We start from the raw sequence: 85,950 nt of genomic DNA, 5'->3' as shown, positions 1-85,950 counted from the left end.
CCAAGGCGTCCAGGGCGACGAGGCGGCCATTCCTTCGAAGCCACAACCGCAGCAGACAGACATCAGCCACACCCCGTCGCCCCGGGAATCCAGAGCGACTCACTCCAGACAAATCGATCTTAGGGACTGACATGACCGCAGGTGGCGTCCACGAGACCGTCCAGGTGCACTTCGACGACCTCGACGCGATGGGGCTGCTGCACAACTCGCGCTACGCCGTGCTGGTCGAGCGGGCGATCGCCGCGTTCTGGCACCGGCTCGGCTGGGCGGCCGACCCCGCCCGGTCGGCGTTCAGCGACGTGCTCATGGCCGTACGCGAGTTCAAGGTGACCTACCACGTGCCCATCGCGGAGCCGGGCGAGCAGTCGGTGCACTTCTGGCTGGAGCGGATGGGACGCACCAGCGGGGTGTACGGCTTTCGCGTGCTGTCCGCGGACCGCGCCACCGTGCACGCCGAGGGCTACCGCGTCAACGTCAACCTGGATCCGGCCACCTTCCGGCCGACGCCGTTCAGCGACGAGATCCGCGAGGCCGCCGCGCCTCTGTTGCTCCCGGCGCTCACGGCGCTCCCGTAGGCGGCGCCGTGCTGAGGGCGTGCTGAGGGCGCGCCGAATCGCCGGGGCAGCGGTGTATCAGGGGCTCAGGGGCCGATGTCGTGGCGGGTGGCCTCCTCGACCTCGTGCAGGCTCTGCCGGGTCAGTTCGAGTTCCGAGGTCAGCTCGTCGAGTGCTTGGGCGCCGCCGCCCGCGCCGTCGGAGGTCGCCGTCATGGCGGAGATCTCGACGGCCCGCGCGACCAGGCCCTCCAGGCTGATGGCGCCCGACTGCAGCCGGGCCAGCACCCGCTCCCGCGCGCCGGACAACCTGTCGTACACCTCGCGCTGCGCGTCCAGGGCGGCGATCGACCGGTCGAGCTCGCCCGCGACCTCCTGCCGGGCCGTCTGCCGCGCCTGCGTGAGCCGTACGCGCTCCTGCTCCAGGAACCGCGGGTCGAAGCGGGCCAGCGCCGTGCCGGTGACGGACGCGTGCCCGGCCAGCCGCCGCAGCGTGCCGACGGTGTCGTCCACCTGCGGGCGCATCGCCGCGATCCGGTCGAGCAGGAGCTGCCCGCGCATCGAGGCGGTCAGGTCGGCGAACGACGCGGCGGCCCGCTCCGCCCGCCGCAGCCACGCCTCCTCGGCGCTGCCCTTGGTCACGGGCGGGGCCTGCGGTTCCGTACGGCTCTCGCCTCCGGTGGACTGCCACGCGGAGGCGAACGCCTTGATGAGCCAGACCGCGACCCCGGCGACGGGCACCCCCACAGCAGGGACGCCGACCGCCCAGGCCGCGCCCGCGGCGGTGGCGCCCAGGAGCAGCGCCCAGGGGTCGCGGAGTTCCTCGGTGAAGCGGGACAAGGGGGCTCCCGGTCAGAAGTTGGAGATCACGGCGGTGAACACCTCGTCGATGCTTCCCGGCTTGCGCGAATCGTAGGCCGCCGCGTCCGTGGTCTGCGAGATGCGCCGCAGGACGTTGAGGTCGGCGTCGCCGCCGTACGCGATGGTGAACATCCGCACGGTCTCCTGCCCGGCCTCCTTGCGCAGGTCGGGCAGCAGGTTCTCGAGCGAGATGGAGTTGTTGTCCTCGTTCTTGCCGTCGGTCAGGAACACGACGGCGTTGATCGCGTCGCCGCTCTGGTGCCGCAGCACGTACCGGTACGACGCGAGGGCCGTGTCGTACAACCCCGTGCCGCCGTTGGGGATCAGGCCGTTGATGCGGCTCTTGAGCCGCGACTGGTTGTTCCTGCCCAGGGGGACGAGTTCGCGGTAGTCCTTGTCGCCGTCCTGCTTGAGGCTGAACATCCACAGGCCGACGCGGTCGTTCGGGCCGAACTGCGGCAGCGCGTTGATCGCGGCCTGCTTGGCGAGGTCGAGCTTGGTCTTGCCGGTGCCGGGGACGTCGGCGCCCATCGAGCCGGAGACGTCCATCACCATCAGCACGTTGGCGGGCTTGCGCAGCTCGGCCCAGCTCTTGAGGATCCGGTCCAGCACCTGCGGAGTCGGGGTGCTGAGCGTGGTCGCCGGCTGCTTGGGGTCGAGGCCGTTGGCGGTCGTGATGAGGTCACCCGGCTTGCTGTCGAAGGACCGGAAGGCGTACTTCTCGAACTCCCGCTGCCGATCGGGCTCCCGCAGGTACTTCAGGAAATCCGCCGCCGCGGCCTTCTTCGCGGCGTCCGCCCAGGACAGCACGGCGTACGGGTGGTCGGAGAAGAGCGTGCCCTCCTTGGGGTAGATCGCCACCAGCGGCACCTTCGGCTTGGCGTGGTCGCCGAGCGTCTTGGGATCGCCCGTCGGGTTGCCCTGGTTGTAGTCCCACACCGACTTCTCCTCCACCGTCACGGCGGAGATGTACGACATCGCCGTCCCCGAGTCGTCGGCGTGCTGGAGGTTGGACAGGAAGGTGAGAGTGGTGTCGCCGTAGTGGACGATCGACCGTTCGACCCCCTTGACGAAGTCACGCGTCCTGGCCGCGGCGACGTCCCGTTCCGTCAGGTCGCCCGACAGCCCGGTGGCCGCGAAGTACGCTCCGACGGTCGCGTTGAGGCCGGAAGTGGAGAAGTTCGGGTTCGTCTTGCCGAGGCGGAACCTGCCCCACTCCGGGTGGTCGTACTTCGCCCAGCCCTTGGGGTCGTTGGCGAGGTCCAGGATGTCCGACCAGCCGATCTTCTTGGACGGCCAGCCGAGCGCCTGGGCCATCGGCTTGGGCATCGCGATGACCAGCGGAGACGTGGCGATCGTCGGGTTGTCCGCGGACACCGGCGACGCCTGGTCGCCGCCCTCGCCGCGCTGCCGGAGGAGGGTGACCCAGCCGGTGCTCGCCGGCGTCCAGACATCCGGCTTCGGGCCGTCCTGCCGCTCGTCCCAGCCGCGCGCCAGGGCCTGCATCGCCCCGCCGGACGCCTTGGAGTTCACGACCACGTCCACGCACTGCCCGTCCACCTTGTGGCCGTTGTAGTCGTTGGCCATCGTGCGCAGCAGTTCGGCCTTCTCGCTCGAGGCGGCGATGGTCAGCGTGATCCCGTCGTCGCCGCAGGCGCGTCTGCTCCCGTTCCCGCCCTCGTCGTCACCGGCGTTCCCGCCGCCGCCCGAGGCCCCGCCGAACAGCAGCTTCAGCCCGACGATGAGCGCTCCCGCGAAGATGACCGCGATGACGAACGGAGCCACGCTGCGGCGGCGCTTCTGCTGCGGTGGGGGGTACACGGTCTCCTCCATTGCCACGGGATACCTGCATTTATCCCGACGAACGGCGGATCACGTTAGTTGCCGATCATCTCGTCCAGCTAACGCCCCAGCCCCGATTCGCCATGGCCACGGCAGAGGCGGTGGACGCCACGCAACTGACCCCCGTGGAGTACCGCGGACGCGGTCGTGGTGCTCCGCGACGGCTCGGGGACGGCCCGAATGGCGGTGATCGTCGAGGTGCAGTTGCGTCACGACGCGCAAAAACGCTTCAGTCGGCCCGTGTACGCCGCAGCGCTGCGGGCCCGGCTGAAGTGTGACACCGCCCTGCTGGTGTCGACGTCCGCGCCGGTCAGGGCGAGATGCGGCGGTGGACGAGCTCGGCCAGGGTCGCGTGCACGTCCTCGACCGGCTGGTCGGGGCGCAGCGCGCGACGCTCGATGGCGACGGTGAGCACCATGCCGAAGACGGCCGTGGCGGCGGTGCCGGTGTCGAAGCCGGGGCGCAGCTCGCCGGCCTCCACGGCGTCCGCGAGAACCCGCTCGTACACCGCGAGCACGCTCGTACGCAGCCGCAGGACGGCGTCCTGCCACGCCGCCCGCCACATCTCGGCCAGCAGCACCCGGGCGAACGGCCCATACTCGTCGAAGAAGCGGAGCTGGGCGAGCATGAGTGCGTCGAGCACGGCGACCGGTGAGGCGGCCGGGCCGCGCGCGGCCTCGGCGAGGGCGCCGGCGAGCCGTTCGATGCCGTGGTCGAGCAGGCCGGCGAACAGCGCCTCCTTGCTGCCGAAGTTGTAGAAGACGGTGCCCTTGGCCACCCCGGCGCGTTCGGCGATCGCGTCGACGGTCGTGGCGGCGAAGCCCTGCTCGGCGATGAGGTCGGCCGCGGCGCGGTACAGCCGCTGCCGCGTCTCGGCCCGTCTGCCGCCCTGCTCCTTCGCCGGACCTCCCACGGGGCGGCTCACAGCGAGAGCTCCGGCTTGAGGCGGCGCATCGACCACGTACGGCCGCGGTGGACGGCGAGCACGGTGAGCGCGAGACCGAGGGCGACGAACGCGGACAGCACGCCGCAAGCCTGCCACACCACGACGGTGTCGCCACCGCTGATGAGGCGGCGCATCGCCGACACCACCCAGCTCATCGGCAGCCACGGCGAGATGGCCTGGAAGAACCCGGGAGAGGTCTCGATCGGATACGTGCCCGCCGACGAGGTGAGCTGCAGCATGAGCAGCGCCAGCACCGCCACCCGTCCGGGCGGCCCGAGCAGCGCGTTGACCGCCTGCACGACGGCGAGGAACGCCGCCGTGACCAGCACGAGGAAGGCCGCCACACCCGGCCAGTCGGCCGCCTCCAGGCCCAGGCCGAAGCGCAGCACGGCGAGCAGCACCGCCACCTGGAGCGTCCCCATCGCGAGCCCCGGCAGCCAGCCCGCGAGGGCCGTGCGCCACGCCGGCGCCGACCCGGCGAGCAGGCGCGGGTTGACCGGCCGCAGCACCATGTACGTCACCATCGCGCCGACCCACAACGCGAGCGGCACGAAGAACGGCGCGAATCCGGTCCCGTAGTTGGGCACCTCGTTGTCCACCTCGGTGGCGAGCCGGACGGGATCGCTCATCATGTCCGTCCGGCTGTCGCGCTCCTGCGTGCCGTAATCGGGGATCTGGGCGGCCCCGTCGCCGAGCTTGCCTGCCAGCTCGCCCGAGCCGTCGGTCAGCTTGACCAGCCCGGAGTCGAGCTTGCCTGCCCCCCGCTGCAGCTTGCCGATGCCGTTGTCGAGCTTGCCCGCACCGGAGGCGAGCGAGGCGAGACCGGTGTTGAGGCCGCTCGCTCCGTTGTCGAGCCTGGCCAGGCCGGTGGACAGGTTCCGCGCACCGCTGTTCAGCGTGCCGAGGCCGCGGGACAGCGAGGAGGCCCCGCTCAGCGCCTTGCCCGTGCCGTCGCGGAGGCCGGACGCTCCGTCGACCAGTCGCCTGAGTCCCTTGTCGAGCTGGTTGAACCTGTCGCGGGCGTCGTCGAGCGCGCTTCCGAGGCCGGGTGCGGCGGCGGCGAGCTCGCGGGCGTCGTCCGCCACCGCCCGTGCCGTACCGGCGAGGTCGTCGAGCCTGCCCGTCTGAACGCCCAGGCGGTTCTGCAGCCGTCCGGCGGCCGACGCGAGGTCGCCTGCCGACCCGGCGGCCCGCTCGACCAGCGCGCGCAGCTCGGGGTCGGCGTCGGGATGGGTGTTCAGCCAGCGCTGGACGGCGCGCAGGTCCTGTCTGGCCGTGCCGGCCGAGCCCTGCACCTCCTGCGGCAGGCCGTCGAGCGCGTCGGCGAAGCCGTCGGCGCCTTTCGCGAGGGTGAGTGCGGCCTGCCGGATGCGGTCGCCGTTCTTCTCCAGCACGGGGACGTACTCGTCGGCCGCCCGGTTGACGGTGGGAGACAGGGTGTGGACCTGGCGGTAGACCTCGCGGTTGCCCTCGGCAAGTTTGGCCGCCCCCTTGTCGAGCGCGGACAGGCCCTTGCGCAGGTCGGCCGCGCCGGCGGCCGCCTTCGACAGGCCGGCGGACAGGGAGGCCGAGCCAGTCCTGGCCTGGTGCAGCCCGCTCGTCAGTTGCTTCGACCCGCTGTACAGGGCGTCCGCTCCGGACGACAGCTTGCCGGTCGCGTTCTGCGCGGACCCGAGCCCCTTGGCCAGCGAGGCGGCGCCGTCGCTCGCGGCGGCGGCTCCGTCGTGCAACCGGTCGGCGCCGTCGGCCGCCTGGGCGGTCTTGTCGTGCAGTTCGCCGAAGGACAGGAAGATCTGGTCCAGGTAGTCCTTGACCGCACTGCGCCCGGCCGCCTCCTTGACCTCGCGGAACACGGCGTCCGAGATCGTCTCCATGATGTAGCTGCGCCCGGTGTCCACCCGTACGCCGAGCTGGGCCGGGCGCGGCGTGCCGTCGCCGGAGGGTGAGGCGAGGTCGGCGCTGAAGTCGGCCGGGATCGTGAGCGACAGGTAGTAGCGGCCCTCGCGGACGCCCCTGTCGGCCTCGGCCGCGTCGACCCGGTGCCAGGCGAAGACTTTGCGGTTCTCCAGTTCGGCGGCGAGCTCGCGGCCCGCGTCCACCGTGCTCGGCGGGCCGCCCGCGGCGCCGGCGGCGGTGGCGGGACGGTCCTCCACGACGAGGGCCACCGGTACGCGGCTCAGGTTCCCCTGGGGATCCCAGAACGACCACAGGTAGAGCCCGGCGTACAGCAGGGGCAGCATGATCACGGCGACCAGCGCGGCCCTGGTGAGCCGCGAGCGCATGAACCTGCGCAGTTCGAGCCGGCCGGGGAGGGGGACGCTCATCGACGTTCTCCTTCCTCGGCGTTGTCGCGGATGGTGTCGCGGATGTCGTCGCCGTGCGCCGCCCCGGTGTCGTCGTCGGCAACGGGCGGTGACACTCCTTCCGCGTCGTCGCGGCGCGGCGCCCCGAGGTCGTCCCCGGCGACGGGCGGCGGCGGAGGGGGAGCGGGGACGGGCAGCGGCAGCAGCGTCGTGGCCACGCCGGTCGCCTCCTCGGCGTCGGTGCACGCCGCGACGACGGTGAGCCCCTGGTCGGCGAGGCCGCGCAGGATGTCCCACAGCTCGTGCCGCCTGCCCGCGGGGATGCCGGTGTCGGCGTCGTCCACGAGGAGCAGGCCCGGCTGGTCGAGCAGGGCGAGCGCGACGCCCAGCCGCACCGCCTGGTCCTGGGTGAGCTCCCTGGTCAGAGTCCGATCGCCGTCCGGCAGCGCGTCCGTGTCGAGGCCGGCGTGGGCGAGCGCCGACCGCGCGGCGTCCGGGTGCCGCCTGCGCCACAGGAACCCGTGCGGGCGCAGCCGCTCCTGCAGGTGCTCCCGTACGGACAGGGCGTCGTCGAACGGGTTCACCTCCGTGAAGAGCCCGAGTGCGGCGATCTGCCTGATCCTGCGGGGCGTCGCCAGGCCGCCGACGGTGAGCGTTCCCTCGATCGGCTTCATCCGCCCCGCGAGGGTGAGCAGCAGGCTCGTACGGCCGCTGCCCGCCTCGCCCGTGACGACGGTGAGCGTCCCGGGGGCCGCATGCAGGGAGACCTGCCGGTAGACCCAGCCGTGACCACCCCGCACGCCCAGCCCCCGCGCCTCCACCTCGACGCCGCCGAACGCGCCGCCGGCCGCGGGGCCGGCCGCGGGGCCGGACGGCCCGGCGGGAGTTCTGGCTGAGGGGGTGACGTCCTCGGCGGTCCGCCCGGTATCCACGTCTGTGCTCCATTCTTTTGCACTGACCAGTCGGTACAAAAGAATAGCGCCGGGGACGTGCCGGTCTGTGCCCGGAGAACGTGTGATCTCACCTACACCGCGAGGTTCGCGAAGAGGAAAGTTCGTCGCCCTGGCCACTCGCTACGACAAGCGCCGACCAGGTCGTTGAGGCCGGCGAGGAGGATCCGCAAGCCGATCTCGAAAGAGCGCTGGGAGCGGTCGCAGGCGGGGTACGGCTGGGTCAGCTCCTCCAAGTGGTCAGTAGGCGCTGTTCACGGTGAATGGTGAACCTGGCCACCGGCCCGGTGGACGACGTCGCCGTCGACCACGGTCAGCAGGACGGGGGACTCGGCGAACTCGTCCGGGCTTGCGGTGAGCGGGTCGAGTCCGAACGCGACCAGGTCGGCCGCGAACCCGGGGGCGAGCCGGCCGCTGTGGCCTGCCTGGCCCGCGGCTTCGGCCGCCTCGGTGGTGAAGCCTTCCAGCGCCATCCGGGCGGTCAGTGCCTGTCCGGGCAGGACTGGCTCGGCGTCCGGCTGGCCGGCTGGGCGGCGCAACCGGGCCTCGGCGATGATGGCCCGCGGGTCGAACGGGGCGATCGGCCAGTCCGAGCCGAGTGCGAGCCGGGCGCCGTGCTCTCGCAGGTCGCGGCAGCGGAACGCGCGGTGGGCACGGTCGGGGCCGAGCCGGGTCGACCAGTTGTCGCTGTGGTCGGCGCGTATGTGGTGCGTGCAGTGGGTCGGCTGCATGCTGGCGGTGATGTCGAGAGCGCGGAACCGCGGGAGCAGGTCGGCCGGCAGCGTCTCCAGGTGTTCGATGCGGTGCGGCACCGGTGATCGGCGCGGCAGGTCGCCGAGCGTCTCGAGGACGTGCCGGATGGCGGCGTCGCCGATCGCGTGGGTGACCGTGGGCACGCCCTGCTCGGCCAGATGACGCACCGCGGCGCTGTATTCGGCCGGGTCGGGCCAGAGCGGAGCGGTGGACTCACCATGGGTGTCCGGTTCCTCCAGCCACGCCGTGCCACCGTCGATCGTCCCGTCGATCATGAACTTCGCGCCCTCGACGCGCCAGCGTCGTCCGCGCAGGCGCTGTTGCTCCACGACGCGCGCCAGGTCGGCGGCGGAGCCGGCCGGCATGACGAAGGGCGCGAAGCGCCATCGCATCGGTAGCGAACCGGAGGCCTCGAGCGCGCGGAGCAGTTCCAGCGCGTCGCCCTCGAAGTCCATCGCGTTGCCTGCGGTGTAGCCGGCCGCGGCCATGCGGTGCAGCAGGTCGAGCAGCCGTCGCCGCCGATCGGCCGGACTGTCCGCGGGCAGCAGGGCCTGAACCGGTTTCATCGCGTCGAGTTCGAGCAGGTGCCCGGTCGGGCGGCCGTCCGGATCACACACGATGGCCGCGGCGGAGGCGAACTCGCGCGGCCCGGTGATGCCGGCCAGTGCCAGCGCTTTGGGGCTGACCAGCGCCGAGTGCGCGTCGGACAATGTCAGATAGAGAGGGACATCCGGCCCGAGCGCCTCGACGATGGGCTGATACGTGATCGGGGCGCCGCCGAAGGCGTTCGGGTCGAGACCCCAGCCGCACAGCCACCCGCCGCGGGGGGCCGCACGCAACGTGCGGATCAGCTCGTCGAGCGTGGACACCCCGGACATATCGACGCCGCGGGTGAGATCCAGGCCCATCACGGGATGGGAGTGGCCGTCGACAAGGCCGGGGGTGACCGTGGCGTCGCCGAGCTCGATCACCTCGGTGTGGTTGCCGCGCCAGTGGCGTACGTCGTCGCGGGTGCCGAGGGCCGTGATCAGACCGCCGCGGATGGCCAGCGCGGTGACGGCGGGGCCGGGCGCGGCCATGGTGTGGATCCGATCGGCCAGGACGATGAGGTCGGCGCTGGTCATGGAGCGAGATCTGCCGGGGCGGCGGGACATCCCCACGCGGTCGCGGTCGCCCGAGGGATCGCCGGGCGCGGGTGCCGGAGGGGTCGGCGGGGCCGGTGCGGTAGCGGCTTCCGCGCGGCGGACGCCCTCGCCGCCGATCAGCGCGTGAATGTCGGGGCGGTGCCTTTTCAGGTGAAGAGCCCAGCCGATGCCGACGATCAGCACTGCCGGTACCAGGCCGACCAGGAATGTGTTCGGTGCGGTCCCGGCGCCGGTCAGCAGGCCGATCTGCGCGACGATGAACCACAGCGCGAGGGCGAGCAGTGCCGTGGCCAGTGCGGCGCACGTCGACGCGGCCGCGGCCCCGTGGAGGCTCCGGCGCCGCAGGAAGTAGGCGAGCACCGCGGCCGACGTCAGCGCCTGCAGGGTGAGGACGCCCAGCACGCCGGGGGTGTTCACCATGAGCATGAGCTGCAGGTAGGGGTCCGCACCCGCGAGCGCGAACGCGGTCACGACGGCCGCGGCCAGCACGCTCTGCACCGCACCGGCGTTCGCCGGCGACAGGAACCTCGGATGCGATCGGCCTAGGACAGGCGGAAGCAGCCCGTCGCGGGCGAGCGCGAAGGAGTACCGGTTGATCGCATTGTGGAACGCCAGCTGCGAGGCCAGCACGCTGGTCAGAACCAGCACGTACATGACATCGCTGGCCCAGCCGCCCACGTAGGCGTCCATCGCGGAGAAGAACAGGCCGGCCGGGTCGGCGGCGGCGGCGGCCGCGGCATCGGCGTCGCCGAATGCCTGCACGACCGCCCAGGCGACCAGGCAGTAGAACAGTGCGAGGAACGCGACCGACGCGAACGTGGCGCGCGGAATGGCCCGGTCCGGCCGACGTGCCTCGCTCCGGTAAAGCGCGGTCGACTCGAAACCCATGAACGCGGCGAAGCAGAACCCGAGGATCGCGAGCATGCCCGGGTGCGTCAGGGCGTCCGCGGAGAAGGTTCCCGCGGTCAGCCCGCCGTTCCCGCCCTGTATCAAAACCGCGGCCGCCAGCAGCACCAGGATCAGCGTCTCGGCGATGAGCAGGACGCCGAGCACCTTGGCGCCGACGTCGATGCCGCGCCGGCCGAGCGCCCAGACCAGCGCTATTCCGACCCCGGCGAACAGCCACCAGGGGACGGTGAGACCGGTGAACCGGTTGAACGCGGCGGCGAACTGCGTGCCGAGCAGGCCATAGACACCGATCTGTAAGGCGTTGTAGGAGACGACTGCCAGCATGCCGGCCGCCGCGCCGAGCGTACGACCGAGCCCGAGCGTGATGTACGCGTAGAAGGCACCGGCACCGCGGGTGTGCCGATTCATCGCGGTGAACCCGACCGCGAAGATCGTCAGCACGACGCCGGCGGCGAGGTAGCCGGCCGGGGCGCCGATACCTCCGATCGAGATCGCCAGCGGCGCGACGCCGGCTAGAACCGTCAGCGGCGCCGCCGCGGCGACGACCATGAACATGATGCCCGTCGCACCGAGCGCGCCGGCTTTGAGCTGGGTCGGCGGGCTGGGAGGCTGCGCCTGAGTGTTGGCAGTCACGCGGACTCCGGAGCGCTGTGAGGCAGGTATCGCGACCATAACCGAATCGGTTTCGGTTTTTCCCCAGTGCCGCGCAAAGATTTACGCAGACGAACGAGGACGGAGCGGCGACGATCTTCGGCCCGGTGGGTCGATCGCCCGTAGGGTTCACGTCTCCGACACTGGCGGACGGCGCGGGAAACCGGCCGCCCTCGGGTCGAAGACATCATCTTTGACCTGGGAATTCGTCCCACCTAGTGTGAAGTGGTGGTCACTGCGGTGTCGCTCGCGCGGCGGGTCGGCAACCTCCCCGCTGATCTGACGAGTTTCGTGGGCCGCAGGCGGGAGCTCGACGAGATTCGCCAGATGCAGACCGTCTCGCGCCTGGTGACCCTCACGGGAGTGGGCGGCGTCGGCAAGACCCGGCTCGCGCTGCGGGCCGCGGCCGAGCAGCAACGGGCGGTCGACGCGATCTGGCTGGTCGACCTGTCCACCCTCGACGACCCGGAGCTGGTGGCGGAGACCGTCGCGGCGACGATGGGCGTGGGAGACCAGTCGGAGCCCTCACCGCTCGGCACGCTGATCAAGGCGCTGTCCGCGCAGCGGACGCTGATCGTGCTCGACAACTGTGAGCACCTGCGGGACGCCTGCGCTTCGTTGGTCGAACGGCTCCTGCGGGCCGTGCCCGACCTGCGGATCATCGCCACCAGCCGCCAGTCGCTCGGCATCATGGGTGAGCGCCAGATGAAGGTCGCCCCGCTCGCGCTCCCCGAGCCGGACCGGGCGCCCAGCCGGGCGCTGGAGCTGTACGACGGAGTCCGCCTGTTCCTGGAGCGGGCGGCGTCCGTCGTCCCCGGGTTTCGCCTGACCCCGGACAACAGTGACGCCGTGGTCGAGTTGTGCCGCCGGCTGGACGGCATCCCGCTGGCGATCGAGCTCGCCGCCGTGCGGCTGCGGGCGCTGTCGGTGAACGCGCTGGTCGAGCGGCTCGACGATCGGTACGGCGTCCTGAAGAGCGGGAGTCCTACCGCGGCGCCGCGGCAGCGGACCCTGCACGCGCTGGTGGAGTGGAGCTACCGGCTGCTGTCACCGGCCGAGCGGACGCTGTGGAGCCGCCTGTCGATCTTCCCGGGTCATTTCGACCTCGAGGCCGTGGAGGCGGTCTGCACCGGCGACGGCATCGAGCGCGAAGACGTGCTCGACCTGATCGACGTGCTGCTGGACAAGTCGCTGCTGGTGCGCGAGGAACACGAGGGCCGGGTCCGCTACCGCATGCTGGAGACGCTGCGGGAGTTCTGCGGCCACCGGCTGGGCGGACCCGACGAGCGGCGCTCACTGGCCCGCCGCCACCGTGACCACTACCTCCGCCTGGTGGAGCGGGCGGTGGCCGAGTGGTTCGGCCCCGCCCAGGCCATCTGGTTCACCCGGCTGCGGCTGGAGCGGGCGCACCTGCGCGCCGCCATGGAGTTCTCCCTGGACGAGCCCGGTGAGACGGAGGCCGGGCTGCGCATGGCGACCCTCTTGTTCGATCCCCACTGGATCCCCAACGCGTTCTACAGCGAGGGCCGTTACTGGCTCGACCGGCTCCTGCGGGTGGCTCCGCAGCCGACCGCCGTTCGGGCCGAGGCGCTGTGCACCGACGCACATCTGGCGTTGATGCAGAACAACCGCATGGTGGGGGAGCTTCTCGTCGGCGAGGGCCGGGCGCTGGCGGAGAAGCTGGGGGACACGAGAATCCTGGCCTTCGCGTCGCTGGTCTCCGGCATCGGGGCGCACCAGAGGGGCGACAACGCACGTGCGGTCGTCCTGCTGGAAGAGGCCGTGGAGGGGCTCACCCCCGCCGGGAACGTCATCAACGTCGTCACCGGTCTGTTCGCGCTCGCGGCCTCGGTCGACTGTCTGGGCGACTCGGACCGGGCGGGGCGGTTGTTCGAGCGTAGTCTCGCGCTTGCCGAAAGCCATGGAGAGAGCTGGATCCGGTCCTGGGTGCTGACCACGTTCGCCGTTCACGAGTGGCAGCGGGGGAACAACGCCCGGGCGACGTGGCTGGCCCGCGAGAGCCTGCGGGTCGGCCGCGGCTTCGGCGACCGGCTCGCTCTCGGGACCGCGCTGGAGACGCTCGGCTGGATCCTGCACCGCGAGGGTCGGCACGCTGCCGCCGCCCGCATGCTCGGCGCCGCGGAGGGGGTGTGCAGGGTGGCCGGAGTGACCGTCCTGTGGATGGAGCACCAGAGAGAGTTTCACGAGCGGTGCGTGAGCGCCCTCCGCGCGAAGATGGGCGACCACGCCTTCGACCGCGCGCTGCGTCAGGGAGAACGCCTGACGCTCGACGACGCCATCGCCGAGGCGCTCGGCGAGCAGCTGGACAAGGGCGGGACCGTGGACCGCGACGAGCGCCGGGAGCCGGCCGAACCGGAACCGTCACCGCTGACCCCGCGCGAGCGGGAGATCGCCGAACTGATCGCGCAGGGCCTGAGCAATCGGGAGATCTCCTCGGCCCTGGTCATCTCGCAGCGGACCGCGGAGGGCCACGTCGAGCGCATCCTGAACAAACTCGCCTTCAACTCCCGCACCCAGATCGCCGCCTGGGTGACCGCGCGCAAGGCCGGCGCCGAGAGCCGACAGGATCACGACAACCCCCCGCCCCCTTCCCGCCCTCGCTGAGCGCAGGCCCTGCATGCCGCAGTGGTGCGGAAACAGCCTGGCCGGAGGCTGCCTCGGATGGCAGCCTCCGGCCAGGCTCGGATCTTGTCCCGGCGCTACGGGGTGCAGGCGGCGCTATCCGACGCGCTGCCACAGCGCCGGCACGTTCGGCGGCTCCCAGCCGGCCTGGGCGGTGTGTCCCTGGAGGCAGCGGTAGGTCGAGCCGCCGTAGCCGACCGTGTCGCCGGCCGCGTACGTCCGGCCGGCCTGCCAGGTCCCGCCCGGGCCGGTGGTCGGGCTGGTCGTCGGGCTGGCGGACGGGCTGCCGCTGGGGGGTGCGCCCTGGACGTTCAGCACGAAATCGAACGTCGCCTCGAGGCCGGCGCCGTTGGTGCGGACGTTCATCAGCAGCCTGGCGTCGTAGATCGTGTCGGTGTTGTTGCGCGGCTCGCCGGGGAAGTACAGCTGCGTCGTGAGGATGGGCTTGTTGGGGGCCTGCGCCTTCACGTGGATGTGCCGCGTGCGTCCCGGGTACAGCCCGGGGACGATCGTGGTCAGCTTGTACGAGCCATCGGTGCCGGTGTACTGATGGCCGCGGAAGTTGAAGCCGACGTTGTCGTAGGCGCCGTTCCTGTCCGCCTGCCAGAAGTCCAGCAGCACGTTGGCGAGCGGCTGGCAGGAGAGCCCGAAGACGTAGCCGCTGACCGTCAGGGGAGTGCCGCTGCCCGGCAGTGTGGTGCGCTGCGGGGAGTTCGGCTTGAAGTACGGGCCCTCGATCTGCTCGATCGTCGGCTCATCGTCGTCGTCGCAGAACGGCGTGGGGAGCAGCGGCCCGCCGGTGACGGCGACGTCGCGGGCGAGCGAGGCATGGGCCGCCGTGCCCGCCAGGATCGACATCGGGGCGCCGATCAGCGCCGCCTTGAGCAGAGCCTTGCGGGTTATCCCGCCGGGCCTTTCCTCGTCTCCGAGGTCTACGGGTTCCATGGGTTTCCTCCATCTGATGGTCGGGGTGTGGAGGAGTCAGGACGACGGCCCCCCTCCGCGAGGTACGCCGCCCTGACTCCTCACCGGGCGGACGGCTTTCGCCCGGTCGGGAGACGTCGCCCGCTTCTCCGAGTCAGGTCCGGGCGACGTCGTGTGGTCAGACGGGCTGCCAGAGGGCCGGGACGTTGGGCGGCTCCCAGCCGGGCAGCGAGGTGTGCGACTGGAGGCAGCGGTAGGTCCTGCCCGCGTACGTCACCGTCTGGCCGGCGGTGTACGCGGTCCACTCCTTCCAGGTGGTGTCGCCCTGGTCGCCGCCGATGGTGAGGGAGAAGGAGGCCGAGTGGTCGGCGCTGCTCCCGTCGGCGTCGAGGCCGATGGAGTACGTGCCCGGCGCCGCGCCCGCGGTCGTCGAGATCGTCACCTGGGACGACTGCCCCGCGCTGATCGTCTGCGGCGAGAACGACACCGACACCCCCGCGGGGACGCTCGACGCCGACAGCGTCACCTGCTGGGCGTTGCCCGAGCTGACCTGGGTGAACAGCGTCGTGGTCGTCGACTGGCCCGCCTGCACCGAGGCAGAGGACGGGTTCGCCGAGACGGTGTAGTCGTCCGCGGGTGCCGGGCCCTGCCCGACCGCGAGCTTCCACAGCACGTACGCGATGCCGTCGGCGTTGCGGTCCAAGGCCGTGGTGTTGACGTTGGCCGGGTAGGTGTCGCACGCGGAGTGGTAGCAGCGGTCGAACGCCTGTCCGGCCGTGCCGCCCCACTTCTGCGCCTGGGCCGCCGACTTGACCGTCTCGGCGCCGGTGAAGACGCCGCCGACCCGTACGCCCGCGTTCTTGAACGGGGTGTGGTCACTGCGACCGTCGCCCTCGGTCTCGATCTCCGTCGGGACGTTCAGCGTGGCGTAGTAGTCGTTGAACAGCTTCTGGAGCGCGGGGTCGTCGTCGTAGACGAAGTATCCGGCGTTGGGCGAGGCGGTCATGTCGAAGTTGAGGTAGGTCTCCACTCCGGCGGCGCCGCCGTTCTGCACGTAGTACGTCGAGCCGCGCATGCCCAGCTCCTCGGCGCCCCACCAGGCGAACCGCACGTGTTTGGTGAGAGTGGGGTTGCGCGCGGCGAGGGTGAGCGCGACCTCCAGCAGCGAGGCCGACCCGGACCCGTTGTCGTTGATGCCGGGGCCCGCCGCGACGCTGTCGAGATGACCGCCGAGCATGACGGTCGGGCTCGCCGGCCCGCCGGTCCAGTCGGCGATCAGGTTGGTGTGCGTCTGGCCGTTGTAGGTGAAGCTCTGCGTCCGCGTGGTGTACCCGGCGGCGTCGAGCTTGGCCTTCACGTAGTTCAGCGCGTTGGTGTACGCGCCGGACGGCGAGGGCCGGTTACCGATCGACTGCAACTGCTGCAGGTGCGCGTTGATGTTCGCCACCGGGATGTCAGGCGTGGCCGGGTCGGGATTGCCGGACCCCACCGTGAGCGAGTAGGTCGCCTGCCTGTCGACGTCCGTGCCGTCCGCCACGATCGTGATCGGGTAGGCGCCCGCGGGCGTGCTCGCGGACGTGGCCAGCCTGAGCTGCGAGGTCTGGCCGGCGGTGACGGCGGCCGGGGTGAACGTCGCGGTGACGCCGGTGGGCAGGGCGCCGGTCCGCAGCGTGATCTGCTGGGCGCTGCCGGTGGTGACCGTGGTGCCCACCGTGGTGGTCACGGCCTGGCCCGCCTGCGTGCTGCCGGAGGCCGGGTTGACCGAGACGGAGAAGTCGTTGCCGCCCGGGTTCGCCGTACAGGTCGGGTCGTTGGTCGCCGGGACGTTGACCGCGGTCCAGGCCGCCTTGACCGCGTTGAACTCCACGCAGCTGCCCGGGAACAGCGACTTGGCGGCGTTCAGCGTGTTCACCCGCGCCTTGGCGTGCGTACGCGGGAGGGTCTTGAGGTTCAGCGAGGCCAGGAAGATCATTCCGGCCTTCTGGATGCCGATGCCGGTCAGCGACGAGGGCCCGCTGCAGACGGGGCTGCTCGGCTTGCCGCCGCCGGGGTTGGTGCCCTCGGCGAGCAGGTAGAACCAGTGGTTCTGCGGGCCGGCCGCCGAGTGGACCTCGGTGTTCGGGATCGAGGCGCTGTAGCAGTCCGGGTCGCCGTTGGTCGAGGGCCGGTACATGTACCGGATCGGCCCGCCGCCCACCAGGTTGACCTCTTCGCCGACCTGGTAGTCCGGCGGGTCGTTCGGGTTGTTCGCGTACGCCTCGGTCAGCGCGCCGAAGATGTCGCCGGTCGACTCGCCCATGCCGCCGGCCTCGTTGCCGCTGCCCGCGCCGCCGCCCGTGTACTGGTCGATGGCGTGGCCGAACTCGTGACCCACCACGTCCATCGAGGTCGCCTGCTGGTTGTTGGCCTGGTTGTGGCCGAACGTGGTGTAGCTGCCGTTCCAGTACGCGTTGACGTCACCCAGGCCGACCCGGATCGGGAAGCCGCCGCCGGAGCCGTTGATGCCGCTGCGCCCGAGCCAGTCACGGAGCATGTTCCACTCGGTCTGCACCGCGTAGAGCGCGTCGACGCACGCGGTTTCGAGGCTGATGCCCGAGGCGTTGCCCCAGTCGTCGTCGGGCCCGGTGTAGGCGGTGCCGTTCTGGCCGCCGCAGCGCAGGCCGGGGCGGGTGGTGTCGGTCATCGAGTAGTTGCCGGCCGACCCGGAGGTCTGGATCGTCACCGGGTTGCCGTTGTAGTAGCTGTGCCCGACGCCGGCCTTGACGTCGTCGTAGGAGTCGAGCACCTTGCCGGTGACGGCGTCGACGAAGACGTGCAGGACGCTCGGGACGTCGCCCTTCCTCCTGCCGGTGACCACCGTCTCCCACGCCAGCCTGGGCGTGTCGAGGGCGGCGTCGACGAGGAGCGTGGGCGTGCCGACGGACTCGACCGAGGCCAGCAGGCCGCGCGCCTTCGCGGCGGCCTGGGCTTCGGTCACGCGGGGCACGTCGGAGACGTCCAACTCGGTGCGCTGACCCGTGGTGACGACCTGCACCGTCTGTCCGGACGCGTCGGTGGAGACGATGACGTCGCCGCCGTGGACGGGCAGGCCCGCGTGGGTGCGGGCGTAGGTCAGGTAGCGCAGCCCGCCCGCGCCGGTGACGGCGCGGGCGAGCGTGAACGCGTCCGAGGGCGCGGTGTGCAGCGCCTGCGCCGAAGCGGCCAGAGCGCTCGCCGCGCTGGCGAGTGCGCGCGCCTGGGGGCCGGGTGGGGCCGGGGCGCTCGACGCGGAAGCCGGCGTGATGGCCGTTCCCGTGAGGGATGACGAGGTCAGGGCTACCGCCGTCAGTACGGCCAGCGCCGCTGACCTTGCAGGGGGTCTCACTCCTGGTGACTCCTGTCCCTTGGGGGGTTGAGGGGAGGAGCCCGGCCGGGGCTGAGACACACCGTGACATCGACGACGGAGGGCGGGTAACCCCGCACCTTCCTATACGGTCGCGCTATAGGGGGCGCTATGGCTGGGCAAGAGGCCCGTGGCGAGCGAGCCAGTCCTGGTAGACCGCCGACTTCTCCGCGTCGGCCCAGTACGCCCGGCGCACCGCCGCCACGAGTTCGGCGATGTGCGGATCGACGGGACCGGCCTCGGTCCAGCCGATCAGGTGGCGGAAGCTGAGCGGCGTCCCGGCCAGTGGGCGGATCGCGATGCCCGGGTAGCCGCGGCTGGTGGCCTGGAACATCCCGACGCAGCGGGACGCGGCGATCAGGTCCACCGCCACGCTGAGGGTGGCCTCGCAGCCGATCTTCGGCGCGAACCCCGCCCGCGCGCAGGCCTCGCCGAAGTGCTCGCGGTGGCCGACCTCGATCATCACCGGCAGTGACCACTCCTCCTCGGCGAGGTCGGCCAGGTCGATCTCCTGCCGGGCGGCCAGGGGATGCGACTCGGCGACCCCGACGAAGATCGGCTCCCAGGCGACCGGCGCGTACCCGACGCCGGCGGGCGGCGTGAGCGGGAGACCGGGGTAGTCGGCGAGCGTCGCCAGCTCCAGCCGCCGCGAGCGCAACAGGCTCGGCAGCACGTCCATCGCCTCCTCCGTCCGCAGCGTGACCTCGGCGTCCGGCAGCAGCTCTCGGAGCGTTCCGATGATGTGCAGCGCGAGGTGGCTGGACATGCAGCCCACGCGCAGCACCCTGCGGCCGGCGAACCGCATGCCGTCGCGCCGCAGTTCCTCGAACGCGGGCAGCAGCGAGCGGGAGCGTGCCAGCACCCATTCGCCGAGAGGCGTGGGCGAGGCTCCCTCCCTGCCGCGCTCGAACAGCGGGCTGCCGAACATCGACTCGATGCGCCGAAGCTGAGCCGTCAGGGACGGCTGGGAGGTCTTCAGCGCGGCGGCGGCCTTGGAGATGCTTCCGTGGTCCGCGATGGCGCAGACCGCGCGCAGATGACGCACTTCTAGCTCCACGCCACGAGGGTAATAAGTAAAGAAACTTTGCAGTAGACCCAAGAGCGGCTCGTCAGGACGGGTGGGGGTGCCTGGCGGTCATCCGGCACCGCCGCTCGCGCGAGTCGGGCGCCCGCCTGCGTGTCCGTGTTTCATGAAAATTTCACCGCCGGGCACCGGGCGCATCGGCTGTCACCTGCTCGGATCGGCCGACGTCCGGATCGAGCCGTCGGCTTGCCGACGCAGAGCATTGACCGGCGTTCCCGAGGTCCGTAATTTTGGCCGCGTTCCGGTTCATGGATGTTGTTCACATTCATGAATTCCCCCAGCGGGACCAGGAGTGGCGCCGGCCACCGCCTCGGTCAGGGGTCCTGCACGACCTGCGAGGAGCTCGGCTTTGAGAAGGAGTACCAGAACCGGAGTCGGGGTGATCGGCACCGTCGTCGGGGTCGCCGCCCTGGTCGGCGGCGTCTTCGCCGGCGTCTCCAATGCGGCGCCGGGCGCGGGCGCCTACCGGATCGTGAACGGCGCGAGCGGCCTGTGCCTCACCGTTCCGGGCAGCAGCACCTCCGACGGCGTGCAGCTCACGGTTTCCAGTTGCAACGGCGCGAGCAACCAGACCTGGAACCTCTCGTCCCAGGGCGGCGGCTTCCGCCTGGCCGCCGGCAACAGCGGCAAGTGCGCCGGGGTGAAGGACGCCTCCACCTCCGCGGGCAAGGCCGTGCAGCAGGAGTCGTGCTCCGGCTCCTCGTCGCAGACCTGGGAGCTCACCAGCTCGGGGTCGAACTACCAGGTGGTCAACGCCAACAGCGACAAGTGCCTGAACACCAAGGACAACTCCACGTCCTCGGGCGCGCTGGTGCAGCAGAACTCCTGCGACTCGGTGTCCACCAAGCAGTGGTCGCTCCAGCCGGCCGGCTCGACCCCGAGCGGCACGCCCACGGCCACCCCCACGAAGACCCCGTCGCCCACGCCGAGCACCAGCCCGACGCCGCCGTCGGGCTGGCCGAGCGCGAACGGCTCACAGGCGGTGACCAGCACGATCAGCGTCTCCGGCACCATGGACGGCGGCCTGAAGCGCTACTACGCCAGCGGCGCCATGGGGGACGGCGGGCAGAGCGAGAGCCAGGACCCGATCTTCGAACTGGCGAACGGCGCGACGCTCAAGAATGTGATCATCGGTTCGCCCGGCGCCGACGGCATCCACTGCCTGGGCAGCTGCACCCTGCAGAACGTCTGGTGGGAGGACGTCGGCGAGGACGCCGCCACCCTGCTGGGCAGCTCGTCGTCGCAGGTCATGACCATCGACGGCGGCGGCGCGAAGAGCGCCTCCGACAAGGTGTTCCAGCACAACGGCCCCGGCACCATGGTCATCAAGAACTTCCAGGTGGACAACTTCGGGAAGCTCTACCGCGCCTGCGGCAACTGCACGAACTCCTACCAGCGGCACGTCCAGATGTCGAACATCGTGGCGACCTACCCCGGCAAGGCGCTCGCGGGCATCAACACCAACTGGGGCGACACCGCGCGCTTCTCCAACATCACGATCAAGAACGACCCCAACCACAAGATGATCGTGTGCCTGAAGTACAAGGGCGTGCCGAAGGGCAGCGAGCCGACGGAGATCGGTAGCGGCGCCGACGGGACGAACTGCATCTACAGCTCTTCCGACATCCACTATCAGTAAGCGCGCCGACCGGCCCCGAGATCCCCGGGGCCACGTGTGACGGCGGTGCGAGAAAGATGGAAGGCCCGGTGGTTCCCCCAGCCACCGGGCCTTCCCGCTTGCGACGATCGGCGTCAGGCCGCGCCGTGCCAGCCGCCGTAGTCGGCGAGGAACAGGGCCTCGGTCGTGATGATGCGGCGCAGTTCCTCCAGCACCACCCGCTCGTTGGGGGCGTGGATCGAGGCGCCGTCGTCCTCGGCGCCGTACAGCAGGATCTCGGCCTTGGGGAACTGCCGGGCGAGGGCCGCCACCAGCGGGATCGAGCCGCCCTGGCCGACCTGGCGCGGCGTCCGGCCGAAGGCGCGCTCCAGCGCCCGCTCCGCGGCGTTCATCGCCGGACCGCCCGGCTCGATCTGGAAGCCCGAACCGCTGACGAAGTCGCCGAAGGAGACCTTGACCCCCCACGGCGCGACCTTCTCCAGGAAGGCCGTCACGTCGTTGAGCGCCTGCCTGGCGTTCCCGCTCGCGGGGATGCGGATCGTGACGCGGGCCCGGGCGACCGCCTGAACCGCGTTGATCGCGCCGGTCACCGTCGGCACGTCCAGCCCGGTCACCGTGATCGCGTACGACGCCCAGAGCCGGTCGGCGAGCGAGCCGTCGCCGACCAGCGACACGCCGTCGAGCACTCCGGCGAGCGCACGGAACTCCTCCTCGCCGAGAGCCTCGCCGGGGAAGGTCCCCGGTTCGAGGCCGGGCACCCGTACGTTCCCCTGGTCGTCGTGCAGGGCGGTCAGCATGCGCATGAGCGCGGCCAGCGCGTCGGGGGCGGCGCCGCCGAACGCGCCGCTGTGCACGGCCTCGGCGAGCGTGCGGACCTCCACGGTGAACGCGGCCATGCCGCGCAGCGACGTGGTGATCGCGGGGTCGCCCACCTCGGGGTTGCCGACGTCGGCGATGACCATGGCGTCGGCGCGCAGCAGGTCGGGGTTGGCCTCGACGAACGCCTCCAGGCGCTCGCCGGCGTACTCCTCCTGGCCCTCGATGATGACCTTCACGCCGACCGGGAACCGGCCGTTGAAGGCGCGCAGCGCGGCCACGTGGGCGATGACGCCGCTCTTGTCGTCGGCCGCGCCCCGGCCGTACATGATCCCGTCGACGACCGTGGGCTCGAACGGCGGGGTGCGCCACAGGGCGAGGTCGCCGGAGGGCTGCACGTCGTAGTGCGCGTAGAGCAGCACGGTCGGGGCCCCGTCGGGGGCGGGCGCCTCGGCGAACACGGCGGGGAAGCTGCCCTCGATGGGGATCTGCCGGACGTGCGGGAGGCCGGCGGCGCGCAGCAGTCGCTCCACGAGCGCCGCGGCCTCCAGGACCGGGGCCTCGGAGTGGCCGGGGAACGCGACGGACGGGATGGCGACCAGGCGCCTGAGGTCCTCGACCGTCTGCGGCATGCCCTCCTCGACGGCGCGCTCGATCTCCTCTGGTGTCACGGCGTTCTCCCGGATGTACGCGGATCTTCCCGGCTGGGTGGACCCCATTTGACCACAGGTCCGGCGGACCCATCTCCCACGTCTGGGCGGCTTCAATCTACCGTGACGGATTTCGTTGCCGTTACATGTCGATGTCGCGGAATCCGAACTTCTTTCACAGTGAAGCCACGTAATCACTTGGCAAAACGCAGAAGTGGCATGCACACTGTCCAACAGCGACGGATCACCTGAGGGAAGGTTGCGATGACGCGCCCCGACGTACTCAAGGCCGCACAGGACAATCTCTGGATGCACTTCACGCGCCACTCCTCCTATGAGGGAGGGGAGGTGCCCATGATCGTGCGCGGCGAGGGCGCCTACGTCTACGACATCCACGGCAAGCGGTATCTCGACGGCCTGGCCGGACTGTTCGTGGTCCAGGTCGGCCACGGCCGCGCCGAGCTGGCCGAGGCCGCCGCCAAGCAGGCCCAGGAGCTCGCGTTCTTCCCCCTGTGGTCGTACGCCCACCCGAAGGCCGCCGAGCTCGCCGCGCGACTCGCGGAGCTCACCCCCGGCGACCTCAACCGCGTGTTCTTCACCACCGGCGGCGGCGAGGCCGTCGAGTCGGCCTGGAAGCTGGCCAAGCAGTACTACAAGATCAAGGGCAAGCCGCTGAAGACCAAGGTCGTCAGCCGGTCCATCGCCTACCACGGCACCCCGCAGGGCGCGCTGTCGATCACCGGCATCCCGGCGCTCAAGCAGGTCTTCGAGCCGCTGGTGCCCGGCGCGATCAAGGCCCCCAACACGAACCTCTACCGCGCCGACGAGATCTCCGGCTTCCCCGGCCTGGAGAAGGACCCCGAGGCGTTCGGCCGCTGGGCCGCCGACCAGGTCGGCAAGGCCATCGAGATGGAGGGCCCGGACACCGTGGCCGCCGTCTTCGTCGAGCCGGTGCAGAACGCCGGCGGCTGTTTCCCGCCGCCCCCCGGATACTTCCAGCGCCTGCGCGAGATCTGCGACGCCCACGACGTGCTGCTCGTGTCGGACGAGGTCATCTGCGCCTTCGGCCGGCTGGGCACGATGTTCGGCGGCCAGAAGTTCGACTACGTGCCGGACATCATCACCTGTGCGAAGGGTCTGACCAGCGGTTACTCGCCCATCGGCGCGATGATCGCCTCGGAGCGGCTGTTCGAGCCGTTCAAGAACGGCACCGAGACCTTCGCGCACGGCTACACCTTCGGCGGCCACCCGGTGTCGGCCGCCGTCGCCCTGGCCAACCTCGACATCTTCGAGCGGGAGGGCCTGCTCGAGCACGTCACGGCCAACGAGCCGGTGTTCAAGGCGGCCCTCGACCGGCTGCTGGACCTGCCGATCGTCGGCGACGTCCGCGGCTCGGGCTACTTCTACGGAATCGAGCTGGTCAAGGACAAGTCCACCAAGCAGACGTTCAACGAGGAGGAGTCGGAGCGCCTGCTGCGCGGCTTCCTCTCGAAGGCGCTGTACGACGCCGGCCTGTACTGCCGGGCGGACGACCGAGGGGACCCGGTCGTGCAGCTCGCCCCGCCGCTGATCTGCGGCCCCAAGGAGTTCGACGAGATCGAGTCGATCCTCCGTTCGGTGCTCACCGAGGCGTGGGCCCGCCTGTAGACCATGGAGCTCGTGCGGCCGGGTAGGGGGCGACCGTGACGAGTGACCGCTCGAAAGGACACAACTCATGAAGATCGGCGTGCCCGCCGAGGTCAAGAACCACGAATACCGCGTCGCCGCCACCCCGGCCGGCGTCCACGAGCTCGTCCGTCACGGCCACGAGGTCAGCGTCCAGCGCGGCGCCGGGCTCGGCTCCCACATCACCGACGAGGAGTACCTCGCGGCCGGCGCCAAGCTGGTCGAGGGCGCCGACGAGGTGTGGGCCGAGTCCGAGATGATCCTCAAGGTCAAGGAGCCGATCGCGGAGGAGTACCACCGGCTCCGCGCGGACCAGATCCTGTTCACCTACCTCCACCTGGCCGCCTCCCGCCCGTGCACCGACGCGCTGCTCGCGGCCGGCACCACCGCCATCGCGTACGAGACCGTCCAGGTCGGCAACGGCCTGCCGCTGCTGGCCCCGATGTCGGAGGTCGCCGGGCGGCTGGCCCCCCAGGTCGGCGCGTACAACCTGATGCGCTTCAACGGCGGCCGCGGCGTGCTCCCCGGCGGGGTGCCCGGCGTGGCCCCCGCCAAGGTCGTCGTGATCGGCGGCGGCGTCTCCGGCCTGAACGCGGCGCAGATCGCCGTCGGCATGGGCGCGGACGTGACGATCCTCGACGTCAACATCGACCGGCTGCGCTTCATCGACGCCATCTACCAGGGCCGGCTGAAGACGCTGGTCTCGACGTCGTACGCGATCGAGCGGGCCGTGATCGAGGCCGACCTGGTCATCGGCGCCGTGCTCATCCCGGGCGCCAAGGCCCCGACGCTCGTCTCCAACGAGCTGGTCTCCCGCATGAAGCCGGGCTCCGTGCTCGTCGACATCGCGATCGACCAGGGCGGCTGCTTCGAGGACTCCCGCCCGACCACGCACGACGAGCCGACGTTCCGCGTGCACGAGTCGGTGTTCTACTGCGTGGCGAACATGCCGGGCTCGGTGGCCAACACCTCCACCTACGCCCTGACCAACGCGACCCTGCCCTACGTCCTCAAGCTCGCCGACAAGGGCTGGAAGGACGCGCTGCGCGGCGACGAGGCGCTCGGCCTGGGCCTCAACACCCACGCCGGCGTGCTCACCAACGAGCCGGTCGCGGCGGCGCACGGTCTGCGGTACACGCCGGTCGCGGAGATCCTCGCCGCCTGACCGCATACGTGGGGGATCAGCGCAGGCCGAGGCGTCTGCGCAGATCCCTCGCGGTGCCGAGCACGTGCTCGACCTCGGCCGGAGTGGGCCACGGGGCCGTGCCCGGCCGCAGCAGCGTCGCGCGCACCAGGCCGAGGTGCTCGATCGCGGCCCGGTGCAGCCCGCTCGCCCGTGCGAGCCACCCCACGGTGTCCGCCGGTCCGGCCTCGTCCGGCACGTCACCGGGGGGTAACGCCCCTGTGACCAGATCACCCGTGACCAGATCCCACGTGCCGAGGATCTCGATCAGGTCCTCGGGCTCCGCCGCCGGGTCGCCGCGCCTGCGCGCCGCCGCGACGGCGAGTTCCGCGCGTGCGGCCTGCCCGGGCTCCGCGGGCCGGCTCCAGTACGGCGGGGCCGGGTCGAGCAGGCATCCCTCGGCCTCGGGGGACGCGCCGAGCAGGGGCAGCAGCGTCCGCAGTTCGACCATGGCGCCGTGGTGCCCGCGTTCGGCCGCCCGCCTGAACCAGTGGCGTCCGCCCTTCAGGTCGTTGTGCTCCGCGACGAGCAGCAGCCCGAAGCGGAAGGCGGCCTCGGGGTCGTCGGCCGCGGCCCGCCCGTACCAGTGGGCGGCCGCCGCCTTGTCGTCCATCCGGGCGCAGACGAGACCGGCCATCCGCCGCGCGTCCGGCCGCCCGGTCTTCGCCGCCCGTTCGAAGCAGGCACGCGCTGTGGGCAGGTCGCCCCGGCACAGCGCCATGTCGCCGAGCCGGAAGGCCGCCCCGGGGTGGTCGGCGCGGGCGGCGAGCCGGTAGAACGCCTCCGCGCCCTTCTCGTCGCGGGCCGCGTGCAGGAGCAGGGCCATGTGATAGGCGGCCTCCGCCTGGCCGCCGCGCGCCGCGTACTCCCACCAGTGCAGCGCCTCCGCCTCGTCGCCCGCGGCGTAGCCCAGGAAGCCCAGGTCGTGGGCCGAGCGCAGGTCGCCGTCCACCGCCGCCCTGAAGTGCCAGCGCCGGGCGCCCATGCCGTCGCCCTGGTCCTCGCACAGCAGGGCCAGCCGCCGGGCCGCGTGGCGGGAGCCGTCCTCGGCCGCCCGCTCGAACCACTTGCGCGCTCCGTCGGTGTCGCCGCGCCGCTCCAGCAGCAGCGAGGCCAGGTTCGTCGCCGCGTCGGCGTCGCCGGTGTCGGCCGCCAGCTCGAACCAGCCGATGGCCTCCTCGGTCGTCCCGTGCGTGCGGTGCCACAGCCCCAGGTTGTAGGCGCTGTCGACGTTGCCCGCCCGCGCCGCCCGTTCCCACCAGTGCCGGGCGCCCAGTCGGTCGTCGCGCTCCGCGCACAGCCGGCCCAGCCGGTGCGCCGCGTCGCGGTCGCCGTCGCGGGCCCTGTCGACCAGGTTCGCCTCGGCCGGGTCCAGGGGTTCAGGGGTACGCGGGACCGGTATCCCGGGCCACGCTGTCGCCTCCGTCGCTCCCACTAGTGTCATGCCAGACAGGGTGGCATGTAACCGGGGCGTCACGGAGCGTTATTGGCAAGACATTGGGGTGACGCCCCGACGGCGTGCCGGACGCACGAGCATCGCCACCCCGCGCTCCCGCCTGAGCTTGGCGTGCGTCCGGCGGCCGAGGGTTCCGGGATATCCCGGAGTTCGCCGCAGGGATTGCCACGATGCTGCCGGTCAGGGCCCCGGCGCATCGTGGGACTCGTCAAAGCGGATCCAGGAAAGAGAGATGAGTCAGATGAAGCGTCGTGGAGCACGTGTCAAGGCCGTCATCGTCGGCGGGCTGGCCGTCGGTCTCACGTGCGGGACGGTGGCCGGTGCCGCGCACGCGGACGTGAACCGGCGCCCCCCGAGGATCACCAGCATCATTCCGGACGACGGCGCGTTACGGGTGACATGGGGACCGGACACGTTCTTCTCCGGCACGGTCCCGGGCGAGTCGACGGTCCTGTATTTCGGCGCCAACCAGGAGGGCCGATGGGACGACAGGGGGGCCACCACCTCGTTCACCGTTCCCGCCGCGCACGTGCGGGCCTACGCCGGGCAGGCCCCCCGGGTGACCGTCTGTTACCTGTGGCCCGGGCACCCGTCGGAGTGCAGTTCCAGCGACCCCATCCCGATCAACGGGAACGCGCCCTCCTACCCTCCGGGTGCGGGCCAGTTGCGCCCCGTGCCCAAGCCGCAGGCTCTGCGGGTCGTCGCGTACCGCGACTACCGGGCGACGGTGCAGTGGGTCAACGGCAGCCCGCCGTACAAGAAGGTGCTGTTCCGGTACGACCCCGGCGTGCAGATGGAGCTGCCGGGCAACGCGACCACGGCCACCACGGGGACGCTGGTTCCCGGCCGGACCTACACCTTCAAGGTGGAAGGCGGCTGGTCCGGCGGCCTCTTCTCGACCCGGTACTCCGGCTGGACCGAGATCACGTACACCGTTCCGAAGAACCCGCCCTTCTGGCCGGGCGGTTCGGTGAACAAGCCGTACGGGCCGGACACGTGCAAGCAGGGATACGTCTGGCGCGAGACCACTCCCGCGGACCACGTCTGCGTGACGCCCGCCACCCGCGACCAGGTGCGCACCGACAACGCCCTCGCGGCGAGCCGGCGCCAGGGGTGGGGACCCTACGGGGCGGACACGTGCAAGCAGGGATACGTCTGGCGGGAGGCCACTCCGGCCGACCACGTCTGCGTGACGCCCGCCACCCGGGACCAGACCCGGGCCGACAACGCCCTCGCGGCGAGCCGGCGCCTTCCCTGACCCGCGGCGAGCGTGGCACAGCTGACGCCGGCCGGAACCACCCGGCCGGCATCCGCATCGCCCGGCCTGCCGCGGGAACTCCATGTGGGCCCTCCACCTTGGACCGCTCACGGGTCAGGGGATGCGCTCGAACCTGACGAAGCCCACGTACATTCCCATCCCGCAGGCGTAACGCAGCCGCCCCTCCGGACGGGCCGCGAGCCGCACCACGCGCTCGCCGGTCACGGGGAGCACGACGTCGTGGTCGTCGATCGCGAGCGTGCGTGTGCAGCTCCGGTTGTCCTTCGTCCTGAAGACGAGTTCGACGGGCCGGTCGGCGGCGGCGACGGCGATGCCGGGCCGGAAACCCTCCGCGGTCGCCCAGACGGTGAGCCGCTGCACGCCGTCGGTTCCGGTGAGGGCGCGTCCCGCGGCGGCGGCGGGGGAGCCGAACTGGGGTAGCGAGAAGTCCGGCAGCCAGCCACCGAGCCGCAGGCCGGAGCCGACGGTGAACAGCCCGGCGGCCAGGGCCGCGATCCCCGCCAGGGCGGCCAGCCTGGTCGAGGCGAGCGTACGCAGCAGCAGTCCCAGCGCGGCGAAGGCGGGCGCCGTGCCGAGGGCGAGCCCCGCGAGCGCGGCCGCGCCTCCGAGCGCGGAACCCGCGCCGACGGCCACGACCTCCATGCCGATCGTGACGCCGCACGGTACGAAGATCGTGGCCATGCCCAGTGCCGCCGCCCGCACGAGAGTCGGGGAGCGCGTGCCGCCCCGCGTGACCGTCTCTGCCGCGGCCGTGCCAGGGGATGCGGTCTCGCGGGTGGCAGAGGCCGTGCGGCCGGGTGCGCTGCGCGGTGGCGCGCAATCGCATCCGTGCTCGCTGTGCCCGTGCCCGTTGTGCTCGTGCCCGTTGTGCCCGTGCTCGCTGTGCACGGGCTCGCTGTCCGGGGGCGAGCATCCACGTCCGCGTGAGGGGCGCGCCGGCCCGGGTCCCGCCGGAGCGCAGCCCGCGCCGCGGCGGCGGAGCATCCGTACGGCGAGGACGACCACCGCGGTTCCGGCGGCGACGAGCAGCGCCGCGCGGGTGCGCGGGCCGATCTGGACGACCGCGCCCGCCAGCCCGAGCAACGCCCCGAGGGCGGTGTGGGCGGCGAGCCTGCCGGTCAGGAACGCGGCCACCGGAGGAAGCCCGCGCGACGGGCCGTGCGGGCTCCCGCGGGGGGAGACGAGGCCGATGAGGAGGCCGCCCTGGACCGCGGCGCACGACGCCGTGCCCGCGGCCAGGCCGGCGGCGAGGCCCCCGGCGAACAGGGCGGCCGGGTTCACGGTCAGCCGGTGAGCGCGAGGTCGTCCAGCGCGCCGGTCTTCGCCGCCTCCACGAGCGAGCCGAGCTGGTCGATGCTCATCTCCACCTTCTGGCCGAAGTCGTCGGTGATGACGACCTGACGCTCTGCCGGGGCGGAGGCGTCCACGAACAGCTCGGGGCAGCCGCAGCTGCAGTTGCCACAGAATCGGGCGATGGACTTCACGCCAGTCCTCCTCGTAGGGCGGGGCCTTTGCTCGCAACGTAATGTGATCGTGTGGGGGCGACCAGTAACAGTTCGCTGACCGAGCGGAGAGAAGACCGCCACTTCCGGCGGGCGATCACGGCGCTCGGTTTCGCCGCGATTCGGATGAAGGAAAGTTGCAGAACCCTCACGAGTTTTGCAGATTATTGACCTGAGCTTGGACCGCCGCATATGGTCCGGACAAGATCCGCATTAGCTCAACCCCCCGGAGCGGTCAATGAAACGTCTGACAGCGGTCGCGGCGTTGCTCAGCCTCGCGGCCGTCGCGGCATGCAGCGGCGGCGGCACGAGCGGGAACTCCACAGGCGGCGGTGGCGGCGTCTACACCACGGTCGATATCAACAAGCCGTCGCTCGACGTCAACGCGCCGATCAACCCGTGGAACCCCAAGGGCAACGCGTTCTGGGGCTACAACGCGATGAGGATCGCCTGGGCGAAGAACACCCTCACCGACCCGAACCAGTTCTATCCGGGCATCGCGGCGAGCTGGGAGATCGCGCCGGACAACTCCTCGATCACCCTTCACCTGCAGCCGGGCAACAAGTGGTCCGACGGGCAGCCCGTCACCGCCGAGGACGTGAGGTTCTCCATCGCGCTGGCCTACACCCAGGGCAGCACCGCCTTCGCGGTCGATCCCGGCGCGGCCGGCGCGGCCTCGGACGTCCAAGTCGTCGACGACAAGACCATCAAGATCACCCAGGACATGAAGAACCCCAGCGTCACGTTCGTACGCGGGGTCATGGACGCCTTCGTGGTGCCGAAGCACGTGTGGCAGAGCGTCGTCCCCGGCGATTTCTGGGACATGCTCAAGACCGCCCGCGGCGACGGCCCGGAGGCGGAGGCGGCGCGCGGGCAGATCAAGGCGCTGTCGGAGAAGGTGCTCGCGTTCGCCCCGGCCCAGGACGTGTCGGCCGGGCCGTTCGTCCTCAAGCGGATGAACCCCGGCGAGGCGCTGCTGGTGAAGAACAAGAACTTCTACAACGCCGCCAACGTCGCGCCCGACCAGCTCAAGCTGCTCAACACCACCGGGAACGAGCAGATCTGGAACTACCTGACCTCCGGCAAGCTCGACAACGCCCCGTTCACCGCGGTGCCCGCCGACGTGATGAAGCGCATCAAGGCGACCCCCGGCAACCAGGTCATCAAGGGCTACTCCCCGGTGGCCGTCTCGCTGGCGTTCAACCAGGCGAAGAAGCCGTACGACAACGTGCACGTGCGGCGCGGGCTGGCCTACCTGATCAACCGTGAGGAGGTCACGCAGATCGCCTCTCCGGAGGGCGGCACGGCGGCCGTGACCACCTCGGGCATCCACCAGAAGGCCGCCAGGGAATGGCTCGGCGCCGAACTCGACGCGCTGGAGCCGTACAAGCTGGACCCGGCCAAGGCCGACAAGGAGTTCACGGAGGCCGGCCTCAAGAAGAAGGACGGCAAGTGGACGCTGGCCGACGGCAAGCCGTGGAAGGTGACCATCCACATCCCGGCGCCGTTCTCCGACTGGGTCTCCGCGGCCAAGGCCATCACCAGCCAGCTCACCACGGCCGGCGTGGACGCCGAGGTGGTGACCACCGCCGACTACCCGCTCTACCTGTCGGAGCTCGCCGAGGGCAAGTACGACCTGGGCTTCTGGCTCATCGCGCTCGGGCCCGCGCCGTACAACATCTTCCAGCGCCTGTACGGCACCTCCAACGGCTGGAACATCCTCGGCGGCAAGGTCAAGCACTCGGCTCCCGGCAAGGACGGCAACTGGATGGGCGGCCCCGAGTCGATCGACGTCGAGGGCGTCGGCGCGGTCAACCCCGGTGAGCTGACCGCCCAGCTCAACAGCGTCAGCGGCGACGAGCAGAAGGTTGTGATCGCCAAGCTCGCCAAGGCGGCCAACCAGGATCTCCCGGTTATCCAGCTCTGGGACTACGTGAACACGCAGTTCGTCAACACCAACCGCTTCACCGGCTTCCCTCCCGACGACAGCGATCTGCTGCGCCAGCCCTCCGGCGTCTGGATCCAGCTCGGCATGATCAAGAAAAAGCAATAGTCCATGATGGTTCTCCTCCGGCGGCTCGCGGGCCATGTGGCCCGCGGGTTCGTCATGATCCTGGTCGTCACGACGATCAGCTTCCTGATCATCAGGAGCGTCCCGGGCGACCCGCTCGCCGCTCGCTACCAGAAGCTCGTCGAGCAGGGCATGGCCCCCGACGCCGCCCAGCGCGCGGTCGAGGTGTTGTACGGCTTCACGCCGAAGGGCAGCCTGTGGGAGCAGTACCTCGACTACATGGGCGGGCTGGCCCACCTCGACCTCGGGCAGTCGCTGTCCGTGCCCGGCGCCGGCGTGTCCACCGTGCTGTTCTCCGCCGCCAAGTGGACCGTGATCCCGGTGCTCGCCGGGACGCTGCTGAGCTTCCTCGTCGGGGTCGTCATGGGCGTCTACGCGGCGATCAAGCGGACCGGCGTGCTGGGCGACCTCCTCGCGATCTCCGGATCGCTGCTGCACGGCGTCCCGCAGTACGTGCTGGCGCTGCTGCTGGGAGCGATCTTCACCACGCTGATCCCGATCCTGCCTGCCGGGGGGACGGCCGACATCGTGATCGACCCCGGCTTCACCCCCGACTACATCGGCTCGCTGGTCCAGCACGCCACCCTGCCGGTCGTCACGTACGCGCTGGCGGGTTACGGCGGGTGGATCCTCGCGATGAAGTCGAGCGTGGTCACCGTGCTCGGCGACGACTTCATCCTGGCCGCCGAGCTGCGCGGGATGAAGCGGTCGATCATCTTCCGCTACGTGGCGCGCAACGCGATCCTGCCGCTGTTCACGATCCTGGCGCTCTCGCTGGGCCTGCTCTTCGGCGGCGCGATCTTCATCGAGCGCATCTTCAACTACCCGGGCCTGGGGCTGATGCTCATCGACAGCATCAACAACCGTGACTACTCGCTGATGGGCGGGGCGTTCCTGCTCATCACGACGGCGGTCGTCGTGGCGAACATCGCCGCCGACCTCCTCTACACGGTCATCGACCCCCGGGTGCGCAGCGGAGGGGGGGTGGCATGAGCGAGCGGAGCGAGCGAATCAGTAGGCACGGTGCGATTCGCGAATGCGACCCCGAGCCGCCAGGCGAGGGGGTGGCATGAGCGAGCGGAGCGAGCGAATCAGTAGGCACGGTGCGATTCGCGAATGCGACCCCGAGCCGCCAGGCGAGGGGGTGGCATGAGCGCGACGATCGTGCCGGAGGCGGAGGCGGGGGCCACAGCGGCGGTCCGCCGCAACTTCTGGCGAGGCGTCTGGCGGGTCATGCGGCGCAAGCCGAGCCGGATGGCCGGGGCGGTCATCCTCGCGGTGTTCGCCTTCATGGGGATCTTCGGGCCGTTGCTCTACCCCGACCCGCTGCCCCGCGACACGAGCGCGCTCTACGCCCCGCCGAGCCTGCGGCACCCGTTCGGCACCGACTTCGAGGGCACGGACGTGCTCGCCCTCGTCGTCACCGGTTCCCGGTACGTCCTGCTGACCGCCGTCGTGACGGCCGTCATCACGGTCGTCGTCGGCGCGGGCATCGGGCTGTTCGCCGGGTTCCGGCGGGGCCGCTGGGACACCGTGCTCATGCGGTTCACCGACATGAAGCTCACGATCCCCGGGCTGCCGCTGCTGCTGGTGCTGTCGACGGTGTGGAAGTTCACCGGCGCCGTCGAGATGGGACTGGTGCTCGGGCTGCTCGGCTGGGGCGGCGTGGCCCGGGCCGTGCGGGCGCAGACGCTGTCGTTGCGTGAGCGGGGCTTCATCGAGGCCGCCCGGGGGCTCGGCCTGTCCACGACGCACATCGTCGGCAGGGAGTTGCTGCCCGGCATGGCGCCGTACATCGCGATGAACGCGCTCATCGCGGTGACCGGCGCGGTCTACGCGCAGGTGGGCCTGTTCTTCCTGGGCGTGCTGCCGTTCGAGGCGAACAACTGGGGCGTCATGCTCAACCTCGCCGTCTTCGGCGGCGGAGCGTTGACCACGACGGCCGCGCTGCCGTATCTGCTGGCGCCGCTGCTGGCGATCCTGCTGCTCACGCTCGGCATCGTGCTGGTCGTGGACGCCATGGACGAGATCTTCAACCCCCGGCTGCGGGAGGAGTGAGCATGGCTCCCGAGCAGAGCCCTCCCGGCGTGCGGATCCGCGGGCTGACCGTGGTCTACCGCACCCCGGCCGGCGAGCTGCCGGCGGTGTCCGGCGTCGACCTCGCCCTCGCGCCCGGCACGATCACCGGTGTCGTCGGCGAGTCGGGCTCCGGCAAGTCCACGCTCGCGCTGTCGCTGCTCAACGCCGTACAGCCGCCCGGCAGGATCGCCGCGGGCAGCGTCGAGATCGACGGGCTCGGCGACGTGGTGGCGCTCGGCGGCGAGGGGCTTCGCCGGGCCCGGGGACGACATGTCGGGTACGTCTTCCAGGCGGCGCAGAACTCCCTCAACCCGCTCAAGACGGTCGGCAAACAGGTGCTCGACCTGGGCCGTTCCCACGGCGTCGAGGACGCGCGCGGCCTGCTGGCGGACGCCCGCGACCTGCTCGGCCGGATGGGCCTGGACGGCGCCCGGGTGCTCGACTCCTACCAGCACGAACTGTCCGGCGGCATGCGCCAGCGGGTCGGCATCATGCTGGCCCTGGTGCTGAACGCCCGCCTCGTCGTGCTGGACGAGCCCACGACCGCCCTCGACATGATCACGCAGGCGACGATCCTGCGCATCGTCCGGGAGGTCCACGCCGAGCGGGGGCTCACCACGCTCGTCATCACCCACGACCTCGGGGTGGTCGCCGAGGTCGCCGACCGGCTCGCGGTCATGTACGGCGGGCGGGTGGCCGAGCAGGGCCCGACCCGCGAGGTGCTGGCCGAGCCGCGCCACCCGTACACGCGGGGGCTGCTCGGGGCCATCCCGCGCCTCGTCGGCGACATCGGCGAGGCGCGCGCCCTGCCGGGCCGTCCGCCGACGCTGGCCGACATCCCGGCCGACGGGTGCGTGTTCCGCGAGCGCTGCCCGCTGCGCATGGACGTGTGCGAGACCGGCAGCCCGCCCGTCGTCATCCGGGGCTCCCGCTCGGCGGCGTGCCACGTCGTACGGGACGACGACGGGGACAGACCGGCCGTGGCCGCCGCGACGGGGGAGGACCAGGCATGATCAGCGGGACCGGCATCACGAAGACGTTCGCGCAGCGCGGCGGGGTCCTCGGAGCGCGGGAGGTCCCGGCGCTGCGCGGCGTGGACTTCGCGATCCCGAAGGGCGGCGCCGTCTCGTTCATCGGCGAGTCGGGCTGTGGCAAGACCACGCTCGGCCGGATCATCGCCGGGCTGGAGACCTGCGACTCCGGAGAGATCGTCATCGACGGCGTGGCGATGTCGTCGTTGAGCCACCGGAGGCGGCAGCCGTACTTCCGCCGGGTGCAACTCATCCACCAGGACCCGTACTCCGCGCTGAACCCGACGCGGACGATTCACCAGGCGCTGGCCGCGCCGCTCGCGCTGCGGGCGAGGCAGACCGGCCGGCCCCGTTCGTGGGCCGACGAGCGGGCGCGGGAACTGCTGGGTCTGGTCGGGCTCGACCCGGGCTACGTGCTGCCGCGCTATCCGCACCAGTTGTCGGGCGGCATGCGCCAGCGCGTGGTGATCGCCCGCGCGCTCACCGTCGATCCCGAGGTCCTGGTCGCCGACGAGGCCGTCTCGATGATCGACGTATCGCTGCGCCTGGGCATCCTCGCGCTGCTGAAGGACCTGCGCGAGCGCCTCGGGGTGAGCGTGCTGTTCATCACCCACGACGTGGCGACGGCCCGCTACATCGGCACCGACGGCGAGCTGTACGTCATCTACCGCGGCCAGGTGGTCGAACGCGGCCCGGTCGAGTGCGTCATCTCGGCTCCGGTGCACCCCTACACGCAGGCGCTGCTGTCGGCCATCCCGGTGCTCCACGGCCTGGAGTCGCCGGGCGAGCAGCGGGTCGTGCCGGTGGAGGCGTCGGGGGAGCACCCGGACGGCTGTCTGTTCGCGCCGCGCTGTCCGTTCAGAACCGAGCGGTGCGAACGCGAGCGGCCCGCGCTCGGCCGCGACGGCGACGTGCCGCAGGAGCACGCCTGCTTCCATCCCGAGCGCCGCAGCGTGGTCGCCGTGCCGGTGAGCGGCCGGTGAGGAGTCGTTTCGGACGCGTACGGCGATCGGGGGAGGCCGGAGATGGAAACCGACGACAGGGACGAGATGACTGACCCACTGACGGGCCTGTCCACAGAGCACAGCGAGCTCGATACAGAGCAGGAGCTCTACACCGAGCAGAGCGAGCTCTACACCGAGCAGAGCGAGCTCTATACGGAGCAGAGCGACCCGCGCTACCGCGAGATCGACCGGCTCCCGACCGAGGAGATCGCCCGCCTGATGAACGCGGCCGACGCCACGGTGCCCGGCGCGGTGGCCTTGGCCATTCCGGCCGTCTCGGCCGCCATCGACGCGATCGCGGGCCGCATGGCGCGGGGCGGACGCCTGTTCTACGTGGGGGCGGGGACGTCCGGCAGGCTCGGCGTCCTCGACGCCTCGGAATGCCCGCCGACCTTCGGCACCGACCCCGAACTCGTGCAGGGAGTCATCGCGGGCGGCGAGGCCGCGCTGACCCGGTCGGTCGAGGGCGCCGAGGACGACCACGACGGCGGGGCGGCGGCCATCGCCGGCCGCGGCCTGGGCCCGCTCGACTCGCTCGTGGGGATCTCCGCCAGCGGTCGCGCGCCGTTCGTACTCGGAGCGCTGGACGAGGCCGCCCGCCGCGGAGCGCTGACCGTGAGCGTGTCCTGCAACCCGGGGTCGCCGCTGTCGGAGCGGGCCGAGCATCCGATCGAGGTGGTGGTCGGCCCCGAGGTGGTGGCCGGCTCGACCCGGCTCAAGGCGGGGACCGCCCAGAAGCTCGTGCTCAACATGATCTCCACGATCGCGATGATCCGGCTCGGCAGGACGTACGGGAACGCCATGATCGAGGTCTCGGCGGTGAACGAGAAGCTCGCGCGCAGGGCGACGCGGATCGTCGGCGACATCACCGGCGCCGGGTCCGCCGCCGCGCGGGCCGCGCTTGAGGCGGCGGACTGGAACGTCAAGGTGGCCGTGCTGATGATCGAGCACGATCTCGGCCCGGACGGCGCCCGGGCGCTGCTGAAGGCCAACGGCGACCGGCTGGAGGGCGCCCGCCACGCCGGAGGCGCCGCCTGACGAGTGCCGGCCGGACCTTGCGGCCTCCCTGCCGCGAAAGAGCCGGCCGGGCGGGGGCAGAGGGCGCTTCGAGGCGGTCGCGCCCTCACGGAACCGGTGGACCGGACGGGTTCCTGAGGTCGGGTCAGGCCGAGCGGGCGCGGCGGTGGGCGTCGCCGAGGTAGTCGGCGAGCGCGTCGCGGGTCGCGCGTAAGGCGGCGTCGGAGGTGTCGAAGGTGCGCTGCGCGACGCCGACGAAGACGCAGTCGACGATGAGCAGCTGGCTGATCCGGCTGGCCAGCGCGCCCGGCCGGAACGCCGTCTCGCGCCCGGCGGAGATCAGGACGTGGTCGGCGAGCCCGGCCAGCGACGAGCGCGGGTTGTTCGTGATCGCCACGACCGTCGCGCCGGCCTTGCGGGCGACCCGCGCCGGGCCGAGCACGTCGGGCGTCTCGCCGGTGCAACTCACCCCGACCGCCACGTCTCCCTCGCGGAGCAGCGCGGCACTGGTGAGCGCGAGGTGCGCGTCGGTGAAGTAGTGGCCGGGCAGCCCGATCCGCATCAGCTTCTGCGCCATGTCGGCCGCGACGAGTCCGGAGGCGCCCACGCCGTACACGTCCACGCGGCGGGCGCCCGCGACGGCGTCCACCACCGCGCCGAGCCCGTCGGGGCTGAGCTGGGCCGCCGTGTCGGCGAGCGCCTGCGACTCGGCCCGGGTGACCTTGGCGATCACGTCGGTCAGAGGGTCGTCCGGGGCGAGGTCGCCGGGCACGAGCCGTTCGGGGGTGTCCCTGGCCACGGCCGCCGCGAGCGCGAACCGCAGCTGGGAGTAGCCGGCGAAGCCCAGCGCCCGAGCCGTCCGCACGATCGTCGCCTCGCTGATCCCCGAGACCGCGCTGACCTCCGTGATCGTGCTGCGGGCCACCATGGCGGGGTCGTCGAGGATGAGGCGCGCGATGGTCTGGGCGGCGGGGGTGAGCGAGGGCAGCACCGCACGCACCGTCGCGATCGGGTTGGCCGGTGCGGCGCCCTCGTTCTCGTTCATCACCTGCAGCCTCTCCTGTGCGCGATCAGCTTAGATCCATGCGCCCGCCGGTGCGGGACAACGGGACCAGAAGTCCACATGTCGAGACATGTGCGGCGTGACCTGGATATCCGGCACCGTCTCCCACGAGGACCTCTGGGGGCAGATTACACGTCGATGACACTTTCTTTTATCCGCATTGATCTGAAAGTAAGTTTCTGCCAGTGTCGTGATCGCCGCATCCCCCCGGCTTTCGGAGGTCCGATTGAGCTCCCCCTCCCGGCGTGCCGTGCTGCGCGGCCTGGCCCTCGCCGCCGCGGCGTCGGCCGTCCCGCTGCCGGCCCTCGCCGCATCCCCCGCTTCCGCCTTCTCCGCCTCTCCCGCCGGGTACGTCCCGCCGCTGCGCCAGATGCGCGGCATGTGGATCGCCTCGGTCGTCAACATCAACTGGCCGTCGAAGACCGGGCTGACGCCCGAGCAGCAGCAGGCCGAGTTCACCGCCTGGCTCGACCTGGCCGTGGCGCGCCGGCTCAACTCCGTGTTCGTGCAGATCAGGCCGACCGCCGACGCCTTCTGGCCGTCGCCGTACGAGCCGTGGTCGCAGTATCTGACCGGCGTCCAGGGGCAGGACCCGGGCTACGACCCGCTGGGCTTCGCCGTCGAGGCGGCCCACCGGAGGGGCCTGGCGTTCCATGCCTGGTTCAACCCCTACCGCGTGTCCATGCAGTCGGACCCGGCCAAGCTGCACCCCGACCACCCCGGCCGCAAACACCCCGACTGGATCGTCCCGTACGGCGGGAAGCTCTACTACAACCCCGGCATCCCCGAGGTCCGGGCGTTCGTGCAGGACGCGATGATGGACGCCGTCACCCGCTACGACATCGACGGCGTGCACTTCGACGACTACTTCTACCCGGTCAACACCACGGCGTTCGACGACAGGGCCGCGTACGCCGCGTACGGCGCGGGCTTCCCCGACCTGGCCTCCTGGCGCCGCAACAACGTCGACCTGCTGGTGCAGGAGATGCAGCGGCGGGTGCGGCAGGCCAAGCCCGAGGTGATCTGGGGCATCGGGCCTTCGGGCATCTGGCGCAACAAGGCCACCGATCCGCTCGGCTCCGACACCAGCGGCGGCCAGTCGTACGACAACCTGCACGCCGACACCCGCGGGTGGGTGAAGAAGGGCTGGCTCGACTACGTCGCGCCGCAGCTCTACTGGTACATCGGCCAGTCGAACGCCGACTACGCCAAGCTCGTCCCCTGGTGGTCCGACGTGGCCGCCGGCACCGGCGTGCAGCTGTGGATCGGCCAGGCGGCGTACAAGGCGGGGACGGCGGGGCAGCCCGCCGAGTGGTTCCAGCCGGACGAACTGTCCCGGCACCTCACGCTCAACCGCGACCATCCGGAGGTCGGCGGGGACATCTGGTACAACGCGGCCGACGTCCGCGACGACCGGCTCGGGTCGATCGGTGCGGTCGTGAGCGAGCACTACACGCGTCCGGCGCTCGCGCCGCTGCTGCCCAGGCTCGCGGGCGGCGAGCGGCCGCGGCGTCCCGTGCTCGCCTCGGCCCGCCGCGTGAGCGGGGGTGTGGAGTTGCACGTCGAGGCCACCGGACCCCGCGCCCCGTTCCAGTTCGCCGTCTTCCGATTCGACCGGCCCGCCGGCCGGCAGGACTTCGCCGACGCGGCGCACCTGGTCGCGGTCGTCCCGGCGGGCAGGCACGTCCGCTGGGTGGACCCGGACGGCGCGCCCGGCCACCGCTACCACGTCACCGCCCTCGACCGGGCGTCCCGGCAGAGCGAGCCGAGCCGGGAACGCAGGGTTGATTAGCAGGGTTCATTAGCAGGGTTCATTGACAACAGGGTGCGTTAAGCAGGGCGTATCGAGCGCCGGTCCGCACGGTCAGGCGGTGCGGGCCGCGGCGTCAGCGGGCGTCAGCGGGCGTCAGCGGGCGGGCGTGAGCTCGGCGAGGTGGGCGTTGAGCGCCTTCCACGCCTGCCATGCCCGCGTCGCCCCGAACTGCGCGTTGAAGCGCAGCACGGCCCGCACGTCCTCGTGTGACGCGCCGGCCCCCAAGGCACGGCCCACGTGGATGCGGAACGTCTCGTCCAGCGTCTGGTAGTGCACGTCGATGCTCATCGTCGTGAACGCCCGCTCGCGGACGCTCAACGTGCCCGGCCCCTGGACGCCCCGCATCCGCGACTGAAGGTCGAAATACTCCAGGAAGTACGGGTCGAGCTCGGTCAGCTCGGCCCGCACCGGCTCGGGCAGCGGGGTCGGCGCCGCGCCGGGACCGGTCTCCAGCAGTTCACTGGGCAGTGGTTCGGCGTCCGGGCGGGGCAGCCCGGACGCGGCCTCGATCTCGGCGAGTCGCTCCAGCGCGCCCAGCGCCGCGACGTACCCGCTGTCGTAGGAGATCAGGCGTAGCAGCGCCCGCATGTCCGCGGTGGAGACGCCGCGCCGCAGGCCCGCGCGGACGTGCATCTCGAACGGGAACCCGAGGGCCGGCTGGCAGACGTCCGCCACCAGGGCCAGGAACACCTTCTCGCGGTCGGTCAGCTCGGGCACCGCCCAGCAGTGCCCGACGCTGGCGGCCGCCATCTGGGCGAACACCGGGTCCATCTCGTTGATCGTGTCGAAGTCCGTCGAAGCGTGGACGGTCACAGGAATCGCTCCTTGAGTGAACGGCTGTAGCGCTACGACTGTAGCGCGATAGCTCTCCTCGTACAATGGGCCGGTCATGGAAGCCACCACGCCCCCGACTCCCGCCGCCCGCCGCCGTCCGAACGCGCGGGGGCAAGGCGAGCGGCTGCGCGAGGAGATCGTCGCGGCGGCCATGCGCATGCTCGACGACCTCGCCGACGACGAGGCGCTGTCGCTGCGGGCCGTGGCGCGCGAGGTGTCCATCGCGGCCACCTCGGTCTACCTGCACTTCCCCGACCGCGACGCGCTCGTGCTCGCGGTTCTGCGGCGCTGTCACGAGGAACTGGTGCGGGCCGGCGACGAGGCCGACGCGGCGCACGAAGACCCGGGAGCCCGCCTGCGGGCCCGGATCCTCGCGCAGGCCGCTTGGGCGCACGAGCATCCGGGCCTCTACAAGGTGCTGCACGAGAGCGCGGTCCACCGCAGGCTCGGCATGCCGTTCAAGGAGGTGCTGGTCGCCAGGACCACGGAGGCGGTCCAGCGCTGCATGGACGCCGGGGTCGCCCCGCGCGACGACGCGGCGACGGTCGCGATCGACCTGCGCACGGCGGTGAACGGCATGCTGTCGCAGCGGATCAACGAGCCCGACCTGCCCTGGCCGCCCGCCGAGGAGCAGATCGACCGTTTCCTCATCAAGCTCGTCGGCCTCCCGCCGAGAGCCGGCTGAAAGGTCCTTGCGAGGCAGGCGTGCGCGTACTCGGGCTGATCTCGGGAACCTCCCACGACGGGATCGACTGCGCGCTCGTCCGCTGGTCGCGGGACGGCGACCTGCTCACCGGTGTCGTGGAGCGCACCGGCACGGTGCCGTACCCGCCCGGCCTGCGGGCCGCGATCGTCGCCGGGCTGCCGCCGAACCCCGCGGACATGGGCGAGGTCTGCCGTCTCGACACGCTCGTGGGCCAGGCGTTCGCCGAGGCGGCGGCGACCTGTCCGGCCGCCGACCTCGTCTGCTCACACGGGCAGACGATGTACCACTGGGTGGAGGACGGGCACGTGCGCGGGACGCTCCAGCTCGGGCAGCCCGCCTGGATCGCCGAACGGCTAGGCGTGCCGGTCGTGTCGGACCTGCGGGTGCGCGACGTGGCCGCGGGCGGGCAGGGCGCGCCGCTCGTGTCCGCCTTCGACCTGCCGCTGCTGTCCGGGCTGCCCGTCTCGGCGGGGCGGGCCGGCGCGCTCAACCTCGGCGGCATCGCCAACCTCACCGTGTGCGAGCCCCCGCTCGCGTACGACACCGGCCCGGCCTCGGCGCTGACGGACGCGGCCGTACGCGCCGCCACCGGCATGCCGTACGACGAGGACGGCAGGCTGGCCGCGGCGGGGAAGGTCCACGAGGGCCTGCTGGCCGAGTTGCTCGCCGAGCCGTACTATCACCGGCCGCCGCCGAAGACGACGGGCAAGGAACTGTTCCACGCGGGCTATCTGGACCGGGTCGCCGGGCCGTACGCGCTGGGCCTGCCGGACCTGGTGGCGACGCTCACGGCGCTCACCGCCGAGACGGTCGCGGCGGAGATCCGTCGGCACCGGCTCGGGACGGTGGTCGTCTCCGGCGGCGGCGTGCGCAACCCGGTCCTGATGCGCGCGCTGCGTGAGCGGGCCGAAGGAGCGCGGCTGCTGCCGAGCGACGACCTCGGTGTGCCCTCGGACGCCAAGGAGGCGGTGGCGTTCTCCTATCTCGGCTGGCTGACCGCGCACGGCCTGCCCGGCACGGTGCCCGCCTGCACCGGCGCGGCCGGATCGCGGGTGCTCGGCACGATCACCCCGGGCCGCGGGCCGCTGCGGCTGCCGGAACCGCAGGACCTGCCGCCCCGGAGCATCCACATGGAAGGGCGAGGGGCGGCGCACCGCGCCTCGCCCTGATCCTGATGGCCTTCACCGGCTCAGCGGCCGGCGCGCAGCGCCGCGATGAACCACTCATAGGAGGGCACCCCGGACGGGAACGGAGGCGTGTCGTTGAGCACGCCGAGCAGTTGCCAGTATCGCTCCACCCTGCGGTCGGTGAACCTCTCCAGCATGTCGGCGAGCCGTGCGCGTTCGGCGGCGGGCACATCCGCACCTACCAGCCGGTCCACGATCCGCTCGGCCTCCGCCGACTCCGGGGCGATCCCTTGGTCCAAGGCCCGCCCGGCCTCGTCCAGGACTGCCTGCGAGTCGTACGACACCGGCGTCACGGGCTCGGCCGGGCCGAGCGCCATCCCGCGCACCCGCTCCCGGAAGGCCGGGTCGGAGACCAGCCCGGCGAGCTCGATCCAGGCCTCCACCTGCTCGGTGGTGGGTTCGTCCGGCAGCGCCTCGGGCAGGCGGCGCATGCTCTGGGCGATTCCCGCGCCGGGCGCGTCGGGGTCGGTGCCCGCGAACACCTCGTCGACGAAGTCGTCGATGATGCGCTGCCGTTCCCGTGCCGACAGCCGAGCCAGTTCGTGCATGAGTCTCATCTCCTCGATGGTGCCGTCGTGTTCCGCGACCGACCGCATGACGGCGCGCCGCGCCCGCAGGACGGCGATCTCCGCGTCCAGCGCGGCGACGTGTGCCCTGGCGACCTCCGCGAGACCGACGCGCCTGGTCACGACCCGCTCCACGGTGGCGAGGTCGAGCCCCAGGTCGCGCAGCGTGCGCACGAGGTGCAGCCGGGCCACAGCCGCGGCGTCGTACAACCGGTAACCGCCCGCCGACCGCCCGGCCGGTTGGATGATCCCGATGTCGGACCAGAACCGGATGGTGCGGGCCGGCACGCCGGCCAGCCTCGCGAGCTGTCCGATCGTGAGCGGTCCGGGATCGTCCCTCTCGACGGTGTCCCGGCAGGCGGCGGCCGAATCCGTTCGGCGGAGCTCCGTGCGGTCGTTCACATGCACAGCCTCGACCTTCCAGTCACTGGAAGCTCAACTACTTTTTTCGAGACGGCCGCCATGGCCGCTGTCCCGCCGCCTCCGGCCGGAGACGCGGCGCTTGACCCTGACACCGTGTGAGGCATTGGAATCGCCACACCATGTTCACCATCGGAGATTTCGCCAGGCACGGCCGCGTGTCGGTCCGCATGCTGCGCCACTACGACGCGATCGGGCTGCTGCGCCCGGCCCACGTCGATCCCGCGAGCGGCTACCGCTTCTACGAGGCGGGTCAGCTCGCCCGCCTCAACCGGATCACCGCGCTCAAGGACCTGGGCTTCACCCTCAGGCAGGTGCGGGAGGTCCTGGACGAGCAGGTGAGCGCCGAGGAGCTGCGCGGGATGCTGCGGCTGCGGCAGGCGGAGCTGGAGGCGGCGATGGCCGCCGCGGCGACCCGGCTGGCCCAGGTCGAGGCGAGGCTCCGGACGATCGAGAGTGAGGGACATATGAACACCGACGACGTGGTGGTCAAGCGCATCCCCGCCGTCCGGGTGGCGGAACTCAGCGGTGTGGCGCGCAGCTACGAGCCGGAGGACATCGGCCCGGTCGTCGGCCCGCTGTTCCACGAGCTGTGCCGCAGGCTGGACGAGGCCGGGGTGACCCCGGTGGGGCCGGGGATCGCCTACTACGAGGACGCCCCCGGCGGCGACGGGATCCTCGCGCACGTGGCGATGCCGGTCGCGGTCGAGCCCAGGGGCGGTCACGACTTCGCGATCGTGGACCTGCCCGCGATCGAACGGGCGGCCACGATCGTGCATCGCGGCCCGATGGACGACGTCCTCCCGACCGCGCAGACGCTGGCCCGGTGGATCGCCGACGGCGGCCACCGCTCCGCCGGGTACGCCAGGGAGCTCTACCTGGAGGCCGGGGAGGATCCCGCCCGGTGGGTCACCGAACTCCAGGAGCCGCTCGCCGGCTAGAGGTACGAGGCCGACATCTTTGGTGCGTTCTGGTGGACGGCTGGGCTCACGCCGCCTCTTCCTACGGGGTCACTCGGCTGCTCGCGGTCTCGTCGTCGTGCGCTGGCTTTGCGGCCGGTGACCGGCTCGCCGGCTTGTCGGCACGGAGGGCGACGGCGGGGATGACCGCGGCGATCGCGATGCCGATCGCCCACCAGAACGCGCCGTGGAAGGCGCCCGTGGCGCCGTGGCCGAGGCGCGACTGCAGGGCGACGGCGACGATCGCGGTGCCGAACGAGGCTCCCACCTGCTGGGCGATGCGGGTGCTCATGGTGGCGTGCGGGATGCCTGTCGGCCGGATGTCCTGGTAGGCGACGGACATCGGCGGGATCAGCACCGCCCCGATCCCCAGGCCGCGAACCAGCAGCACGGCTCCCAGCCACCACAGGCTCGTGCCCGGCCCGGCAGTCGCGAACGGAACGGTGGCGACGGCGGCGAGCAGGAAGCCGGCGATCGTCACGGCGCGCGCCCCGAACCGGTCGACCAGCGTGCCGATCAGGAAGCGCGAGGCGAGCGCACCCACACCCTGCGGGATCAGCAGCAGCCCGGCGTCCAGCACGCTGTCGCCCCGCAACTGCTGGTAGTACAGCGGCAGCAGGAACATGCCCGCGTACATCGCCGCGCCGGCGGTGAACAGGACCGCGGAGGCACTGCCGAGCGAGCGCGCGCGCAGCAGCCGGACGTCGACGATCGGCGCGCGCTCGCCGGGCCGCGACGCCCAGGCGATGAACGCGGCCAGCAGGACCACCCCGGCCGGGAGCGGCACCAGCACCCCGGGGTGGCCGATCCCGCCATCCTCGGACAGCCGCGAGAGGCCGAGCAGGATCCCCGTCAGCGCCGGCGTGAGCAGCACCAGGCCGATCCAGTCCAGGCGCCCGCGCCCCGCCGAGGAGCCGGGGCGGTCGGCGGGCAGGAACCGCCACGCCAGCAGCAGCCCGGCGGCGATCACGGGCACGTTGATGAGGAACAGCCAGCGCCGCGGCCATCCAGACCCGCTTGCCGCCCCAGCGGCGCTCCGCCCACCCGGTGACCGGGATCGCGACGGCCATCGCCAGCAGGAAGCCGGTGGTGACCCACTGGATCGTGCCGGCGGTCGAGTGCAGCTTCACCGCCAGCGTGTGGATCGCCAGCATCACCATCGTCGAGTCGAGGATCGCCGCGATCCCGCCCACGACCAGCGCGATCAGCGCGTTCTTCACCTGCGGCGACAGCTTCGCCTCGGTGGTCTTGCTCGCCGCGCTCGAGCACTACCGGAACAGCCACCCCGTCGACGTCCCCGACACCGGCACCCTGCGCGGCGACCTCCTCGCCGCACTGACCGGCATGGGCGAGGCCCGCGCCGCTTTCTTCGCCATCGCCGCGGCCGCCGCCTTCTCGGGGCTGCTGGCCGACACCGGGCTCACCCCCGCCCAGGTGCGCGACCGGATCATGGGCGACCAACGGCTCTCGCGCGTTCGGACCATCTATCAGCGCGCCCATGACCGCGGCGAGATCGACCTGGAACGGATCCCTTCCGCGGTGCTCGCCATGCCGTTCGACCTGGTGCGCCACGACCTGCTCATGGACCTCGAACCTCTGAAGCCCACACGCATCCGGTCGATCGTCGACGAGCTCTTCCTCCCCCTCGTCCACAACCACCACAACGGGCCGGGCTCGGCGTAGAGGCAGGCGGGTACGGCGGCTCAGAGCCAGCCGGGTTTGACCAGGCCCGACTCGTAGGCGATCACGACGAGCTGGGCTCGGTCGCGGGCGTGGAGCTTGCTCATCGTGCGGCTCACGTGGGTCTTGGCCGTCGCCGGGGACATGTAAAGCCTGGCGGCGATCTCGTCGTTCGTCATGCCGGTGCCCACCAGTGCGAGGACCTCCCGCTCCCGCTCGGTGAGCGGGTCGAGGCGGGTCGCGATGCCGGGCTCCTTGGCGCGGGCGACGTACTCGGCGATGAGCCTGCGCGTCACGCCGGGGGACAGCAGGGCGTCGCCGGAGGCCACCACCCGGACGGCCTGGATCAGCTCGGCCGGCTCGGTGTCCTTGACCAGGAAGCCGCTCGCGCCGCCGCGCAGGGCCTCGAAGACGTACTCGTCCAGCTCGAACGTGGTGAGCATGACGATCTTCACGTCGGTGAGGGCGGGGTCGCCGCCGATGCGGCGGGTGGCCGTCAGGCCGTCGGTGCCGGGCATGCGGATGTCCATCAGCACCACGTCGGGGCGCAGGTCCCGGGTGAGCAGGACGGCCTGCTCGCCGTCGCCGGCCTCGCCCACGACGGTCATGCCCTCCTGCGCGTCGAGCAGGGCCCGGAACCCGGCCCGGACCAGTGCCTGGTCGTCGGCGAGCAGGACACGTATCACTTCGGCTCCTTCGGGTTGGCGGACGGGGGCAGGGGGAGGCGGGCCTCGACGCGGAAGCCGCCGCCGGGCCGGGGGCCCGCGGTCAGCGATCCGCCGAGCGCCGCGGCCCGCTCGCGCATGCCGGGGATGCCGTTGCCGCTGCCGAGGCCCGCCTCGGCCCGCGCCGTTCCCGCGCCGTCGTCCTCGATCATCACGGTCAGCTCCTCCGGCGCGTACGCCACGCGTACGGTCACCCGTGAGCCGGGCGCGTGCCGCGAGACGTTGGTCAGCGACTCCTGCACGATCCGGTAGCCGGCCCGGTCGATGCCCGCGGGCAGCGGGCGCGCCTGCCCGGTCACCTCCAGCGTGACCGGCAGCCCGCTGCGCTCGGCGAGGTCGGACAGGTGGGCCATCCCGGCCGTGGGGGAGCGTGGCGCGCCGTCCCTGAGCAGGCTGAGCACGCCGCGCATCTCGGTCAGCACGTCCTTGGACGCCTGCTTGATCGTGGTGAGCGCGGTGCGGGCCTGCTCGGGGTGGTCGTCCAGGATGTGCAGGGCGGTGGACGCCTGGACGTGGATCAACGAGATGTTGTGGGCGAGCACGTCGTGCAGCTCCTGGGCCATGGTGAGCCGTTCCTCGCTCGCCTGCCGCCGGGCCTCCTCCCGCTCCACGCGCTCGCGTTCGGCGAGGCGCTCGCGGCGCATCCGGTGGAACTCCGCGACGGTGAGCGTGAGCAGCAGGTAGGCCGCGACCGCGGTGTGGTGGAAGAGACTCGCCCGGTGGGGGATGAACCAGGTGGCGTAGACGACCACGAACAGGAAGAACGCCGCCGACGACAGCCACGCCGCGCGGCGGTGCCCGGACAGCACCGCATTGAAGATCACGATGATCGGGCTCAGGAAGACCGGCCCGTACGAGTAGCCGAACAGCATGTAGACCGAGGTGGCCGTCAGCGTGACGACCAGCACGCCGACCGGCGCCCGCCGGCGTAGCGCGATCGCGAGCGGCCCGACCAGCAGCAGCGCGTAGCCCCACAGGGTCAGCGGCACCCGTCCGAGGTCCGGGTTCCGCAACTGCCAGTACTGGGCGCCCATCGTCAGGAACACCTGGAGGATCCCGACGATGACCGGTAGAACGGGATCGATCCGGTGGTACATGGCGGAACGGGAGCGCACATCCGCACGCTAGGCCATCTCCGCTGGTCACCGCATCCGCCCGAGGCGGCAGTCCGCCGTACGCCGGAAGGAGTAGCCGGTTTCCCGCTTCGCGCGTCGGCTCGTTCGGCCGAACCTGCGTCCAAAACCGGACAACTCCGCAGCGTTTCTGACTTCCGTGAGTCATGCTGGACTGATCGCTCACGTGGTGGAGGTGCCGGGCATGAGGAGCGTCGTCGTCGCGTCGCTGGGACTGGTCACGTTCGCGGGCTTCCTCGCGCCGCCCGCCCACGCCGCACCGGCGGGATCCGCGGCGGAGGTCAAGCGGCCGGTCGCGGAGGGGTACGGCGGGGCCGTGGCCACCGTGGACCTGGACGCGAGCAAGGCCGCGCTCTCGGTGTTGCGCCAGGGCGGCAACGCGATGGACGCGGCGGTGGCGGGGGCGGCGGCGCTTGGCGTGACCGAGCCCTACTCGGCCGGGCTGGCCGGGGGCGGCTTCATCGTCTACTACGACGCCCGCACGCGGAAGGTGACCACGATCGACGGGCGGGAGACCGCCCCGCGGGCGATGACCTCGACGGCGTTCGAGGGCATCCCGTTCGCGGAGGCCGTCACCAGCGGGCTGTCGGTCGGCGTCCCCGGCAGCGTCGCCCAGTGGGATACGGCGCTGCGCGGATACGGCACGATGTCGCTGCGGCAGGCGCTGCGCCCCGCGATCGAGATCGCCGAGAAGGGCTTCGTCGTCGACCAGACGTTCCACGACCAGACGCAGCAGAACGCCGACCGGTTCGCCGACTTCACCTCGACCGCGTCGCTCTACCTGCCGGGCGGGCAGCCGCCGCCGGTCGGATCGGTCTTCCGCAACCCCGACCTCGCGCGCACCTACCGCGAGCTGGGCATCCGCGGCCCGGCCTGGCTGTACGGAGGCGCGCTCGGCCGGGAGATCGTGGCCACGGTGAAGAAGCCGCCGGTGCGCCAGGGGGCCACCAGGAACGTCAGGACCGGACTGATGGAGGTGTCCGATCTCAGGGCCTACCGGGCGCTCGAACGGCCGCCCACCAAGGTCACGTACAAGGGCCTCGACGTGTACGGCATGGCGCCGCCGTCGTCCGGGGGATCCACCGTGGGGGAGGCGCTGAAGATCCTGGAGGCCCTGCCGAAGGTCGGCCTGCACGAATACCTGGAGGCGTCCCGGCTCGCCTTCGCCGACCGCAACGCCTATGTCGGCGACCCGGCGTACGTGGACGTGCCGCTGGACCAGCTGCTCTCCGACGGGTTCGCCAAGGAGCGCGCATGCCTGATCGGCCCGCGGGCGATGCCGCACCCCGCCGCGCCCGGATCGCCCGACGGCTCCTACTCCTCCTGCCCGACGTCTCAGGGGACCTCGGCCCCGGAGGAGAAGAAGGAGGGGCCGGAGACCACCCATCTCGTGGTGACCGACCGCTGGGGCGACGTGGCCGCCTACAACATCACGATCGAGCAGACCGGCGGCAGCGGGATCGTGGTGCCGGGCCGCGGCATCCTGCTCAACAACGAGCTGACCGACTTCACCTTCGGCCCGGCTCCGGGCGACCCCAACCTGCCCGCTCCCGGCAAGCGCCCGAGGTCGTCCATGGCCCCCACGATCGTGCTCAAGGACGGCAGGCCGCTGCTCGCCGTCGGCTCGCCCGGCGGCGCGACGATCATCACGACCGTGCTGCAGATCCTGGTGAACCGGTTCGACTTCGGCATGTCGCTCCCGGAGGCCGTGGCCGCGCCGCGCGCCTCGCAGCGCAACACCGCCGCCACCCAGGCCGAGCCGGCGTTCACCGAGCGGCACGGCGCGGACCTGACCGCGCTCGGTCACACGCTGACGGACGTCCCCGGGCCGCCGGCGGGGGAGATCGGCGCGGCGACCGGCCTGGAGTTCCTGCGGAACGGCCTCGTCCAGGCGGTCGCCGAACCCGCGCGGCGCGGCGGAGGCAGCGCCCTCGTGGTCAGCCCGCGTCGCTGATCCGTGCCCCCACGTTGCTGATCTGGGCCCCGATGAGCTCGTAGGCCTCCGGCTTCACCTTGCGGGTGCGCGCCCAGTATTCGAAGGTGAAGCCGGGCCAGAGCGTGCGGTTCTTGCCGTGCTCGTCGAGATACCAGCTCGTGCAGCCGCCCTCGCTCCACACCAGCCGGTCGAGCCGCCGCTGCAGGCGGTCGTTGTAGGCCCGCTGCGCCGACGGCCGTACGTCCAAGGCCTTCGCCTTGGTCCTCGACAGCAGCCGCAGGCAGTCCATGACGTACCGGACCTGCGACTCGATCATGAAGACGACAGAGGTGTGCCCGAGACCGGTGTTGGGGCCGAGCAGGAAGAACAGGTTGGGGAAACCCGCGGTCGTGATCCCGTAGTAGGCCTCGATGCCGTCGCGCCACGCGTCCTGGATCTTGACGCCGTTCCTGCCGACGATCCGCTGCTCGTTGAGCGAGTCGACCACCCGGAAGCCGGTGCCGTACACGATCACGTCGACCTCGTGCTCACGCCCCGCGGCGTCCACGACCGACCGCTCCCTGATCTCGGTGATCCTGTCGGTGACCAGCTCGACGTTGTCCCTGGTCAGCGCGGGATAGTAGTCGTTGGACTGCAGGATCCGCTTGCAGCCGACGGTGTAGTCGGGCGTCAGCTTCGCGCGCATCTCGGGGTCGGGCACCTGCCGGGCCAGGTGCCGCTCGGCCATCGCCTGGTGGACCTTCATCAGCCGGGGGTCGATCGTGAAGCCCACGGCGCGGGTCTCCAGCAGCCAGTAGACGGCGTCGCGCAGCAGGCGGGCGCCGCCGGGCGCCTCCATGGCCCGCTTCAGCCGTCCGTTTATCGGCAGGTCCGGCTTGGGCTGGATCCACGGCGGGGTGCGCTGGAAGACGGTGAGCCGGCTCGCCTGCCCGGCGACGACCGGGACGAACTGGACCGCCGACGCGCCGGTGCCGACGACCGCGACGCGCTTGCCGTTCAGGTCGGCGGAGTGGTCCCACCGGGCCGAGTGGAACACCGTGCCGGTGAAGCGCTCACGGCCGGGGATCTCGGGGAAGGACGGCACGTGCAGGGCGCCGATGCCGGAGACGACGGCGTGGGTCTCGAACGTCTCCCCGTCGCCGGTCGACACCCGCCACAGGGCCCGCTGGTCGTCGTACTCCAGCCCGCAGACCTCCTTGCCGAACCGCAGGTGGGGCTCCAGGCCGTACTTGCGGGCGCAGGCCCGCAGGTAGTCCCAGATCTCCTCCTGCGGGGAGAACAGCCGCGACCAGCCGGGGTTGAGCTCGAACGAGAAGGAGTACAGCGGCGAGGGGACGTCACAGGCGCAGCCGGGGTAGGTGTTGTCCCGCCAGGTGCCGCCGAGCTCGCCGGCCTTCTCCAGGATCACGAAGTCGTGATAGCCGGCTTCCTTGAGCTTGATGGCCATGCACAGCCCGGCGAACCCGGAGCCGATGATCGTGACGCCCGGACTGGGCATGCGTCCTCCCCGTCCTATTGGAAGATTGTCCAATATATGTGTGTGAACGGGCAGGGGTCCAGCAGCAGGGTCCGGCAGCAGGGTCCGGCAGCAGGGTCCGGCGACCGATGCGTACGGCCGGGGCAGCCGGAGAGCGCCCTCGGTGGCCGTTCTAGGCACTCCGTCACTGTATTTCGTATGAGTGGGCGACTGAACCGTCGGCGGGCATGACAAAGCCGCCGACGGGCGCGGTCGTCGGCGGCTGGTACAGGTATGTCAGCGAACCAGGAGGTACGCCACCACGGCGAGGATCACGACGAGCGCCGCACCGACGGCGATCCAAACCGGCAGACGGGACGGCTGCTCCTGAGAGGCCTGCGCGTCCTGCTGCTGCGCGAACGCCCGGAAAGCCTGCGTGTTTCCGGCCGGGTCGATCTGAGGGTCGGACATGGGCATGACTCTAGCGACACATGGTGCGCCCTGGCTGCGATTTGTCGGATTTTGCCCTCTCCTGATGATGGCTTGGCGTTCATGCGAGGCACCGGCGCGAATACCGGACCGGTGGGGGCGGCGGATAGCGTTGTATGCATGCTCCGCACCCTCCTGGCTCCCCGGCTGGTGGCCCTGCACCTGCTGGTCATCGGGGTGCTCGTGTCCTTCACCTTCCTCGGCCGCTGGCAACTCGGCGTCTTCGAGGCGTCGGGCGCCCCACGGCGGGCCCCCGACCCCGCGCCCGTGGCCGTCACCGAGCTGACCCAGGTGGGACAGCATGTCAGCGGCAGCGCGATCAGCCGCAGGGTGACCGCCACGGGGACCTACGACGCCGCGAACCAGCTGCTGGTGGCCGACCGGGTCGCCGACGTCGCCGCCCCGGGCGGCAGGGCGGCCAAGGGGGGCGGATTCTGGCTGCTCACGCCGCTGCGGCTCACGGACGGCACGGTCGTCCCCGTCGTACGCGGCTGGGTTTCCACGGCGGCCGATCCCGCCGCGGCCGTCCCCGAGGGCACCGTGACCGTGACGGGCCGGCTGCGGCCGGCCGAGCAGACCGACGACGTGATGCGCAGCGGGAACCTGCCACGCGGCCAGGTGGCGACGGTGTCGACGGCGGAGCTGATCAACGTGTGGCCGGACGCGCGGGTGCGGGACGGGTTCATCGTCGCGACCGCACAGGAGCCGCCGTCCCGCGCCACGCCGGTGGCCGTGTCGGCGCCGACCGAAGGCGGCGGCTTCACCTGGCGCAACCTGGCCTACGCCCTCCAGTGGTGGATCTTCGCGCTGTTCGCCGTGTACATGTGGTTCCACTTCGTACGCGACGCCCTGCGTGGGCAGCGGGAGCGGGAGCGTGAGGAGCCGCAGCCGGCCGAGCCCGCCGCGCACGCGGAGGCCTGACCGGCCCTGAAGCCGGGACCGCCGGGTGGCACGGATATCGTGTGGTGACCGTTTCCCCAGCAGAGGTAATGATCGACGTGGAATCCGCGCTCAACTTCTATCGCGTCATGGCGTACATCGTCGGCGTGATGCTGCTCGTGCTGTGTGCCGCGATGGTCGTCAAGTACGGCTTCGACAACGGCACGATGGTCGCGGTCGTCGGGCCGATCCACGGCTTCCTGTACATGGTCTATCTCGTGGCCGCGATCAACCTGGGCCTGATCAAGGCCCGCTGGTCGGTCGGCTACCTGCTGCTGGTGCTCATCGCGGGCACGATCCCGTTCCTGTCCTTCGTCCTGGAGCGGAGCGTCACCGAGCGGGTGCGCAGGAGGATCGCCACCGCTTCCTGACCGAACGGACCGGCCGGGCGCCGCGAGGGCGGCCCGGCCGGCGTCTTTTCCTCGGGGCTCCGTGGGGCCTCAGCGGCCGATCTGGCGGCGGCGGATGCGCCGTAGCCGCGTCCGCTGCGACTCGTCCAGCATGAAGTAGGCGACGATCGGCGCCCCCAGCGCGCCGATCGCGATCAGCCAGGCCAGGAGCGTCGGCACCGGAAGGATGAAGACCAGCACGGCCACCACCGCCGCGCCCACGTAGTACTTGCCCAGTGGCGACATCGTCAGGCCTTTCGTGTCGGGTCCCGCGCGGGACGTCGTCCCGCGTTCGCCTGGGAGAACGTCCGAAGTCGCGGCCGAGTTCCGCGAGCCTCCGCGAGTAGTCCTCGGCGCCGCGGTGCCAGGGGAGACGACTGATCGTCTCCGCCCGGCTCCGCGGCGCCGCGCACGCTCCCCGGTCTCCGGCGTGGGCCGCGCTCCCGACGTCGATGGGACAACCCCGTACGGCGGCCCGTCCGAAGGCTCAGCCCTCGCCGGACTCCGACTTGCCCATCGCCTTACGGATCAGGTCGCGGGCGCGATCCATGATCGCGACCGGTGTCCCTATCAGGATGTTCGCCGTCGCCGATTCGACTCCCGGGTGCGGGTGCGTGGGAGCCATCGCCTCGGCCGCCTTGACGCCCACGGCCATCGCCTTGCGCTCGGCCTCGGACGTGCTCGCCTTGAGCTCGGAGAACTCGTAGCGCTCCTCGGCGGCGGCGTGGGCGAACACGGCGGCCCGCAGCCTCTCCAGCTCCTGCGAGAACTCCGCCGTCGTCACGTCCATGTCGTCGAGGCGGCTGAGCATCTCCTTGGCCTCTTCCTCCTCCTGCAGGCGGTTGTCCACGATCGTGTCGCCGCCGACCAGCTTGCGCCGCGCGTAGGGGTGGACGATCTCCTCCTCCGCCGTCTCGTGAACGGCGAGCAGGCGGACGAGGCGGCTGAAGGCCTCCTTGCGCTGCTCCCCTTGGCTCCTGTCGACCTCGTCGAACAGCTCCCGGATGAGAACGTGCTGCTGCGTCAGGAGATCGATCACGTCGTTCTCCCGCATGGTCTCCGGCCTTGACTGGCGGTCCATTAGCGCCTCCTTCCTGGTCATATCGGGGCTACCCGTAACCGGGGAGCGAAACCCCTGACCTGCGGATTCGGCAAACGGAGGCGGTGGCACGGCCCGCAACCCGAACACGGCCGGCGCGGGCGGCCGGTGTCCTCCGATGCACGGGATCTGCACATTTCCGGATGACGGCTCTGCACAGAGGGCATCTACGCTTCCGTCCATGGCTACCCCTCAGCAACGCCGCGTCCTCGTGGTCGAGGACGACGACACGATCGCGAACGCCGTACGGCTCCGGCTCGTGGCGGAGGGCTTCGACGTACGCGTCGCGAGCGACGGCGAGGGGGCGCTGGCGGCCTACGCGAAGGCGGAGCCCGACGTCGTCGTCCTCGACCGGCTGCTGCCGGGCCTGGACGGGCTGGAGGTGTGCCGCAGGATGCAGGCCGCCCGGCCGGTGCCGGTGCTCATGCTCACCGCTCTCGGCGAGGAGACGGACGTGCTGGTCGGCCTGGGCGTGGGGGCCGACGACTACATCACCAAGCCGTTCAGCATGCGGGAACTCGTCGCGAGGATCCACGCGCTGCTGCGGCGGGTGGAGCGGGCCAGCCTGCTGGCCCACGAGGACACGGTGATCCGGGTCGGCGACGTCGAGATCAACACGGCCGAACGCCGCGTGTTCGTCCGCGGGGCCGAGGCCCAGCTCACCCGGACCGAGTTCGACCTGCTGCGGCGTCTCGCCGAGCGGCCCGGCCAGGTCTTCGAGCGCGAACGGCTGCTGTCGGACATCTGGGGCTTCTCCGAGGCCGCCGCGACCCGGACCGTGGACAGCCACGTCCGCGCGCTGCGCCGCAAGCTCGGCCCGGAGGTCGTCCGCACCGTCCACGGCGTGGGATACGCGCTCGTCCGCTCATGACGCTTCACTAGGGAGAGCCAGGCGTTGAGGCCGCTCGACTTCCTCGGCCGGATCAAGGTCAAGCTCGGCATCGTGATCGTGCTCGCCGTGGTCGCGGCGTTCGTCGTCAACGAGGTCGGCATCAACTCCGGCCTGTCCCGGGACCTCAGGATCGCGATCGCCGTCGTGCTCGCGCTGATCATGGTGCAGCTCCTCGCCCGCGGCATGACCCGGCCGCTGCGCGAGATGGCCGCCGCCGCGCAGACGATCGCCAAGGGCCGGTATGGCCTGCGCGTGAGCGCGACATCGCGGGACGAGGTGGGGGAGCTGGCGCGGGCCTTCAACGCCATGGCGGCCGACCTCGCCGAGGTCGATCGCCAACGGCGCGAACTGGTGGCCAACGTCAGCCACGAGCTGCGCACGCCGATCACCGGCCTGCAGGCCGTGCTGGAGAACGTCGTGGACGGCGTCACGCCGCCCGACCTCGACACCCTGGGCACGGCCCTCGCACAGACGCAGCGGCTCGGCCGCCTGGTGGCCCAGCTCCTCGACCTGTCGCGGCTCGACTCGGGGGCGCGGCTGATCGAGCCGGAGGAGCTGGACCTGGCGTCGTTGTGCCGCCAGGCCGTCTCGGAGGCGGCGCTCGCGCGCGACGACGTCACGGTGGTGAGCGCGGTCACGCCGGGGACGGCGCTGTCCGCCGACGCGGCCCTGCTCGCCCAGGTGCTGGCCAACCTGCTCGACAACGCCGTACGGCACAGTCCGTCCGGCGGCACGGTGCGGGTGGAGGCGCGGCCGGCCGGGGCGAACCTGGAGATCAGCGTGACCGACGACGGCCCCGGCATTCCGCCGGCGGAGCGGGCCCGGGTGTTCGAACGCTTCTCGCGGCTGGACGCCGGGCGGGCCGCCGACGCGGGCGGGGCCGGACTCGGGCTGGCCATCGCCAAGGAGATCGTCGAGTTGCACGGCGGATCGATCGCCGTGACGGATCCGGTCCCGGCCGCGAGACGGCCCAAAGGGGGAGACCGGGGGACGGCCCCGGGATGCCGGATGGTCGTCGTGCTGCCGCGTCACGGGGAGCCCGCAGCGGCGGAGAGCGCGGACGGACCCGTCCACGCCGGAAAGGGAGATATGGAAGTCCGGAAAGCGGGCGCGGGCCACACCGCCGGCCGGCCTGAGGGGAAGGGCTCAGCCGGTGACGGCCTGACCGAAGCCGCCCTCGTCGCGGCCGAGGGGCCGGGGGAAACCGGAAACGAGGACGCGCGGGACGAGGTGGCGGTGTTGTCCTCGCCGGAGACCCCGGCCGGTGGTGAGCGACTCGAGCCTCTCCATGAGGTCGCGGCTGCGTCCCGGCGGACGGAGATCGTGGAGAGCGGGGACCCCCAGATCGGCGACCACGGCCGGTCTTCGGACGACACCGGTGCCGCCGACGACGAGGACCGGAAGGAGTCCCGGCGGCCGGACCTCGTCCACGCACGAGCGGACCAGTCGTACGCGGCCTCGCCGGGCGGTGCCGGCCCGCGGATGCTCGCATCACCCACGCTCGCGCCGCACATGCCCGCGCCTTACCCCGGCGTCGTCTACGACCGCGCCGGGCACCTGGCGCGAGCGGCGCTGGGAGCGGGCGTCGGCATGTTCGTGGGATTCTTCACCGGACTGATCGTCTCGGTCTTTCTCGGCCTGGGCGTCATAGCGCTGATGCTGTTCACCGCCCTCGGCGCGATCGCGGGAGCGACGCGCGGCTCGTCGTCGGCCCGCCGAGCGGCGGCGTTCGCGCAGGGGCCGGGGCGATACCCGCCGGCGCCCGTGCCGGCCGGTCGCATTCCCCAGGGTTCCGCCGAGACCGTCACCCAGGGAGCGAGCGTCCCCCCGCCCGCCGCTCGTATGCCCCAGGGTTCCGCCGAGACCGCCGCTCAGGGCGTGAGCGTCTCCCCGCCGGCGCCCGCGTACGTGCCGCCGCCGCTGTTCCCGCGGCCGGAACTGCCGGACGCGCCCCGATGGCTGCTGCCGGCCGCCGCGGCGGCCGGCCTGGTCGCCGCCGTCGCCCTGCCGTACGCGTCGCCCGGACTGGGAATCGTGCTGACGGCGGTCGCGATGGGTGCGGCGGCGTTCCCGGCGGTGCTGCCGTTCCGGCGTGGCCGGATCACGCCGTGGACGGTGGTCTTCGGCCTCCTGGCGTACGCGCTGGTCTCCGTGGCGCTCTTCCGCGACGCCGACTGGCTGGTCGGGCCGGTGCTGCTGGCCGCGTTCGGAGTCGGGTCCCTCGCGGTGTCGGGCGGCGGGCGGGGCTGGCTCGCGGTGATCAGGGGAGGGGTCTCGGTCGCGTTCGCGGTGCTGCCGCTGCCGTGGTTCCTGGCCGGGCCGCTCCGGGGCCTGGCGCGGCGCCGGATGCTGCCCACGCTGGTCAGCGCCGTCGTGACCGTCGTCCTGCTGGCCGTCTTCGGCCTGCTGTTCTCCTCTGCCGACGCCGTCTTCTCGGCCTTCCTCAGCGACCTGCTGCGGACGCCGGAATGGGCGCAGAGCCTGCCCTACCGGGTCTTCGTGTTCTGCGTGTTCGCGGCGCTGGCCGCGGCGGCGGTGCTGGTGGGCCTGCGCCCGGTGGCCGAGCCCGCCGCGCCCGACCTGCGGATGTCCCTCGGCCGCCAGGTGTGGGTGATCCCGCTGCTCGGGCTGAACCTGCTGTTCGCGGCGTTCGTGGCCGTGCAGATCACGGTGTTGTTCGGCGGAAGCCGCAGGGTGCTGACGACGGCGGGCCTCACCTACGCGCAGTACGCGAGGTCGGGCTTCTTCGAACTCGTCACGGTCAGCGTCTTCGTGCTCGGCGTCGTGGCGGCCGCGGTCGCCCTGCTGCGCCGCGAGAGCCGGGCCGACCGCTGGCTGCTCGCCGCGCTGCTCGGTGTGCTGTGCGCGTTCACGCTGGTCATCCTCGCCTCGGCGCTGCACCGGCTCGGCCTCTACACCGACGCGTACGGCCTGTCGCGGCTGCGGGCCTCGGTCGAGGCGACGATCTGGTGGCTCGGCGCGGTGTTCGTGCTGGTCCTGGCCACGGGAGCGGTGCGCCTGTCCGGCGGCGGCACGTCGTGGTTCTCCCGGGCCCTCGTGCTGCTCACCGGGGTGTCGCTGCTGGCGTTCGCGGTGTGGGACCCCGACGCGCGCGTGGCGGAGACCCAGCTGACGGTCCGGGGCGTGGAGCGGCTCGACCACGGCTATCTGAGCGACCTCGGCGCGGAGGCCGTGCCGATCCTGGACCGCCTGCCCGAGCCGGACCGCAGTTGCGTGCTGAGCGATGTGGTGGCGGTCAACGACCTGTCCACGCCGGACCCCTGGAACGGCTGGAACCTCGCCCGAGCCCGCGCCCGGGAGGTGCTGGAGCGGCGACCCGTCGTGCGGCCCGACCACTGCCCCGGCTCGTCGCGTGTGCCCGGCCCGTACGACTGATCTAATCGGGGACGTGACCTTCGATGTGCTGATCAGCGGTGGCCGCGTCGTGGACGGCACCGGAGCCCCCGCGTTCCGCGCCGACGTCGGCGTGCGCGGGGGCCGGGTCGAGGCGGTGGGCCGCCTCGACGCTGCCGAGGCGGACGTGCGGATCGACGCGGCGGGCAGGATCGTGCTGCCGGGCCTGATCGACTGCCACGCGCACGGCGACGCGGCCGTGTTCGACCCTCTCGTGCAGCACGCCGCGCTGCGGCAGGGGGTCACCACGTTCGTGCTGGGGCAGGACGGGTTGTCGTTCGCGCCGGCCACGTCCCCGGCCGCCTTCGCGTACGCGAGCCGCTACTTCGCGGCGGTCAACGGCCCGCACCCGCACGTGGACGGGCCGGTGAGCGTCGCCGAACTGCTCGCCGGATACGACGGCGGGACCGCGCTCAACACCGTCTATCTGCTCCCGCACGCGACGATCCGGTTCGACGTGATGGGCCCCGCGGAGCGGGCCGCGGACGAGGACGAGACGCGGGCCATGCTCCGCAGAATCGAGACGGGCCTGGCCGAAGGGGCGGCCGGACTGTCGTCGGGGCTGGAGTACGCCCCCGGCCGGTACGCCGACGCCGCCGAGCTGGCCGCGTTGTGCCGGCCGCTGAACGGCCTGCCGTACGTGACCCACATGCGCGCGTACGGCGCGTCCGCGTCGGTGGGGATGGCGGAGGTCGTGGAGATCGCCGGCCGGTCCGGAGCGGCCGTGCACGTCTCGCACCTCCACGGCCCGGCGTCCACCCTGCTGCCGCTGGTCGAGGACGCCCGGCGGCGGGACGTCGACCTGACCTTCGACACCTATCCCTACCTGCGGTCCAGCACCATCCTGGCGATGGTGACGCTGCCGCCGTGGGTGCCCGCCGCCGACCCCGACCGCGCCGTGGCGATGCTGTCCTCCGAGCGTGAACGTCTCGCCGGGGAGTGGGCGGGACGCGACGACCTGTGGCCGCGCATCACGCTCTCGCACGCCCCCGGGTTCGAGTGGGCCGAGGGGATGACCCTGCCCGCCGCCGCGGCCGAGTACGGCGCCACCCCCGCGGAGTTCTGCCGGGTGCTGCTGGCGAAGACCCGGCTCCAGGCGGGCTGCGTGCAGGCCCGCCCCGACGAGGGCCCGGCGGGGGAGGAGTCGGTGCGCGCGGTCATGCGCGACCCCTGCCACACCGGCGGCTCCGACGGCATCTACGTGGGCGGCCATCCGCACCCGCGCGGCTTCGGCGCGTTCGCCCGCTACCTCGGCCGGCACGTGCGCGAACTCGGCGACCTCACCTGGGAACAGGCCGCCGTGCACCTGGCCTCGCACCCGGCGCGCCGCTTCCGGCTGCCCGACCGCGGTCTCGTACGGCGTGGTCAGGTCGCGGACCTGGTCGTCGCCGACCCGGCCACGGTGGCCGACACGGCGACCTACGAGAAGCCCCGATCGCTCGCCGTGGGCGTGGACGACGTGCTCGTCGGCGGGGTGCCGGTGCTGCGCGGCGGCGAACTCACCGGCGCCACCCCCGGCCGCGCGCTGCGCCCCTCCTGAAGGCCCGACCAGGGTTGGCTTGCTGTCCATGGGGGTTCACAGGCGGGCGGCGTGCGTCGCGGACGGCTCGTCCAGCGACGCGGAGCGCGACCGCGCACGGCCGGGCAGGAACACCGCCGCCGCCAGCCCCACGGCTGTGAGCGCGAGCATCCAGGTCAGGGCCGGGGCGAAGCCGCTCGCCTGGAGGACGACGGCCATCAACGCCGTGCCTGTGCCCGCCCCGACGCGCTGGATGACGTTCCCCGCGCTGGTCGCACCCGGGATGTCGGCCGGGCTCAGGGTCTTGTAGAGGGCGACGGCGACCGGCAGGCTGCCGACGCCGAAGCCGATGCCCCGGACGAGCAGCGCCGCACCCAGCAGCGTCGTGCCGGTGTCCGCGGTGGCGAAGGCGAAGGGCACGGTGCCCGCGACGGCGACGGCCATCCCCGCGAGCACGAGCGGGCGGGGCGGCAGGCGATCGGCGTACCGTCCGGCCAGCAGGAAGGCCAGGGCGAGCCCGACGCTTTGCGGGGCGAGCACGAGCCCGGCGTCGAACGCGGACAGTCCGCGAACCCGCTGGTAGTACAGCGGCAGCAGGAACATCGGCCCCCAGGTCGTGACCCCGAGGACGAACATCATCAGCGCACTGCCCCGGAAGGAGCGGTCGGCGAACAGTCGCAGGTCGATCAGGCTCGCCCCGCCCCTGCGGGCGGAGTGCAGGATGAACGCGGCCAGCAGCACTCCGCCTACGGCGGCACTTGTCACCGTGTCGGCCTGGATCGAGGCGCCGGAGCCGTCGCCGAGGCCGGACAGGGCGTAGAGGAGGGCGACCACGGCTGCCGGGAGCAGGGCGAGCCCGACGCGGTCGAGCGGCCGGTCGGAGCGTTCGCCGTCCCGGGGGAACCACCGCAGGGCCATCGCCGCCGACGCGAGCACGATCGGAACATTGACGAAGAAGATCCACCGCCAGCCCGGGCCGTCGATCAGCAGACCGCCCAGCAGCGGTCCCGAGACGGGAGCCAGCTGGCCGACGAGACCGACGACGCCCATCACACGTCCCAGGCGATCCGGCCCCGCGACGCGGGCCATCGCAAGCTGCGTCAACGGGAGGATCATGCCGCCACCCAGCCCTTGGAGCGCGCGGAAGGCGATCAGGGAGCCGGCCGACCAGGCCGCTCCGCACAGCACGGAGCCGAGCAGGAACAGGCCGAGCGACGTCAGCCACATGGCACGGACGCCGAACCGGGCGACCGACCACCCCACGAGCGGGATCACCGCGGCCATCGCCAGCACGTACGCCGTGGTGACCCACTGGATCACCGTCACGGCCGCCCCCAGCTCGCGGCGCAGCTCATCGAGCGCGACCGCGACGATCGTGGTGTCGAGCAGAGCGGCGACGGCGCCGGTCAGCAGGGTGACGGTCACCGGCACGAGGCTCGCTCTCTCCCGGCTCGTCATGGGATCAGCAGCGTCTTCCCGATCGTCTCCCGGGCCTCGATGGCTTGATGCGCCTCGTCGGCCCGGGCGAGCGGGTAGGTCTGACCGACGATCGGACGCAGCCGGCCGGCCGCCGCGTGGGCGAGTGCTTCCTCCGTCAGCGCCCGGATCTCGGCCGCGCTCGGTACGCCGCCTGAGGGGACGAGCGTCACTCGCTCGCCGGGCTCGGTGAAGGAGCCGCTCGCCATGCCGTAGACGCTCACCCGGCCGCCTGACCGTACGGCCGCCAGGCCCTGCGCGCCGATCTGCCCGCCGACTCCGTCGAAGGCGAGGTCGACGCCCGCGCCTCCGGTCGCCTCGATGACGTCGCGCTCCCAGCCGGGCCGGGAGTAGTCGACGTAGGCGACCGCACCGAGTGAGGTCACCAGCTCGCCCTTGGCCGTGCCGCGGGCCGCTCCGATCACTTTGGCACCCGATTCGGTCGCGAGCTGCACGAGCAGGGTGCCGACTCCTCCCCCAGCGGCCTCGACGAGCACCCACTCGCCCGGCTTGACCTCCGCCCGCCGGTGCAGCATGACCGCCGTACGGCCGTCGGCGAGCAGTGCGACCGCGTCATGTAGTGGCACGCCGGCGGGGACCGGTACGGCGTCGCCGGCGTGGGCGACGGCGAGCTCGGCATAGCCGCCGGTGCCGCCGGTCGTGGTCACCACGGTCGCCCCCAGGAGGCCGGGATCGGCTTCCCGACCCAGCGCGACGACTCGCCCGCCGACGCCGTTGCCCGGAATCCGGGGCAGGGACGGCCGTCGCATGGCCCCCGGCCCGAGCCCGGCCCGTACCTGCGTCTCGACGAACGTGACGCCGGCGTACTCGACCGCCACGAGCACCTGGCCGGGCCCCGGCGCGGGGTCGTCGACCTGCTGGAGCCGGAGAACTTCAGGCCCGCCGAACCGCTCCATCACTATCGCGCGCATGTCCGCGCCCCTCTCCTCAATCGGAGCGAAATACTCCGTTTGACGGACCGTATAACGGAGCGTTTTGCTCCGCAACCTGGACTAGGATCGACAGCCATGACGGACGGCAGGCGGCGCGCCCCCAGGCAGGCGGAGGCAGAGCGAAACGACCGCGCCCTGCTTCGGGCGGCGCGCGAGGTGCTGGCCGTGGACGGCGCCCACGCGTCGGTGGCGGCGATCGCCGCCCGCGCCGGTGTGGGGATCGGCAGCCTCTACCGTCGCTACCGGACGAAGGAGGAACTCTTCCAGCGGCTCGCCGCGCTCTCTCTCGACGAGACGAACGAGGCCGCGGAGCGGGGCCTCGCCGACGACGACCCGTGGGCCGGGCTGACCGGCTTCATCAGCGCCTGCGTCGAGTTCCGCCAGGGATCGCTCGGGCCCGTCGCCGGGAGCATCGAGGTGACGGAGGAGATGTGGGCCAAGTACGCCCGCGGCGAGGAGTTGCTCGCAGCGCTCGTGGCCAGAGCCCACGAGGCCGGCGTCCTGAGACCTGACGTCACCCCTGTCGACGTCTCCCTCCTGATCGAACAGCTCGGCACCTCGCCCGTGCTGGATCAGCTCCGCGTGCAGGGCCGCGACAACCTGCTCGCGGAGGCGGCGAATGCGCACGACCGGCTCATCGCCATCGCGCTGGACGGCCTGCGCGCCGTCCACACGCGCCCGCTACCCGGCGACCCGCCCAGTGACCGGCTCTTCACCGAACGCTGGGCCCCCCGCCCTGACGCCTGAAGCAGGGCGAGCAACCCGAACTGCCCGAGCCCGCGCGTCGTCATCGCCGATCGGTGCAGGACATGTCCTGGTCGCCGGCGACGACCAGGCCGGATTCGTACGCGAAGACGACGGCCTGCGCGCGGTCGCGCAGGTCCAGTTTCGTCAGCAGGTTGCTCACGTGACTTTTGACCGTGTGCTCGGTGACCACCAGATCCGCGGCGATCTCGGCGTTGGACCGGCCGCGCGCGAGCAGCCGCAGCGTATCCATCTCCCGGTCGGTCAGCTCACCCAGTCGCTGTCGCAGCCTGGGCCGGGCACGTCCACGCCCGACGAACTCGGCGACCAGGCGCCGGGTGATCGCAGGGGCCAGCAGTGACTCCCCCTCGGCGACCAGGCGGACGGCGCGTACGAGGTCGTCCCGCCGTACGTCCTTGAGCAGGAAGCCACTGGCCCCGGCGCGCAGGGCGTCGTAGACGTACTCGTCGACGTCGTACATCGTCAGGACCAGCACCTTCGCGTCGGTCCTGCGGCTCACCTGTGCGGTGGCCTCGACGCCGTCCACGCCGGGCATCCGGATGTCCATGAGCACCACGTCCGGCTCCAGTTCGACCGCCTTCGCGACGGCCTCGGCGCCGTCGGCCGCCTCGCCGACCACGGTGATGTCGTCATGGGCGTTGAGGATCATCGCGAAGCCACCGCGGAACAGGTCCTGGTCGTCGGCGACGAGTACGCGCAGCATGCCGTCAGCCGATCGGCAGGGTCGCGGTGACGGTGAGACCCGGGTTCCCCGGCCGAACGGCGAACCGGCCGCCGCACGCCGTGACCCGCTCCCGCATCCCGATCATGCCGTGTCCTTCCCGTAGCTCCCGCCCGCCCCGGCCGTCGTCGGCGACCTCGACGTCCAGGGTGTCATCGGACCAGCGGAGCCCTACGCGGACGGTGCTCGCTCCAGCATGCCGGATCGTGTTGGTCAGCGCCTCCTGGATGATCCGGTACGCGGCGATGTCCACGTCGGAGGGAAGGCGCCGTGGCTCGCCACGCACGTCGGCGGAGACGTCCAGGCCCGCCCGGCGGGCGTTGTCCAACAGACCGGGCAGGGCGTCGAGCCCGGGCTGCGGCCCCCGGGCCGGAGCCGGGCCACCGGGTGCCTCGCTACCGCGCAGCGCGCCGAGGATCAGGCGGAGCTGGCCGATCGCGTCCCGCCCGGCCGCTGCGATCGCCTCGAAGACCGCCTCGGCCTTCTCCGGGTGATCGCGCACCACCAGCGGGCCGGTCTCCGCCTGGATCACCATGAGACCGACCGAGTGGGTCACGATGTCGTGCATGTCGCGGGCGATCCGGGTGCGTTCGCGTGCGACCGCGGCGGCGCGTTCCTCGCGGATGCGAGCCTCGCGCTCCCGTTCGGCGTCCCGGCCGGCCCGCCGGGCCCGTGCGCCCACGCCAAGGGCGTACGCGGCGACGATCGCGGTGAGGAGGTAACGGTAGGTCTCCAGATCCTCGTGCGGGACGACGAGCGACACGGCCACGCCGGCGGCGAGACCCGCGATGCCCGCGTCGCGCCGCGCCCGGGAGAGATCCGCCGCCGCGAACGTGTAGGTGCACACGAGCACGCCGTACGGCAACAGCAGCACCAGAGTCGCGGAGTGCGGCAGCGACCTCGCCGCGATCGCCAGGATCGTCGTGGCGCAGCCCACGACCGCACCGACGAGGAGAATCGCGCGGCGCCGCCACAGCACGGGCACCGACATCAGGACGGCGAGCGCCACGGCCCACCACGGCTGCCGGTACGGGACGAGGACGGGCGTCACCGTCATCACGGTGACGACCGCGGTGATCGCGACGTCGGCCTTGAGGGACTGAGGATGCTCGCCCGCATGACCGGCTCCGGGGTTGTCAGAGGGAACCCGGCAAGACTATGCGCGCGGCACCCGCCGTCGCCTCCACCGCCCGGCTGATGGCCGTCTCACTCCTTCGAGTGAAACCCGGCGCCACGACTCTCCGAGCGGTCCCGGTCCCTGCGACTGGCATCCGGATCGCTCCCGCCGGTGATGTGCGTCGCGGCCGGACACCTGGAGGGTCGGGGCGGCTGGAGAAGGAGGCTGCACGATGAATTCACCGATTCGGCGCCTGGCCGTGGTGCTCGCCGCCACGGCGCTGTCGGCGACGCTGTTCCATTTCGGCACCGGGCTCACGCCGGTGCCCTGGCTCACCTGGGTCGCACCACTGCCGGTGCTCGTCCTCGCCCACCATGTCGGCGCTCGCGCCGCGTTCCTCGCGGCGTCGGCCGCGTGGCTCGCCGGTGAGACGACGATGTGGGGCTACTTCCTTGACACCGTGCGGATCCCGCCCCCGATGGTCGTGTCGCTGATCGTCGGGTCGGCACTGCTGTTCGGGCTGGTCGTCCTGTTGTCACGGGCCCTGATGCTGAGGGGGCGTACGCTGACGGCCGCCGCCGTCGTGCCGGCGGCCTGGGTCGCCGTCGAGTACGCGTTGTCGGTGCTGTCACCGAACGGGGCATGGTGGAGCCTGGCCTACACCCAGGCCGACGTCCTTCCGGTCCTGCAGACCGCCTCGGTCACCGGACCGTGGGGAATCACCTTCCTGGTCCTCGGGGTTCCCGCGGCCGCCGCCGCGTTCTTCGCGCCGCGGGCGGCCGGGCGGCTGCGGGTGGCGGTCAGCGCCGCGATCATCCTGGCTCTGACGGTGGGGTACGGCGCCTGGCGGCTGCGCGAGCCGTACGGTGAGGGCTCGCAGAAGGTGGCGCTGCTCGCCACCGACCGGGACGGCTGGGTCCCGGTCGCCTCCACGGAGGGACGTGCCCTCCTCGGGCGGTACACGGCGCGGATCCCGGGCCTCGCCGCACACGGTGCGCGGGTCGTGGTCATGCCGGAGAAGGTCTTCATCGCCGACGACGCGACGCTGCCCGTACTGGCGGCGCCGCTGGCGCGGCTCGCCGCCGACCACCACGTCGACATCATCGTCGGGCTGATCCTCGAGCGGTCCGGTAGCCTCCGCAACGCGGCTGTCGACTTCCCCGCCGACGGGAGCCGGCCGGTCGAGTACTTCAAGCATCACCTCATCCCCGGACTGGAAAGCGACTTCCAACCCGGGGACCGTAAGGCCTTCGTGCCCGGTTCGGGCTCCCGCTGGGGAATCGCGATCTGTTTCGACCTGGATCTGCCCGGCCTGGTGCGCGACTACCGCAGGAGCGGCGCCACGACGATCTTCGTGCCCGCCTGGGACTTCGATCGGGACCGCTGGCTGCACGGGAGGATGGCGGTCACCCGGGGCGTCGAGACCGGGCTCACCGTGGCGCGCGCGGCGCGGAACGGCGACCTGGTCGTGAGCGACGCCAACGGCCGGATCCACACCGAGGCGCACAGCGCGGACGCGCCGTTCGTGTCCACCCTCACCACGCTGCCCACCCGCTCGGCCGACACGCCCTACACAAGGTTCGGCGACTGGTTCGCCTGGGCCTGCGCGCTCCTGCTGTCGCTCGCGCTCGCATCCCTGACCCGCACCCGGCGTGCGCCGGCCGGGGCTACTCGGCCAGGACCTGGCGCAGCGTGACGGCGAAGTTGTCCGGGTCGCCCGGCATGCCGAACGTGTCGTCGAGGAACCCGCCGTGGTTGCTGGGGAAGATCACGGGCTTGGTGCCGAGCCGCTCGGCGACAGCCTCGCCCGCACGGCGGGCCATCTGGCCCTCCGACTCGACGCCCACGCCGACGACGACGCGGGTCGGGGCCGCGCGGAGCGCCTCGAAGTCGTGCTCGTGGTGCGTGCAGGTCATGAGGTTCTGCCGCATCATGGGGTCGTCGCGAATGCCGTCGTCTTCCGTGGGCAGCCCGAAGGCGGCCGGGCTCTGCATGGGCTGATCGGCGAAGTCCGCCGGGATCTCGCCCTGGAGGCCGACGACCGCGATGAACTTCACCATCGCCGGGCCGAAACCCTCCCGCTCGTACGTCCGCCGGATGTCCGCGATCGCGGCCAGCGCCTGCTCCCGGTCCGGCAGCACCTGGGCGGCGGGCGGCTCGTGCGCCACGAGCGTGCGCACCTGTTCCGGATGCCGGGCCACCAGCGCGAGCCCGTTGACCGCGCCTCCGCTGCTGGCGAAGATGTCCACCGGCCCGCCTCCGAGCGCGTCGATCAGCCGGTGCAGGTCGTCGGCGTGCAGGTCGGGGGTCGACTCGGCGGCGCCGTCGGTGCGCGCGCTCCGCCCGATCCCCCGCGGGTCGTAGGTGACCACCGTTCGATCCTGGAAGTGCCGGGCCAGGGCGGTGAACCCGGTGGCGTCCATCGGCGATCCGATCATCAGCAGGATCGGCTCGGTGGTTCCCTCGGCCTCGCGTACGTCGTAGTGGAGAACGCAGCCGGGCACCTCAAGGGTGTGGGTCCTGGGCTCGGTCATGGAGTCGCTCCTCTTCGACGCGTGTGAGGCAGCCAACCCTATCTCGAACGTGTCATCGAATGAAGGGCGATTCGCGGAATCGGCGGAGGCGTGACGCGACCCGCCCCCGGGGTCGCCCGGCCGTGATCACAAGGCCGTACGCGCCTGTTCCACGTGCCGGGCGATGCCCAGGGCCCCGCTCTCTTCCGCGAGGGCGGCCGCCTCGTCGAGCAGCCGCAGGGCGTCGTCCCTGCGGCCCTCGGCGGCGGCGATGTAGGCCAGTCCGACCAGGTTGGCGGCGACACCCGGATGGAAGCCGAGCTCCCGGCGCAGCCGCACCGATTCCTCCAGCCGTTCCCGCGCCGTCTCCAGCCGTCCGGCCCTGTGCTCGGCGATGCCCAGGTGCCTGAGCGCGTAGGACATCGTCAGCCTGTCCCCGGCCTTCGCAGCGAGCTCATGCGACCGCCGCAACGCGGGCCCGGCCGCGTCGTCGTCGTGCCGTACGACCTGGTGGAAGCAGCCGATCCAAAAGAGCGCCTCGCCCTCGCCGCGCACGTCGCCGAGCCGCCGGTAGAGATCGGCGGCCCGCTCGAACAGCTCGAGCTCGCGGGGGTCCTCCTCACGGTGTTCGAGGAACCGCGCGTGGACGACCCGGCCGCGGGCCAGCGCGAGACCGGCCTCGACCGCGCCGATGTCCCGTCCCGTTCCCGCGGTGGCGAGGTCGGCTTCCACCGCGTCCAGCTCCCGGTCGGCCTCGGCGAGAGCCGCGGCGTCGCCGCCGAAGACCGCCTGCTCGTAGAGATCCCTGGCCCGTTCGAGTCGTACGTCGCCGCTCATCTCGATTCCATTCGTGATCACTGCGGTGCGAGGTCGCGAGTCTACCTCCGCAGTGGTGGTCCAGTACGATCCACAAGGTGGTCTGAACCGGGACAACGAGGGGGCGGCGTGGGTTTCGCGGACGGCCCCCGGCAGGACACACGGCGTGGGCTCCCCGAGATCGTCGTCGACGCGCGTACGCGCGGCTTCCTGTGGCCGGGCGAGCCGATCGGCGGCCGGGAGTTCGCCGAGGCCCGGCACTCCCTGTTCGACGACGCGTTCACCTGGCCGGTGATGACGGCACGGCGCTCGGCCCTCGACCACAACATCGCGACGCTGGCCCGCTTCGCCGACCGGCACGGGCTGGCCTTCGCGCCGCACGCCAAGACCACGATGTCGCCGCAGCTCGTGCGGGCCCAGCTCGACGCCGGGGCGTGGGGGATCACCGCCGCGACGCCGGGCCAGGTGCTCGTCCACCGCTCCTTCGGCGTCCCCCGCGTGCTGCTGGCCAACGAGATCTTCGACCGCGGCGCGCTGCGCTGGCTGGCCGGAGAGATCGGGCGCTTCGACTTCCTCTGCTACGCCGACTCGGTCGAGGGCGTGCGTGTGCTCGACGAGATGGCCGGCGACGTGCCGTTCCGCGTGCTGGTCGAGCTGGGCCACCCGGGCGGCCGGACCGGCTGCCGCGGCCAGGACGAGCTGCTGGCGGTGGCCCGCGCGGCGCGGCAGGCCAGGGGGACCGAGCTGGCCGGGGTCGCCGGATACGAGGGGACCCACCACGAGGCCGCCGAGGTGCGCGGGTTCCTGCGCGACCTGGCCCGCGCGGCGCGGACGCTCGCGCCGGAGGCGCCCGGCCCCATGGTGGTCTCCGCCGGGGGCAGCTCGTGGTTCGACCTGGTGGCCGAGGAGCTCGCGCCGCTGACCGGCGAGCTGGGCGCGACCGTGGTGCTGCGCAGCGGCGCCTACATCGCCCACGACGACGGCTACTACCGGGAGCACACGCCGTACAACCGGCTGGAGGGCGAGCTGTGGCCGGCACTGGAGGTCTGGGCCCAGGTCCTGTCCGTGCCCGAGCCCGGTCTCGTGCTGGTCGGGATGGGCAAGCGGGACGTCCCGTACGACATCCACCTGCCGTTCCCCAGGGCCGTACGGCGCGGCGGCCGGGGCCCGGCCGAGTCGCTGACCGGGGTGACGGTCGTCAAGGTGCAGGACCAGCACGCCTATCTCAGCGGCGACGCCGGGCTGCGCCCGGGAGACCTGGTGGCGTTCGGGCTGTCCCATCCGTGTACGGCCTTCGACAAATGGCGCGTCATCCCCGTGGTGGACGACGACGACATCGTGATTGATTTGATCAATACGTGTTTCTGATGGAGCGGTGACAATGGCTGGCAAGCAGGAGATCCGTACGACCGCCGGGGCCCCGCCGATCGGCGCGTACTCGCAAGGGCTCGTGGTGGGCGACTTCCTCTACACCTCCGGGATGGGGCCGCTCGACCCCGAGACCGGCGAGGTCGTGGGCGACGACGTGGCCGCCCAGACGCACCGGACGATGCGCAACCTCGGGGCGGTGCTGGAGGCCCGCGGCCTGACGTTCGACGACGTGGTGAAGGCGACGGTCCACCTGCAGAACCTGAAGGAGGACTTCGCGGCGTTCAACGAGGTCTACCAGTCCTACTTCACCCGTCCCTACCCGGTGCGCACCACCGTGGGCTCCGATCTCATGGACATCCTCGTCGAGATCGACTTCGTGGCGTACGCGGGCCGCTGACGATGGACAGCGCCCTGTACGTCTTCGTCGAGGACCTGCGCGCCGAGGGCGTGCGAGGGCTGCTCGACCGGGCCTCGGCGTACGGCGTGCGAGGCGTCGCGGTGGCCGCGGCCTACCATCAGGCCAGGGACGTGACCCCGCACGGCGCGTCGCGGCTGACGCTGCGCCGCGACGGCGTCCACTTCCCCCCGCCGGACGACCTGTTCGGCGGGCTGCGCCTGACTCCGCCCGTGCAGCACGGGGCGGAGGACCGGCCGCTCGACGAACTCCACCGGGCCTGCGCGGACCGGGGGATGCGGCTGCACGGCTGGACGGTGTTCCTGCACAACGCCACCCTGGGCCTGGCCCACCCCGACGTGACGGTGGAGAACTGCTTCGGCGACCACGGCTCCCCGGCCGACCTGTGCCCCTCGCACCCCGACGTGCGGGCGTACGCGGTGGCCCTGGCCCGGGCCGTCGCCCGGCAGGGAGTGGACACGGTCGTGGCCGAATCGCTGCACTTCGGGGCCTTCGCGTACGAGCGGTGCCTGGTGGCGCTGGGCCCGATGGACGCCTTCCTGTTCGGCCTGTGCTTCTGCGCCCACTGCATGCGCCGGGCCGCCGACCTCGGGGTGAACGCCGAGGTGGCCAGGCAGGAGTGCGCCAGGATCGTCGGGGGCGTGCTCGACGGCGATCCCCCCGCCGAGGGCGAGGTCACGCGGGCGGCGCTGACGGCCTACGCCGGTCCCGAGGCGGTGGCGTACGCGCGGGCCCGCTCAGAGAGCGTCACGTCGCTGGTGGGGGAGGTCGCGGCGGCGGTGACGGCCGAAGGCGCGCGGCTGACGTTCATGGACGCGACGGGCGCGGCCAAGGGCTACGCCCACGGGCTGCCCTCGGCCGGTCTGGCCGCGCACGACTCCTGGCAGCTCGGGATCGACCTGGTGGCGCTCGGCGACCTGGTCCCGTCGTTCGCGGTCCTCGGATACGCCAGGGACCCCGCCCGGGTGGCCGACGACGTCGCGGCCTACCGGCGTTCGGTGGGCAAGAACCCCGAGCTGAGGGTCGTGCTGCGCCCGGGCGCCCCGGACACCGACTCCGCCGACCGGCTGGCCGCCAAGGTCCGCGCGGCCCGTACGGCGGGGGCCGGGGCCGCCGACTTCTACGCGTACGGTTTGGCGCCCTTCCAGGCGCTCGGCCGCATCACCGAGGCGCTCGCCTGAGCACGGGCATCTGACCACCGGCATTTGACCACCGGCGCCTGCTTCCGGAGCTGACCACGGCCGAAGTGCCCGTCGTGTGCCGCCGCCACGGCCTTGGGTCACGGTCTGTGGTCACGGCCGGTCGTTGACCAGGGCGTCCACGAGGACGGCCAGACCTGCGGCGACCCGCGCGGTGTCGCACTCGCGCAGCACGGCGGTGACGTGCTCGGCGGCCAGCGGGGCGAGCAGCGCGTGGGCGAGATAGTCGGCGTCCGCGCCGGGGCGCGCCTCGGCCAGCAGGATCGCCAGGTGGCGGTGCCAGAAACGATAGGAGCCGATCCGATACCGGGCGCCGGGGCTCGCGGTCTCGGAGACGCGCAGCAGATCGAGGTGTTCGAAGAGGTAACCGGCGTAGGCCGCGACGAACGCCCGCACCCGTTCGCCCGGTAAGGCGCCGGGCCCCAGCGGCGGCGGTCCGGACAGGATTCGCTCCTGCAGTTCCCGTTCCTTGTCGTCGAGCAGGGCCGCCACGAGCCCCGACTTGTCCCCGAACCGGCGGAAGAGCGTGCCCTTGCCCACCCCGGCCTCCGCCGCCACCGCGTCCATCGAAACGGCTTCGACGCCGTGCTCCCGGAACAGCTTCGCCGCCGCCTCCAGCACCCGTCGCCGGTTACGGGCGGCGTCCGCGCGTTCACGAGGTGGGTCTCCCAGCAGGGAGACGAGATCTCTTGACGAACCGGACTGCGGTCCGGTAGCTTTCGAGCTGTTCACACAACCGGACTGTAGTCCAGTTACTTGGAGGACGCAATGACCGCTCTCATCAGCAGGGACGAGCTCAAGGCCGCCATCGAGGCCGGCGCCGTCACCGTCGTCGACGCGCTGGGCGGCGACTACTACGCGCAGCAGCACCTTCCGGGAGCGATCCCGCTGACGGAGGCCGAGGTCGCCGATAGGGCCGCCGAACTGCTGCCGGACAAGAACGCCTCGATCGTCACCTACTGCTCGAATCCGTCCTGCCCCAACAGCCAGGCCGTGGCCAACCGGCTGACCGCGCTCGGATACACCGACGTGCGCAAGTATCGGGAGGGCATCCAGGACTGGGTCGAGGCCGGCCTGCCGGTCGAGTCGCTGACCACGGCGTCCTGATCGCCCCGCCCGTTCAGGCGGAGCCCCGGACGACGAGCTCGGTGGGGAGGATCACCGGGTCGGCCGAACCGTCCTTGAACAGGCCCAGCAGCAGCCGGACCATCGCGGCGGCCTGCTCGATGATCGGATGCCTGATCGTGGTCAGCGGGGGCTCGGTGTAGCGGGCCGCCTCGATGTCGTCGAACCCGACGACCGCCACGTCGTCCGGCACCCGGCGGCCCGCCTGGCGCAGGGTCTGCAGCGCCCCGATGGCCATGAGGTCGTTGGCGACGAAGACGGCGTCCAGGTCCGGGTCGTCCTGCAGCAGGTGGCGCATGGCGACGGCGCCGGACTCGCGGGTGAAGTCCCCGACGGCGACGATCGACCGCCGGTCGGACTCGCGCAGCGCGTCGCGATAGCCCTTGAGCCGGTCCTGGCCGCCGATCATGTCCTGCGGCCCGGCGATCGTGGCGATGCGCCGCCGCCCGCTGTCCAGCAGGTGGCGCACCGCCTTCTCCGCGCCGCCCACGTTGTCGTTGTCCACGTACGGCAGGGGCACCGGCACGGCCGGCCTGCCGTACGAGACGACGGGGACGCCCATCCGCGCGATGGCGGAGGGCAGCGGGTCGGCGCCGTGCATCGAGATCAGCATGACCCCGTCGACGTGGCCGCTGGCGATGTAGCGCTCGATCCTCGCGTGGCTCTGGGCCGAGCCGCCGAGCATGAGCACGACCTGCTTGTCGGCGGCCTCGAGTTCCAGACTGGCCGAGCGGATGACCGTGGAGAACATCGGGTCCTCGGAGAAGACCCTGGTCGGCGGCTCCGACACGACCAGCGCGATCGAGTCGGTCCGCTGGGTGACGAGACTGCGCGCCGCCGAGTTGGGGACGTATCCCAGCTCGTCCACGGCGCGCATCACGGCATCCCTGATCTGCGGTGTCACCGTCATCTGCCCGTTGACGACCCGGGAGACGGTGGCGCGGGACACCCCTGCCCGCGCCGCCACCGCCTCCAGAGTGGGTCGTTTCATCCATTCACCCCTGAAGCGCGTTGCGTTTGATGACGTCTCGATACCACAGCGCGCTGTCCTTGGGAACGCGTCGCTGGGTCTCGAAGTCGATGTACACGATGCCGAACCTCTTGTGGTAGCCGTAGGCCCACTCGAAGTTGTCCAGGAGCGACCATACGAGATAACCCCTCAGGTCCGCACCGGCGGCGATCGCGGCGTGCGCCGCCCGCAGGTGGCCGTCGAGGTAGCCGATCCGGTCGTCGTCGTGTACCTCATCGCCCGTGAGGTGGTCGTCGAAGGCCGCGCCGTTCTCCGTGACGAGCAGCCCGACCTCGGGGTAGTCGCGCGACAGCCGTACGAGCAGGGTCTCCAGGCCGGACGGCTCGATGGGCCAGTCCATCGCGGTCGTCGGGCCGGTCGGTGGCTCGAAGCGGATGCCTTCAGTGCCGGGGAAGGCGGGGTTGGCAGGCTCGCCGGGCGCGGCCGACACGAAGGACGGGTTGTAGTAGTTGATGCCGAGCAGGTCGATCGGCTGGTGGATGACGGTCAGGTCGCCGTCCCTGACGTGGTCCAGGCCACCGTGGCGGGCGGCGATCTCCAGCACGTCCTCCGGGTAGCGGCCCCGCAGCGCCGGGTCGAGGAACTGCCGGTTCATCAGCGCATCCACGCGTGCGGCCTCCTGGTGGCCGTCGTCCGTCTGGATGACCGGCGCGAGGTTGAGGGTGAGCGCGACCTCGGCGGCCCCGGCCGCGCGCAGGGCCTGTGCCGCCAGCCCGTGGCCGAGCAGCAGATGGTGGGCGGCGCGGAACGCGGCGGCCGGGTCGCGCCTGCCCGGGGCGTGGACCCCGGAGCAGTAGCCGAGGAAGGCGGCCACCCACGGCTCGTTGAGGGTCGTCCAGGTGCGGACGCGGTCGCCGAGCCGTTCGTGCACGACGGCGGCGAAGTCGGCGAAGCGCGCGGCGGTGTCCCGTACGGCCCAGCCGCCGGCGTCCTCCAGCGTCTGCGGCAGGTCCCAGTGGTACAGCGTCGGGTAGGGCGTGATGCCGTGGGCGAGCAGCTCGTCCACCAGCCGGTCGTAGAAGTCGAGGCCGGCGGCGTTCACCTGCCCGGCCCCGGTGGGCAGGATCCGCGGCCAGGCCACGGAGAACCGGTAGGCCGCCAGGCCCAGGCCGGCCATGAGCCGCACGTCCTCGGCGTAGCGGTGGTAATGGTCGCAGGCGACGTCGCCGGTGTGGCCGTCGGCCACGTTGCCCGGGATCTTGGAGAAGGTGTCCCAGATCGAGGGGCCCCTTCCGTCTTCGGCGGCGGCGCCCTCGATCTGGTAGGCCGCCGTGGCGGCGCCCCAGACGAAGCCGTCAGGGAAGACCATCTTGGACGATCCAGTCCCCCGAGATGCCATGGTCGTCGCCGTCATCCCTTGACCGCCCCCTGCATGATGCCTCCGATGATCTGTTTGCCGAGCAGGACGAAGATGAGCACCAGCGGCAGGGTCGCCACCGCCGTGCCCGTGAGGCCGAGCGTGAAGTCCCGCACGTAGCCGCTGGCGAGCTGCGACAGCGCGACCTGCACAGTGGGATTGTCCGGGGTGAGGACCACCAATGGCCAGAAGTAGTCGTTCCAGGCCGTCATGAACGTGAGCATGCCGAGCACCGCCGCCGCGGGCCGCGCGGCCGGGAGCACGACGTGCCAGAACAGCCGGGCCGTGCCGCACCCGTCGATCCGGCCCGCCTCCAGCAGCTCGGTCGGCAGCGCGCGGCTCAGGTACTGCGTCATGAAGAACACGCCGAACGCGTTGACCAGGGCCGGGACGATCACGGCGTACATCGTGCCGGTCCACTCCAGCTTGATCATCAGCATGTAGAGCGGGATGATGCCGAGCTGCGTCGGGACCATCATCGTCACGACGGTCATCAGCAGGAGCACGTTGCGGCCGCGGAAGCGCAGCTTGGCGAACGCGAAGCCGGCCAGGGTGGAGAAGAACATCACCGACACCGTGATCGTCCCGGCGACGACGAACGAGTTGAGCAGCGCCAGCGCGAACGGCGCGGTGTCGAAGACCCGCTGCACGTTGGCGAAGAAGTTGCCGCCGGGCAGCAGCGGCGGCGGCACCTCGGCCAGCGCCGCGTTGTCGTGCGACGCGACGATCACACTCCAGTAGACCGGGAACGCCGAGAAGAACGCCACCGCCACGAGGGTGAGATAGGTGAGCGGATGCCCGCGCAGCGCTTTGACCGTCCGGGCCCTAAACATCGAGTCCTCCACGCATGCGCCGTACGACGAGGTAGTTGAACGCCACGACCACGACCACGAGCAGGAACATCATCCACGCCGCCGCCGAGGCGTAGCCGAACTCGAAGCTTCGGAAGCCCTTCTCGTACAGGTAGAGGGCCAGGGTCTGGAACTGGCGGTCGGTGCCGCCCGTGGCCGCCGCGCCGTTGCTGACCTGTGCGCCGAACAGCAGCGGCTCGGCGATGATCTGCATCGACCCGATCGTGGTGACGATGACCGTGAAGATGACGGTCGGCCGGATCATCGGGAGCGTGATGCCCCACAGCTGCTTGAGGCTGGACGCGCCGTCGAGGGTCGCCGCCTCGTAGATCTCCTTCGGCACGGCCTGCATGGCGGCGAGGTAGATGAGCGCGTTGTAGCCGGTCCACCGCCACATGATCATTACGGCGATGGCGACGTGCGAGGTGGCCACGCCCGCCTGCCAGTTGATCCGGCCGAACCCGAGCCATTCGAGCACCATGTTGATCAGCCCGAAGTCGCGCCCGAAGAGCTGGCTGAAGATGACCACCACCGCAACGACGCTGGTCACGTTGGGCAGCAGGAGCGTGATGCGGAACAGCGTCTGCGCCCGCAGCGGCCGGTTCAGCAGGTGTGCCAGCACGAGCGCGAGCAGCAACTGCGGCACCGCGGAGAGGACGCCGATCGACAGCGTGTTGAACGCCGCGTTCCAGAAGTAGCCGTCGGCGAACAGCGCCTTGTAGTTGCCCAGGCCGATGAAGGGGTTGTCGCTGCTCAGTAGGTTCCAGTCGTGCAGCGACACCCACGCCGTGTAGATGAGCGGGAAGACGCCGAAGGCCGCGAAGAGCAGGAAGAACGGCGCGACGTACACGTACGGCGAGGCCTGCCGGTCCAGCCGGTGCAGGCGGGAGCGCCAGCCCGACGCCGCTCGCGGACGCGCCGGCGGGCGCAAGGCGGACGGGGGGCCGCCGGGGGAGGGCGCCACGGTCCGCAGGGACCCGCCCGGTGGTGATGCCATGGGAGATCCTCCTCTGAGCAGGGCCCCCGGAGCGGATCGCACGGATCGTCCGGGGGGCCCTGCCTGCGACGGACTACTTGATGCCTTCCACGTCCTTGAGGACCTGGGCCCACGCCTCGTCGGGCGACTGCTTGCCCTGCTCGACCCGGCCGATGCCGTTGCCGATGGCCGTGCGCACGTCGCCCTCGCGGGGGCCGAGGTGCTGCGGCTTGAGGTTCTTCGCGGCGTCGGAGTAGATCTTGCCGACGGGGGCGTCGTTGAAGAAGTCCTTCGTGAAGTTCTGGATGTCCGGCTGGTCGTACAGCGAGGGGATCGACGGGAAGTTGCCGATCGCCTTGAACACCGCGGCCTGGTTCTGCGCCGAGGTCAGGAAGTCGATCAGCTCGGCGGCCTCCTTGGGGTGCTTGCTCTGCTTGGGCACGGTGAGGTGGGAGCCGCCGGAGTTGCCCGCGCCGCCGGGGACGGTGGCGATGTCCCACTTGCCGGCCGCGTTCTTGGCCTGGTCCTGGATGTAGGCGGTCATCCATGCGGGGCAGATCACGGTCGCGAACGAGCCCTTGGCGAAGCCGGTGTTCCATTCCGGCGTGAACGCGCCGATCTTGGCGGACAGGCCGGCGTCGATCATCTGGACCGACAGGTCCCACGCCTTCTTCACGTCGGGGTTGGTGGCGACGACGATGTTGTCCTGCGCGTCGTACACGCCGACCGGGGCCTGGGCGATGATGGCCCGGAAGATCTCGCCGGGGCTGTCGAAGAACTTGGCGTCCTTGGGCGCCTTGGCGGCGAACTTCCTGCCGGTCTCGATGTACTGCTCCCAGGTGGGCCACAGGGCCGACACCTCGTCGCGCTTGCTCGGCAGGCCGGCCTTCTCGAACAGGTCGGTGCGGTAGCACATGGCCAGGCCGCCGACGTCGGTGCCGAGGCCGAGGAGGGCGCCGCTCGGGGCGAGGCCCTGCTGCCACTTCCAGTCGAGGTACTCGCCCTGGCGCTTGTCGAGGCCGTACTGCTTCAGGTCGTAGAACTTGTCGGGCTGCGAGGTGAACTGGCTGATGTAGCCCACCTCTATCGCCTCGACGTCCGCGGCGCCCGCCCCGGTGGCGAGGTGCGCGGCGAGGTTGGTGTGGTGGTCGGCGTACGCCGCCTGGCGCTCCTCGATCTCGACGTTGGGGTGCGTCTTCTTGAACTCCTCGTAGAGCGGCTTGAAGCCGAAGTCGCCGAAGAGCCCGACGCTGAGCTTGATCTTCTCGGTGGACTGGCCGTCGCCGGTTTTGGCGTCGGATCCGCCCCCGCCGCACGCCGTGAGGGTGAGCAGGGAGGCGGCGAGCATGGGGGCGACGAACCGGACGACCCGGCGGCCCGTGTGGGGAGTGCCCATGAACCCTCCTTGGGTTCCGCATATGAAATCGATCTTGAAGAGAGCGCTCTCGCACAAGAGTGGGAGTCGGCCGTGAGGCCGTCAAGTGGCTGATCAGTAACGATTCCCGTTATCTCAAGTCACTGTCGTTGCTGGTGAGAGCGCTCCCACGGCTATTGGCGCAGCATGGGGGTGCCGTCCCGCGTCGTGTGAGGGACCGAGGAAAACCCGTCGGATGGGCGGAAGTGGCGGCTCGCGCTCGTCAGAGAGCGCTCTCGCGATCGTGCTGCTGAGCCGAGCCTGCGCCCATGACGGGTTCATCGGGCGCTGGGCGGGCCCGGGTCTGGCCGCCCGCGGAGCCGCCATGCGCGTGGGCGTGAGGAGCGAGGCGGGGAGAGGAGGGGTCCGGCGTTCAGCCGCCGAGTGTGCGCTTTTGCGGGTGGATCGTCTCGCCGCGGGCGAGCATTTCAACGAACTGGGTGAGGCGGCGGGCTCGGGTGTCGGCGCGTTTGGCGTTCGCGATCCGGTAGAGGACGGCGTAGCGGTTCTGGGAGGTGAGGATGTCGAACATGGCTTGCGCCGGGGGGTTCGCGGCCAATGCGGCGGCCAGGTCGGCCGGCACCTCGATGCCGGCTTGTCCCGCGTAGGCCGTGTCCCAGCGGCCGTCGGCCTTGGCGCGTTCGACCTCGGTCATTCCGGCCGGATGCATCCGTCCCTCGCTGATCAGACGGGTGACGATGGAAACGTTCCGCGCCGACCAGGGACTTCGCCTCGCCCGAGGGGTGAAGCGCCGGTAGAAGGTGATTTCATCCCGCCGTCGTAGCCGGCCGTCGATCCAGCCGTAGCACAGGGCTTCGTCGAGCGCCTGGTCATAGGTCAGGCTGGTGGGCTGGGTCGTGTTCTGCTTGGCGAGGACCAGCCACACCCCTGCCGAGCTGTCGTGGTGCTCGCTGAGCCATTCCCGCCAGGCTCGGGCATCGGTAACAGTCAGCTCCACCAGTTCGTCGCTCATCCTCATGTGCCCCTTCGTGGTCATCTCGGCAGACGCTATGACATGACCGTCGGAAACGGTCCTGGGCGTCAAGCAGGCTGTCGCCGTGCTCGATGCCTCGGCAGGGCTGCTGCGGCCGCTGTCCTTGTGTCACCACGGCAGTCCTGAGCGAGACGAACGCCCGCCGATCACTGACAGGGTCACGTACGCGGGCCTCGTCCCGGGCCGATCTCAGCCGGTTGGGCGGCTCAGGCCCTCCCGATACCGCTGCGGGCTCACGCCGCGCTCCCGCTTGAAGGCCGAGCTCAGCGCGAACGCGGTGCCGTAGCCGACCCGCCGGGCCACGGCCTCCAGTGTCGCGTCCGTCTCACGCAGCAGGTCGGCCGCCTGCGCCAGCCGAAGCCCGGTCAGGTAGGCCATCGGCGGCTCGCCGACCAGTTTCGCGAACCGCTGTGCCAGTGCGGCGCGGGAGACCCCCGCCCGGACCGCCAGTTCGGCGACCGTCCACGGGTGGGCCGGGTCGGCGTGCAGCATCCGCAGCGCCGGCCCCACCACCGGGTCGCCGTGCGCCCGATACCAGCCCGGCGCCTGCGCGTCCGGGCGGGAGAACCATGTCCGCAGCACGGCGATCAGCAGCAGGTCGAGCAGGCGGTCGAGCACCACCTCCTGGCCTGGTTCGTCCTTGACGATCTCCCGGCCGAGCAGCGTGACGAGGGAGCCGTCCCAGGAGTCGCCGCGCAGCACCAGCAGCGTGGGCAGCGCCGCCAGCAGCCGCTGGGTGACCGCGCCGCGCATCTGGTAGGTGCCGATGAGCATCACGGCCGAGCCGTCCGGGTCGTTGCCCCAGTTGCGTGTGCCCAGGTCCATATCCGCCGACAGGCCGCGGCCGTCCGGCGTGGTGCAGACCTGCCCGGGGTGGATCACGACCTGCGGGGCGGTCGCCGGGTCGTCGGCGACCGTGTAGTGAGCGGGACCGCGCACGACCGCCACGTCCCCGGGGCCCACCCGTACGGCCCGGTCCTCGTCCGGGATGATCCACGCCTCGTCGCGCACCATCGCGACCAGGCACAGCGGCGCCTCGTCCTGGATCCGGACCGACCAGGGCGGGCTCAGCGTCGCCCGCAGCAGGAAGGCCCCCCGCGCCCTGGGTCCGTCGAGGAGGTCGGCCAGCGCGTCCATGCCCGGAATCGTAGACGGCCGGATATGCGGTCGAGCGTCTCGGCGATGTCGCCCGACGCCGTCCGCCGGTTGACTGATCGCCATGACGACAGCGCAGATCCTGATCACCAGCGGCGCCCGCGCCGCGGCGAGGGTGTCATGACGTACCTCCTGGCCGCTGTTGCGGCAGCCGTGTCCATGCTCATGACCGCCGGGATGGCGGGCACCTTCTTCGGGTTCTCGGTCGGGGTCATGCCGGGTCTGAACGCGGCGTCGGCCCCCTCGGCGATCGACGTGATGAACGCGGTCAACGTCAAGATCCAGAATCCGGTGTTCCTGGCGGCGTTCGTCCTCGCCCCGGTCGCCGCCGCCGGGGCGGGCGCCCTGCTGCTGACCACCTCTCACTCCGGCGCGGCCTGGCCGTTCTTCGCGGCGGCAGCGGTGTACGCCCTGGGCGTGATCCTGATCACGGCCGCGGTGAACGTGCCGATGAACGACGCCCTGGCCGCCGCGGCGGCCCACGGCGACCCGGCCGAGGCCGCCGCCCGCATCTGGTCGGACTACTCGGCCCGGTGGACCACCTGGAACACCTGGCGGGCCGTGGCCGGCGCGGTGAGCCTGCTGCTGATGGGCTACGGCGTTCATCGCTGGGGCCGGGGCTCCTGACTCTGGAGAGCGCTCTCGCGCTAAGGGTTTTGTCGTCGGCGACTCTGAGAGAACGCTCTCTCGGATTTCACAGATCCCCTTGACGCCAGTGAGACCCAGAGGGGACAGTGTCGCTCAAGAGGTCCGCGGTCGCGGTACGCGGGCCCTCACGACCCTCTCCGGACGCCGCCGTCCGGCCATTCCAGACGTCCACCGTCTTCGCTCCGTGAGGCCACCCGCACCCCCCAATCCCCCCGCCGTGACGACCGGACCGAGGAGAGAGGTACTCATGCGTGTGCTCAACTCCCCATGGCGGCGCCCGGTGCTTGCGCTGCTCGCCGTGGCCGCCGCGGTCGTGGCCCTCGCCGTACGGCCCGCCGACGCGTCGGTGCCCGGGACGCCGTCCGGCTGGTCGCTCGTCTGGTCGGACGACTTCGACGGCGCGGCCGGCTCGCTTCCGTCGTCCACCAACTGGATCATCGACACCGGCCACTCGTACCCCGGAGGCCCGGGCAACTGGGGCACCGGCGAGATCCAGAACTACACGTCCAGCACCTCCAACCTGAGCCTGGACGGCAGCGGCAACCTGCGCATCACCCCGATCGGCAGCGGCCAGAACTGGACCTCCGCGCGGATCGAGACCCGCCGCGCCGACTTCAAGCCGGCCGACGGCCGCGTCCTGCGCATCGAGGGCCGCATCCAGATGCCGAACGTGACGGGCGACGCCGCCCTCGGCTACTGGCCGGCCTTCTGGGCGCTCGGCGCGCCCTACCGGGGCAACTACCAGAACTGGCCCTCCATCGGCGAGTTCGACTTCATGGAGAACGTGAACGGGCTCAACACGGTCTGGGCCACCCTGCACTGCGGCGTGAACCCCAACGGGCCGTGCAACGAGACCAACGGCCTGGGCAACAGCCGGGCCTGCCCCGGCTCGACGTGTCAGTCGGCCTTCCATACCTACCGGTTCGAGTGGGACCGCAGCGTCAGCCCCAACCAGCTCCGGTGGTACGTGGACGGCCAGCAGTTCCACAGCATCAGCCAGAGCCAGCTCGACGCCACGACGTGGTCGAACATGACCTCCCACGCCGGATACTTCATCCTGCTCAACGTCGCCATCGGCGGTGGCTTCCCCAACGGTGTGGCCGGGTTCACCACGCCCACCTCCGCCACCGTGTCCGGGCGGCCGATGGTGGTCGACTACGTGGCCGTGTGGCAGAGCGGCGCGACCAGCAGCCCGCCGCCGAGCTCGCCCCCGCCGGGTGGCGTGGACGCCCGGTCCACCATCCAGGCGGAGAACTACCAGGCGCAGAGCGGCACGCAGGTGGAGACGACCCAGGACAGCGGCGGCGGCCAGAACGTCGGCTACATCTCCAACGGCGACTGGCTGCGCTACGACGGCGTCAACTTCGGCTCGACGGCGGCGCGGCAGTTCAAGGCCAGGGTCGCCTCCGGCGCGGCGGCCGGCGTGAGCGGCCTCGTACAGGTCAGGCTCGACAGCCGGACGGCGACCCCGATCGGCGACTTCGCCGTCGGCAACACCGGCGGCTGGCAGAGCTGGACGACCGTCCCGGCCAACATCACGCCGACGACCGGCACCCACACCGTCTACATCACCTTCAGCAGCGGCCAGCCGGCCGACTTCGTCAACCTCAACTGGTTCACGTTCGCCACGTCCTGACCGCCGCGCCATGGGCGGGGGCCGTTCCGGGTCCCGCCCATGTCCCTCGGCCGAACGTACGTCACCCGGTGGGCGAGACGGTCTCCGGCGACGCCGACTCGCTGGGCGTGACGGGCGCGGACGGAGTCTGCGGAGTCTGCGGGGTCTGTGCCGGGGGTGCGCCGCCTCCGCCGTGCCCCGGCAGGGCCGGGCGGCTGGCGTCCGCGACGATGATCGCCCTCGGGCTGCCGCCGGTCGTGCCCACGACCCACACCTGGTCGCCCTGCTGGATCCCCTGCAGGCCCTTGTAGTCCGCGACGATCCTGGTCGACTCGTCGACCGTGTAGGTGCGGCCGTCCACCGTGAGGGCGCCGCTCCGCACCGAGTCCACCGAGCCCGTCTGGCTCGTGAAGGTCTGGTAGTCGCGGGACGTACGCGGCTGCTGGGGCTGTCCGAGCTGGAGCAGGGCGAGCTCGGACATGCCGAACCGTTCCGGACCGGGCCGGAGCTGTCCCGCCTGGACGAACCGCGGCTGGTCCTGGCCCGGTGCGCCCGCCACGGCGAGGCCGGCGCCGGTGGCGAGGGTGAGCGCCGCGGCGACTCCGAGGAGCAGCCGGGGCCGTTTGCCATGAGGTTTCGGCGGCTTGCTGGACATGGTCATCGGTGTGCTCCCTCCACTCGGCGCTGGGGCACGACATGACACGGCATGACACGGTGCGACATACACGGTGCGGCCTGACGTGGCCGGCGCGGCTGGGATGTGCGCGAATGACGTGAGCGGACGTGACCGCGGCAGGTCATGGAACGTCCGTGGGAACGACGCGCCGGGCGTACGCGCCGCGCATGGAGTGCGCGGCACCGCGAAAACCCGTCGTCGCGGAGGGCCCGCCAGTGGCACTCCTGGCCGGGCCGTCCGGTCGATCCGTCCGGTCAGCCGCCGGCCCGCGCCGGTCGGCCCGCCCTCGGATCCCCTGGCCGCCCTACCCCATCGAGTACGGCGTTCACCGCCCGCTCGGTAAAGCCATCGTCCAGAGGCAATTGCCGGAATACCACCCGCAGCCAGACCGCCCCGGCGAGCAGATCCATGATCACCATGGGGTCGGCGGAATCGGCGATCTCGCCGCGCTCCCGGGCCCGTTCGAAGATCGGCCGCTCCCGGGCGAACCGGTCGGCGAAGAAGCCCCTGGCCGCCTGCGCGAGTTCGGGGCTGTTGGCGGCGGCTCCGAGCGCCGCGACGGCGATGTCCGCCGCCGGGGGAGTGGTGAGCAGCCGGGCCAGGCCGTCCAGCAGCGCGTGCAGGTCGCGCCGCAGGCTCCCGGTGTCGGGCACGTCGAAGTCGAGCGCCCGCGCCTCGACCAGCGCCGTGCCGAGCAGGGCGGCCTTCGACGGCCACCACCGGTAGATCGTCGTCTTGTTGACCCCCGACCGTTCGGCCACGCCCTCGATGGTCAGGCCCTCGTATCCCTTCTCCGCCAGCAGGCGCAGCGCGGCGTCGAGGATGTCGTCCTTCTTCCGTGGGGCCATGGCGGGAGCCTACTGCAACGCACCGTTGTGTTTTAATGAGCCTATGCAACGCAACGTTGCGTTGTGTTCCAGGAGGTGCGTCATGAGCATGCCGGTGGTCTTCGTCCACGGCACCCGGTTGAGCGGCACGATGTGGTCCCCGGTCCGGGCGCTGCTGCGGGCCCCGTCCGCCGCCCCCGACCTGCCCGGCCACGGCCGCCGCCGGGGCCTGCCGTACGACACGGAGGCGGCGTGCGACGTCGTCGTGGAGGCGATCGCGGACCTGGGTGGACGGGCGCTCGTCGTGGGGCTGTCCCTCGGCGGCTACGTGGGCATCGCCGCCGCCGCTCGGCGCCCGGACCTCGTCGCGGGCCTGGTCGCGATGGGCTGCACAACGCGGCCCGACCGGCCCAGGGCGTACGCCTACCGGCTCGCCGGGCGCCTGGCCGCCCGAAACCCCGCGCTGGCCGACGGGGTGAGTCGCTTGGCGTTGCGCCGGATGCTGCCGGGGGCCGCCGGAGACGCCATGATCGAGGGCGGGCTGAGCAGCGAGGTCGTGGCGTCCGTCGTCGAGGCGGTCACGGCCGAAGACCCGCTCGCCTCGCTGGCGGCCTACCCCGGCCGGGTCTGGCTGCTGAACGGCACCCGCGACCCCTTCCGGGCCGACGAGCAGGCGTTCCTGCGGGCCTGCGCCGACGGCAGCCTCACGCACGTGCCGGGCCGGGGCCACCTGACCGTGCTCGCCGATCCGGCGTGGCTGGCCCGTTTCATCGACGCCGCGGCCCGGGACCTGTCCGCCTGCGCGGCCTGATCAGCCCCGCGTCGTACGCCCGGCCCCGCTGAGCGCGGCGACGAGGGCGAGTGCCAGGTAGACCACCCCCGAGGCGTACCTGAGCGTGCTCGCGCGCAGGCGGCGGCCGAGCGACCCGGCGGTGAGCGCGTACACGAGGTCCGAGGCCAGCCCGATCACGGCGAGGACCAGCCCGAGCAGGAAGACCTGCCCCGGCACGTCGCCGAAGGGATCCACGAACTGCGGCAGGAACGCCAGGAAGAACAGCACGGTCTTGGGGTTCAGCACGTTGACCACGACGCCTTCCAGGAAGACCCGGCGCAGCGGCTGCGGCCTCGGCTCGTCGCCGGCCGAGCCCCGGCCGGTCAGGGCGCGGACTCCGAGATAGGCAAGGTAGGCGACGCCGGCCCATTTCACCGCCGCGAACAGCCCTGCCGACCGCGCGAGCAGATAGGAGAGGCCGGCCGCCGCCGCGGCGATGTGGAGCAGCGTGCCCGTCTCCACACCGAGGGCCGAGGCGACCCCGGCACGGCGGCCCTGGGCCACACCCCGGGCGGCGATGTAGAGATGGTTGGGGCCGGGCACGGCCACCACCGCCGCCGAGGCGGCCGCGTACACCAGGAACGTCGAGGCGTCGATCACGCTTGCCGAGGCTAGAAGCGTCGCGGCCCGCACACCCGGGCCAATCGGCGCCCGTGTCCGTGGACCAATGCGGCTCAGAGCGCCTCGGGGCCCTCGGCGAGGTCCCGTACGATCTGGATCAGCTCGGCCGGGTCGAATGGCTTGGTGAGATAGGCGTCGACACCGATGTCGTACCCCCGCCTGCGGTCGTCCTCCTGGGCCCGGGCGGTGATGAGCATGACCTTGATGTGCCGGGTGCTCGGGTCCTCCCGCAACCGGGTGGCCGTCTCCCAGCCGTCCAGACGCGGCATCATCACGTCGAGCGTGATCACATCGGGATCCACGTCATGGACGCGGTCCAAGCAGTCCTGCCCGTCGTACGCGGTCTCGACCTCGAATCCCTCCAGGGTCAGGTTGACCGCTATGAGCTGCCGGATGACCTCGTCGTCATCCACGACCAGCACGCGTCCCAGAAGCTCGCCCACGGCGGCAAAGCTAGCCAATGAGACGGGGCGGGCGCGCGGTTTTCGCTGATCCACATGCCCGCGCCCCCCGGCGGCCGTAATGATGTCACGAGCGGCCTTCAAGTGCTGGTAGCCTTATCAGCGGTTGAGCCCCCTTAGCTCAGGGGATAGAGCACCGGCCTCCGGAGCCGGGTGCGCAGGTTCGAATCCTGCAGGGGGCACCAGATCAAGGCCAGTCCACACGTCGTGTGAGCTGGTCTTTTTCGTGTCGTACGACTGTAGCGATCTTGCCGTCCTGTGACGGCGTCCGACGCCTGGCGACGGGGTCTGCGGGCAGCACGCGGGCAGAGATCGCGCCAAAAGAGAGCGCAAACCGGTGTGGCCGTCCCTGCCGGCGCCTAGGGCCTGTCTTCATAGTGGTCGCCTAGAGCCAGAGCAGGAGTGCTGCAATGGTGACCACGGCGGTGTATGAGGTAGCGGTCTTGTCGTAGCGGGTGGCCAGGGCGCGGAACTGTTTGAGCTGGT

General features: G+C 71.7%; 72 protein-coding genes, 1 tRNA gene and 4 pseudogenes. 33 read left to right on the top strand and 44 right to left on the bottom strand.

What is annotated here, in order from left to right:
• The first annotated feature begins 131 nt into the window (after window positions 1–131).
• Window positions 132–575 carry an acyl-CoA thioesterase gene (locus IL992_RS41680; RefSeq protein WP_193208796.1) on the top strand — a complete coding sequence of 148 codons (444 nt, stop codon included), beginning with the start codon at window positions 132–134 and terminating at the stop codon, window positions 573–575.
• 65 nt (window positions 576–640) lie between these two features.
• On the opposite strand, the gene IL992_RS41675 is transcribed toward IL992_RS41680, so the two are convergent.
• The 6 genes from IL992_RS41675 to IL992_RS47210 all read right to left on the bottom strand — a co-directional run bounded on the left by IL992_RS41675 (window position 641) and on the right by IL992_RS47210 (window position 10,895).
• Window positions 641–1,393, bottom strand: a complete 753-nt coding sequence (locus tag IL992_RS41675) for a hypothetical protein (RefSeq protein ID WP_193208795.1) — start codon at window positions 1,391–1,393, stop codon at window positions 641–643.
• 12 nt (window positions 1,394–1,405) lie between these two features.
• The gene (locus IL992_RS41670) at window positions 1,406–3,247 is read right to left on the bottom strand and encodes a substrate-binding and VWA domain-containing protein (protein WP_193208794.1); all 1,842 of its coding nucleotides are present in this window, start codon (window positions 3,245–3,247) and stop codon (window positions 1,406–1,408) included.
• Window positions 3,248–3,566: 319 nt separating this feature from the next.
• Entirely contained in the window at window positions 3,567–4,181 is a 615-nt protein-coding gene (locus IL992_RS41665; protein ID WP_319019167.1) for a TetR/AcrR family transcriptional regulator, read from the bottom strand.
• Window positions 4,178–6,526: a YhgE/Pip domain-containing protein gene (locus tag IL992_RS41660; protein WP_193208793.1), complete on the bottom strand. Its 2,349-nt coding sequence runs from the start codon at window positions 6,524–6,526 to the stop codon at window positions 4,178–4,180. Before IL992_RS41660 ends, IL992_RS41665 begins: the two co-directional genes overlap by 4 nt.
• The gene (locus IL992_RS41655; protein WP_193208792.1) at window positions 6,523–7,437 is read right to left on the bottom strand and encodes an ABC transporter ATP-binding protein; all 915 of its coding nucleotides are present in this window, start codon (window positions 7,435–7,437) and stop codon (window positions 6,523–6,525) included. Before IL992_RS41655 ends, IL992_RS41660 begins: the two co-directional genes overlap by 4 nt.
• Window positions 7,438–7,709: 272 nt before the next feature.
• On the bottom strand, window positions 7,710–10,895 hold the full coding sequence (locus tag IL992_RS47210) for an amidohydrolase family protein (protein ID WP_319019166.1): 3,186 nt from the start codon (window positions 10,893–10,895) through the stop codon (window positions 7,710–7,712).
• A 246-nt stretch (window positions 10,896–11,141) separates the two neighbouring features.
• On the opposite strand from IL992_RS47210, the gene IL992_RS41640 reads away from it, so the two are divergent.
• Window positions 11,142–13,538 carry a LuxR C-terminal-related transcriptional regulator gene (locus IL992_RS41640; protein ID WP_193208791.1) on the top strand — a complete coding sequence of 799 codons (2,397 nt, stop codon included), beginning with the start codon at window positions 11,142–11,144 and terminating at the stop codon, window positions 13,536–13,538.
• Window positions 13,539–13,652: 114 nt separating this feature from the next.
• Here IL992_RS41640 and IL992_RS41635 read toward each other — a convergent pair whose 3' ends face one another.
• The 3 genes from IL992_RS41635 to IL992_RS41625 all read right to left on the bottom strand — a co-directional run bounded on the left by IL992_RS41635 (window position 13,653) and on the right by IL992_RS41625 (window position 18,919).
• Entirely contained in the window at window positions 13,653–14,501 is an 849-nt protein-coding gene (locus IL992_RS41635; protein WP_193208790.1) for a dioxygenase family protein, read from the bottom strand.
• 157 nt (window positions 14,502–14,658) lie between these two features.
• Window positions 14,659–17,844: a M28 family peptidase gene (locus IL992_RS41630; RefSeq protein WP_319019165.1), complete on the bottom strand. Its 3,186-nt coding sequence runs from the start codon at window positions 17,842–17,844 to the stop codon at window positions 14,659–14,661.
• Window positions 17,845–17,971: 127 nt separating this feature from the next.
• Window positions 17,972–18,919, bottom strand: coding sequence for a LysR family transcriptional regulator (locus IL992_RS41625; protein WP_319019164.1), 948 nt, complete (start codon window positions 18,917–18,919; stop codon window positions 17,972–17,974).
• 376 nt (window positions 18,920–19,295) lie between these two features.
• Between IL992_RS41625 and IL992_RS41620 the strand changes: the two genes are divergently transcribed.
• Complete coding sequence (locus IL992_RS41620) at window positions 19,296–20,585, top strand: pectate lyase (protein ID WP_193208789.1); 1,290 nt, start codon at window positions 19,296–19,298, stop codon at window positions 20,583–20,585.
• A 113-nt stretch (window positions 20,586–20,698) separates the two neighbouring features.
• Here IL992_RS41620 and IL992_RS41615 read toward each other — a convergent pair whose 3' ends face one another.
• A complete protein-coding gene (locus IL992_RS41615; protein WP_193208788.1) occupies window positions 20,699–22,051 on the bottom strand; it encodes a M20/M25/M40 family metallo-hydrolase in 1,353 nt (450 codons plus the stop codon).
• Between the two features lie 243 nt (window positions 22,052–22,294).
• On the opposite strand from IL992_RS41615, the gene IL992_RS41610 reads away from it, so the two are divergent.
• The gene (locus tag IL992_RS41610; RefSeq protein WP_193208787.1) at window positions 22,295–23,677 is read left to right on the top strand and encodes an aspartate aminotransferase family protein; all 1,383 of its coding nucleotides are present in this window, start codon (window positions 22,295–22,297) and stop codon (window positions 23,675–23,677) included.
• Between the two features lie 67 nt (window positions 23,678–23,744).
• Window positions 23,745–24,860, top strand: coding sequence for an alanine dehydrogenase (ald, locus tag IL992_RS41605; protein WP_193208786.1), 1,116 nt, complete (start codon window positions 23,745–23,747; stop codon window positions 24,858–24,860).
• Between the two features lie 16 nt (window positions 24,861–24,876).
• On the opposite strand, the gene IL992_RS41600 is transcribed toward ald, so the two are convergent.
• Window positions 24,877–26,322 (bottom strand): SEL1-like repeat protein, encoded by a 1,446-nt coding sequence (locus IL992_RS41600; protein ID WP_193208785.1) that lies wholly within the window; start codon window positions 26,320–26,322, stop codon window positions 24,877–24,879.
• A 253-nt stretch (window positions 26,323–26,575) separates the two neighbouring features.
• On the opposite strand from IL992_RS41600, the gene IL992_RS41595 reads away from it, so the two are divergent.
• Complete coding sequence (locus IL992_RS41595) at window positions 26,576–27,592, top strand: hypothetical protein (protein ID WP_226874748.1); 1,017 nt, start codon at window positions 26,576–26,578, stop codon at window positions 27,590–27,592.
• Window positions 27,593–27,706: 114 nt separating this feature from the next.
• Here the strand turns inward: IL992_RS41595 and IL992_RS41590 are convergent, their stop codons facing one another.
• Both IL992_RS41590 and IL992_RS48765 read right to left on the bottom strand, forming a co-directional pair.
• A complete protein-coding gene (locus tag IL992_RS41590) occupies window positions 27,707–28,894 on the bottom strand; it encodes an urease accessory protein UreH domain-containing protein (protein ID WP_193208783.1) in 1,188 nt (395 codons plus the stop codon).
• Window positions 28,895–28,896: 2 nt separating this feature from the next.
• Entirely contained in the window at window positions 28,897–29,097 is a 201-nt protein-coding gene (locus IL992_RS48765) for a hypothetical protein (RefSeq protein WP_030511053.1), read from the bottom strand.
• Between the two features lie 256 nt (window positions 29,098–29,353).
• On the opposite strand from IL992_RS48765, the gene IL992_RS41580 reads away from it, so the two are divergent.
• The 6 genes from IL992_RS41580 (at window position 29,354) to murQ (ending at window position 36,338) form a co-directional block, all read left to right on the top strand.
• Window positions 29,354–31,168 (top strand): ABC transporter substrate-binding protein, encoded by a 1,815-nt coding sequence (locus IL992_RS41580; RefSeq protein WP_193208782.1) that lies wholly within the window; start codon window positions 29,354–29,356, stop codon window positions 31,166–31,168.
• Window positions 31,169–31,171: 3 nt separating this feature from the next.
• Complete coding sequence (locus IL992_RS41575; protein ID WP_193208781.1) at window positions 31,172–32,179, top strand: ABC transporter permease; 1,008 nt, start codon at window positions 31,172–31,174, stop codon at window positions 32,177–32,179.
• Between the two features lie 156 nt (window positions 32,180–32,335).
• Window positions 32,336–33,244 (top strand): ABC transporter permease, encoded by a 909-nt coding sequence (locus IL992_RS41570; protein WP_193208780.1) that lies wholly within the window; start codon window positions 32,336–32,338, stop codon window positions 33,242–33,244.
• 2 nt (window positions 33,245–33,246) lie between these two features.
• Window positions 33,247–34,278, top strand: a complete 1,032-nt coding sequence (locus IL992_RS41565) for an ABC transporter ATP-binding protein (protein ID WP_193208779.1) — start codon at window positions 33,247–33,249, stop codon at window positions 34,276–34,278.
• A complete protein-coding gene (locus tag IL992_RS41560) occupies window positions 34,275–35,279 on the top strand; it encodes an ABC transporter ATP-binding protein (protein WP_193208778.1) in 1,005 nt (334 codons plus the stop codon). Before IL992_RS41565 ends, IL992_RS41560 begins: the two co-directional genes overlap by 4 nt.
• Window positions 35,280–35,345: 66 nt before the next feature.
• Window positions 35,346–36,338: an N-acetylmuramic acid 6-phosphate etherase gene (gene murQ, locus IL992_RS41555; protein ID WP_193208777.1), complete on the top strand. Its 993-nt coding sequence runs from the start codon at window positions 35,346–35,348 to the stop codon at window positions 36,336–36,338.
• Window positions 36,339–36,462: 124 nt separating this feature from the next.
• Here murQ and IL992_RS41550 read toward each other — a convergent pair whose 3' ends face one another.
• The gene (locus tag IL992_RS41550) at window positions 36,463–37,362 is read right to left on the bottom strand and encodes a MurR/RpiR family transcriptional regulator (protein ID WP_193208776.1); all 900 of its coding nucleotides are present in this window, start codon (window positions 37,360–37,362) and stop codon (window positions 36,463–36,465) included.
• 244 nt (window positions 37,363–37,606) lie between these two features.
• Here IL992_RS41550 and IL992_RS41545 point away from each other — a divergent pair, with 244 nt between their 5' ends.
• Window positions 37,607–39,172: a glycoside hydrolase family 10 protein gene (locus IL992_RS41545; protein ID WP_193208775.1), complete on the top strand. Its 1,566-nt coding sequence runs from the start codon at window positions 37,607–37,609 to the stop codon at window positions 39,170–39,172.
• A gap of 114 nt (window positions 39,173–39,286) precedes the next feature.
• On the opposite strand, the gene IL992_RS41540 is transcribed toward IL992_RS41545, so the two are convergent.
• A complete protein-coding gene (locus IL992_RS41540; RefSeq protein WP_319019163.1) occupies window positions 39,287–40,006 on the bottom strand; it encodes a carboxymuconolactone decarboxylase family protein in 720 nt (239 codons plus the stop codon).
• A gap of 76 nt (window positions 40,007–40,082) precedes the next feature.
• Here IL992_RS41540 and IL992_RS41535 point away from each other — a divergent pair, with 76 nt between their 5' ends.
• On the top strand, window positions 40,083–40,712 hold the full coding sequence (locus tag IL992_RS41535) for a TetR/AcrR family transcriptional regulator (protein ID WP_193208774.1): 630 nt from the start codon (window positions 40,083–40,085) through the stop codon (window positions 40,710–40,712).
• Window positions 40,713–40,732: 20 nt separating this feature from the next.
• Window positions 40,733–41,902: an anhydro-N-acetylmuramic acid kinase gene (locus tag IL992_RS41530; RefSeq protein WP_193208773.1), complete on the top strand. Its 1,170-nt coding sequence runs from the start codon at window positions 40,733–40,735 to the stop codon at window positions 41,900–41,902.
• 20 nt (window positions 41,903–41,922) lie between these two features.
• On the opposite strand, the gene IL992_RS41525 is transcribed toward IL992_RS41530, so the two are convergent.
• Complete coding sequence (locus tag IL992_RS41525) at window positions 41,923–42,888, bottom strand: helix-turn-helix domain-containing protein (protein WP_193208772.1); 966 nt, start codon at window positions 42,886–42,888, stop codon at window positions 41,923–41,925.
• 140 nt (window positions 42,889–43,028) lie between these two features.
• Here IL992_RS41525 and IL992_RS41520 point away from each other — a divergent pair, with 140 nt between their 5' ends.
• Window positions 43,029–43,847 (top strand): MerR family transcriptional regulator, encoded by an 819-nt coding sequence (locus tag IL992_RS41520; protein WP_193208771.1) that lies wholly within the window; start codon window positions 43,029–43,031, stop codon window positions 43,845–43,847.
• A 61-nt stretch (window positions 43,848–43,908) separates the two neighbouring features.
• On the opposite strand, the pseudogene IL992_RS41515 reads toward IL992_RS41520, so the two are convergent.
• Window positions 43,909–44,868: pseudogene (locus IL992_RS41515) on the bottom strand (MFS transporter); the annotation flags it as partial.
• A gap of 72 nt (window positions 44,869–44,940) precedes the next feature.
• Window positions 44,941–45,019 (bottom strand): annotated as a pseudogene (locus IL992_RS49165) (hypothetical protein); the annotation flags it as partial.
• Here IL992_RS49165 and IL992_RS41510 point away from each other — a divergent pair.
• On the top strand, window positions 45,003–45,548 hold the full coding sequence (locus tag IL992_RS41510) for a TetR-like C-terminal domain-containing protein (protein ID WP_404804820.1): 546 nt from the start codon (window positions 45,003–45,005) through the stop codon (window positions 45,546–45,548). The pseudogene IL992_RS49165 and the gene IL992_RS41510 overlap by 17 nt on opposite strands.
• 20 nt (window positions 45,549–45,568) lie before the next feature.
• On the opposite strand, the gene IL992_RS41505 is transcribed toward IL992_RS41510, so the two are convergent.
• Together IL992_RS41505 and IL992_RS41500 are read right to left on the bottom strand one after the other, a co-directional pair.
• Window positions 45,569–46,231, bottom strand: a complete 663-nt coding sequence (locus IL992_RS41505; RefSeq protein ID WP_193208770.1) for a response regulator transcription factor — start codon at window positions 46,229–46,231, stop codon at window positions 45,569–45,571.
• Window positions 46,228–47,385 carry a sensor histidine kinase gene (locus IL992_RS41500; RefSeq protein ID WP_319019161.1) on the bottom strand — a complete coding sequence of 386 codons (1,158 nt, stop codon included), beginning with the start codon at window positions 47,383–47,385 and terminating at the stop codon, window positions 46,228–46,230. The genes IL992_RS41505 and IL992_RS41500 overlap by 4 nt, the downstream gene beginning before the upstream one ends.
• Window positions 47,386–47,587: 202 nt before the next feature.
• Between IL992_RS41500 and ggt the strand changes: the two genes are divergently transcribed.
• Window positions 47,588–49,357, top strand: coding sequence for a gamma-glutamyltransferase (gene ggt / locus IL992_RS41495; protein ID WP_193208769.1), 1,770 nt, complete (start codon window positions 47,588–47,590; stop codon window positions 49,355–49,357).
• On the opposite strand, the gene IL992_RS41490 is transcribed toward ggt, so the two are convergent.
• Both IL992_RS41490 and IL992_RS41485 read right to left on the bottom strand, forming a co-directional pair.
• On the bottom strand, window positions 49,341–50,837 hold the full coding sequence (locus IL992_RS41490; protein WP_193208768.1) for a flavin-containing monooxygenase: 1,497 nt from the start codon (window positions 50,835–50,837) through the stop codon (window positions 49,341–49,343). The genes ggt and IL992_RS41490 overlap by 17 nt on opposite strands.
• A 255-nt stretch (window positions 50,838–51,092) precedes the next feature.
• Complete coding sequence (locus IL992_RS41485; protein ID WP_193208767.1) at window positions 51,093–51,266, bottom strand: hypothetical protein; 174 nt, start codon at window positions 51,264–51,266, stop codon at window positions 51,093–51,095.
• A 138-nt stretch (window positions 51,267–51,404) separates the two neighbouring features.
• Between IL992_RS41485 and IL992_RS41480 the strand changes: the two genes are divergently transcribed.
• Window positions 51,405–52,205 (top strand): SURF1 family protein, encoded by an 801-nt coding sequence (locus tag IL992_RS41480; RefSeq protein WP_193208766.1) that lies wholly within the window; start codon window positions 51,405–51,407, stop codon window positions 52,203–52,205.
• A 68-nt stretch (window positions 52,206–52,273) separates the two neighbouring features.
• Window positions 52,274–52,594: a DUF3817 domain-containing protein gene (locus IL992_RS41475; protein ID WP_179155439.1), complete on the top strand. Its 321-nt coding sequence runs from the start codon at window positions 52,274–52,276 to the stop codon at window positions 52,592–52,594.
• A 69-nt stretch (window positions 52,595–52,663) separates the two neighbouring features.
• Here the strand turns inward: IL992_RS41475 and IL992_RS41470 are convergent, their stop codons facing one another.
• Together IL992_RS41470 and IL992_RS41465 are read right to left on the bottom strand one after the other, a co-directional pair.
• Window positions 52,664–52,858, bottom strand: coding sequence for a hypothetical protein (locus tag IL992_RS41470; protein ID WP_193208765.1), 195 nt, complete (start codon window positions 52,856–52,858; stop codon window positions 52,664–52,666).
• A 241-nt stretch (window positions 52,859–53,099) separates the two neighbouring features.
• Window positions 53,100–53,693, bottom strand: a complete 594-nt coding sequence (locus IL992_RS41465) for a hemerythrin domain-containing protein (RefSeq protein WP_226874746.1) — start codon at window positions 53,691–53,693, stop codon at window positions 53,100–53,102.
• A 199-nt stretch (window positions 53,694–53,892) separates the two neighbouring features.
• Between IL992_RS41465 and IL992_RS41460 the strand changes: the two genes are divergently transcribed.
• Genes IL992_RS41460 through IL992_RS41450 form a run of 3 tightly spaced genes read left to right on the top strand, consistent with a single transcriptional unit; the run spans window position 53,893 to window position 59,557 of the window.
• Window positions 53,893–54,582: a response regulator transcription factor gene (locus IL992_RS41460; RefSeq protein ID WP_079319272.1), complete on the top strand. Its 690-nt coding sequence runs from the start codon at window positions 53,893–53,895 to the stop codon at window positions 54,580–54,582.
• Window positions 54,583–54,606: 24 nt separating this feature from the next.
• Window positions 54,607–57,999, top strand: a complete 3,393-nt coding sequence (locus tag IL992_RS41455) for a DUF4153 domain-containing protein (RefSeq protein WP_193208764.1) — start codon at window positions 54,607–54,609, stop codon at window positions 57,997–57,999.
• A gap of 13 nt (window positions 58,000–58,012) precedes the next feature.
• Window positions 58,013–59,557 (top strand): N-acyl-D-amino-acid deacylase family protein, encoded by a 1,545-nt coding sequence (locus tag IL992_RS41450; RefSeq protein ID WP_193208763.1) that lies wholly within the window; start codon window positions 58,013–58,015, stop codon window positions 59,555–59,557.
• Between the two features lie 36 nt (window positions 59,558–59,593).
• On the opposite strand, the gene IL992_RS41445 is transcribed toward IL992_RS41450, so the two are convergent.
• Entirely contained in the window at window positions 59,594–60,961 is a 1,368-nt protein-coding gene (locus IL992_RS41445; RefSeq protein ID WP_319019160.1) for an MDR family MFS transporter, read from the bottom strand.
• Between the two features lie 29 nt (window positions 60,962–60,990).
• A complete protein-coding gene (locus IL992_RS41440) occupies window positions 60,991–61,944 on the bottom strand; it encodes a zinc-binding dehydrogenase (RefSeq protein WP_193208761.1) in 954 nt (317 codons plus the stop codon).
• 96 nt (window positions 61,945–62,040) lie between these two features.
• Between IL992_RS41440 and IL992_RS41435 the strand changes: the two genes are divergently transcribed.
• Window positions 62,041–62,712 (top strand): TetR family transcriptional regulator, encoded by a 672-nt coding sequence (locus IL992_RS41435; protein ID WP_193208760.1) that lies wholly within the window; start codon window positions 62,041–62,043, stop codon window positions 62,710–62,712.
• 40 nt (window positions 62,713–62,752) lie between these two features.
• On the opposite strand, the gene IL992_RS41430 is transcribed toward IL992_RS41435, so the two are convergent.
• From IL992_RS41430 to IL992_RS49295, 3 genes and pseudogenes are all read right to left on the bottom strand, one after another.
• A complete protein-coding gene (locus tag IL992_RS41430) occupies window positions 62,753–63,433 on the bottom strand; it encodes a response regulator (RefSeq protein WP_193208759.1) in 681 nt (226 codons plus the stop codon).
• Window positions 63,434–63,437: 4 nt separating this feature from the next.
• The gene (locus tag IL992_RS49300; RefSeq protein WP_449843678.1) at window positions 63,438–64,133 is read right to left on the bottom strand and encodes a sensor histidine kinase; all 696 of its coding nucleotides are present in this window, start codon (window positions 64,131–64,133) and stop codon (window positions 63,438–63,440) included.
• Window positions 64,125–64,535 (bottom strand): annotated as a pseudogene (locus IL992_RS49295) (DUF7134 domain-containing protein); the annotation flags it as partial. The gene IL992_RS49300 and the pseudogene IL992_RS49295, both read right to left, overlap by 9 nt.
• A 265-nt stretch (window positions 64,536–64,800) precedes the next feature.
• Here IL992_RS49295 and IL992_RS41420 point away from each other — a divergent pair.
• Entirely contained in the window at window positions 64,801–66,264 is a 1,464-nt protein-coding gene (locus IL992_RS41420; protein ID WP_193208757.1) for a nitrilase-related carbon-nitrogen hydrolase, read from the top strand.
• Here IL992_RS41420 and IL992_RS41415 read toward each other — a convergent pair.
• The gene (locus IL992_RS41415) at window positions 66,236–67,102 is read right to left on the bottom strand and encodes an alpha/beta fold hydrolase (protein ID WP_193208756.1); all 867 of its coding nucleotides are present in this window, start codon (window positions 67,100–67,102) and stop codon (window positions 66,236–66,238) included. The genes IL992_RS41420 and IL992_RS41415 overlap by 29 nt on opposite strands.
• A 126-nt stretch (window positions 67,103–67,228) precedes the next feature.
• Entirely contained in the window at window positions 67,229–67,918 is a 690-nt protein-coding gene (locus tag IL992_RS41410; RefSeq protein ID WP_193208755.1) for a tetratricopeptide repeat protein, read from the bottom strand.
• Between the two features lie 108 nt (window positions 67,919–68,026).
• On the opposite strand from IL992_RS41410, the gene IL992_RS41405 reads away from it, so the two are divergent.
• The 3 genes from IL992_RS41405 to IL992_RS41395 are packed head-to-tail and all read left to right on the top strand — an operon-like array spanning window position 68,027 to window position 70,864.
• Complete coding sequence (locus tag IL992_RS41405) at window positions 68,027–69,265, top strand: type III PLP-dependent enzyme domain-containing protein (protein ID WP_193208754.1); 1,239 nt, start codon at window positions 68,027–68,029, stop codon at window positions 69,263–69,265.
• Between the two features lie 13 nt (window positions 69,266–69,278).
• Entirely contained in the window at window positions 69,279–69,665 is a 387-nt protein-coding gene (locus IL992_RS41400; RefSeq protein ID WP_182898905.1) for a Rid family detoxifying hydrolase, read from the top strand.
• 2 nt (window positions 69,666–69,667) lie between these two features.
• A complete protein-coding gene (locus IL992_RS41395) occupies window positions 69,668–70,864 on the top strand; it encodes a hypothetical protein (protein ID WP_193208753.1) in 1,197 nt (398 codons plus the stop codon).
• A gap of 111 nt (window positions 70,865–70,975) precedes the next feature.
• Here the strand turns inward: IL992_RS41395 and IL992_RS41390 are convergent, their stop codons facing one another.
• A complete protein-coding gene (locus tag IL992_RS41390; protein ID WP_193208752.1) occupies window positions 70,976–71,614 on the bottom strand; it encodes a TetR/AcrR family transcriptional regulator in 639 nt (212 codons plus the stop codon).
• A 36-nt stretch (window positions 71,615–71,650) separates the two neighbouring features.
• Here IL992_RS41390 and IL992_RS41385 point away from each other — a divergent pair, with 36 nt between their 5' ends.
• On the top strand, window positions 71,651–71,989 hold the full coding sequence (locus IL992_RS41385; RefSeq protein ID WP_193208751.1) for a rhodanese-like domain-containing protein: 339 nt from the start codon (window positions 71,651–71,653) through the stop codon (window positions 71,987–71,989).
• A 13-nt stretch (window positions 71,990–72,002) separates the two neighbouring features.
• On the opposite strand, the gene IL992_RS41380 is transcribed toward IL992_RS41385, so the two are convergent.
• The 7 genes from IL992_RS41380 to IL992_RS41350 all read right to left on the bottom strand — a co-directional run bounded on the left by IL992_RS41380 (window position 72,003) and on the right by IL992_RS41350 (window position 79,766).
• Window positions 72,003–72,998, bottom strand: a complete 996-nt coding sequence (locus IL992_RS41380) for a LacI family DNA-binding transcriptional regulator (RefSeq protein WP_193208750.1) — start codon at window positions 72,996–72,998, stop codon at window positions 72,003–72,005.
• A gap of 4 nt (window positions 72,999–73,002) precedes the next feature.
• Window positions 73,003–74,346 carry a GH1 family beta-glucosidase gene (locus tag IL992_RS41375; protein WP_193208749.1) on the bottom strand — a complete coding sequence of 448 codons (1,344 nt, stop codon included), beginning with the start codon at window positions 74,344–74,346 and terminating at the stop codon, window positions 73,003–73,005.
• 41 nt (window positions 74,347–74,387) lie between these two features.
• Window positions 74,388–75,227 carry a carbohydrate ABC transporter permease gene (locus IL992_RS41370; protein WP_193208748.1) on the bottom strand — a complete coding sequence of 280 codons (840 nt, stop codon included), beginning with the start codon at window positions 75,225–75,227 and terminating at the stop codon, window positions 74,388–74,390.
• Window positions 75,220–76,242 (bottom strand): carbohydrate ABC transporter permease, encoded by a 1,023-nt coding sequence (locus tag IL992_RS41365; RefSeq protein WP_193208747.1) that lies wholly within the window; start codon window positions 76,240–76,242, stop codon window positions 75,220–75,222. Before IL992_RS41365 ends, IL992_RS41370 begins: the two co-directional genes overlap by 8 nt.
• A gap of 73 nt (window positions 76,243–76,315) precedes the next feature.
• Window positions 76,316–77,617, bottom strand: coding sequence for an ABC transporter substrate-binding protein (locus IL992_RS41360; RefSeq protein WP_193208746.1), 1,302 nt, complete (start codon window positions 77,615–77,617; stop codon window positions 76,316–76,318).
• 391 nt (window positions 77,618–78,008) lie between these two features.
• The gene (locus tag IL992_RS41355; RefSeq protein WP_193208745.1) at window positions 78,009–78,608 is read right to left on the bottom strand and encodes a YdeI/OmpD-associated family protein; all 600 of its coding nucleotides are present in this window, start codon (window positions 78,606–78,608) and stop codon (window positions 78,009–78,011) included.
• 210 nt (window positions 78,609–78,818) lie between these two features.
• Window positions 78,819–79,766, bottom strand: a complete 948-nt coding sequence (locus IL992_RS41350) for an AraC family transcriptional regulator (protein WP_193208744.1) — start codon at window positions 79,764–79,766, stop codon at window positions 78,819–78,821.
• Between the two features lie 138 nt (window positions 79,767–79,904).
• On the opposite strand from IL992_RS41350, the gene IL992_RS41345 reads away from it, so the two are divergent.
• Both IL992_RS41345 and IL992_RS41340 read left to right on the top strand, forming a co-directional pair.
• Window positions 79,905–80,411, top strand: coding sequence for an anthrone oxygenase family protein (locus tag IL992_RS41345; RefSeq protein WP_193208743.1), 507 nt, complete (start codon window positions 79,905–79,907; stop codon window positions 80,409–80,411).
• A 268-nt stretch (window positions 80,412–80,679) separates the two neighbouring features.
• Window positions 80,680–82,068, top strand: a complete 1,389-nt coding sequence (locus IL992_RS41340; RefSeq protein WP_193208742.1) for a glycoside hydrolase family 16 protein — start codon at window positions 80,680–80,682, stop codon at window positions 82,066–82,068.
• A gap of 61 nt (window positions 82,069–82,129) precedes the next feature.
• On the opposite strand, the gene IL992_RS41335 is transcribed toward IL992_RS41340, so the two are convergent.
• Both IL992_RS41335 and IL992_RS41330 read right to left on the bottom strand, forming a co-directional pair.
• Window positions 82,130–82,708, bottom strand: a complete 579-nt coding sequence (locus IL992_RS41335) for a hypothetical protein (protein WP_193208741.1) — start codon at window positions 82,706–82,708, stop codon at window positions 82,130–82,132.
• Window positions 82,709–82,977: 269 nt separating this feature from the next.
• On the bottom strand, window positions 82,978–83,571 hold the full coding sequence (locus IL992_RS41330) for a TetR/AcrR family transcriptional regulator (RefSeq protein ID WP_193208740.1): 594 nt from the start codon (window positions 83,569–83,571) through the stop codon (window positions 82,978–82,980).
• Window positions 83,572–83,653: 82 nt separating this feature from the next.
• Here IL992_RS41330 and IL992_RS41325 point away from each other — a divergent pair, with 82 nt between their 5' ends.
• Window positions 83,654–84,361, top strand: coding sequence for an alpha/beta fold hydrolase (locus tag IL992_RS41325; RefSeq protein WP_226874745.1), 708 nt, complete (start codon window positions 83,654–83,656; stop codon window positions 84,359–84,361).
• On the opposite strand, the gene IL992_RS41320 is transcribed toward IL992_RS41325, so the two are convergent.
• Window positions 84,362–84,982 (bottom strand): LysE family translocator, encoded by a 621-nt coding sequence (locus IL992_RS41320; protein WP_193208739.1) that lies wholly within the window; start codon window positions 84,980–84,982, stop codon window positions 84,362–84,364. It lies immediately after the preceding gene.
• Window positions 84,983–85,056: 74 nt separating this feature from the next.
• Window positions 85,057–85,425 carry a response regulator transcription factor gene (locus tag IL992_RS41315; RefSeq protein ID WP_193208797.1) on the bottom strand — a complete coding sequence of 123 codons (369 nt, stop codon included), beginning with the start codon at window positions 85,423–85,425 and terminating at the stop codon, window positions 85,057–85,059.
• A gap of 149 nt (window positions 85,426–85,574) precedes the next feature.
• On the opposite strand from IL992_RS41315, the gene IL992_RS41310 reads away from it, so the two are divergent.
• Window positions 85,575–85,649 (top strand) — tRNA-Arg (locus IL992_RS41310).
• A gap of 200 nt (window positions 85,650–85,849) precedes the next feature.
• On the opposite strand, the pseudogene IL992_RS41305 reads toward IL992_RS41310, so the two are convergent.
• A pseudogene (locus tag IL992_RS41305) lies at window positions 85,850–85,950 on the bottom strand (IS5/IS1182 family transposase); the annotation flags it as partial.

Origin of the sequence: Microbispora sitophila (genome assembly GCF_014892245.1) — a bacterium.
GTDB lineage: Bacteria > Actinomycetota > Actinomycetes > Streptosporangiales > Streptosporangiaceae > Microbispora > Microbispora siamensis.
This window is presented reverse-complemented; position numbering and strand designations above follow the sequence as displayed.

What these genes read in the sequence shown, in the direction of transcription:
- IL992_RS41680 (WP_193208796.1), top strand. Translation starts at nt 132, where the DNA reads ATGACCGCAGGTGGCGTCCACGAGACCGTCCAGGTGCACTTCGACGAC.
- IL992_RS41670 (WP_193208794.1), bottom strand. Translation starts at nt 3,247, where the DNA reads ATGGAGGAGACCGTGTACCCCCCACCGCAGCAGAAGCGCCGCCGCAGC.
- IL992_RS41660 (WP_193208793.1), bottom strand. Translation starts at nt 6,526, where the DNA reads ATGAGCGTCCCCCTCCCCGGCCGGCTCGAACTGCGCAGGTTCATGCGC.
- IL992_RS41635 (WP_193208790.1), bottom strand. Translation starts at nt 14,501, where the DNA reads ATGGAACCCGTAGACCTCGGAGACGAGGAAAGGCCCGGCGGGATAACC.
- IL992_RS41610 (WP_193208787.1), top strand. Translation starts at nt 22,295, where the DNA reads ATGACGCGCCCCGACGTACTCAAGGCCGCACAGGACAATCTCTGGATG.
- ald (WP_193208786.1), top strand. Translation starts at nt 23,745, where the DNA reads ATGAAGATCGGCGTGCCCGCCGAGGTCAAGAACCACGAATACCGCGTC.
- IL992_RS41600 (WP_193208785.1), bottom strand. Translation starts at nt 26,322, where the DNA reads ATGACACTAGTGGGAGCGACGGAGGCGACAGCGTGGCCCGGGATACCG.
- IL992_RS41595 (WP_226874748.1), top strand. Translation starts at nt 26,576, where the DNA reads ATGAAGCGTCGTGGAGCACGTGTCAAGGCCGTCATCGTCGGCGGGCTG.
- IL992_RS41580 (WP_193208782.1), top strand. Translation starts at nt 29,354, where the DNA reads ATGAAACGTCTGACAGCGGTCGCGGCGTTGCTCAGCCTCGCGGCCGTC.
- IL992_RS41575 (WP_193208781.1), top strand. Translation starts at nt 31,172, where the DNA reads ATGATGGTTCTCCTCCGGCGGCTCGCGGGCCATGTGGCCCGCGGGTTC.
- IL992_RS41570 (WP_193208780.1), top strand. Translation starts at nt 32,336, where the DNA reads ATGAGCGCGACGATCGTGCCGGAGGCGGAGGCGGGGGCCACAGCGGCG.
- IL992_RS41565 (WP_193208779.1), top strand. Translation starts at nt 33,247, where the DNA reads ATGGCTCCCGAGCAGAGCCCTCCCGGCGTGCGGATCCGCGGGCTGACC.
- IL992_RS41560 (WP_193208778.1), top strand. Translation starts at nt 34,275, where the DNA reads ATGATCAGCGGGACCGGCATCACGAAGACGTTCGCGCAGCGCGGCGGG.
- murQ (WP_193208777.1), top strand. Translation starts at nt 35,346, where the DNA reads ATGACTGACCCACTGACGGGCCTGTCCACAGAGCACAGCGAGCTCGAT.
- IL992_RS41550 (WP_193208776.1), bottom strand. Translation starts at nt 37,362, where the DNA reads ATGAACGAGAACGAGGGCGCCGCACCGGCCAACCCGATCGCGACGGTG.
- IL992_RS41535 (WP_193208774.1), top strand. Translation starts at nt 40,083, where the DNA reads ATGGAAGCCACCACGCCCCCGACTCCCGCCGCCCGCCGCCGTCCGAAC.
- IL992_RS41520 (WP_193208771.1), top strand. Translation starts at nt 43,029, where the DNA reads ATGTTCACCATCGGAGATTTCGCCAGGCACGGCCGCGTGTCGGTCCGC.
- ggt (WP_193208769.1), top strand. Translation starts at nt 47,588, where the DNA reads ATGAGGAGCGTCGTCGTCGCGTCGCTGGGACTGGTCACGTTCGCGGGC.
- IL992_RS41490 (WP_193208768.1), bottom strand. Translation starts at nt 50,837, where the DNA reads ATGCCCAGTCCGGGCGTCACGATCATCGGCTCCGGGTTCGCCGGGCTG.
- IL992_RS41485 (WP_193208767.1), bottom strand. Translation starts at nt 51,266, where the DNA reads ATGTCCGACCCTCAGATCGACCCGGCCGGAAACACGCAGGCTTTCCGG.
- IL992_RS41480 (WP_193208766.1), top strand. Translation starts at nt 51,405, where the DNA reads ATGCTCCGCACCCTCCTGGCTCCCCGGCTGGTGGCCCTGCACCTGCTG.
- IL992_RS41475 (WP_179155439.1), top strand. Translation starts at nt 52,274, where the DNA reads ATGATCGACGTGGAATCCGCGCTCAACTTCTATCGCGTCATGGCGTAC.
- IL992_RS41470 (WP_193208765.1), bottom strand. Translation starts at nt 52,858, where the DNA reads ATGTCGCCACTGGGCAAGTACTACGTGGGCGCGGCGGTGGTGGCCGTG.
- IL992_RS41465 (WP_226874746.1), bottom strand. Translation starts at nt 53,693, where the DNA reads ATGGACCGCCAGTCAAGGCCGGAGACCATGCGGGAGAACGACGTGATC.
- IL992_RS41460 (WP_079319272.1), top strand. Translation starts at nt 53,893, where the DNA reads ATGGCTACCCCTCAGCAACGCCGCGTCCTCGTGGTCGAGGACGACGAC.
- IL992_RS41440 (WP_193208761.1), bottom strand. Translation starts at nt 61,944, where the DNA reads ATGCGCGCGATAGTGATGGAGCGGTTCGGCGGGCCTGAAGTTCTCCGG.
- IL992_RS41435 (WP_193208760.1), top strand. Translation starts at nt 62,041, where the DNA reads ATGACGGACGGCAGGCGGCGCGCCCCCAGGCAGGCGGAGGCAGAGCGA.
- IL992_RS41430 (WP_193208759.1), bottom strand. Translation starts at nt 63,433, where the DNA reads ATGCTGCGCGTACTCGTCGCCGACGACCAGGACCTGTTCCGCGGTGGC.
- IL992_RS41420 (WP_193208757.1), top strand. Translation starts at nt 64,801, where the DNA reads ATGAATTCACCGATTCGGCGCCTGGCCGTGGTGCTCGCCGCCACGGCG.
- IL992_RS41415 (WP_193208756.1), bottom strand. Translation starts at nt 67,102, where the DNA reads ATGACCGAGCCCAGGACCCACACCCTTGAGGTGCCCGGCTGCGTTCTC.
- IL992_RS41410 (WP_193208755.1), bottom strand. Translation starts at nt 67,918, where the DNA reads ATGAGCGGCGACGTACGACTCGAACGGGCCAGGGATCTCTACGAGCAG.
- IL992_RS41400 (WP_182898905.1), top strand. Translation starts at nt 69,279, where the DNA reads ATGGCTGGCAAGCAGGAGATCCGTACGACCGCCGGGGCCCCGCCGATC.
- IL992_RS41395 (WP_193208753.1), top strand. Translation starts at nt 69,668, where the DNA reads ATGGACAGCGCCCTGTACGTCTTCGTCGAGGACCTGCGCGCCGAGGGC.
- IL992_RS41385 (WP_193208751.1), top strand. Translation starts at nt 71,651, where the DNA reads ATGACCGCTCTCATCAGCAGGGACGAGCTCAAGGCCGCCATCGAGGCC.
- IL992_RS41380 (WP_193208750.1), bottom strand. Translation starts at nt 72,998, where the DNA reads ATGAAACGACCCACTCTGGAGGCGGTGGCGGCGCGGGCAGGGGTGTCC.
- IL992_RS41375 (WP_193208749.1), bottom strand. Translation starts at nt 74,346, where the DNA reads ATGGTCTTCCCTGACGGCTTCGTCTGGGGCGCCGCCACGGCGGCCTAC.
- IL992_RS41370 (WP_193208748.1), bottom strand. Translation starts at nt 75,227, where the DNA reads ATGTTTAGGGCCCGGACGGTCAAAGCGCTGCGCGGGCATCCGCTCACC.
- IL992_RS41365 (WP_193208747.1), bottom strand. Translation starts at nt 76,242, where the DNA reads ATGGCATCACCACCGGGCGGGTCCCTGCGGACCGTGGCGCCCTCCCCC.
- IL992_RS41360 (WP_193208746.1), bottom strand. Translation starts at nt 77,617, where the DNA reads ATGGGCACTCCCCACACGGGCCGCCGGGTCGTCCGGTTCGTCGCCCCC.
- IL992_RS41355 (WP_193208745.1), bottom strand. Translation starts at nt 78,608, where the DNA reads ATGAGCGACGAACTGGTGGAGCTGACTGTTACCGATGCCCGAGCCTGG.
- IL992_RS41350 (WP_193208744.1), bottom strand. Translation starts at nt 79,766, where the DNA reads ATGGACGCGCTGGCCGACCTCCTCGACGGACCCAGGGCGCGGGGGGCC.
- IL992_RS41345 (WP_193208743.1), top strand. Translation starts at nt 79,905, where the DNA reads ATGACGTACCTCCTGGCCGCTGTTGCGGCAGCCGTGTCCATGCTCATG.
- IL992_RS41340 (WP_193208742.1), top strand. Translation starts at nt 80,680, where the DNA reads ATGCGTGTGCTCAACTCCCCATGGCGGCGCCCGGTGCTTGCGCTGCTC.
- IL992_RS41335 (WP_193208741.1), bottom strand. Translation starts at nt 82,708, where the DNA reads ATGACCATGTCCAGCAAGCCGCCGAAACCTCATGGCAAACGGCCCCGG.
- IL992_RS41330 (WP_193208740.1), bottom strand. Translation starts at nt 83,571, where the DNA reads ATGGCCCCACGGAAGAAGGACGACATCCTCGACGCCGCGCTGCGCCTG.
- IL992_RS41325 (WP_226874745.1), top strand. Translation starts at nt 83,654, where the DNA reads ATGAGCATGCCGGTGGTCTTCGTCCACGGCACCCGGTTGAGCGGCACG.